Annotated in this window: 109 protein-coding genes and 1 pseudogene (1 of these 110 only partly in view); 54 read left to right on the forward strand and 56 right to left on the reverse strand. The window is 60.9% G+C overall.

The genetic code is table 11. From position 1 onward, the window contains the following. The coding region (locus IEW17_RS05180) for a transposase (protein ID WP_188560970.1) at positions 1–373 on the forward strand (373 nt) is incomplete at its 5' end. 47 nt (positions 374–420) lie between these two features. Here IEW17_RS05180 and IEW17_RS05185 read toward each other — a convergent pair. Beyond that, positions 421–948: a DinB family protein gene (locus tag IEW17_RS05185; RefSeq protein WP_188560971.1), complete on the reverse strand. Its 528-nt coding sequence runs from the start codon at positions 946–948 to the stop codon at positions 421–423. 189 nt (positions 949–1,137) lie between these two features. Between IEW17_RS05185 and lysA the strand changes: the two genes are divergently transcribed. From lysA to IEW17_RS05210, 5 genes are all read left to right on the forward strand, one after another. Next, on the forward strand, positions 1,138–2,373 hold the full coding sequence (gene lysA, locus IEW17_RS05190) for a diaminopimelate decarboxylase (protein ID WP_188560972.1): 1,236 nt from the start codon (positions 1,138–1,140) through the stop codon (positions 2,371–2,373). A 188-nt stretch (positions 2,374–2,561) separates the two neighbouring features. Next, positions 2,562–4,643, forward strand: coding sequence for an ExeM/NucH family extracellular endonuclease (locus IEW17_RS05195; protein WP_188560973.1), 2,082 nt, complete (start codon positions 2,562–2,564; stop codon positions 4,641–4,643). A 213-nt stretch (positions 4,644–4,856) separates the two neighbouring features. Further along, the gene (locus IEW17_RS05200; RefSeq protein WP_188560974.1) at positions 4,857–5,462 is read left to right on the forward strand and encodes a pentapeptide repeat-containing protein; all 606 of its coding nucleotides are present in this window, start codon (positions 4,857–4,859) and stop codon (positions 5,460–5,462) included. A 138-nt stretch (positions 5,463–5,600) separates the two neighbouring features. Further along, complete coding sequence (locus IEW17_RS05205; protein ID WP_188560975.1) at positions 5,601–6,635, forward strand: LacI family DNA-binding transcriptional regulator; 1,035 nt, start codon at positions 5,601–5,603, stop codon at positions 6,633–6,635. Between the two features lie 250 nt (positions 6,636–6,885). Continuing rightward, complete coding sequence (locus IEW17_RS05210) at positions 6,886–8,538, forward strand: MFS transporter (RefSeq protein ID WP_188560976.1); 1,653 nt, start codon at positions 6,886–6,888, stop codon at positions 8,536–8,538. A gap of 89 nt (positions 8,539–8,627) precedes the next feature. Here IEW17_RS05210 and IEW17_RS05215 read toward each other — a convergent pair whose 3' ends face one another. From IEW17_RS05215 to IEW17_RS05230, 4 genes are all read right to left on the reverse strand, one after another. Continuing rightward, complete coding sequence (locus IEW17_RS05215) at positions 8,628–9,395, reverse strand: creatininase family protein (protein WP_188560977.1); 768 nt, start codon at positions 9,393–9,395, stop codon at positions 8,628–8,630. Positions 9,396–9,440: 45 nt separating this feature from the next. Next, entirely contained in the window at positions 9,441–9,992 is a 552-nt protein-coding gene (locus IEW17_RS05220) for a GNAT family N-acetyltransferase (RefSeq protein WP_188560978.1), read from the reverse strand. Between the two features lie 114 nt (positions 9,993–10,106). After that, positions 10,107–11,486 carry a TPM domain-containing protein gene (locus tag IEW17_RS05225; RefSeq protein ID WP_188560979.1) on the reverse strand — a complete coding sequence of 460 codons (1,380 nt, stop codon included), beginning with the start codon at positions 11,484–11,486 and terminating at the stop codon, positions 10,107–10,109. A 125-nt stretch (positions 11,487–11,611) separates the two neighbouring features. After that, entirely contained in the window at positions 11,612–12,166 is a 555-nt protein-coding gene (locus IEW17_RS05230; RefSeq protein ID WP_188560980.1) for a GNAT family N-acetyltransferase, read from the reverse strand. 583 nt (positions 12,167–12,749) lie between these two features. Here IEW17_RS05230 and IEW17_RS05235 point away from each other — a divergent pair. Further along, complete coding sequence (locus tag IEW17_RS05235; RefSeq protein WP_188560981.1) at positions 12,750–14,813, forward strand: ExeM/NucH family extracellular endonuclease; 2,064 nt, start codon at positions 12,750–12,752, stop codon at positions 14,811–14,813. Positions 14,814–14,845: 32 nt separating this feature from the next. On the opposite strand, the gene IEW17_RS05240 is transcribed toward IEW17_RS05235, so the two are convergent. Together IEW17_RS05240 and IEW17_RS21430 are read right to left on the reverse strand one after the other, a co-directional pair. Then, positions 14,846–15,766 carry a bestrophin family protein gene (locus IEW17_RS05240; RefSeq protein WP_188560982.1) on the reverse strand — a complete coding sequence of 307 codons (921 nt, stop codon included), beginning with the start codon at positions 15,764–15,766 and terminating at the stop codon, positions 14,846–14,848. Beyond that, complete coding sequence (locus tag IEW17_RS21430; RefSeq protein ID WP_373286155.1) at positions 15,763–16,290, reverse strand: DUF5615 family PIN-like protein; 528 nt, start codon at positions 16,288–16,290, stop codon at positions 15,763–15,765. The genes IEW17_RS05240 and IEW17_RS21430 overlap by 4 nt, the downstream gene beginning before the upstream one ends. A gap of 66 nt (positions 16,291–16,356) precedes the next feature. Here IEW17_RS21430 and IEW17_RS05250 point away from each other — a divergent pair, with 66 nt between their 5' ends. The 3 genes from IEW17_RS05250 to IEW17_RS05260 all read left to right on the forward strand — a co-directional run bounded on the left by IEW17_RS05250 (position 16,357) and on the right by IEW17_RS05260 (position 17,748). Further along, complete coding sequence (locus IEW17_RS05250; RefSeq protein ID WP_188560984.1) at positions 16,357–17,049, forward strand: haloacid dehalogenase type II; 693 nt, start codon at positions 16,357–16,359, stop codon at positions 17,047–17,049. Between the two features lie 130 nt (positions 17,050–17,179). Continuing rightward, positions 17,180–17,404, forward strand: coding sequence for a DUF433 domain-containing protein (locus tag IEW17_RS05255; RefSeq protein WP_188560985.1), 225 nt, complete (start codon positions 17,180–17,182; stop codon positions 17,402–17,404). Further along, positions 17,401–17,748: a DUF5615 family PIN-like protein gene (locus tag IEW17_RS05260; RefSeq protein ID WP_188560986.1), complete on the forward strand. Its 348-nt coding sequence runs from the start codon at positions 17,401–17,403 to the stop codon at positions 17,746–17,748. Before IEW17_RS05255 ends, IEW17_RS05260 begins: the two co-directional genes overlap by 4 nt. 77 nt (positions 17,749–17,825) lie before the next feature. Here the strand turns inward: IEW17_RS05260 and IEW17_RS05265 are convergent, their stop codons facing one another. From IEW17_RS05265 to IEW17_RS05280, 4 genes are all read right to left on the reverse strand, one after another. Further along, complete coding sequence (locus tag IEW17_RS05265) at positions 17,826–18,200, reverse strand: DUF5615 family PIN-like protein (RefSeq protein WP_229748823.1); 375 nt, start codon at positions 18,198–18,200, stop codon at positions 17,826–17,828. Next, positions 18,197–18,442: a DUF433 domain-containing protein gene (locus IEW17_RS05270; RefSeq protein WP_188560987.1), complete on the reverse strand. Its 246-nt coding sequence runs from the start codon at positions 18,440–18,442 to the stop codon at positions 18,197–18,199. The genes IEW17_RS05265 and IEW17_RS05270 overlap by 4 nt, the downstream gene beginning before the upstream one ends. A 100-nt stretch (positions 18,443–18,542) precedes the next feature. Continuing rightward, positions 18,543–18,764, reverse strand: a complete 222-nt coding sequence (locus IEW17_RS05275; protein ID WP_188560988.1) for a DUF4926 domain-containing protein — start codon at positions 18,762–18,764, stop codon at positions 18,543–18,545. After that, the gene (locus tag IEW17_RS05280; RefSeq protein WP_188560989.1) at positions 18,764–19,099 is read right to left on the reverse strand and encodes a DUF6883 domain-containing protein; all 336 of its coding nucleotides are present in this window, start codon (positions 19,097–19,099) and stop codon (positions 18,764–18,766) included. The genes IEW17_RS05275 and IEW17_RS05280 overlap by 1 nt, the downstream gene beginning before the upstream one ends. Before the next feature lie 423 nt (positions 19,100–19,522). Between IEW17_RS05280 and IEW17_RS20825 the strand changes: the two genes are divergently transcribed. Beyond that, on the forward strand, positions 19,523–20,284 hold the full coding sequence (locus tag IEW17_RS20825; RefSeq protein WP_229748824.1) for a DUF6252 domain-containing protein: 762 nt from the start codon (positions 19,523–19,525) through the stop codon (positions 20,282–20,284). A gap of 92 nt (positions 20,285–20,376) precedes the next feature. On the opposite strand, the gene IEW17_RS05285 is transcribed toward IEW17_RS20825, so the two are convergent. Both IEW17_RS05285 and IEW17_RS05290 read right to left on the reverse strand, forming a co-directional pair. Then, positions 20,377–22,758, reverse strand: a complete 2,382-nt coding sequence (locus IEW17_RS05285) for a ribonucleoside-diphosphate reductase subunit alpha (RefSeq protein ID WP_188560990.1) — start codon at positions 22,756–22,758, stop codon at positions 20,377–20,379. A 391-nt stretch (positions 22,759–23,149) separates the two neighbouring features. Continuing rightward, on the reverse strand, positions 23,150–24,109 hold the full coding sequence (locus IEW17_RS05290; RefSeq protein WP_188560991.1) for a ribonucleoside-diphosphate reductase small subunit: 960 nt from the start codon (positions 24,107–24,109) through the stop codon (positions 23,150–23,152). A gap of 507 nt (positions 24,110–24,616) precedes the next feature. Between IEW17_RS05290 and rplU the strand changes: the two genes are divergently transcribed. Beyond that, complete coding sequence (rplU, locus tag IEW17_RS05295) at positions 24,617–24,922, forward strand: 50S ribosomal protein L21 (protein WP_035560717.1); 306 nt, start codon at positions 24,617–24,619, stop codon at positions 24,920–24,922. Between the two features lie 80 nt (positions 24,923–25,002). Next, positions 25,003–25,278, forward strand: a complete 276-nt coding sequence (rpmA, locus tag IEW17_RS05300; protein ID WP_188560992.1) for a 50S ribosomal protein L27 — start codon at positions 25,003–25,005, stop codon at positions 25,276–25,278. 426 nt (positions 25,279–25,704) lie between these two features. Here rpmA and IEW17_RS05305 read toward each other — a convergent pair whose 3' ends face one another. The 5 genes from IEW17_RS05305 to hemW all read right to left on the reverse strand — a co-directional run bounded on the left by IEW17_RS05305 (position 25,705) and on the right by hemW (position 30,324). Beyond that, entirely contained in the window at positions 25,705–26,484 is a 780-nt protein-coding gene (locus IEW17_RS05305) for a cyclase family protein (protein WP_188560993.1), read from the reverse strand. A 299-nt stretch (positions 26,485–26,783) separates the two neighbouring features. Further along, entirely contained in the window at positions 26,784–27,851 is a 1,068-nt protein-coding gene (locus IEW17_RS05310; protein WP_444542860.1) for an IS701 family transposase, read from the reverse strand. A 17-nt stretch (positions 27,852–27,868) separates the two neighbouring features. Continuing rightward, positions 27,869–28,576 carry an alpha/beta hydrolase gene (locus IEW17_RS05315; RefSeq protein WP_188560995.1) on the reverse strand — a complete coding sequence of 236 codons (708 nt, stop codon included), beginning with the start codon at positions 28,574–28,576 and terminating at the stop codon, positions 27,869–27,871. A gap of 5 nt (positions 28,577–28,581) precedes the next feature. Next, a complete protein-coding gene (locus IEW17_RS05320) occupies positions 28,582–29,013 on the reverse strand; it encodes a hypothetical protein (RefSeq protein WP_188560996.1) in 432 nt (143 codons plus the stop codon). 177 nt (positions 29,014–29,190) lie between these two features. Beyond that, positions 29,191–30,324, reverse strand: a complete 1,134-nt coding sequence (hemW, locus tag IEW17_RS05325; protein ID WP_188560997.1) for a radical SAM family heme chaperone HemW — start codon at positions 30,322–30,324, stop codon at positions 29,191–29,193. Positions 30,325–30,489: 165 nt separating this feature from the next. Here hemW and IEW17_RS05330 point away from each other — a divergent pair, with 165 nt between their 5' ends. Together IEW17_RS05330 and IEW17_RS05335 are read left to right on the forward strand one after the other, a co-directional pair. Then, positions 30,490–32,343 carry a BamA/TamA family outer membrane protein gene (locus IEW17_RS05330; protein WP_188560998.1) on the forward strand — a complete coding sequence of 618 codons (1,854 nt, stop codon included), beginning with the start codon at positions 30,490–30,492 and terminating at the stop codon, positions 32,341–32,343. A 242-nt stretch (positions 32,344–32,585) separates the two neighbouring features. Next, positions 32,586–32,969, forward strand: coding sequence for an Hsp20/alpha crystallin family protein (locus tag IEW17_RS05335; protein ID WP_188560999.1), 384 nt, complete (start codon positions 32,586–32,588; stop codon positions 32,967–32,969). A 199-nt stretch (positions 32,970–33,168) separates the two neighbouring features. On the opposite strand, the gene IEW17_RS05340 is transcribed toward IEW17_RS05335, so the two are convergent. Together IEW17_RS05340 and IEW17_RS05345 are read right to left on the reverse strand one after the other, a co-directional pair. Further along, positions 33,169–33,492: a hypothetical protein gene (locus tag IEW17_RS05340; protein ID WP_188561000.1), complete on the reverse strand. Its 324-nt coding sequence runs from the start codon at positions 33,490–33,492 to the stop codon at positions 33,169–33,171. Between the two features lie 13 nt (positions 33,493–33,505). Further along, a complete protein-coding gene (locus IEW17_RS05345; RefSeq protein WP_188561001.1) occupies positions 33,506–33,781 on the reverse strand; it encodes a VF530 family protein in 276 nt (91 codons plus the stop codon). Between the two features lie 87 nt (positions 33,782–33,868). Between IEW17_RS05345 and IEW17_RS05350 the strand changes: the two genes are divergently transcribed. Further along, the gene (locus IEW17_RS05350; RefSeq protein ID WP_188561002.1) at positions 33,869–34,786 is read left to right on the forward strand and encodes a glycoside hydrolase family 25 protein; all 918 of its coding nucleotides are present in this window, start codon (positions 33,869–33,871) and stop codon (positions 34,784–34,786) included. A 14-nt stretch (positions 34,787–34,800) separates the two neighbouring features. Here IEW17_RS05350 and IEW17_RS05355 read toward each other — a convergent pair whose 3' ends face one another. Beyond that, entirely contained in the window at positions 34,801–35,040 is a 240-nt protein-coding gene (locus tag IEW17_RS05355; protein ID WP_229748825.1) for a hypothetical protein, read from the reverse strand. A gap of 103 nt (positions 35,041–35,143) precedes the next feature. On the opposite strand from IEW17_RS05355, the gene IEW17_RS05360 reads away from it, so the two are divergent. Continuing rightward, positions 35,144–35,560, forward strand: coding sequence for a septal ring lytic transglycosylase RlpA family protein (locus IEW17_RS05360; protein WP_188561004.1), 417 nt, complete (start codon positions 35,144–35,146; stop codon positions 35,558–35,560). A 52-nt stretch (positions 35,561–35,612) separates the two neighbouring features. Further along, positions 35,613–35,807, forward strand: a complete 195-nt coding sequence (locus IEW17_RS05365; protein ID WP_188561005.1) for a hypothetical protein — start codon at positions 35,613–35,615, stop codon at positions 35,805–35,807. A gap of 99 nt (positions 35,808–35,906) precedes the next feature. On the opposite strand, the gene IEW17_RS05370 is transcribed toward IEW17_RS05365, so the two are convergent. From IEW17_RS05370 to glgP, 3 genes are all read right to left on the reverse strand, one after another. Further along, positions 35,907–36,257 carry a hypothetical protein gene (locus IEW17_RS05370; RefSeq protein ID WP_188561006.1) on the reverse strand — a complete coding sequence of 117 codons (351 nt, stop codon included), beginning with the start codon at positions 36,255–36,257 and terminating at the stop codon, positions 35,907–35,909. Between the two features lie 103 nt (positions 36,258–36,360). After that, positions 36,361–37,038 carry an SOS response-associated peptidase gene (locus IEW17_RS05375; protein ID WP_188561107.1) on the reverse strand — a complete coding sequence of 226 codons (678 nt, stop codon included), beginning with the start codon at positions 37,036–37,038 and terminating at the stop codon, positions 36,361–36,363. Between the two features lie 177 nt (positions 37,039–37,215). Continuing rightward, complete coding sequence (gene glgP, locus IEW17_RS05380; RefSeq protein ID WP_188561007.1) at positions 37,216–38,865, reverse strand: alpha-glucan family phosphorylase; 1,650 nt, start codon at positions 38,863–38,865, stop codon at positions 37,216–37,218. A gap of 551 nt (positions 38,866–39,416) precedes the next feature. On the opposite strand from glgP, the gene IEW17_RS05385 reads away from it, so the two are divergent. From IEW17_RS05385 to IEW17_RS05410, 6 genes are all read left to right on the forward strand, one after another. Continuing rightward, positions 39,417–40,817, forward strand: coding sequence for a hydrolase (locus IEW17_RS05385; protein ID WP_188561008.1), 1,401 nt, complete (start codon positions 39,417–39,419; stop codon positions 40,815–40,817). Positions 40,818–40,952: 135 nt separating this feature from the next. Continuing rightward, positions 40,953–42,842: an alpha-amylase family glycosyl hydrolase gene (locus IEW17_RS05390; protein WP_188561009.1), complete on the forward strand. Its 1,890-nt coding sequence runs from the start codon at positions 40,953–40,955 to the stop codon at positions 42,840–42,842. A gap of 47 nt (positions 42,843–42,889) precedes the next feature. Beyond that, positions 42,890–43,324, forward strand: a complete 435-nt coding sequence (locus IEW17_RS05395) for a GxxExxY protein (RefSeq protein ID WP_188561010.1) — start codon at positions 42,890–42,892, stop codon at positions 43,322–43,324. 14 nt (positions 43,325–43,338) lie between these two features. Further along, complete coding sequence (locus IEW17_RS05400; RefSeq protein WP_188561011.1) at positions 43,339–44,046, forward strand: SDR family oxidoreductase; 708 nt, start codon at positions 43,339–43,341, stop codon at positions 44,044–44,046. Positions 44,047–44,168: 122 nt separating this feature from the next. Then, a complete protein-coding gene (locus IEW17_RS05405) occupies positions 44,169–45,992 on the forward strand; it encodes an alpha-amylase family glycosyl hydrolase (RefSeq protein ID WP_188561012.1) in 1,824 nt (607 codons plus the stop codon). 105 nt (positions 45,993–46,097) lie between these two features. After that, complete coding sequence (locus IEW17_RS05410) at positions 46,098–47,507, forward strand: MFS transporter (RefSeq protein WP_229748826.1); 1,410 nt, start codon at positions 46,098–46,100, stop codon at positions 47,505–47,507. 55 nt (positions 47,508–47,562) lie between these two features. On the opposite strand, the gene IEW17_RS05415 is transcribed toward IEW17_RS05410, so the two are convergent. From IEW17_RS05415 to thrA, 5 genes are all read right to left on the reverse strand, one after another. Then, positions 47,563–48,864 (reverse strand): protoporphyrinogen/coproporphyrinogen oxidase, encoded by a 1,302-nt coding sequence (locus IEW17_RS05415; RefSeq protein ID WP_188561013.1) that lies wholly within the window; start codon positions 48,862–48,864, stop codon positions 47,563–47,565. Between the two features lie 184 nt (positions 48,865–49,048). Next, complete coding sequence (locus IEW17_RS05420; RefSeq protein WP_188561014.1) at positions 49,049–49,756, reverse strand: c-type heme family protein; 708 nt, start codon at positions 49,754–49,756, stop codon at positions 49,049–49,051. A gap of 119 nt (positions 49,757–49,875) precedes the next feature. Continuing rightward, positions 49,876–51,174, reverse strand: a complete 1,299-nt coding sequence (gene thrC / locus IEW17_RS05425) for a threonine synthase (RefSeq protein WP_188561015.1) — start codon at positions 51,172–51,174, stop codon at positions 49,876–49,878. Positions 51,175–51,370: 196 nt separating this feature from the next. Next, a complete protein-coding gene (locus tag IEW17_RS05430; protein WP_188561016.1) occupies positions 51,371–52,300 on the reverse strand; it encodes a homoserine kinase in 930 nt (309 codons plus the stop codon). A 103-nt stretch (positions 52,301–52,403) separates the two neighbouring features. Further along, on the reverse strand, positions 52,404–54,872 hold the full coding sequence (gene thrA / locus IEW17_RS05435) for a bifunctional aspartate kinase/homoserine dehydrogenase I (protein ID WP_308420599.1): 2,469 nt from the start codon (positions 54,870–54,872) through the stop codon (positions 52,404–52,406). 93 nt (positions 54,873–54,965) lie between these two features. Here thrA and prfA point away from each other — a divergent pair, with 93 nt between their 5' ends. Genes prfA through IEW17_RS05450 form a run of 3 tightly spaced genes read left to right on the forward strand, consistent with a single transcriptional unit; the run spans position 54,966 to position 57,853 of the window. Further along, entirely contained in the window at positions 54,966–56,039 is a 1,074-nt protein-coding gene (gene prfA / locus IEW17_RS05440; protein WP_188561018.1) for a peptide chain release factor 1, read from the forward strand. A 30-nt stretch (positions 56,040–56,069) separates the two neighbouring features. Further along, positions 56,070–56,279 carry a hypothetical protein gene (locus IEW17_RS05445; RefSeq protein WP_188561019.1) on the forward strand — a complete coding sequence of 70 codons (210 nt, stop codon included), beginning with the start codon at positions 56,070–56,072 and terminating at the stop codon, positions 56,277–56,279. A 29-nt stretch (positions 56,280–56,308) separates the two neighbouring features. Continuing rightward, on the forward strand, positions 56,309–57,853 hold the full coding sequence (locus IEW17_RS05450) for a hypothetical protein (protein WP_188561020.1): 1,545 nt from the start codon (positions 56,309–56,311) through the stop codon (positions 57,851–57,853). 9 nt (positions 57,854–57,862) lie between these two features. Here the strand turns inward: IEW17_RS05450 and IEW17_RS05455 are convergent, their stop codons facing one another. Continuing rightward, on the reverse strand, positions 57,863–58,474 hold the full coding sequence (locus tag IEW17_RS05455) for a hypothetical protein (RefSeq protein ID WP_188561021.1): 612 nt from the start codon (positions 58,472–58,474) through the stop codon (positions 57,863–57,865). After that, entirely contained in the window at positions 58,467–60,011 is a 1,545-nt protein-coding gene (gene gpmI, locus IEW17_RS05460; protein ID WP_188561022.1) for a 2,3-bisphosphoglycerate-independent phosphoglycerate mutase, read from the reverse strand. Before gpmI ends, IEW17_RS05455 begins: the two co-directional genes overlap by 8 nt. Positions 60,012–60,185: 174 nt before the next feature. Here gpmI and IEW17_RS05465 point away from each other — a divergent pair, with 174 nt between their 5' ends. From IEW17_RS05465 to IEW17_RS05495, 7 genes are all read left to right on the forward strand, one after another. Beyond that, the gene (locus IEW17_RS05465; RefSeq protein WP_188561023.1) at positions 60,186–60,587 is read left to right on the forward strand and encodes a DUF4783 domain-containing protein; all 402 of its coding nucleotides are present in this window, start codon (positions 60,186–60,188) and stop codon (positions 60,585–60,587) included. A 128-nt stretch (positions 60,588–60,715) separates the two neighbouring features. Further along, positions 60,716–60,880: a hypothetical protein gene (locus tag IEW17_RS05470; protein WP_188561024.1), complete on the forward strand. Its 165-nt coding sequence runs from the start codon at positions 60,716–60,718 to the stop codon at positions 60,878–60,880. A 13-nt stretch (positions 60,881–60,893) separates the two neighbouring features. Then, positions 60,894–62,165 carry an IS4 family transposase gene (locus IEW17_RS05475; protein ID WP_188561025.1) on the forward strand — a complete coding sequence of 424 codons (1,272 nt, stop codon included), beginning with the start codon at positions 60,894–60,896 and terminating at the stop codon, positions 62,163–62,165. Between the two features lie 275 nt (positions 62,166–62,440). After that, positions 62,441–63,301 carry a carboxylating nicotinate-nucleotide diphosphorylase gene (nadC, locus tag IEW17_RS05480; RefSeq protein WP_188561109.1) on the forward strand — a complete coding sequence of 287 codons (861 nt, stop codon included), beginning with the start codon at positions 62,441–62,443 and terminating at the stop codon, positions 63,299–63,301. Positions 63,302–63,421: 120 nt separating this feature from the next. Beyond that, the gene (locus tag IEW17_RS05485; RefSeq protein WP_188561026.1) at positions 63,422–64,045 is read left to right on the forward strand and encodes a YcxB family protein; all 624 of its coding nucleotides are present in this window, start codon (positions 63,422–63,424) and stop codon (positions 64,043–64,045) included. A gap of 86 nt (positions 64,046–64,131) precedes the next feature. Next, positions 64,132–64,476, forward strand: a complete 345-nt coding sequence (locus IEW17_RS05490; protein ID WP_188561027.1) for a hypothetical protein — start codon at positions 64,132–64,134, stop codon at positions 64,474–64,476. A 192-nt stretch (positions 64,477–64,668) separates the two neighbouring features. Next, on the forward strand, positions 64,669–65,418 hold the full coding sequence (locus IEW17_RS05495) for a ZIP family metal transporter (protein ID WP_188561028.1): 750 nt from the start codon (positions 64,669–64,671) through the stop codon (positions 65,416–65,418). Positions 65,419–65,548: 130 nt separating this feature from the next. Here IEW17_RS05495 and IEW17_RS05500 read toward each other — a convergent pair whose 3' ends face one another. The 3 genes from IEW17_RS05500 to IEW17_RS05510 form a co-directional block, all read right to left on the reverse strand. After that, on the reverse strand, positions 65,549–66,181 hold the full coding sequence (locus IEW17_RS05500) for a hypothetical protein (RefSeq protein ID WP_188561029.1): 633 nt from the start codon (positions 66,179–66,181) through the stop codon (positions 65,549–65,551). Positions 66,182–66,597: 416 nt separating this feature from the next. Further along, positions 66,598–66,921 (reverse strand): chaperone modulator CbpM, encoded by a 324-nt coding sequence (locus IEW17_RS05505; protein ID WP_188561030.1) that lies wholly within the window; start codon positions 66,919–66,921, stop codon positions 66,598–66,600. A gap of 122 nt (positions 66,922–67,043) precedes the next feature. Then, entirely contained in the window at positions 67,044–67,982 is a 939-nt protein-coding gene (locus IEW17_RS05510) for a DnaJ C-terminal domain-containing protein (RefSeq protein ID WP_188561031.1), read from the reverse strand. Positions 67,983–68,431: 449 nt separating this feature from the next. On the opposite strand from IEW17_RS05510, the gene IEW17_RS05515 reads away from it, so the two are divergent. Then, a complete protein-coding gene (locus IEW17_RS05515) occupies positions 68,432–68,929 on the forward strand; it encodes a DUF6799 domain-containing protein (protein WP_188561032.1) in 498 nt (165 codons plus the stop codon). A gap of 120 nt (positions 68,930–69,049) precedes the next feature. After that, a complete protein-coding gene (locus IEW17_RS05520) occupies positions 69,050–70,408 on the forward strand; it encodes a lysophospholipid acyltransferase family protein (RefSeq protein ID WP_188561033.1) in 1,359 nt (452 codons plus the stop codon). Positions 70,409–70,434: 26 nt separating this feature from the next. Here IEW17_RS05520 and chrA read toward each other — a convergent pair whose 3' ends face one another. After that, positions 70,435–71,739 (reverse strand): chromate efflux transporter, encoded by a 1,305-nt coding sequence (chrA, locus tag IEW17_RS05525; RefSeq protein ID WP_188561034.1) that lies wholly within the window; start codon positions 71,737–71,739, stop codon positions 70,435–70,437. A 134-nt stretch (positions 71,740–71,873) separates the two neighbouring features. Then, positions 71,874–72,848 (reverse strand): isopenicillin N synthase family dioxygenase, encoded by a 975-nt coding sequence (locus IEW17_RS05530; protein ID WP_188561035.1) that lies wholly within the window; start codon positions 72,846–72,848, stop codon positions 71,874–71,876. A gap of 164 nt (positions 72,849–73,012) precedes the next feature. On the opposite strand from IEW17_RS05530, the gene IEW17_RS05535 reads away from it, so the two are divergent. The 3 genes from IEW17_RS05535 (at position 73,013) to IEW17_RS05545 (ending at position 76,597) form a co-directional block, all read left to right on the forward strand. Next, the gene (locus IEW17_RS05535; RefSeq protein ID WP_188561036.1) at positions 73,013–73,864 is read left to right on the forward strand and encodes a hypothetical protein; all 852 of its coding nucleotides are present in this window, start codon (positions 73,013–73,015) and stop codon (positions 73,862–73,864) included. 175 nt (positions 73,865–74,039) lie between these two features. Continuing rightward, positions 74,040–75,323: an AAA family ATPase gene (locus IEW17_RS05540; protein WP_188561037.1), complete on the forward strand. Its 1,284-nt coding sequence runs from the start codon at positions 74,040–74,042 to the stop codon at positions 75,321–75,323. A 233-nt stretch (positions 75,324–75,556) separates the two neighbouring features. Beyond that, positions 75,557–76,597, forward strand: coding sequence for a 5-methylcytosine restriction system specificity protein McrC (locus IEW17_RS05545; RefSeq protein WP_188561038.1), 1,041 nt, complete (start codon positions 75,557–75,559; stop codon positions 76,595–76,597). Positions 76,598–76,726: 129 nt separating this feature from the next. On the opposite strand, the gene IEW17_RS05550 is transcribed toward IEW17_RS05545, so the two are convergent. Further along, positions 76,727–76,975, reverse strand: a complete 249-nt coding sequence (locus tag IEW17_RS05550; protein WP_188561039.1) for a hypothetical protein — start codon at positions 76,973–76,975, stop codon at positions 76,727–76,729. Positions 76,976–77,108: 133 nt separating this feature from the next. Between IEW17_RS05550 and IEW17_RS05555 the strand changes: the two genes are divergently transcribed. From IEW17_RS05555 to IEW17_RS21230, 3 genes and pseudogenes are all read left to right on the forward strand, one after another. Beyond that, complete coding sequence (locus tag IEW17_RS05555) at positions 77,109–77,717, forward strand: RNA polymerase sigma factor (RefSeq protein ID WP_188561040.1); 609 nt, start codon at positions 77,109–77,111, stop codon at positions 77,715–77,717. A gap of 78 nt (positions 77,718–77,795) precedes the next feature. Beyond that, entirely contained in the window at positions 77,796–78,953 is a 1,158-nt protein-coding gene (locus IEW17_RS05560) for a S1 family peptidase (protein WP_188561041.1), read from the forward strand. Positions 78,954–79,419: 466 nt separating this feature from the next. After that, positions 79,420–79,581 (forward strand): annotated as a pseudogene (locus IEW17_RS21230) (YkvA family protein); the annotation flags it as partial. 411 nt (positions 79,582–79,992) lie between these two features. Here IEW17_RS21230 and IEW17_RS05570 read toward each other — a convergent pair. From IEW17_RS05570 to IEW17_RS05590, 5 genes are all read right to left on the reverse strand, one after another. Next, the gene (locus IEW17_RS05570; protein ID WP_188561042.1) at positions 79,993–80,259 is read right to left on the reverse strand and encodes an acyl carrier protein; all 267 of its coding nucleotides are present in this window, start codon (positions 80,257–80,259) and stop codon (positions 79,993–79,995) included. A 119-nt stretch (positions 80,260–80,378) separates the two neighbouring features. Then, a complete protein-coding gene (locus IEW17_RS05575) occupies positions 80,379–83,816 on the reverse strand; it encodes an efflux RND transporter permease subunit (protein ID WP_188561043.1) in 3,438 nt (1,145 codons plus the stop codon). 102 nt (positions 83,817–83,918) lie between these two features. Further along, complete coding sequence (locus IEW17_RS05580; protein WP_188561044.1) at positions 83,919–85,055, reverse strand: efflux RND transporter periplasmic adaptor subunit; 1,137 nt, start codon at positions 85,053–85,055, stop codon at positions 83,919–83,921. 155 nt (positions 85,056–85,210) lie between these two features. After that, positions 85,211–86,869 carry a TolC family protein gene (locus tag IEW17_RS05585; protein WP_188561045.1) on the reverse strand — a complete coding sequence of 553 codons (1,659 nt, stop codon included), beginning with the start codon at positions 86,867–86,869 and terminating at the stop codon, positions 85,211–85,213. Between the two features lie 41 nt (positions 86,870–86,910). After that, on the reverse strand, positions 86,911–87,525 hold the full coding sequence (locus tag IEW17_RS05590; RefSeq protein WP_188561046.1) for a TetR/AcrR family transcriptional regulator: 615 nt from the start codon (positions 87,523–87,525) through the stop codon (positions 86,911–86,913). A 325-nt stretch (positions 87,526–87,850) separates the two neighbouring features. Between IEW17_RS05590 and ispF the strand changes: the two genes are divergently transcribed. From ispF to IEW17_RS05635, 9 genes are all read left to right on the forward strand, one after another. Next, a complete protein-coding gene (gene ispF / locus IEW17_RS05595) occupies positions 87,851–88,330 on the forward strand; it encodes a 2-C-methyl-D-erythritol 2,4-cyclodiphosphate synthase (protein WP_188561047.1) in 480 nt (159 codons plus the stop codon). Between the two features lie 174 nt (positions 88,331–88,504). Then, positions 88,505–90,166 (forward strand): M28 family peptidase, encoded by a 1,662-nt coding sequence (locus IEW17_RS05600; protein WP_188561048.1) that lies wholly within the window; start codon positions 88,505–88,507, stop codon positions 90,164–90,166. 117 nt (positions 90,167–90,283) lie between these two features. Next, the gene (locus tag IEW17_RS20830; protein WP_229748828.1) at positions 90,284–91,975 is read left to right on the forward strand and encodes a M28 family peptidase; all 1,692 of its coding nucleotides are present in this window, start codon (positions 90,284–90,286) and stop codon (positions 91,973–91,975) included. Between the two features lie 55 nt (positions 91,976–92,030). Next, a complete protein-coding gene (locus tag IEW17_RS05610; protein WP_188561049.1) occupies positions 92,031–92,402 on the forward strand; it encodes a GxxExxY protein in 372 nt (123 codons plus the stop codon). A gap of 42 nt (positions 92,403–92,444) precedes the next feature. Beyond that, a complete protein-coding gene (locus IEW17_RS05615; RefSeq protein ID WP_188561050.1) occupies positions 92,445–93,821 on the forward strand; it encodes a LutB/LldF family L-lactate oxidation iron-sulfur protein in 1,377 nt (458 codons plus the stop codon). Between the two features lie 420 nt (positions 93,822–94,241). Beyond that, the gene (locus IEW17_RS21435) at positions 94,242–94,439 is read left to right on the forward strand and encodes a helix-turn-helix domain-containing protein (protein WP_188561051.1); all 198 of its coding nucleotides are present in this window, start codon (positions 94,242–94,244) and stop codon (positions 94,437–94,439) included. Further along, entirely contained in the window at positions 94,436–94,771 is a 336-nt protein-coding gene (locus IEW17_RS05625) for a HipA N-terminal domain-containing protein (protein WP_188561052.1), read from the forward strand. Before IEW17_RS21435 ends, IEW17_RS05625 begins: the two co-directional genes overlap by 4 nt. Further along, positions 94,768–95,796, forward strand: coding sequence for a HipA domain-containing protein (locus IEW17_RS05630; RefSeq protein WP_188561053.1), 1,029 nt, complete (start codon positions 94,768–94,770; stop codon positions 95,794–95,796). Before IEW17_RS05625 ends, IEW17_RS05630 begins: the two co-directional genes overlap by 4 nt. Before the next feature lie 50 nt (positions 95,797–95,846). After that, positions 95,847–96,887 (forward strand): hypothetical protein, encoded by a 1,041-nt coding sequence (locus IEW17_RS05635; RefSeq protein ID WP_188561054.1) that lies wholly within the window; start codon positions 95,847–95,849, stop codon positions 96,885–96,887. Between the two features lie 138 nt (positions 96,888–97,025). Here the strand turns inward: IEW17_RS05635 and sdaAA are convergent, their stop codons facing one another. The 3 genes from sdaAA to IEW17_RS05650 form a co-directional block, all read right to left on the reverse strand. Further along, positions 97,026–97,928, reverse strand: coding sequence for an L-serine ammonia-lyase, iron-sulfur-dependent, subunit alpha (gene sdaAA, locus IEW17_RS05640; protein WP_188561055.1), 903 nt, complete (start codon positions 97,926–97,928; stop codon positions 97,026–97,028). A 367-nt stretch (positions 97,929–98,295) separates the two neighbouring features. Continuing rightward, positions 98,296–98,760 carry a peptide-methionine (R)-S-oxide reductase MsrB gene (gene msrB, locus IEW17_RS05645; protein WP_188561056.1) on the reverse strand — a complete coding sequence of 155 codons (465 nt, stop codon included), beginning with the start codon at positions 98,758–98,760 and terminating at the stop codon, positions 98,296–98,298. A 133-nt stretch (positions 98,761–98,893) separates the two neighbouring features. Continuing rightward, on the reverse strand, positions 98,894–99,286 hold the full coding sequence (locus IEW17_RS05650) for a hypothetical protein (protein WP_188561057.1): 393 nt from the start codon (positions 99,284–99,286) through the stop codon (positions 98,894–98,896). Between the two features lie 360 nt (positions 99,287–99,646). Here IEW17_RS05650 and IEW17_RS05655 point away from each other — a divergent pair, with 360 nt between their 5' ends. After that, a complete protein-coding gene (locus IEW17_RS05655) occupies positions 99,647–100,165 on the forward strand; it encodes a hypothetical protein (protein WP_188561058.1) in 519 nt (172 codons plus the stop codon). Here the strand turns inward: IEW17_RS05655 and IEW17_RS21440 are convergent. Continuing rightward, positions 100,083–100,346: an alpha/beta hydrolase gene (locus IEW17_RS21440; RefSeq protein ID WP_373286157.1), complete on the reverse strand. Its 264-nt coding sequence runs from the start codon at positions 100,344–100,346 to the stop codon at positions 100,083–100,085. The two genes, IEW17_RS05655 and IEW17_RS21440, sit on opposite strands and share 83 nt — an antisense overlap. Here IEW17_RS21440 and IEW17_RS05665 point away from each other — a divergent pair. Then, positions 100,297–101,838: an NAD(P)H-hydrate dehydratase gene (locus IEW17_RS05665; protein ID WP_188561060.1), complete on the forward strand. Its 1,542-nt coding sequence runs from the start codon at positions 100,297–100,299 to the stop codon at positions 101,836–101,838. The genes IEW17_RS21440 and IEW17_RS05665 overlap by 50 nt on opposite strands. Here the strand turns inward: IEW17_RS05665 and IEW17_RS05670 are convergent. The 3 genes from IEW17_RS05670 to IEW17_RS05680 form a co-directional block, all read right to left on the reverse strand. After that, positions 101,835–102,713 carry a UbiA prenyltransferase family protein gene (locus tag IEW17_RS05670; RefSeq protein ID WP_188561061.1) on the reverse strand — a complete coding sequence of 293 codons (879 nt, stop codon included), beginning with the start codon at positions 102,711–102,713 and terminating at the stop codon, positions 101,835–101,837. The two genes, IEW17_RS05665 and IEW17_RS05670, sit on opposite strands and share 4 nt — an antisense overlap. Before the next feature lie 131 nt (positions 102,714–102,844). Next, positions 102,845–103,399: an inorganic diphosphatase gene (locus IEW17_RS05675; protein WP_188561062.1), complete on the reverse strand. Its 555-nt coding sequence runs from the start codon at positions 103,397–103,399 to the stop codon at positions 102,845–102,847. 144 nt (positions 103,400–103,543) lie between these two features. Continuing rightward, a complete protein-coding gene (locus IEW17_RS05680; protein ID WP_229748829.1) occupies positions 103,544–105,352 on the reverse strand; it encodes an alkaline phosphatase family protein in 1,809 nt (602 codons plus the stop codon). Between the two features lie 94 nt (positions 105,353–105,446). Between IEW17_RS05680 and IEW17_RS05685 the strand changes: the two genes are divergently transcribed. Continuing rightward, positions 105,447–106,142, forward strand: a complete 696-nt coding sequence (locus tag IEW17_RS05685) for an HAD family hydrolase (RefSeq protein WP_188561063.1) — start codon at positions 105,447–105,449, stop codon at positions 106,140–106,142. Positions 106,143–106,162: 20 nt separating this feature from the next. Here the strand turns inward: IEW17_RS05685 and IEW17_RS05690 are convergent, their stop codons facing one another. The 7 genes from IEW17_RS05690 to atpE form a co-directional block, all read right to left on the reverse strand. Further along, positions 106,163–108,223: an FG-GAP-like repeat-containing protein gene (locus tag IEW17_RS05690; protein WP_188561064.1), complete on the reverse strand. Its 2,061-nt coding sequence runs from the start codon at positions 108,221–108,223 to the stop codon at positions 106,163–106,165. Positions 108,224–108,389: 166 nt separating this feature from the next. After that, positions 108,390–108,740 (reverse strand): T9SS type A sorting domain-containing protein, encoded by a 351-nt coding sequence (locus IEW17_RS05695; RefSeq protein ID WP_188561065.1) that lies wholly within the window; start codon positions 108,738–108,740, stop codon positions 108,390–108,392. Between the two features lie 88 nt (positions 108,741–108,828). Beyond that, a complete protein-coding gene (gene atpG / locus IEW17_RS05700) occupies positions 108,829–109,713 on the reverse strand; it encodes an ATP synthase F1 subunit gamma (protein WP_188561066.1) in 885 nt (294 codons plus the stop codon). A 136-nt stretch (positions 109,714–109,849) separates the two neighbouring features. Then, positions 109,850–111,433 (reverse strand): F0F1 ATP synthase subunit alpha, encoded by a 1,584-nt coding sequence (gene atpA, locus IEW17_RS05705; protein ID WP_188561067.1) that lies wholly within the window; start codon positions 111,431–111,433, stop codon positions 109,850–109,852. A gap of 103 nt (positions 111,434–111,536) precedes the next feature. Then, the gene (gene atpH / locus IEW17_RS05710; protein WP_188561068.1) at positions 111,537–112,094 is read right to left on the reverse strand and encodes an ATP synthase F1 subunit delta; all 558 of its coding nucleotides are present in this window, start codon (positions 112,092–112,094) and stop codon (positions 111,537–111,539) included. A gap of 119 nt (positions 112,095–112,213) precedes the next feature. Continuing rightward, positions 112,214–112,714 carry a F0F1 ATP synthase subunit B gene (atpF, locus tag IEW17_RS05715; protein ID WP_188561069.1) on the reverse strand — a complete coding sequence of 167 codons (501 nt, stop codon included), beginning with the start codon at positions 112,712–112,714 and terminating at the stop codon, positions 112,214–112,216. Between the two features lie 143 nt (positions 112,715–112,857). Next, on the reverse strand, positions 112,858–112,983 hold the 3' portion of the coding sequence (gene atpE, locus IEW17_RS05720; RefSeq protein WP_188561070.1) for an ATP synthase F0 subunit C. It continues 150 nt past the right edge of the window; the window shows 126 of its 276 coding nt (coding positions 151–276); its start codon lies off the right edge, out of view — the gene reads right to left on this strand; its stop codon occupies positions 112,858–112,860.

Consider the following 112,983-nt stretch of genomic DNA (forward strand, 5'->3'; position numbering starts at 1 on the left):
TGACATTAAAACGACGTTTGGCGAGTTATGTACGCTGCTGGAAGAGGCGCAGATACGCCTGGAAGGGCTGTTCTTAAATGCAGATAGTGGATTTGATTCCAGCGACTTACGTCTCGACTGCTTCCAGCGCGACATCGAGGCAAACATTGCCCACAATCGCCGGTCAGGCACGAACGAAGCGGCGGCGGACCAGTATTTTGACGAGGAGCTTTACCGTCAGCGCACGGCCATTGAGCGCACCAACGCTTGGCTGGACGGATTCAAAACCCTACTGGTACGCTACGAAAGCCATATTGACAGTTGGCTCGCCTTCCATTTTCTGGCTTTTGCGGTCCTTTTGCTGCGTAAAATACCCCCTGATGAGAAACCCTAAACAGGCTCAACAACAGCCGCAACGATGGGACGCAAAATATTGTGTTTCTACTGCCTATCGATACTCCGCACCCAGCGGGCCGTAACCAGCAGCTGGCCCAAGTGACGGGTGGTGTGCTCGGCCGCGTGCACCAGCAGGCCGATAAGCGTGGAGGGAACCTGCGCCCGACCCACGCCCCGTACTTCAGTCAGGCTGGCTTCAGGAGTAATTTTCAATTGATTCAGGGCTGCATCTACCCCGGTATTGAAGCGCTGCACCAGTTGCGTCACCGCCGCGGGCCCAATGGCCAGCGGCGGGTTTTCAGCCTTTAAATCAACCAGCTGCTGCTCCGATAGCGCCTCTTGGCGGGCGTAGGTGAGGAGGCGGTCGAGCACGCCGGCCAGGTGCTGCAGGTGGAAGCCGACGGACGCCACACCCGCGGGCCGCTCGTTGAGCAAGGCGGGCGGGAAGTCGTGCATGGCCGCGTTCAATTCTTCGCGGGCTTGCAGCAGGGCATGCGCCACGGGCTGCAACAGCGGCGGCACGCCGGACACGGGGCCGCGCAGCCAGACTTCGAGGGTTTCGGGTTTATTCATTGTTTGAGGTGAGATTTTTTTTGATGTGAAGATGAGCTGAATGTGGAGATGAGCTGATTATTTGATGGGCTGGTATATCTACAGACTAAGTTGAGGAGACGAGCCACCACATCAGCATGTCGACATTTTCACATTCAGCCCATCTCCACATTAAAAAATCTGCACATTAACGATTGTACTTTTGTAATTATGTCAGGTATTAACCACGCGCTACGCGCCGCCGCCGACCAGTTCGGCACTCCTTTATACGTCTATAATACGGCGACCATTACGGGCCAGTACAACAAACTTGTTAAAGCCTTTTCCAGCCACAAAACGCGGTTTTTCTACGCTTGCAAGGCGCTGAGCAACGTGGCCATTCTGCGGCACATTCACGGCCTGGGCTCGGGGCTCGACTGCGTGAGTGTCAACGAGGTGCGACTGGGCCTGCACGTGGGGTTTGCGCCTGAGAACATTCTGTTTACGCCCAACAGCGTGACGTTTGAGGAACTGGTGGAAGCCAAGGATTTGGGCGTGAATCTCAACATCGACAACATCTCGCTGCTGGAGCGGTTCGGCGCCACCTTTGGGGGCTCCTACCCAGTGTGCGTGCGCCTGAACCCGCACATTGAAGCCGGCGGCAACTACAAGATTCAAACCGGCCACATCGACTCGAAGTTTGGCATCAGCATTCACCAGCTGCGCCACCTGGAGCGCGTGGTGAAGGGCACCGGCCTGCACGTGAAGGGCCTGCACATGCACACGGGCTCCGAAATCAAGGACGTGGGCGTGTTCATGCGGGCCCTCGAAATCCTGTTCGACGCGGCCGGCCGCTTCCCCGAGCTGGATTTTCTGGACCTGGGCTCGGGCTTCAAAGTGCCCTACAAGCCCGGCGACGCCGAAACCGACGTGACCACGCTGGGCCAGCAAGTAGCCGAGGCCTTCCAGACGTTTGAGAAAGAATACGGCCGGCCGCTGGAGTGCTGGTTCGAGCCGGGCAAATACCTGGTGAGCGAATCCGGCTACCTGCTGGTGAGCGTGGCGGTGGTGAAGCAAACCACGGCCACGGTGTTTGCCGGCGTCAATTCGGGCTTCAACCACCTGATTCGGCCCATGTTCTACGACAGCTACCACCACATCAGCAACCTGACCAACCCCAAGGGAACCGGGCGGCTCTACACCGTGGTGGGCAACATTTGCGAAACCGACACCTTCGCCTGGGACCGCCTGCTGCCCGAAATCCGCGAAAACGACCTGTTGGCGTTCCACAACGCCGGAGCCTACGGCTTTGAGATGAGCAGCAGCTTCAACTCGCGCACCCGCCCAGCCGAAGTGCTGCTGGATGAAGCCGGCGAGCTGCGCCTGATTCGTAAGCGCCAGACCTTCGAGGACCTGCTGGCCGGGCAAGTAGACGTGGCGGCCGAAGCGCCTGCGCAGTCGACCTAGAAGCTGGCCGTAGTTTGAGTTAAGCTGGTAAGCTGGCTGCAGTTGCCGCTGCGCCTAAACTGCAGCCAGCGGCAGGGCCGGCCGCGTTCAGCCCTGCCAATCTACGGCATCGCTGCCCCGCTGGCCCCACCCCCCGAAGCCCAGCATATTTATAGCCCCGCACTGGGTTTGCTTGATTCACCAACCGTATGACAACCATTTTTACCCGTTCGCTGCTGGTCACTTTCACCACGTTGCTAGCCGCCGGGCTGGCCCCGGCCCAGGCGCAGGTGGTTACGCCCATTGGCACCATTCAGGGCGCGGGCGCGCTGGCTACTCCGGGCACCTACACCATTGAGGGCGTGGTGACGGCCGTGTACGCGGGCCTGAACCCGGCCGGCTTCTACGTGCAAAACGACGCGGCCACGGCCGATGCTGACCCCGCGACTTCCGACGCCCTTTACGTGGTGCAAACCAGTCCTTCGGTGGCCATCGGCGACCGGGTGCGCATCAGCGGCGCGGTGCAGGAATCGGCCAGCACGCCCTCGTTCAATCAAGCCGTGCTCACCGGGCCAACCATCACGGTGCTGGCGGCCAGCAGTCCGCTGCCGGCCTTCACCGTGCTGAACAATACCACCTTCACGGTGGCCACGGCCGAGCCTTTTGAAGGCATGCGGGTACAGTTTGCGGCCCCCGTCACGGTAACGGATGTGTCTGCGGTGAAGTCGCGGGGCGAATTGAACATCTCCCCCTTGGGCCTGGTGTACCAGCCCACCCAGCTGGTAGACCCCAACGATGACCCCGCCAGCGGCACCAGCAGCGCTGGCAGCAGCAACGTGGCCGCCGTGCTGGCCTACCAGGCTGCTAACGCCAATAGAACTCTGCGGCTCGATGATGGCCGCACCGCTCTAAATCCCCTGCCCATCCCCTACCTCGACGCTACCACGCAGACGGTGCGCGTGGGCAGCACCGTTGCCAGCCTGCGCGGCATTCTGGGCTACGGCGGCAGCCGGTGGCGCATCCAGCCCCTGCCCGGCCCCGATGCGCCGGTGGTAACCACGGCGCGCCCGCCGGTGCCCACCTTCGGCCCCATCGACGTGAAAGTGGCCAGCTTCAACGTGCTCAACTACTTCAACGGCGACGGCGCGGGCGGCGGCTTTCCCACCGCGCGGGGGGCCAACACCCCGGCCGATTTTCAGCGCCAGCGCAGCAAAATTCTCACGGCTCTGGTGCAGATGAACGCCGATGCGGTGGGCCTGATTGAGATTGAGAACGACGGCACCGGGGCCAGCTCCGCCCTGCAGGACATCGTGAACGGGCTGAACCAGGCCCTGGGAGCCGGCACCTACACCTTCGTGAACGACGGCGGCCCCAGCAGCCAGCCGTTCAATACTGACCTTATCCACTGCGCCATTATCTACAAGCCAGCCGCGCTCCGGCCTTTTGGCCCGGCCTTGCTGCCCACGGTGACCGGGGTGTTTGAGCGCCCGCCGCTGGCGCAGCTTTTCATCACCAACCGCGCGGCCCCGACCGACACTTTCGCGCTCGTCGTCAATCACTTCAAGTCCAAAGCCAGCGGCAGCGGAGCCAATGCCGACCAGGGCGACGGCCAGGGAGCTTCCAACCTGCGGCGCAAAACCCAGACCGCAGCGCTGGCCCAGTTCATCAGCGGCACGGTGCAGCCGGCCGGCACGCGCTACGTGGTGAGCGTGGGCGACTACAACGCCAACTTTGAGGAAGACCCGATGGATATTCTGCGCGCCGCCGGATTGGTGGTAAGTGGCACGCCCACCAGTACGTCCTACGTGTTCAACGGCCAGAGCGGCTCCCTCGACCACGCCGTGCTCACGCCCAACCTATTGGGCCACGCCGCCGTGGAAAAGTGGCACATCAACGCGGCCGAGCCCGAGTTTTTGGAGTACAGTAATGCCGGGGCCGCCACCGACATCAACAGCCCGTTTCGCTCCTCGGACCACGACCCCATTCTCATCGGCCTAAACTTTAGGAGCGTAGTGACGGCTGCCGTTTCGGCCGCCGCCACAGTACGGTTCCAGGTGTTTCCTAACCCCGCGCCGGGCGCGCTCAACTTCCACCTCGCCAGCCCCGATGCCCGGCCCCTAACGCTGGAGATTCTTTCGGCGCTGGGCCAGCCGGTACTGGTGCTGCACGGCGGCGCTGAAGTATTGCAGGCCGAATTGAGCCGCCGCACGGCGGCGCTGCTGCCCGGCACCTACCTCGTGCGCCTGAGCGGGGCTGATTTCAGCCAGGTGCAGCGGGTGGTGAAGCAGTAGGCAATTCGGGGAGAACCTCACCCCCAGCCCCTCTCCAAAAGAGAGGGGAGCCACGGCAATATGGCAGCATTTAAAGCTGCTAACCATATAATCGTCAATCGAATAAATCAGATTTATTTCATCTGTCTTCGTCAGGCTCCCCTCTCTTTTGGAGAGGGGCCGGGGGTGAGGTTCTCCGGCCGGGAACAGTATGTTATTTCGAAAAGAACACCCATGAAGCCCCGCCGCAAGCCCGTCAGCACTCCGCGCAAACCCGCTCATTTTCCCGATGAAAACGTGGCCGAGCGCTGGGATGCCCGGCACCTCATTGGGCACACCGAATTCGATGAATTCCGGTTTGTGGGCTGCGATTTCAGCGCGGCTGATTTTAGCCAAATTCGCTTCAGCGACTGCCTGTTTGAGCGCTGCAATTTATCGTCGGTAACCCTGGCGGGCACCGCCCTGCAGAACGTGGCGTTTGAGGACTGCAAGCTGCTGGGGCTGCAGTTCACGGCCTGCCGCGACATGCTGTTTGGCGTGCATTTCGACCAGTGCCAACTGCGCTACGCCTCCTTTGCGGGCCGCGTGATGCCGCACACCCGTTTCGTGAGCTGCCAGCTCGACGAAGCCGATTTTGCCGATGCCGACCTCTCGGGCGCGGTGTTTCAGGACTGCACATTGGCGGGCGCGGTGTTTCAGAAAACCTGCCTCGTGGCCGCCGATTTCACCACTGCCACCGGCTTTATTATTGACCCCGAATCGAACCCGATGGCCGGGGCCCGGTTCACCCTCGACGGCCTGCTGGGCGCGGTGGCCAAGTATGGGCTGATAGTGGAATGAGATGCACCGGGCTTTCCGGGCTGCCTAAATCCGGATTAGCTCCCGGCGAGTAGCTTGCGGCGGCATATCCGTATTTTTCCGCACGGGGCCGCGCCAGTCCCAGGAAACGGGCATTTTTCACTTTGCTACAACTACCTGATGGCCAATCGCCGCGCCTCCATCACTGACCTGGCCAAGACGCTGGGCCTCTCGCCGTCCACCATTTCCCGCGCCCTCAGCAACCACGACGACGTGAGCGAGGCCACCAAGGTGCGCGTGCGCCAGCTGGCCGACGAGCTGCACTACCAGCCCAACCAGCTGGCCGCCGCCCTGCGCCGGGGCCGCAGCAACACGCTGGGCGTGCTGGTACCGCACATCACGGGGCACTTTTTCCCGCAGGTGGTGCACGGCATTGCCACCGAGGCGGCCAAGCAGGGCTTCAACGTGATGATTTGCCAGTCGAATGAGGACACCCGCCAGGAGCAGAAAAACATCGACCTGCTGATGAACTCGCAGGTAGAGGGCATTCTGGTGTCGCTGGCCAACAGCACGCACGATTTCAGCCACTTCGAGGCCGTGCGTCAGCAGAATATCCCGCTGGTGTTTTTCGACCGCGAGGTGGAGGATTTTCAGGGCAGCAACGTGAGCTCCGTGCTCTTCGACGATTACCACGGCGCTTACCAGGCCGTGACGCACCTCATTGAGCAGGGCTGCACCCGCATCGCGCATTTCCGGGGTCCGCTGCACCTTAACATCCACAAAAACCGCCTCCAGGGCTACCGCGATGCCCTCACCGCTCACGGCCTGCCCGTGGATGACGACCTCATCGTGCTCTGTGAAATGACCCCGAAAGGCGGCAGCCAGGCCATGCGCCAGCTCCTGAAACTGGCGCGGCGCCCCGATGCCGTGTTTTCGGCCAACGACCTGGCCGCCGTGGGGGCCATGCAGCTGGCCAAGGCCCACCGCCTGCGCGTGCCGAAGGATATTGCCTTCATCGGCTTCAGCAACGAGCTGTTCACCACCCTCACCGAGCCCATGCTGAGTAGCGTGGACCAGCGCTGCGAGCAAATGGGCAAAACCGCCGTGCAGCTGCTGCAGAAGATGCTGAAAAGCGGCCCCAACCGCGTAGGCCCGCCCAAGCCCATCGTGCTCAAGCCCAAGCTGCTGGTCCGGGAGTCGTCGCAGCGCAAGTAGGTTAGTGCAGGAAGGCAGAAACCGGAACGTCATGCTGAGCGCAGTCGAATCATCTCGCGTGGGGTAGTAATCCAATCGTTCAACGATGCGAGCGAGATGCTTCGGCTGCGCTCAGCATGACGTTCTATTTCAACAGGACGTTCTTAGGAATCAACGCGACGGTTCTACCTAACCCATTACCGACCCACCACCGTAGGAAGTCATTCGCCCGGCTCGCCTGTTAGCCAAGGGAGATTCCTGTTGCTTCGCGATGACTGAACCTGTTGCCACTCCGGCCCCGCGGGCCCCGCTGCTTACCCCGTTCACCTACCACATTTTCCGCGCCATCTGGATTGCGGGCCTGGTGTCGAACGTGGGCACTTGGATGCAGAACGTGGCCGGCGTGTGGCTCGTCACCACGCTCACTACCTCTGCCCTGCTGGTGGCCCTGATGCAGGCCGCTACCAGCCTGCCGGCCTTTCTGCTGAGCATGCCCGCCGGAGCGTTGGCCGACTTGGTGGACCGCCGCCGGCTGCTGCTGTTCACGCAGGGATTCATGGCGGTGGTAGCTACCGGACTGGGCGCACTGGCATTCTCGGGCGGCATTTCGGCGCTGGGGGTGTTGGGCTTCACGTTTTTGCTGGGCATGGGCGCGGCTCTGAACTCTCCCATCTGGCAGACGGTGACGACCGAGCTGGTGGCGCGCTCGGCGCTGCCGCAGGCCATCACCCTCAACGGCGTGAGCAACAACATTGCGCGGGCCATTGGGCCGGCCATTGGCGGGGCCATCATTGCCTACTACTCGGCGGGCTGGGTGTTTTTGCTCAATGGGGTGTCATTTCTGGGCACCTGGGCGGTGGTGTATTTCTGGAAGCGCGAAGCCCTGGTGACCGATGGCCCGGCCGAAAACTTCATGGGCGCGCTGCGGGCGGGCATTCGCTACGTGCAGTACTCGCCGGCCATTTACGGGGTGCTGGTGCGCACGTTCGCGTTTGCGTTTGGCACGGCGGCCATGTGGGGGCTGGTGTCGGTGGTCATCGCCCGCAAGCTGCACCTGAGCTCGGGGCACTACGGCGTGATGCTGTCGTGGCTGGGCGCGGGGGCCGTGACGGGCGCCGTGCTGATGGGCCGGGCGGGCGGGCGGCTGAATTTCAACCAGCGCGTGCTGCTGGGCGTGCTGGCCTTCGCGGGCACCAACCTGGCACTGGCCCTCGTCAGCCAGATTTATGTGCTTTACGCCGTGATGTTCCTCTCCGGCATTGCCTGGCTCATGGTGATGACCAGCTTCAGCACCACCGTGCAGCTGAGCGTGCCGCGCTGGGTGCAGGCCCGGGTTATCAGTATTTACATGCTGGTGTTTCAGGCGGGCATGTCGGTGGGCAGCCTGGTTTGGGGCGAGCTGGCCGACCGCACCACGCTCACCATTTCGCTGCTGGCCGCCGCTGGCTGGATGCTGGCCAGTGCCCTGCTGGCCTTCCCTTTCCCCATGCGCCCGGCCGAGGGCCTCGACCTGGCCCCCGCCGAGCACTGGCCCGACCCCGCCACCGATGGTACCATCGACCCCGACGATGGCCCCGTGATTGTGATGATAGCGTACCACGTAGCGCCCGCCGACTGGCCCGCCTTCGGCATAGCGGCCGGGCAGCTGCGCCGCCTGCGCCTGCGCGACGGGGCCCTGCGCGCCGGCGTGTTTTCCGACGTAGCCAACCCCACGCTCATCACCGAGTTTTTCTACGTGGCCACCTGGGGCGAGCACCAGCGCCAGCACCACCGCTTCACCCGCGAAGACCAAGCGGTGGAAGCCCAGGTGCGCCGGTTTCACCTGGGACCGGCCGCCCCGCGCGTCACGCACCTGCTAGCCTTCCCCAACACCCCGAACGTGGAAATGGCCACGCCCCTGCAAACCCTGGAAAGCCAGCGCTGAAATAGCGCGGACGCTGCGAGTCGGCGCTTAATCGGGACTGCACCAACCCACGCACGGACTCGCAACGTCCACGCTACATTCGGCCCGCCTTATTCGTACAAATCCTGGGGGTCGGCGGCGGCCAGCTCCACCAGGAATTGCGCGATGTTGGTGGTCACAGCTTCGAGGAAAGCCGCGCCTTTTTCGGCGGTAGCGGCGGCCGGGTTGCCCACGCCGGTATCGGCCGATACCTGGCTCCACTCGCGCTGGGCCCAGGCCCACCCCTGGCGCAGGGCCGCGATGCGAAACTGCTTAGTCGCGCCGTTGCCGGCTTCGGCCAGGGGGCTCACCAGGTGGAGTGCAATGTGCTGCATTACGCTGGTTTCCAGCTCGTCGGCGTGGTCGCCGGGGGCAGAAAAATATTGGTTGCGGTCGGCGGCCTTAAACCAGTTGAGGGTGCTGAGAAATACTGTGGGAAACTCGGCCTGTAGCTCCCGCAGTATCTGGCGGAAGTCGTTGCCGCCGTGCCCGTTCAAAATCACCAGCTTGGGAATGCCCTGACGGGCCAGCACCTGCACCATATCCCGCACAATGGCCAGTTGCGTGCTGGGGTTCAGATTCATGTCGAGGGTAATGTCGAGCTGACCGGTATTCACTCCGAATGGAATGCAGGGTAGGACCACCACTTTCGCGCCTACTGCCCAGGCCTTGCGCGCCGCCTCGGCCGCCACGTAGTCGCTCTGGATATTATCGGTGGCATAGGGCAGGTGGTAGTTGTGGGCCTCGGTAGCGCCCCAGGGCAGCACCACTACTTCGTAGTTGGCTTCCCGAACGGTTTTCCAGGTGGTTTCGGCGAGAATATAGGGGCGTGGGACCATGGAGAAAGAGGAAAGCGGGAAGGAAATGCGCCCGATATGGGTCAGCTACCGCTGAGCGGGCCGCTCCAGCAGTACGCCGGGCTCCCCTTTGTACGTGGTACGGGCGTATTCGCGGAAACCAAACTTCTCCGCAATGCGCAGCGACGGCTGGTTATCGGGGTGGATGAGGCACACCGTGCGCGCCCCGCCGAAGTGCGCATCGCCCCAGGCCTGGGCCGCGGCTACGGCCTCGGTGGCGTAGCCCTGGCCGTGCGCGGCGGCGGCCAGCACCCAGCCCATTTCGGGCGCGTCGCCCAGCGGGGGCTCAATGGTGCGCTTGCCGTCGAGGTAGCCCACGGCCCCGATAAACTGCCCGGTGGCCTTCACCTCAAGGGCCCAGAAGCCAAACCCCATCACCACCCAGTGCCCGGCACTGCGCAGCAGGGTGCGCCACACTTCCTCGGTGGGCAGCGGCTCGGGGCTGAGGTAGCGGTAGTAGTTGGGGTCCTGCCACATGGCAATCCAAGGGTCAAAATCATCGGCGCGGTAGCCGCGCAGGAGCAGGCGGCTGGTTTCCAGCACCGGCACCGTGGGCGTGGGGGAAGGGAGAACAAACATGGCGGCAACTTACCACCGCTTAGCCAAACTGACCCAAAATTCCACAAAAAAGCCCCCGCGCCAGGTGGCACGGGGGCTGGGTTTGAGCACGGCCCCGGGCGCAACTATTGCTTGCTACCAGGAGCCGCTGTTATTATCGGTGTCGCCCCCGTCGAACCCGCCCCCGCCGGTGTCATTGGAAGACGTATCGTCGTAGGACGAGTTATTGTCGTCGGACGAAAAATAGTCAGAAGACGTGTCGGGAGCCGTGTTTTCGTCGGAGAAATAGTCGGGGTCGGTCGTTTCGGCGCCGCCAGTACCACCGTCGCGGGAGTTGAAGTAGTCGCCCGCCGCGGCAGTGCCCGCGGCACCGGCACCGGCACCGGCACCGGCACCGGCTGCGGCACCGGCTGCGGCACCGGCTGCGGCACCCGTGCCGGCATCGGCTCCCGCGCCAAGCCCAGCATTGCTACCGTCATTGGCCAGGTTGCTACCCGAGGTTTCGTGGCCCGAAGCCATGCGGTTGCCCAGGTACGCACCGGCCGCCGCCGCCGCGCCCGTGGCCAGCATGCCGCCCATGCCCATGCCCATGCCGCCACCGCCCATCATACCGCCTTGGTTGGGGGCATTGTTGTAGCCGCCGCCGTAGTTGCCCTGCCCCTGACCGGGGCCGCTGTTGCCGGCGGGGCCGTTGGCCCGGTTGGGCAGAAAATCGGGCGCGGGGCGCGAGGCCGCCTGCGTAGCGGCCCCGCCGCTGCGGTTGCGGAACATCCGCACCACAAACCACAGGATTCCACCGATTACCAGCGCCCCAATCAGCAGCGTGCCGATGCCGGGCCCCGACGAAACCGGCTCGGGTGCGGACCGAGCCATAATTGGGTCATTGGACGGCGCTTGAGCCGGCACCTCGTTCGATAGGTTGGAAGCGGTGGGCTCGGTGGCTGCCGCGCTGCCGGTGGCGCTTGCTGCCGCCGCACCGGTGGCTGTGGTGGCCGCTGGCAGGCTTTTGGCCGAGCTGGGGTTGGCCGTAGCCATCAGTGTGTTCAGGCCGGTGCGCAGCCCAACAAAATAATTACCCTGCTTAAAGCCCGGAGTCATTTCGCCGATAATGCGGCTCGTGACGGCGGGCGTAATCACATCGCGCAGCCCGCTGCCCGCCTGAATGGTCACTTTGCGCTCCTGCGCTCCTACCAGCACCACAATGCCGTTGTTTTTGTCGCGCTGCCCCACGCCCCAGGCCGTGCCGAGGGCGCGGCCATAATCGGCCACGTCGCGCCCGCCCAGGCTGGGCACGGTCACCACCACTACCTGCGTGCCGGTATTGTCGGCGTAGCGGCGTAGGCCGCTTTCCAGCTTCTTGGCATCGGCCGGGGCCATTAGCTGGGCCTGGTCATTAATGAAACGAAAAGGCGTGGGGCGGGCAGGCAGGCCATCGGCTCCGGCCTGGGCCGCCACTGGTTCCCCAAGCCCAGCGGCAAGGAAAAAGAAGGAGACGAAAAAAAGAAGACGAGTCATGGCGCACCGAGTGAGATGAAAGGAAAAAGAGGGTTGCGAGCCTAATACGGTTTTGGGGCTGGCTTGGCTATGCCACCCTAGCGCACTAGCAACAGTGGCTACCCGGCCTGCCAGCCTGGGCAGGATTAGCCAACCGCTGTCACTGCGGGCACTACGGCGCGCTCGAAACGCAGGCGGCTACCAGCGGCCGACCCTACCGTCTGAAAGCCGTTGCGCAGCAGCACTTGCTGCGCGGCCGGGTTATCAGCATCGGGATGGGCTGTGAGCTGGCGCACCATGCCGGTGGCCTCGGCCTGTTGCACCAGCCCGGCTACCAGCTCGGTGGCCAGTCCTTGTCCACGCCAATCGGCCGCGATGGAGTAGTTGATTTCGGCCGTGCCCGCGGCATCGGGCGGGCCCATGAAGCCACCCGCACCCACCAAGGTGCGCGGAGCGGTATCGTCGGCTTTGCGCAGCGCGTACCAGCCGTGCCAGCCGGCGGCGGTGCGCCCCCCGGCCGTGAGCTGCTCCAGAATGTATTCCATGGCCGCACGGTCGTACTCGCCGGGGGGCCAGTCGGTGGGCAGGGCCGCGCCCAGCAGTATGGGGAAATACTGGGGTTTGTGCAGTTCGGCGGTGAGCAGGGCGCGGCTGGCGGCCAGCAGCAGCAGGCGGGGCGTGTGGGTTATTAGCGGAATCATAGCGTGCGTATACGGTTTGGCGGGTTGAGTGGTGCGAAATAAGCAGCCCAAGGCTAGTCAGCGGCGGTAGCTGCCACGCCAACCAATTAATCCCCCGCCGGTCCGGGACAGCTCTCTACCTTTATTTATCTGATAGCCTGGCTGGCAATATCAACCCTGATTATTTCAGACGTTTTTCGCGGCCGCTGTATTTCCGTACTTCTTCCCTTTTCGAACCCCGACCCCAATTTTCTACAGCTGCTTAGCCTGAGTACCCTGAGCTTCCTGCCGCAGCCGGGGCCAACGGCACCAGTAGCTCCTACTCGGCCCGGCACGTTCGCAAAGCCCTTTCCTCCCTGGCTCTTTTGCTGTACTGCACAAGGGCGCAATCGAAAGCCAGTGCCAGCGGCCAGGTACACCCTTTGAGGCAGGGAGGGCTATTTGTGCCCATTGCAGCGGACAAATAACCTCCCTGCCTTGACTATACTGGCCTTAATGCAACCCCGCCACGCCGTAGTACCACCCGGTGCGCGGCTCACCCTGCGCGGCTATGCCCGTGGCGAGTGATATATTTAGTGCGTTGCTCACCTAATTATTCCTCGTAATGTGCTGTAAGCTCGTCCTTCTCGCTGGTTTTGTGCTGAGTGCTGGCGGAATCAGTGCCACCCCTATCGGCACCATTCAAGGCAGTGGCGCGGCGGCCAGGCCGGGCACCTACACCATCGAGGCGGTGGTGACGGGCGTGTACGCGAACCTGAGCCCGGCCGGCTTTTACGTGCAGGACGAAGCCGCTACCGCCGACGGCGACCCCGCCACCGCCGACGCCCTGTTTGTGGTCGTACCCAACCCCACGGTCAGCATCGGCGACCGGGTGCGCATTACCGGCGTGGTGCGTGAAGACGCCGCGGCTCCCTCATTCAACCAGGCCGTACTCACGGTGCCGGCCATCACGGTGGTATCGTCGGGCAGTGAGCTGCCGGCCTTCGTCACCATCAGCAACGCCGCGTTTTCGGCCGCCACGGCCGAGCGTTACGAAGGCATGCGGGTGCAGTTTTCAGCTCCCGTGACCGTGACCGATAACTTCAGCCTGAAGCAGCGCGGCGAGCTCGTGCTCTCGGCCCAGGGCCTCACCTACCAGCCCACGCAGTTCATCGACCCCAACGACGAGCCTGCCACCGGCACCAGCAGCACCGGCACCCGCAACCTGGCTGCCGTGCAAGCCTACCAAACGGCCAACGACAATAAGTCCCTGGTGCTCGATGATGGCAGCTCGGCCGCCAACCCGAAGCCTACCCCCTACCTCGACCCGGCCAGCGGCACCGTGCGCGTGGGCAGCACCCTGAGCGGCCTGCGCGGCATCATGGGCTACGGCTACGGCAAGTGGCGCATTCAGCCGCTGCCCGGTGCGGGCGCGCCCGTGATAAAGACAGAGCGGCCCAAAGCCCCGCCCGCTTTCGGGCCGCTCGACCTGAAGCTGGCCAGCTTCAACGTGCTCAACTACTTCAACGGCGACGGCGACGGCGAGGGCGGCGGCTTCCCCACGGCACGCGGGGCCAAAACGCCCGAAGACTTTGCCCGCCAGCGCCGCAAAATCATCCTCGCCCTCAGTCAGATGAACGCCGACGTGGTGGGCCTCACCGAGATTGAGAACGACGGCAACGGCTCCGCTTCGGCCATTCAGGACCTGGTGAATGGCCTGAACGAGGCGATGGGCGCCGGCACCTACATCTTCGTGAACGATGGCGATGCTAACCAGCAGCCCAACAACACCGACCTGATTCACTGCGCCATTATCTACAAGCCCAAGGCGGTGGCCCCGCTGGGCCCGCCCCTGGTGGCCACCGTGCAAGGCGTGTTTGAGCGCCCGCCGCTGGCGCAGGTTTTCGTCACCCAGCGCAAGGAACGCCCCGACACGCTGGGCTTCATCGTCAACCACTTCAAGAGCAAGGGCAGCGGCAGTGGGACCAATGCCGACCAGAACGACGGCCAGGGCGGCTCGAACGACCGCCGTCGCGCCCAGGCCCGGGCGCTGGTGCAGTTCATCAACCAGACCGTGATACCGGCCGGCGCGGCGCGGGTGGTGAGCGCCGGCGACTACAACGCCAACTACGAGGAAGACCCGATGGACATCATGCGCGCGGCCGGGCTGGTGCCCGCCACGCCGCCCACCAGCGCTTCTTATGTATTCAAGGGCCTCACCGGCTCGCTCGACCACGCGGTAATCACCAACAACCTGGTGGGCTTCGTGGATGTGCAGAAATGGCACATCAACTCGGCCGAGCCCAACGCGCTGGAGTACGACGTGGCCGGCGATGCCACCGACATCACCACGCCCTTCCGCTCTTCCGACCACGACCCGGTGCTCATCGGCGTGAACTTCGCGGGCATCCGCAACTCGCTTTACCGGCCGAAGAACCGCCTGTTCGTGTACCCGGGGCCGGCCGCCGGGCCCGAGGCGTTTAGCCTGGCCGGCGTGCCCGCCCGCGCCGGCGCGCTCACCCTCAATTTTTCGTTGCCCCAAGGGCCGCGGATGCTCTCGCTGCACGGCACCCCGGCCCTGCTCGAAGGCCAGCTCAACAACTACACGGCCCACCTTGCCCCCGGCATCTACGTGCTTACCGTGCGCGGCGCGGGCTTCAGCCAAACCCAACGCGTGATGAAAGAGTAGCCTCACGTTCTGGCCGCGCCGGAGGGCGGCCGCTAATCGAACAGGTAGCGGTGCCGACGGACAAGCGCGGGCGGGGCGGGCGCACCCAGCAGCTCCAGCAGCGTAACCTCAATGTTGTGGCTCATGGTGTTCAGGGCCAAATCATTGGGCTCCAAACCAAAAGGCTCCTCAATTTCGTGCAGAATGGCATCGAGCGCCATGAAAGTGTAGCCCACGACGGCCATAATGACCGGCGTCATCCAGCCGATGCTGTCGACCAGGCCAAAGGGCAGTAGGAAGCAGTAGACATACACCGTGCGGTGCAGCAGCACGCTGTAGGTGTAGGGAATGGGCGTGCCGGCCAGGCGCTCACAACTGCCCACGATGTTGGACAGGTGGTTAAAGTTATGGTCGAACGCCAGCTGGGTCGTGGTATTCAAGTGGGCGGCTTCTTTGCCCTGCTGCACCCAGCGGCTCATTTCCAGCAGTAGCCGGATGGGCTTGAAGGTAGCCGCCTGCACCGCCCCGGCCAGCGGTACGGGCAGCAGCCGGGCCAGGTCGGCGGCGGCATCGGTGTGCCGGAGCTGGTGCTTGAGGGCGTAGGTGAAGGCCACCAGCAACCGAACAAAGTGCGCGATTTCGGGCGCGCCGTCGGGGTGGCCGCTCAGCGTGATGGCCTGCCGGGCCAGGGAGCGGACGGTGTTCAGCAACGCGCCCCACTGCTTGCGGCCTTCCCAGAAACGGTCGTAGCTGGCATTGTTATAAAACCCCAGAAAGATGGCCAGCGTGACGCCAAACAGCGTAAACGGAGCTGCGTTCAGCGACACTTTGTAGTGGTAGAGGTTGCCATGAGCATACACCACGGCCGCCGAAAAGCTTACCAACACCAACAGCCGGGGCAAAATTTGGGGCAGCACCGAGCCGCGCCACACAAAGAGCAGCCGCAGCCAATTTTCCTTATCGCGAATAATCATGCTGGGGGTACGGCAGGCACGGCCTCAGGGCTGCCCGACACCAACAGCAATCCCAGCGCATCCGGGGCAGCTGGGACGCTTCCGCTTCTTGTTAGCGGTGCGCAACTAGCAGCGTACGCGCCCGTTTCAAATAAAAATGATGCGCAAACAGCTTCGGGAATTGCGGCAGAAATAGTCGGAATAACTCCGATTAATTCGGAGGTGCTGATGTTGCCCGTGGATGCCCGCAGCAGCTTGTGCGGCTGGCTGTGTAGCAGAAAGTTGTTTACGAAATTGGCATCCTTAGTGATGACGACCCGCTGTTCAGCCATCGATAGGCGGGTGATGCGACCGTCCTGCGTGCGGTTGGCAGCGGGCAGGTTGAGGGTGTGCCGGCAGTCGTAGCCACCTGCTCGACCAATTTGGTTAAGCCGCCTGCCGACCGCCTGTGCGGATGGCGCCGTGACTGCGGCGGGCGTGGCTAGTATTGCGGTTGCCGGCCGCCTCCCCTTGCTTCCGAAAGCAACGGGCACCGGCGTAACCACTAGCTACCGTCGCTGCGTAACAGATAGTATCCGCCGCGTGGGCGGCACCGTCCCATTTTATTTCTTATGGCTTCTTCCACTACTTCGCCGCTACGCCGGCCCCAAGTCATTCTGTTCGACGTCAACGAAACGTTGTTGGACATGGGGCCCCTAAAGCTGGCCGTCAACGCAGCTTTTAGCAACAAGGCCGCGTTCAACCAATGGTTTGGCCTGCTACTGCAGCATTCCCTCGTGGCCACGGTCACGGACAGCTACTTCGCCTTCGCTACCATTGCCGACGCGGCCCTCGACATGACGGCCCATATGCTGCAAGAGAGGCCCCTCACCCACGCCGAAAAGCAGGCCCTCACCGCCCGGTTCGTCCAACTGCCGCCTCATTCCGATGTGCCGGAGGGCCTGCGCCAACTGCGCGCTGCCGGCTACCGCCTCGCGGCGTTCACCAACTCCACCGCCGCCGTGCTCGCCGAGCAGCTGCGCTACGCCGGTCTGACCGAATATTTTGACCACCAGCTGAGCGTCGACGCCGTGCGCCGCTACAAGCCCCACCCCGACACCTACCGCTACGCCATCGAAGAGGCCGGCGTGGCCCCCGCCGAGGCCCTGCTCGTGGCCGCCCACGGCTGGGATGTGGCTGGGGCCCTGGCCGCGGGTCTCGGCGCCGCGTTCCTCGCCCGCCCCGGCCAGACGCTGTACCCGCTGGCCCCGCTACCCACTTACCAAGCTCCCACCCTTACCGCACTAGCCGAGCAATTGGTGTGACGGCTGGTGCCCCGGGCCTCGCGCGGCACGAGTAGGGCCCGGGGCACCAAGGTTTTGCTGCTCATCCCGATACCAAACCAGCCGCGCCCGGGGTGGTAGCGGCAACAGAAACGCCTAGTATCTTAGTCCCATGGAATCCCAGCTCTCGCGCATCACCACCAACCCGCGCCAGTGTGGCGGCCGACCCTGCATTCGCGGCATGCGCATCCGCGTGGCCGACGTGCTTCAGCTCTTCGCCGCTGGCCTCACCGCCGAGCAGATTCTGGCCGAGATGCCCGACCTCGAAGCCGCCGACCTGCAAGCCGCCCTGCAATACGCCGCCCGCCAGCTTGACTACCCGCGCCTCGCCGCATGACCCTCTGGATTGATGCGCACCTCTCGCCGCTCATCGCCGCGTGGCTGACTTGGACCTTTGCCGACGTGCAAGCCGTGCCCCTGCGCGACCTGGGCCTGCGCGATGCCGAAGACGAAGAAATCTTCCAGGCCGCCAAAGCCACCGGGGTCGTGGTCCTCACCAAAGACGCCGATTTCCGCCACCTGCTCAACCAGTTCGGCCCACCACCCCAGGTACTCTGGCTCACCTGCGGCAACACCTCCAACGAACGGCTGCAAGAGGTGCTGCGCGCCACCCTTCCCGCCGCCTTAGAGCTACTGGCCGCTGGCGAGCCACTAATTGAAATCGGCAACGTTCTGCCCTAAACAGATACCCCCAACACCAAACACCAAAACCAGCCGCGCCCGGGGCGGCAGCGGCTGGCGAAGCTTGGAGTTTCTAATTACCGGTGCGTCACCAGCAGCGTGCGCGACAATTCCAGATAAGTATGATGCGCGAACAGCTTCGTGAGCTGCGGCAGAAACTGCCGGAATAGCTCCAGCAAATCGGTGGTGCTGATGTTGCCCGTCGAAACAAGCAGCAGCTTGTACGGCTGGCCGTGGAGCAGGAAGCTGTTCACAAAATCAGCGTCTTTGGTGATTACGACCCGCTTTTCTGCCATCGAAAGTTGGGTGATGCTGCCATCCTGCGTCTGGTTAGCCGCGGGCAAGTCGAGCGTATGCAGGCAGTCGCAGGCAGTATGAAAGGCCAGAAAATGCGCCAACCGCCTTGGCAACTGCGCATCAACCAGAAACCGCAACGGCTCGGCGGTGCTCACGAAGCCAGCCGATAGATGGACCGCACTTGCAGCATATCGGCCGCGTAGGCTTGGCAGGCGCGTAAGTCCTCGACCTCCAAATCTGGGTAGTCGGCCAGGATTTCGGCCTCGCTCATGCCGGAGGCTAGGTATTCGAGCACGTTCTGTACCGGGTATCGCAGGCCGCGCACCGTGGGCTGCCCGTGGCAGATGTTCGGGTCGATGGTAATGCGCGGGTGAGCCGCTGAAGCAACAGTTTCCATGTGGCTAAGATACGAAAGCGCCGCCCGGCCCTATAGCCCCAGAAACAAACCAGCCGCTCCCGGGACGGCAGCGGCTGGCGAAGCGTAGGTCACGAAGCAGCTAAGCCGCTTGCTGAACCGTTTGAGCAGTTGGCGCGGTCACCTCGGCGGCGGGCAAGGTTAACACGGCTTGCGTGGAGCCGTCGGAGCGCACAAATTCTACTTCGTAGGCTTCTCCCTGCCGATACACCAGCACAACGGTACCAATGGCTCCGGTAGGCAAGCCACATTCGGGATGCGCTTGCTGCAACTGCACGATGTCTAATTCAACGAAGGGTTTCATCAGCGGTCGAGTAAGTGGGCGGTGATTAACAAAACGAACGTGCCGGGCGATTGTTCCACCCACACGGTACGCAGTGGATATGCCCGACCATTAGGCGCCAACAACGGGCCATCCACCACAAATTTAACGCCATAGGGCGATTCTTTTTCTTCCGTTATGGTGCGGGTATGGCCGTGCTCAATCAAATCGACAATCAATTGCTCGTAGTGCTCACGCGAGTACCCGATGCCCAGAAAGAACCGGGCCTTGGCCCCGCCAATCGGGTGGTCGGGATTGAGCAGGTAATCCTGCACCTTGTTAGCCGCCACAAACAGCGGCTTGTCGTGAAGCGTCATCCGGCAAAACTACTGTGCAAGCAAGTTGACTCTACGACCCCAACACCAACCCAGCCGCTCTCGGGGCGGCCGCGGCTGGTGAAGCACCTGCTACTGTCGGCAATATAAAACTCTCCACTGCCACAACATAGAGTATCCAACCTAACAAGCGCCATTTATTAGACTTGTTCCTGAATAAGAAATGGTCAAAGATTTTAGCCGATTATGGTGCCTGAATGGTCTTTTTGGTTTGGCCAAGCGTGTATCCTTGGATTCTTTGAGCAGCCCCCGTTTCTGGCGCCAAATACGACTTGGAAAACCACCGATTTCTTATTAAGGAACAAGTCTATTCTCTAACCGAGGCGGGCACCGGCATAGAGTTTTCATTTAATGGGATTTAGCTTGCACATTCGTTTACATTCCTATCGGCATCACCCGTTCCGCATGAATAAATTTTTACGTGTCTTAGCCTTGGTAACAACAGTAAACTTTGCGTTGATAGCCTCTTCGTGTGACGATAAAAAAAGTGACCCTGTGGTCCAGCCCCAGGTTCAAAGGGCCACCCTAAGCGGGCAAATCTCCCCCATCAGCTCCATTACGACCGTAACGGCTACCGATGCCAGTGGCATCGCCGTCACGGCCACACCTAGCAGCACCGGAGCCTATTCCTTCCCTGGTCTTGCCTTAGGTGTTTACAACCTCACCTTTACACCAGCCACCGGCTATGCCATCCCGGCTTCGCGGTATGCGACGCTAACGGCTACTGGCACCACAGCCGGCGTAACTACGGCTACCCTTCTACCCGCCTCAGCATCTTTCAAAGTCGATGGCACACCCGTTACCGCTACGCATATTTATCCTCACCTGTATGCGTATATTACCTTTACGGTAAGCCCAGGTGCGCTGTCGGGCCCAACTGTATTCATAAACATCCCGGCTATAATACCTACTGTCGGCACGTATCCACTGACATATCCCAACATTGGGTGTAAAGCCTGGTTTGAGGGAGCTGACAATAAAACGTATAGCTCTAATAACCTCTACGCCACCGGCCCTTTAAGCGGTACGCTAACTATTACGGCTGTTAACATCCCCGCAAACTGCTTCTCTGGTACGTTCAACTTTGTGGGCTATGGTTCTAACACTGGGTCCTTAGGCTACTCTGTAAACATCACCAACGGCGTTTTTACCAACGTACCGTTTTAGTTGTCCTTCTAAAACGACCCATGACCAAATTAAAAGGGCCGCTCTAGCTAGAGCGGCCCTTTTAATTTGCTTTATCGCGGCTTTCTGTCCCCTTACGACCCGCAAGCCTCGCAGTCCTCCGGGTTATCCAGCGAGCAGCTCATGTCGCTTTGGTTCTGCTCGACCAGCGCCATCGGCTCCAGGGTTTCGGCGGCTTGCTTTTCCACCGTGAACTTGATGGCGTCGGCGGCGGCTTTGGTGCGCAGGTAGTACATGCCGGTTTTCAGGCCGCGCTTCCAGGAGTGGAAGTGCATGCTGGTGAGCTTGCCGAAGTTCACGTTTTGCACGTGCAGGTTCAGGCTTTGGCTCTGGCAGATGTAGGCCCCGCGGTCGGCGGCCTGGTCGATGATGCGGCGTTGCGAAATCTCCCACACCGTCTTGTACAGGTCCTTGATGTGCTGCGGGATGCGGGCAATGCCCTGCACCGAACCGTTGGCCGCGATGATTTCCTGCTTCATGCCGTCGTTCCAGAGGCCCAGGGCCACCAGGTCCTTCAGCAGGTGCTTGTTCACCACCATAAACTCGCCGCTGAGCACGCGGCGCACGTAAATGTTGCTCGTGTAGGGCTCAAACGACTCGTTGTTGCCCAGAATCTGGGCGGTGCTGGCCGTGGGCATGGGCGCCACCAGCAGCGAGTTGCGGGCTCCGTACTTCACCACTTCGGCGCGCAGGCTCTCCCAATCCCAGCGGCCCGAGTCGGGCACCACGTTCCAGAGGTCGAACTGGAACTTGCCCTGGCTCAGGGGCGAGCCGGGGAAGGTTTCGTAGTAACCGTCCTTGATGGCGAGGTCCTTCGAGGCCGTCATGGCCGCGAAGTAGATGGTTTCGAAGATGTCCTTGTTCAGGCCCGAGGCTTCGTCGCTCTCAAAGGGCATACGCAGGGCGATGAACGTATCGGCCAGGCCCTGCACGCCCAGCCCGATGGGGCGGTGGCGGAAGTTCGACTTCTGCGTTTCGGGCACCGGGTAGTAGTTCACGTCAATCACCTTATTCAGGTTCAGCGTGGCCTGGTAGGTCACTTCGTACAGCTTGTCGTGGTCGAAGGAAACGTTGCCCTTGGCGTCCGTCACGAGGTAGCGGGGCAACGCCAGCGAGGCCAGGTTGCACACCGCGATTTCGTCCTTGTCGGTGTACTCAATAATCTCGGTGCAGAGGTTGCTCGACTTAATCGTACCCAGGTTTTGCTGGTTCGACTTGCCGTTGGCCGCGTCCTTAAACAGCATGTAGGGCGTGCCCGTCTCGGTCTGGCTTTCCAGAATGGCAAACCACAGCTCCTGCGCCTTGATGGTGCGGCGGCCCCGGCCCTCCTTCTCGTAAAAGTGGTAGAGCTTCTCGAACTCGGGGCCCCAGGTGGTATCGAGGCCGGGGCACTCGTGGGGGCACATCAGGGTCCAGTCGCCGTTTTCCTCCACGCGCTTCATGAACAAATCGGGCGTCCACATGGCGTAAAACAGGTCGCGGGCGCGCATTTCCTCCTTGCCGTGGTTCTTTTTCAAGTCCAGGAATTCGAAAATGTCGGCGTGCCAGGGCTCCAGGTAAATAGCGAACGCACCCTTGCGCTTGCCACCGCCTTGGTCCACGTAGCGGGCCGTGTCGTTGAACACCTTCAGCATGGGCACCAGGCCGTTGGAGTTGCCGTTGGTGCCTTTGATGTAGGAGCCCGTGGCCCGCACGTTGCTAACCGACAGGCCAATACCACCGGCCGACTGCGAAATCAAGGCGCAGTTTTTCAGCGTGTCGTAAATGCCGTCAATCGAGTCGTCCTTCATCGTGAGGAGGAAGCACGACGACATCTGCGGCTTCGGCGTGCCCGCGTTGAACAGCGTGGGCGTGGCGTGGGTGAACCAGCGCTCCGACATCAAGTTATAGGTCTTGATGGCCGAATCGATGTCCTCCTTGTGGATGCCCACCGACACGCGCATCAGCATGTGCTGGGGCCGCTCCACCACCTTGCCTTCGAGGCGCAGCAGGTAGCTCCGCTCCAGGGTTTTGAAGCCGAAGAAGTCGTAGTTGTAGTCCCGGTCGTAGATGATGGCCGAGTCCAGGGTAGCCGCGTGCTTGTGGATAATTTCCCACACGTCCTTGGCCAGCAGCGAGGCGTTCTCACCGTTCTTGGGGTCTTCGTAGGTGTACAGCCGCTTCATCGTGCTGCTGAACGACTTGGACGTCACCTTGTGCAGGTTGCTCACCGCGATGCGGGCCGCCAGAATGGCGTAGTCCGGGTGCTTGGTGGTGAGCGAGGCGGCCGTTTCGGCGGCGAGGTTGTCCAGCTCCACGGTCGTCACGCCGTCGTAAATGCCGTCAATCACCTTCATGGCCACGGCAATCGGCGACACGAAATCCATGTGCAGGCCGTAGCAGAGCTTCTCAATCCGGGCCGTCACTTTGTCGAACTTGACGGATTCGCGGCGGCCGTCGCGTTTAATTACTAGCATACCAGTAGTGTTTTGGTGTGGGTTTTTCAGTATAGAAAGTTGCCGGGCGCGGGCAGGCGCGGCGACAACTAGTTAGTGCAGTTGTGAAAGAGTAGCGGCGGCTACCGAAGATTGGAGCAGGCTTGGGGGCAATGAATCATGGAAATTACCGCTTGAGTTCGGGGGGGGCAAGCAAAAATTTCAGAATTTTTCCACAAAGCCGCAGAACGTGCCGTCGGGCCCTTTTATCAAAAAAATGTCGGGCAAAAAACCGGTGGCAACGGCGCCAAGCGCCACTCGCCGGTTCAGTCCGAATCGCCACCAGCCGGTGCGGGGCTACCGTAATTGGTTCGGCGCAAAAAGCCCGCCGCTGCCAAAGCAGGGCGGGCTCGTTCGTTGTCAACGGCTTGGCTTAGAAATCCTCGTCCAGCGAGAAGGCGTTTTCCGTCCGCTCGCTCATCACACCGGCTTTCTGGTACTCGGCCACGCGCTTCTCGAAGAAGTTGGTTTTGCCCTGCACCGAAATCATTTCCATGAAGTCGAAGGGGTTGGCCGTGTTGTAGATTTTGGCGCAGCCCAGGGCCACCAGCAGGCGGTCAGCCACAAACTCGATGTAGTGGGCCATGTTCTTGGCGTTCATGCCAATGAGGCTCACCGGTAGGGCGTCGGTCACAAACTCCTGCTCGATGCGCACGGCATCGGCGACGATGCCTTGCACGTGGGCTTCGGGCAGCTTGTTTTGCAGGTAGCCGTAGAGCAAGCAGGCGAAATCGCAGTGCAGGCCTTCATCGCGCGAAATCAGCTCGTTGGAGAAGGTCAGGCCGGGCATGAGGCCGCGCTTCTTCAACCAGAAAATGGAGCAGAACGAACCGGAGAAGAAAATGCCCTCCACGGCGGCGAAGGCGATGAGGCGCTCGGCGAAATTATCGGAGTTAATCCACTTCAGGGCCCACTCCCCTTTTTTCTGCACGGCGGGCACAGTTTCGAGGGCATTGAAGAGGTAATCCTTCTCCTTAGGGTCTTTGATGTAGGTATCAATCAGCAGCGAATAGGTCTCGCTGTGGATGTTTTCCATCATAATCTGGAAGCCGTAGAAGCAACGGGCCTCGGGCATCTGCACTTCCTGCATGAAGTTGACGGCCAGGTTTTCGTTCACGATGCCATCAGAGGCCGCGAAGAAAGCCAGTACGTGCTTAATGAAGTGGCGCTCGTTGTCGTTCAGGTTGTTCCAGTCTTTTTGGTCCTGTGAAAGGTCGATTTCTTCGGCCGTCCAGAACGAGGCCTGCGACTTCTTGTAGAACTGCCATACCTCATCATTCTGGATGGGGAAAAGCACGAAGCGGTTGGGGTTTTCGGCGAGGAGCGGTTCCATAAATGTAGCAGGTGTTGGTGGCGGTTTTCGGCGAGAAAGATGCCAGCCTAACCCCTGTGCGGGAGCAGATGTTTGGCTGAGACCTCAGAAATGCGGCCTCCCTTTCAACACCAAATATAGCCCAGCCGAGGGGTCAGATTACCACTCCATTTAGCTTTTTTATGTCCTAATTTTTCGTTACGGCCATCTTTTTTTGCCCAAAAAATGCCGCTTTGCCAAATAGTTTCCCAACTCGGCAGTATCGTAAAGATGGCTCAATATCAGGCGCTTCGGCCCCACTTATCCACATTTGGACTGTGGATAAGTGCACTTGTCCCCAAATCACCTACTTTTTAGGTCGGTTCGCGCCATTTTTTAACGTTGCCGTAATCTGCGCTTCATCCACCAGGAGCCTCTTTCCGTCCTTTGCATGCTGGCCAGCCAATGATGATTAACAACTTAGGTTTGGATATGCCAGAGCGAAGTTGTACTTTTGCCTTCCCATTTCAGAAAAACCCGAGAAAGCTGATGTACGCAATTGTTAACATAGCTGGCCAGCAGACCAAGGTTGAGGCCAACAAATTCGTTTACGCTCACAAACTGGCCGGCAACGTTGGCGACGTCGTAACGCTGGGCAACGCCCTACTGACCGATGACAACGGCACGCTGACCATTGGTGCCCCCGAATTGAACATCGCCGTAACCGGCACCATCCTTGCTCATGTGAAGGGTGACAAGGTATTGGTGTTCAAAAAGAAGCGCCGCAAGGGCTACCAGAAAATGAACGGCCACCGTCAGTCGTTCACCAAAGTAATGATTAACAGCATCGGTTAGTCTGAGCTTCTGCTCGCTACCTGATTCAATCTTAAACCAGCCGCTACGGGCTTTTTGCCGGTAGCCTAAGCTCAAATACCATGGCTCACAAGAAAGGTGTCGGCTCGTCCAACAACGGCCGCGAATCTCATTCCAAACGTCTCGGCGTGAAAATCTTTGGGGGCCAGGCCCTCATTGCTGGCAACATCATCGTGCGTCAACGCGGCACCAAGCACCACGCTGGCGACAACGTGGGCATGGGCAAAGACCACACGCTGTTTGCGTTGGTCGACGGCGAAGTGCAGTTCCGCAAGGGCCGCAAAGACCGTTCGTTCGTGACGGTTGTTCCCCGCGAAGTAGTTTCGATGCCGGCTTAATTGCCCCTCGATTAGCTGTAGAATATAAAAAAGGCTGCCCCGCAAGAGGCAGCCTTTTTCGCGTTGAGGTATTGGTAACTGATGTTAGGCAGCGTGTTGCTGGCGCGCGTGTGCGCCGCGCTGCCCACTGACTTCAAGCCTCTGACTCGGGAGCGAAAGACTTGCGGCAGGGCTCACCAACGGCTCCGACACCCGCGCTGGCATCGAGCAGGAAATTGCGGCTCAGACAGTATCGCCTCCGGAAACACAGCGGTACCAGGAATGCTGGCTGGCGCAGGTACTTCCGGGGCCCAACTGGTGGTACCGGCCGGTAATAGCAGGCGGGGTAATACGAAACGCAGGAAGAGCGTGAACACGAAGTGGATGAAGTGGAAAATCATCTACTTCGTGCCAGAGCCAGCATCTGCGTTGCAACCAGCCCGCAAATTATGCTGACGGCAGGGCCGTGAGTTGGTAGAGCACCGGCTTGCTGGGGCTGGCATCCAGCTCCAGGCTGGTGATTTGGATGTTGAGCAGGTAGAGGCCGTCGGCCACTTCGTTGGGCACGAAAATAAGCTCGGTGATGGTAGCTCCGAAGCGGGGCTGGACCGGGTAACGCCAGAAAGCGTGATGGGCCAGGAGTTGGCCGGCATCTTCTTCACGGTCAACGCTGGGCAGGTCGAGCAGGAAGTGCTGCACGTTGTGTTCGACCAGGAATTCGGCCAGCGCGGGCTCGATGTAAGTGGGGTTGGTGCCGGAGTACTGACGGCGGCGCTTGGCTTCGTCGTTGGGCAGCGTACGCAAAATCAGTGATTCGGGAATGGAGCGGTCGAGCTGATGGGCCAGGGCGGTCTGCACGTCGGCCAGCATCACCACGAGGTCGCCGTTGGGCTGCGGGCGCGGGGCCACGCTCACCAGCCGGGCCACAAACAGGAAGCGGCGCAGGCACTGGTTGAGCGTCACGGCTGGGTCGGGCGAGATGTGGCCGTAGCATTCGGTGTGCGTGCCGTTGCCGTGCGGCGTGACGTGAATGCGCTGATAGTTGGTGCTCCCTCCCAACGCTACGCTGCCCACAAAGCTGCCCACCCGAATGGTATCGAACTGCACGGGCTCGGCCCAAAAGCAGTTCACCTGGTCATCGCCGGGAGCCAGGGGCAGGGAAATATCGATGGGTGCGACGGGGTCGTAGGAGTACGTGCGGCCGGCGTGGGGGAAGGTGGGTAGCAAGGGCAGTTAGCGGTTGGCGAAAGAACGTCATGCTGAGCTTGTCGAAGCATCTTTACCGCAATAGTAAAATCAATTAGTTGCGCAGTAGAGATGCTTCGACAAGCTCAGCATGACCTGCTTACTAAGCAGTCGCGCATAAGTAACCGTAGTCAACCAAAAAGAACGTCATTCCGAGCTTGCCGAGGAATCTTGCCGGAGTCATCCGCGCCGCCCACTGGCGCGAGCGAGATTCCTCGGCAAGCTCGGAATGACGTTCTTCTTTATCCGGTTACTTATGCGTGGGCACTTACTAACTGATGTTACGCACGGAGTTGGCCGAGTTGGTGGTACATGGCTTTGAGCCCGACGGTATAGAGTTGGGCTTTGAGACGAAAATGCCCGATGCCGCACTTGAGCTTAAGCACTTCCAGTTTGGTGTAGGCCAGCACGGCGGCAAAGAAATGGGTGGCCTGCGTGGCCAGGGTTTTGGTGGGCGCCTTGCCCATGGACGCATTCTGTTTGAGCGACTTGTGGTATTCTTCCACTTTCCACCGTTTTTGGTAAATCGTGGTCAGTTGGGCTTGGTCCAGGTCGGTGTCGCTGCTGACCAGATACAGAATACCCTGGCTACCGTCTTGGTTTGTAAAGACTTGCCTGGTTACGAGCACCGCCTGCTGGACGGCCCGCAAATAGACGCGCAGGGGTTGCGTATCGGGAAACACCAGCGACTGCACAGGCTGGAAATGGCCGGCGGCCCGCGCGGCCGCGCTCAGGGCCACAGTGCGGCTGCTTTCGAGGGCAAAAACAAAGTGGTGGCCAAGGGCTCGCACCAGGGTCATGTTCTCGGCTGAGGCATACCAGGAGTCGGCCAGCAGGTAGCGGTAGGCCACCTGTTGTTGGGCCACGCGCAGCATCTGCTGCAGGTACTCGTTCTTAGTGAACGGGCTTTGATAACTCGTTTTCTGGGTCTTGGGCTGGTAAACGGGCACCGTTTTGCGCACCAGCTCAACGGCGATGGGTAGGGCTAGCTCGCCGGCTTGGTAGAGCAGGCTGACAAAGTTGAGGCCTTTGATGTAGCGCTGCTGGCTGTGGTCCCAATGGGTGCAAATTAGCTCGTTGGCGTCGGTGTGCGCCTTTTCCAGCACCGAATCGTCCACGATGAGCACGGCGAACTCGCCGGCCGGCCGCCGGGCCTCGGCTTGGCGAATCAGGGGCTTGGCCTGCCGCCAGATGTCGGCCGGGCCGTAGGTGGTCTGGCTCAGCCAGCGCGTGACGTGGTCGTGGCTCAACGCCCCATCCAGCAGCCGCGACAAGCCTGTGGCCGTCGTCGGGCCCGTCGAACTCAGCAAATAATCCGTGTACAGGTCCAGCGTGCAAGTCATCATAATGCGCCTAAACGAACAAACTAACCCAACCACTGCGTAACATCAGTTACTAATTCAGTAGCATCTTCAGCAGTGTCTCCTGCCGCAAGCTGGTTCAGAATTTGACTGATTTTATCGGCCTGGCTAATGATGATGAGGTGACCGCCGGGCAGGCGGTACTGGCTGTTCCTAGTCCCGGTGGGCAGCAATCGGTCAGTAGTCCCGTGGATTCGGATAGCGGGCGTGATTGGCTGGCCGGGCCATTGCAACAGCTGCGCAATGGCCCAGCGCGTGAAATCAGGGTCGGTATCGCGCAAAATATCCTTCAGCAGTTGGTAATCCTGCTCATTTTCAATCCCAAAAAACCATTTTGCTACACGCGGCAGCCGCGGCAATAGCCGCGGGGGTACCAGCCGGTATAGGCCAGTGGCGCGGGCCAAGCGGCCGGCCCAGGGCAGTTCGTGCGGCCCCGTAAAACTGGAAATCAGTACAACTCGTGACAGGGGGCGTAGCTGGGCCACTTCCAACGCCAACACGCCGCCAAACGAAACGCCAACCAGCCAGCAAACCTGGTTGATTGGGATTGCGGCCGCGAGGCGAGCCGCGTAGCGTGGCAATGGCTCCTCGGCCGTTTGTGGAAGCAGCCAGCGCAGGATATGTACTTCGCCCTGCAGCTGCAGGGATTGAAACACCCGCTCATCGGCCCCCAACCCGGGAATCAGGTAAAAGACAGGTGAAATCGGCTCCATATTAGCTACGAATCCATGCGTACGAACACACCTTCGAGGTAGAAGATGTTGTGCGGCTGGGGGTCGTCGGGGTCGCCATCGCCCAGTTCGTCGTCTTCGGTCGCGGGATAGGTGACAGACAGTTTCAGGGCCACGCTAGGCAGGGGCACGGGCGGCTTCGCGTCGGAGTTGTATTCGAGCAGGGCGGGCCAGTCGGCGGTGGCCAGGGCGTCGGCTACTTCTTCCTGGAGAGCTTCGGCTCGTTCGTGGGCGAGGCTGAGCAGGGTATCGAGCGACTTGAAGGGCAGCGCGAGGTGGAAGAAGTGGGTGTCGTTGTCAAAGTTCGTGGTGCCCCACACGGTCACGTCATCCGTGTTGTCGAATACGATGGCCACCACGTGAATCTGTTCCACGAAGAAGTCGGCATCGTCGGCAATACTGTCGCTGAGTAGCTTCATAATCACTGATTTTTACTGATTAACCGAGCTTTCACTGATTAGCGGAAGGCAGACAAACCATGAGTAGAATTTTGATGGCTAAAACAGTAGTTGCGTTTGCGATGGAAAACCGCATTCTGAAAATTCAGCAATAAATACCCGTCCACAAGCAGCGAAAGCTCGGTTAATCAGCGAAAATCAGTGATTGAAGAGTTCCAGCGTGATGTGGTCGGCCAGCAGCTTGCCAGCATCGGTCAAGGTAAGGACTTCGTTTTGGATAGTGGCCCAGCCGTTAGCCTGCAGCTCGGCGAGGTAGGCGGCGCGGGTGGCCGGCAGGTCGAGGCCGTGGTGGGTACGCAGGTGAGCCAGGTCGCAGCCGCGGGCGGTGCGCAGCGTGGTGAGCAGGTATTCGTTGGCGCGGTCGGTAGCGCTCAGCACGTCCAGGGTCACGGGCACATCGCCGCGCTCGAGCACGGCGGCCACGTACTGCGGGTTGTTGGCCAGGGTGGCCTGGCGGTTCTGGCCGTCGTAGCTGTGGGCGCTTGGCCCGAGGCCGAGGTAGGGCACGCCGCGCCAGTAGTTGCTGTTGTGGCGGCTCTCGCGGCCGGGCTGGCAGAAGTTGCTGATTTCGTACTGCTCGTAGCCGTGGGCGCGCATGGCGGCCAGCAACGCTTCGAACTGCGTGGCCACAAACTCATCGGGGGCGGCCTTGAACGTGCCCTTTTGCAGCCGGTGCCCGAAGGCCGTGCCCGGTTCAATAGTCAGGGCGTAGGCCGAAACGTGCGGCACGCCCAGCGCGAAGGCATTGGCCAGGTCAGCCTCCCAGATATGGTGGCCAGAGGCGGGCACGCCATAAATCAGGTCGATGGAGATATTCTCAAACCCCGCATCCTGGGCGCGGCGTACGGCCGTGGTGGACTCCCCGGCGGTGTGGGCGCGGTTCATCAGCCGCAGGTGGGGCTCGTAGAAGCTTTGCAGGCCGATGCTGAGCCGGTTGACGCCGGCCTGTTGCAGCTCGCGCAGCTTGGCGGTGCTGAGGTCGTCGGGGTTGGCTTCGAGGGTGATTTCAGCTTGGGGAGCCACAACGAAATGGCGGTGGATGGCCTCGAAAAGCTGGGCCAGCTCATCAGCCGTGAGCAACGACGGGGTGCCCCCGCCGAAGTAAACGGTTTCCAGCGTGGCGTTTGGCCCGAGGTAGGCGCGGCGCAGCTCAATTTCCCGCACGATGGCCTCTACCAACCGGCTTTTCAGGCCCAACGACGTGCTGAAGTGGAAGTCGCAGTAGTGGCAGGCTTGCTTGCAAAAAGGAATGTGGAGATAGAGGCCGGCCATGTTTTCAGTAGCAACGAGCGGGTAGGTAACGGGGCCGCTGTGAGGCACCGCCGGGCGCGTTCTATGCGCGGCCTTGCAACGGTTCCGCTACGCTGCAAAGATACCGCCTGCGTGCGGCGTTTATCTTCGGGAAATTAAACGCCGGCTTTCGCGTTGTGCCCCCGAATGGATAGGTTTCTACTGCGCTTTTGGGGAATACTGCTGCTGAGCTGGCTGGCCGCCTGGCCCGCCGCCCGCGCCCAAACGCCCGGCTTCAGCCCCACCGCGCCCAACCAGCCCGGCCTGGCGGCCCCGCCCCTGCCGCCCCCCGCGCTGGCTCCGGTAGCTGCGCCGCGCCGCGCACTGGCCCACCCCCGCGTGCTGCGCCTGGATGCCGAAGTGGCCGACCTGCCGCTGCTGCGTCGCTACAAAGTGCGCGGCTCCGTGCCCGATTCGCTGAGCGCGTTGCGCGAAGTGCGCGAGCTGGTGCGCGCCCTGCAGGGCGACGCCTACCTCACGGCCTCGGCCGATACCGTGCGCTGGACGCGCGACACCGTGCGGGTGCGCCTGTACGTGGGCGAGCAGTTTCGGTGGGCCTACCTGCGCAACGGCAACCTGGGCGACGGCCTGCTAACCCGCGCCGGCTACCGCGAAAAGTTCTTCCGCAACACACCTTTCGTGCCCGAGGACTGGGCCAGGCTACAGGAGCGCATCCTCACCGAAGCCGAAAACCAGGGCTTCCCCTTCGCCACCATCGGCCTCGATTCGGTGCAGCTCCGTGGGCATGACATTTCGGGCCGCGTGGTGCTGAAACGCGGGCGGGCCGTGGTTTTCGACTCGCTGCAAATCGTGGGCAACACCAAAACCAAGAAGCGCTTTCTCAGCAAGTACCTGCAGATAGTTCCGGGGCAGCCCTTCAGCCAGCAGCGGGTGATGGCGGCGGCCCAACTACTGCGCCAGCTGCCTTACGTAAAGCTGCGGGCTGAACCCGAAATCCGCTTCGCCAAGGGCCGGGCGCGGGTGTACCTGCTGCTCGACGAGCGGCCCAGCAACCAGTTCGATGCCATTGTGGGCATTTTGCCCAACGCCAACGCCGACCAGACCGGCGTGCAGTTCACGGGCGAAGTCACCATCAACCTGCGCAACATCAAGGGCGGTGGCAAGCAAGCGGGCCTGCAGTGGCGCAAGACTGATGCCCTCTCGCAGCTGCTGGATGCCCAGTACGTGCACCCCAACTTCTTCGGCACGCCGCTGGAGTTGGCCGGCACCTTCAATCTGTACAAGCAGACCGATGCCTTCACCATCATTCGGCCCCGGCTGCAAGTCACCTACCCCACGGCGCGGGCCGGGCGCGTGAGCTTCTTTGCCGAGCAGCGGGGTTCGTTTATCGAGGCGGTGCGGGACACCAGCGTGCTGCCCGCCAACCTCGATTCGCAGTTCAATTCCTACGGCGTGGGCTACGCCTGGAACAGCCTCGACGACCTGTTTTTCCCGCACCGCGGCTACCTTTTCAACGCCCAGGGCGCCGTGGGCACCAAAACTATCAGCATCAACACCGAGCTGCGGCCCAAGCTCTACGAGGGCATCCCGCTGCGCTCCACGCAGTATTCGCTGGCCGTGCGGGCCGAGCGCTACCTGCCCGTGAAGCGGGCCGGGGTGCTGCTGCTGCGTCTGCGCGGCGAAGGCTTATTCAGCCCGCGCCTGTTCACCAACGACCTGTTCCGGCTGGGCGGGCTGAACTCGCTCCGGGGCTTCAACGAAAACCAGTTTTATACGAGCTCTTACGCCGTGGCTACGGCCGAATTCCGCCAGTTTATTGGGGCTGATTCCTACGTGTTTTTATTCGCTGACCAGGCCTATTTGCGGCACGATGTGGCGAACGACCGGTACGCGGACCAGCCCACCGGCGTGGGCGCGGGCCTGAGCTTCCGCACGGCAGCGGGGCTATTTCAGTTCGTGTACTCCATCGGACAGGCCAAGCGTCAGCCTTTTGAGTTGAAGTCGTCCAAGATTCACTTTGGCCTGACCAGCCGGTTCTAATGCAGCGTGGACGCTGAGAGTCCGCGCCGGAACGAGCCACGCGCACAGCCCAAGGTTAGCCCGCCATTTCGTCCGCATTTTTTCGTCGCCAACCAGTTTTCCGCCACCCTGGCCGAAGCCTAAAAATTCTGGCGAAAAACCCAGCCAATACGGCTGAATTTCAGCATAGATAAGCCATAATTCGGATTGGTACATCATTTGTAATAGTGAGTCCGAAGCCGCTCTAAACCCGGCTATTTGCTATGAAACTTATCAGCTCGAAATTCATCCACAACATTGCCCCGCAGCTCGACTTGCTCAACACCATTGGTGGCGGCGTGGCCCAGCCCCAAATCCGGGTCGACCAGCGTCCGAAGGGCGTGATTCTGCGCGTGGCTATGCCCACCGTGGCCGCCGACCGGTTTCGCGTGGTCCTCAATAACCAAAAGCTCACCGTGTTTGGAGAGTACCGCCACGAACCCGATGACCAGCTCAGCGCGCCCCTCTTCGTGCAGACGCTCGATTTGCCCAACAACCTCGACCTGACCCGTATCGACGCGGTACACGAGGGCCAGGAGCTGCGCGTGCGCATTCCGTTTTCGAACACGAATGACCAGCAGCGCGAAATCGACATTCGCCACCAGTAAGTAGCGAGTTCTGAGCAGGCGGCAGTTGCCAAACAGCGACTGCCGCTCCTCCTCCCTACCAACCCAATCATAACGCCGGGACCGACCGGCACCGCAGTCCAGTGATAACGTCGGGACCGACCGACCAACTTTTCAGTTTTGGAATTTCACTCTTGAGCCACCGCCCACAGCGGTGGTTTTGCTTTTTACGCCACCCCGGCTACCCAAACAGGGGAATAATGAGCACGAAGCTCATAACCAGCGCCAGGTAGAACCAGCCCATTATCTGCCCGCGGTAGTGGCGCGGCAGGCGGTTGCTGAGCACCAGCACCGCCGTAATAATCAGGGCCAGGTGCGCCACAAAGAAGACCATCGTCTTCAGCCAGTTGCTCACAATGGTGTTTTCGGCTTGATTCTGGTTGCTTTCGCCCAAGCCCGAGGTGAGGTAGCGCAGGCCGTAGAAAGCCGCCGTTTCGAAGGCCACGAACCAGGCCAGGCCCGCCAGCAGCGCCGTTTTGGATGATTTTTTGGCGACGTCGGCCATGCCTGTTCGGTTATTACGGACGGGGCCGGCCCTGCACTTCGGCGGAGCGGGCTTTGATGTACAGTTCTTCGACCTTGGTGCGGGCCCAGGGCGTGCGCCGCAAGAAAGTGAGCGACGACTTGACGCTGGGGTTATCGGCAAAGCAGTTCATGTGCAGCCGCGCATCGAGCTCGGGCCAGCCGTAGGCCGCCACCAAATACTCAAGAATAGTGGTCAGGTTGACGCCGTGCAGCTCGCGAATGAGGTGGCCGGATTCGTCGCGGGCATCGGCAGTGCGGAGAAAAGACATAGCAAAAGGGGCAGGCGAAAGTGCAAAGTTGGCGAAAAGCCGGGGGCCAACGCACGATGGGTCGCGGCCGGGCGTTATTTTTGGGCAATGCCTCCGCTTTCCTCCGCTTCAGTTGCCTCGTCCACGGCCCCGCCCCGCGCCCCCCGGGGGCCGTGGCGACGCGGGCTGCTGGTGGCGCTACTGCTGAGCCTGGCGCTGGCGGGCACCTACTACCTGCGCCACCAGGTGCAGCTGAACCGCTACGCCCGCCGGGCCTGGGCCACCTTCACCAAAGGCGGCCTCACGGGACGCGAAAAAACGCCGCTGCTGGCCGGGTACTCGGTGCACGGCATTGATGTATCGGCTTACCAGGGCCGTATCGACTGGCGCACGGTGGCGCGCAACCGGGTGCGGTTTGCCTTCATCAAGGCCAGCGAGGGCGCCACGCTGCGCGACCAGCGCTTTGCCCGCAACTGGCGCGAAGCCCGGGCGGCCGGGGTGCTGCGCGGCGCTTACCACTACTTTCAGCCCAACCGCGACGGCCAGATTCAGGCCGACCTCTTTGCCCGCACCGTGCCCTTGGCTCCCGGCGACCTGCCGCCCGTACTCGATGTGGAAGCCGCCAACTTCCACGATGTGGCCGTATTGCGCCGCGAGGTAGCCCGCTGGCTCCGCCTTATCGAGGCGCACTACGGCGTGCGGCCCATCCTCTATTCCAACCACAGCTTTTATAAACGCCACCTGGCCGGGCATTTCGACGACTACCCGCTCTGGCTGGCGCACTACGAGGTGGAGCGCCCCAGCATGCCCCGCAACAAGTGGATAATCTGGCAACACTCCGACGAATCCCACGTGCCCGGCATTCGGGGCATGGTGGATTTCAACGTGTTTCAGGGCAACTTTACGGCATTGCAGGCACTGCGGGTGCCCGCCGTGGCCCGGCCCGCTAAGCCGAACACGCAAAAAGCCGCCCAACCATCGCTGCTACTCGAAGCGGGCAAGCCGGGCGGCCGCCGTAGCAAATAAGACTGCCCAAGGGCCTACATTTTGTCCTTCGATATCATTTTGCCGTTTTTATTCATTGTCGCTTTGTGCGTCATATTCCCGTTGTGCATTTTGCCGTCGTGCATTTTGACTTGCGTCTTGCCATCGGCCATTTTGCCGCTGGCCATCTTTTCGTCTTTTTTCATCATCTTGCCATCGCCCTGCTGGGCATGTGCCATCAGGAACGTACACGAGAGGGCGGCGGCCGAAGCCAATTTCAGGAGGTTTTTCATCATTGCGGGGAAAATGGGGTTGGGTGATGAATGAGGACGAAAGGTCAGCGGCAATTATAAATTTCAGATGAATTTGTATCAACAAGCTAAAGTTTTTTATTCCGGTATGTTGCCTGTACTGCTACTGGTGCTGGCCCTGCTGGCATCGTCGTGCAGCAGCAGCCGCAACGCAAGTACCGGCCCGAAGGCTGCTCCCAAAGCCCCGCGCGGCACCTACACTCAGAAAGGCCTGGGCTCGTACTACGCCAATAAATTCGCGGGCCGGGCCACCGCCAGCGGCTCCATTTACCGCCCCGGCGAAATGACCGCCGCCCACAACACCCTGCCCTTCGGAACCCTCATCCGCGTCACCAATACCCGCAACGGCCACTCGGTAGACGTGACCGTGACCGACCGGGGCCCGCACACCAAGGGGTACATCGTGGATGTATCGCGCCGGGCCGCCGTGCAGCTCGACATCATCGAGGCCGGCGTGGTACCGGTGGAGCTGACCGTCATTCGGGCCGCAACGGCCAACCGCTAGCCACTTTGCCATTTACCCCACTAGTTTCTCAAAACCCTCCCTGCCCATTAGCATGAACATCCGTAAGAAAGTGCGGTGGATTCTTCCTCCCGACACCAACCGCTACGCTGCCCTCGACCTCTGGGTACCCGCCGCCGAAGACGAAAACTGGGCGGAAGCCGAAATTCAGTATGTGATTACCGAAGTAGTAGAAGCCGAGAGCAATGCCGCCGGCCTGGAAATCCTGACCTGGTACACGGCTAACTAGCCAAGAGACTTGTTCCTGAATTAGAAAACTTGCCGTAGAACGTCATGCTCATCTGGCGTCCGCTTGTCGATTTCCTTTATTCGGGAACAAGTCTAATGGCTAGCGCACCTGAGGTGTGGGCCGAAACGCCACCCGCAGCCATACGCCAGCCAGCGCCGCCAGTCCGCCCACCAAGCCCGCAATCAGAGCCGTCACGATAACCAAAGCGACTGCGGAGCCGCCCAGTGGCAGTAGCTGCGCCACGCGGCGGGCCAGCAAACCATCGTTTTGATACGAAAGCCAAGCCGCAGGCACCAGCCAGCTGAGCCCTGCCCCAACGAAGCCGGCCCAGAATGCTACCTGACCCGTAGGCGCGATGGCCAGGCCCACGATGAACGCGACTACGGCCATGCTCCACCAAGGCGCATCAAGCTGCACGGCCGAGGCCAGCACAAAAATAAGAATTGGCAAAAGCCAGGGATTACGCCAGTTCATGCCAGCAAAGTAACACGAATAGCACCCAACAACGCCACCGGCATTGGGTACGACGGTGTATAATTACGGCGGGGTATAATCAGGCGGCATTCAGCACCTCAGCGTCGTTATTGGCCGGCGAGTTCACGCGCGTGCTGATGGCGTACTCGCGCATGGCAGCGGCATCGTAGGGCCGCAGCTGGTGCTGGTGCGCGGCCAAGCCCGCCCCGTCGTTGAGCCAGGCTTGCTCACCGGCGCGGTCGGGCAGGATGACGGGCATGCGGTTGTGAATGCCGGCCATCAGCGCATTGGGCTCGGTGGTGATGATGGTAAATGTGGGGTGCAGCTCGCCGGTGCTGCGGTCAAGCCATTCGTCCCAAAGGCCCGCGAAGGCGAAGGGCTGCTCATCGCGCAGCAGAATGCGGTGCGGCACCTTGCCCGCCGGCGTGGCCTGCCACTCATAAAAACTATCGGCCAGCACCAGGCAGCGCCGCCGGTCCAGCAGCTGCCGGAAGGAAGGTTTTTCGGCCAGGGTTTCGGCGCGGGCATTGATGGGCTTCGGGCCGCTGGCGGAACCGTGACCGGTAGGGTCCCGGCTCCAGCTGGGCACGAGGCCCCAGCTCAGCAGCTGAATCTGGTGGGGCGCGGCGTTGGTAATAACAGGCAGCCGCTGCGACGGCGCGGCATTGTAGGTAGTCGGGGCCGCGTCAGTGAATTGGGCATCGAAGCGCTGCTCAACTTTGGGAGCAGGGGTGATGAAGGTGTAACGGCCACACATGGCAAGGAGTGAGGTAAGCAAGAAGAAACCGGCTGTCATCCTGAACGCAGTGAAGGACCTTACCACGCCCGGACAAGTCGTCTGTACGACAATTGCTCGAACTTGATAAGGCCCTTCACTGCGTTCGGGGTGACAGTCGGTTAACGGAGGTTCATCTCCGCCATCAAGCCTTCCTTTTTACTTGTATAGCTGCTCGTAGTATTCCTTGGCCATACGGCCCGACTCAAACGCAGGCTCGACCTCTTTCATGGCAGTTTTCACCACTTTCAGAAAGTTCTTGGGCTGGTCGTAGTACATCGGCACCACGGTGTACTCCAGCACGTCGAGGAGAGCGGTGGCTTCCTGGTCGTCCTTCACGGCATCGGGCCGGGTTTCGTCGGCGTGGGCGATGAGGAAGCCGTTTTCGCCGTGGCGGCAGAATTCGGGAATCCAGCCGTCGGCGATGCTCAGGTTCACGCTGGCGTTCATGGCGGCGGTCATGCCGCTGGTGCCGCTGGCCTCGCGCGGGAAGCGGGGCGTGTTCAGCCAGATATCAGAGCCCTTTTTGAGGGCGGCCGACAGGTCCAGCTCGTAGCCGGTAAGCACGGCGCAGTTCTTCAGGTGCGCCGTACGCTTGATGATTTCATTGAACAACGCCACGGCACCGTAATCTTTCGGGTACGGCTTGCCGGCCCAAATCATCTGGATGGGGCGCTGGATATCGTTGGCTAGCTGCACAAACCGGTCGAAATGGTGCAGAATCAAGTCGGCGCGCTTGTAGCCGGCAAAGCGGCGGGCCCACACCACGGTCAGCACCTCGGGGTCGAAGATGTTGCCGGTCTGGTCGGCCACGATTTTGAACAGGTCCTTTTTCAGCTCCTGCTTGCGGGCCAGCAAGGCGGCATCGTCCTTGCCCTTGAGGGCGTCGGCCAGCTGCGGGTCGCGCCAGTAGGTGCCGTTCTGGCTGTTGGTGATGGGGATGATGGGGCAAATGCCTTCATAATGGCCCCACATTTCGAGGCTTACGATGCCGTGCACCTTACTCACGGCGTTGGCCTTGCGGGCAAAGCGCAGGGCGGTAAGCGTGTAGTTGAGCGAGTCGCCGTCGCCGATACGGGCCACGCGGCGGATTTCGTCCGCGGGCACCGCACCGAAAAAGCTCATGTCCGTGAGCAGCTTCATGGGGCGCTCCTCGTTGCCGGCCAGCTCGGGGGTGTGCGTGGTGAACACGAGGCGCTTTTGCACCTCGGCCAGGTCGCGGCCGTGCTTTTCGTAGAGGTAGAACGCCAGCGGCAGGCCGTGGCCTTCGTTGAGGTGGTAGACGTCGGTGTGGCGGCCCAGCAGGTCGAGCAACTTGCCCCCGCCCACGCCCAGCAGAATGCTCTGGGCCACGCGAGCGGCGGCGTCCGGGTCGTAGAGGTGGTGCGAGATGGTGCGCGAGAGGTGGTCATTCTCGGCAATGTCGGTGGTGAGGAAGAACATGGGCACCGTGCCGAACACCTCCGGGGCCAGGTACAGGGCCTTCACGTGCACATCGGCCCCGTGAATGGTGATGGGGAACACCAGGCCGGTGTCTTCGAGAAACGAGTAGTGCTTGTGGCGGAAATCAGCCCGCATGCTCTGGTCTTCGTTGCGCCCCTGGTCGTAGTAGCCAAAGCTCCACAGAATGCTGATGCCCACCAGATTCTGCTTCAGCTCGTAGCCCGAGCGCATGTGTGAGCCAGCCAGAAAGCCCAAGCCACCGGAGTAGGTTTTAAGGGCCTGGTCGACGGCAAATTCCATCGAGAAATACGCGGCGGCCGTCTTGTATTTGGCAGCCGGCGTGTAGGGTTTAAAGGTGAATGCCATAGAGAAATACAGCACGCGGACCACGGCCGCGCTCAGGAAAAATGCAAGGTGAAAAAACAGGCCACTAACCGTTCAGCCGCAGCCCAATACCGTCGCAAGGTCCGAAGCATTCGGCAAATAATAACGTGACCGGCCGCAATAGCCGCCGCTAGCCACCCGAATCGATACCGGCAATAACTGCCACCTAATCAAATACAAACGGCAAATATTAAGCTTTCAACATATGTTTACTCACGGTCCCCGGAACTACCGGTTTTCTTGGGTAATGCACCGGCTGGCTACCGTAGTGCTGTACCAAACTGACAAACCGATACCCACCGCTTACCCATGCTTCATCAACGTTGCATTATTGAAGCAATTATGGGTGCTTTACATATAAAATCATTAAACAATGGGGCCTTTTTTCGAAAAAGACACAATTTTTTAACCTCAGGTATAATCATCCTGCTAATTAATTGCCCTAGCTTTGTCGGAACAATTCTCACGCTTTGAAACTCATTTTCAACCGTATGCGCATGACATTTTCAGGCCGTTACTTAGTAGCGCCACTTTTGGGAGCCTTGTTATTTTCGAGCTGCTCCAAGTCGGAGCCCACGCCGGAAACCCCTATCGCCGCCGTTGCATCGCAGGACGTGTCGGCCCCCGGCTTCCCCGAAGGATTTGAAACCGGTACTAAAACGGCTTACACCACGGGCAGCGTGACACTGGGCTCGGGGTCCTGGACGCTAAATGACGCCCTGCTGGGCAATACCACGGCCGACCACAAAACCGGGGCGCAGTCGGCCCGCGTCCGCAACAGCGGTTCGCTGAGCATGAACTTTGACCTGACCGGCGGCGCGGGTGTGGTGACCGTAGGCCACGCCCGCTACGGCACCGATGCCAACGGCACCTGGGAGCTGTGGGCCTCCGGCAACAGCGGCGCATCCTACGCCAAAGTGGGCAGCACCGTCACCAGCACCACCACCACGCTCAGCACGGCCTCATTCACGGTAAACCTGGCCGGCACGGTGCGCCTGCAGGTGCGCAAAACCGACGCCAGCACCAACCGCCTCAACTTCGACAACATCACGGTGGAGAGCTACAGCGGCACCACCACGCCCACCGGCGGCAGCAAGAAATTCCTGTTTGACGGCTCGCACGGTGAACTGGCCGGCAACGCCGACTGGGTGCTGGACGTGAACAGCGGCGTGGCCTCGCGCTACCCCACGCCCGCCCAGAGCGGCATCACGAGCAGCTCGCCCGAAACATTCTGGACCGGAGCAGTTTCGGCCTGGGGCGTAGCCCTGGTTAAGCTAGGCCACACCGTGGAGCAACTGCCCACCGGCACGGCCATCAGCTACGGCAACACTGCCAACCCCCAGGACCTGGCCAATTACAGCGTGTTCGTGGTCGATGAGCCCAACGTCATCTTCTCGGCGGCCGAGAAAACGGCCATCATGCAGTTCGTGCAGAACGGCGGCGGCTTGTTTATGATTACGGACCACATTATTTCGGACCGCAACAACGACGGCTACGACTCGCCTCAAATCTGGAACGACCTGATGACCAACAACACGGTGAAGGCCAACCCATTCGGATTCTCAATAAACTCCGACAACATTGTGGAAAACAGCAGCAACGTCCAGACCGGCACCAACCCCATTATGAATGGCTCGCAGGGCCTGGTTTCGCAGCTCTCATTCCACAACGGAGCTACCATGACGCTGAACCCCACCGCCAACACCTCGGTGCAGGGCCTGGTGTGGCGCAGCACCGCCGGCCAGGGCAACAATCTGGCGATGGCCGCCAGCAGCACCTTCGGCACGGGCCGCGTGATGATTATCGGTGATTCCTCGCCGGCCGACGACGGCACCGGCTCGCCCGGCAACACCGTGTATAACGGCTGGGGCGAAAACGTGAGCACGCCCCGCCTGCACCTCAACGCCTCGCTCTGGCTCGCCAAGCTGCAATAGCGTTCGGCTGATTTCACGTAATACCTTTTGATTTTCAAGCCCGCAGCCGCTCCGGCTGCGGGCTTTTTTTGGCCTATCAAGCAGCGCCGGGTAGCCACAGCTGTTACTTTTGGAGCTCATTTCGCTTTGTTTCCAATGAGCTACTCACGTTTTTTCCGGCTGGCAGCTGCTTTGCTCGCCGCCGCGGTTGCCTCGCCGGCCTGGGCCAATACTTCTGTTGTTTCGACAGCTGCTGGCACTACTAAGGCAGCTCCCGGCATCACGCGCATCGACCCGGCTTTTTGGTGGGTGGGCATGAAAAACCCGAAGCTGCAGTTGCTGGTGCACGGCCCCGGCATTGGGAGCAGTACGGCCACGCTAGCCGCCTATCCCGGCGTGACACTGGATGGGGTGCAGAAAATGGAAAGCGCCAACTACCTGGTCATCAACCTCACCATTGGGCCGGATGCCAAGCCGGGCCAGCTTAAACTGGAATTCAAGGGCACCAAAAAACTGACGTATGCCTACGAGCTACGCGCCCGCAACACCGACCCGCAACGCGTGCAGGGCCTCACCCAGGCCGATTTTATCTACATGCTGATGCCTGACCGGTTTGCCAACGGCGACCCGAAAAACGACGTGGTGAAAGGCACCCGCGTCAACCACATTGCTCGCGACTCGATGTATGCCCGCCACGGCGGCGACATTCGGGGCATTCAGAACCACTTTGCCTACTTCAAGCAGCTGGGCGCCACGGCTATCTGGCCCACGCCGCTGGTGGAAAACGACATGCCCAGGGCCAGCTACCACGGCTACGCCGTAACGGACGGCTACCGGATTGACCCGCGCTACGGCACCAACGCCGAGTACGCGCAATTTGTGAAAGCCGCGCACGCCGACGGCCTCAAAGTAGTGCAGGACATCGTACTCAACCACTGGGGCAGCTTCCACTACCTGTTTCTGGACCAGCCGGCGGCCGACTGGTTTCACCAGTTCCCAACCTTCACGCGCAGCAACTACAACGCCTACGCCCTCAACGACCCGCACGGCTCGCAACGGGACAGGATGTTGTACAACGACGGCTGGTTCGACACGACCATGCCCGACGTGAACCAGAGCAACCCACTGGTGGCGACGTATTTGATTCAGAATTTTCTGTGGTGCGTCGAATCGACGGGCATTGACGGCTACCGCATTGACACCTATCCGTATTCGGAGCCGCAGTTCCTCATGGCCTGGGGCAAGGCCATTGCCGACGAATACCCGCAGTTGACGCTGTTTGGCGAAGCCTGGGAAGGCACCGAAGCCGAGCAGGCCTTCTTCGCCCAGAATATCCTGCCGCACGTCAACGGTTTCAAGTCGAACCTGCCGGGCGTGCTCGATTTTCAGGTTGCCTTCGCCATCGGCGACGCGCTCAAAACGGAGAACGGCGACCTCAGCAAGCTCTACCATGCCCTGCAGGCCGACTGGCTGTACGTGGACGCCACGCGCAACGTGCTTTTCCTCGATAACCACGACATGAGCCGGTTCTACTCGGTTATTGGTGAGGATTTCAACAAATTCAAAACTAGTATTGCCTGGCTGCTCACGCTGCGCGGCACGCCCCAGCTGTATTACGGCACCGAGGTGCTGATGAAGAACTTCTCGAACCCCGACGGCAAGGTACGCGAGGACTTCCCCGGCGGGTTTGCGGGGGATAAAACCAATTACTTTGTATCGCGTCCTGGTCAGGCGGGCGAAGCTTTTGACTACGTGAGTAAGCTGGCCAACTACCGTAAGGCGCACCCGGTGCTGAGCTCGGGCAAGTTGATGCAGTTTATTCCGCAGGATGGCGTATACACGTATTTCCGGTACACGGATACTGACTGCGTAATGGTGATTGCCAACAACACCAAGGACGAAAAGAAGGTGGACGGCACGCGCTTCGCGGAACGAACGGATGGGTTTTCGTCCGGCGTGGAGGTGGTGAGCGGGGCGGTCGTCCCGGATTTGAAGACGTTGCGGGTGCCGCCGCACACGGCTTGGGTGGTGGAGTTGCGGAAATAGGTCGTTCTTTGGTTTTTAGCCCGCAGAAGCCGCAGAAGTTTACGCAGATGACGCAGAAGCACGAGAACGATATTTCCTACCTGGTGCGGAAGGCAGCTTATACCATCCATGTGGCGCTCGGGCCGGGGCTGTTGGAATCGGTGTACGAAACGCTATTGTGCCACGAATTGCGGAAATTGGGATTGAACGTGCAAACCCAAGTGCCCTTACCCGTGGTGTATGATGGCCTGAAGCTGGAAAACGGCTTCCGAATGGACCTTCTGGTTGAGCACAAAGTTGTAGTCGAACTAAAGTCCGTCGAAGTCCTGCTCGAAGTGCATCACATGCAACTGCTCACCTACCTCAAACTCTCCGGCTACAAGCTCGGCTTACTTATCAATTTCAACGTGCCTTATATCAAAAATGGCATTTTCCGCAAAGTGAACGGTCTCGAAGAACATTCTGCGTCTTCTGCGCAACCTTCCGCGCCCTCTGCGGGCTAAAAAACCCAGAACGAATGAACGACCTCACCGACCAAGTAGCCATCGTGACCGGCGCTAGCCGCGGCATTGGCAAAGCCATTTCGCTGTTGCTGGCCCTGCAAGGAGCCAAAGTAGTAGCGGTGGCCCGCAGCGAAGATGAGCTCATCGAACTCACGAATAAAACCCAGGGCCTGGGCATTGTGGCCGATGTAGCGGACGAAAGCGATGCCGTACACGTCGTAGCCGAAACCCTGCGCCAGTACGGCCGCCTCGATATCGTGGTGTGCAACGCCGGAGTCGGCTCCTTCAACGAGCTGGAAAACTTCAGCGACGCCGAATGGGACCGGATATTCGACACCAACGTGAAGGGCACTTTCCTGCTCTGCAAGGCCGTGGTGCCGTATTTCAAAGCGCAGAAAAAGGGCCACATCGTGGGCATTACCTCCGACGTAGCCAAGCGCACCTTCGCCCACGGCACGGCCTACGGTGCCAGCAAATATGCCCAGGACGCCGTGCTGGGCAGCCTGCGCAAGGAAGTGCGGCCGCATGGCATCAAAGTCAGCACCATTTACCCCGGCTTGGTCGATACTTACTTCAACGACACCCGGCCCGGCAGCGCCGAAGCCGAAAAAACCCACCTCCGCCCCGCCGACGTGGCCCAGGCCGTGCGCTACGTGCTGGAAGCCCCGGCTCATGTGGTGATTGATGAGCTAATGCTGCATCCGCTCACCCAGGAATGGTAAGGCATCAATGGGTGAATGAGCGAGTGGCTGAATAAGTGAATGTTAAATAATATTTGCTTTCTGCGCGCTTATTCAACCATTCAGCCATTCGTTCATTCACCCATTGACTAACTTGCCGCATCATGAAAAACCTGTTGCTGGCTGGTAGCCTCCTCACTTTGGCTGCTTTCTCATTGCCCAAACTGCCCGTGCCCACAAAACGCACCGCTGCCACCGACCCCAATACCACCGCGGAAGTGCCGCAGGACCACAAGCTGGTAATCTACCAGTTGATGACGCGCCTGTTTGGCAACAAAGTGGCCCTCAACAAGCCCTACGGCACCATTGGCGAAAACGGCTGCGGCAAGTTCAACGACGTTACCGACAAGGCCCTCGACGAGATTAAAAAGCTGGGCGTGAGCCACGTGTGGTACACCGGCGTGATTGAGCACGCCACGATGACGGACTACACCGCCGCCGGCATTCCGGCCGACGACGCCGACGTGGTGAAGGGCCGCGCCGGCTCGCCCTACGCCATCCGCGACTACTACGACGTGGACCCCGACCTGGCCGTGGTGGTGAAAAACCGCATGCCGGAGTACGAGGCCCTCATTAAGCGCACCCACGACCACGGCCTGAAAGTCCTCATGGACTTCATCCCCAACCACGTGGCCCGTTCCTACAAGTCGGACGCCAAGCCCCAGGGCGTAGTGGACCTGGGCGCGCAGGATGATAAAACCAGGGCCTTCGCGCCCAACAACAACTTCTATTACCTGCCCGGCAAGAGCTTCGTGGTGCCCACCGGCTACAACCCGCTGGGTCCGCTGAAAGGCCCGCGCGAAGACGGCAAGTACACCGAAACACCCGCCAAAGCCACCGGCAACGACGTTTTCTCGGAAGCCCCGAGCATCAACGACTGGTTTGAAACCACCAAGCTGAACTACGGCGTGGACTACCAGAATGGGCGCAAAAACTACTTCGAAACCGTGCCTGACACGTGGAAGAAGATGCGCGACATTCTGGTGTACTGGGCCGGCAAAAACGTGGACGGCTTCCGCTGCGACGTGGCCGAGATGGTGCCCGTCGAGTTCTGGGCCTACGTAATTCCGGAGGTGAAAAAGGTGCGGCCGGACATCGTTTTCATCGCCGAAGCCTACAACCCGAAGGAGTATAAAACCTACCTCGACAAGGGCAAATTCGACTACCTGTACGACAAAGTAGGCCTCTACGACGGCTTGCGCAAGCTCATGCGCCAGGAGAGCGGCACCGAGGAAATCACCCGCGTCTGGAAAGAGGAAAGCAACGGTTTTTCGTCGCGCATGCTGCGCTTTCTCGAAAACCACGACGAGCAGCGCATCGCCTCTAAAGACTTTGCCACCGACCCGCGCCGCGCCATTCCGGCCATGGCCGTGACCGCCACCCTGGCCAGCGGCCCCGTGATGCTCTACATGGGTCAGGAGCTAGGCGAGCCCGCCCGCGGCAGCGAAGGCTTCAGCGGCGAAGACGGCCGCACCACGATTTTTGACTACTGGGGCGTGCCCGAGCACCAGAAATGGCTGAACCAGGGCAAGTTCGACGGAGCCAAGCTGAGCCCCGAGCAGAAAAGCCTGCGCGACTTCTACGCCCGCCTGCTGACCATGGCCAGCACCAGCGAAGCCATCCGCAAGGGCCGCTTCTACGAGTTGCAGGACGCCAACAACCTGGGCAAGGAATTCAACCAGCGCCACCTCTACGCCTACCTCCGCTTCACTGACAAGCAAAAGCTGCTGGTGGTGGTGAATTTCTCAGCCGACAAAACCTACAAGCCCGTCATAAGCCTCCCCGCCGAGGCCATTGCGGCGGTGGGCCTGAGCACCAAAAAATTCTACACCTACACCAACCTTCTTGCCGACGAGGAGCCCCGCAACGCTCTAAACCTGACGCTGGCTCCGCTATCTGCCTATATTTTTGAGATAAAGCCCCGGTAACCTTGCCGTAGTGCGCAGGTAAACTGCTAAATTTGAAGGCTGCCATGTTCGGAAAATCCGAATGTGGCAGCCGCTCTTTTTTCCTGGCAATTCCCACTATATCCGATGGCATCTGTTGCTGCGGCCCCGGCCACGAGTACCCACAAGAAGCCCCGCCTGAGCTTCTGGCAAGTCTGGAACATGAGCTTCGGCTTCATGGGCATCCAGTTTGGCTTTGCGCTGCAAAACGCCAACACCAGCCGCATTTTCTCCAACCTCGGAGCCAATGCCGACGATATCCCGATTTTGTGGGTGGCCGCGCCGCTCACCGGGCTCATCGTGCAGCCCATCATCGGCTACCTGTCCGACCGTACCTGGAGCCCGCGCTGGGGCCGGCGGCGGCCGTTTTTTCTGATTGGCGCGGTGCTGGCATCGCTGGCCATGCTGGTCATGCCCAACTCGCCCACCTTGTGGATTGCCGGTGGCATGCTCTGGATAATGGACGCCTCCATCAACATCAGCATGGAGCCGTTTCGGGCCTTTGTGGGCGATAAGCTGCCCAGTGAACAACACACGACGGGGTTTGCCACGCAGTCGTTTTTCATCGGCATCGGGGCCGTGGTGGCGTCGCTGCTGCCCACCATTCTCACCAAGTTTGGCGTAGCCAACGAGGCCGCCGCCGGCATTGTGCCCAACTCGGTAAAGTATGCCTACTACCTCGGGGCAGCCGCGTTTCTGGCTTGCGTGCTCTACACGGTGTTCACCACCACCGAATACCCCCCGGAGGACATGGCCGCCTTTGAGCGCGAAAAGAGCCGCGTCACGCTTTGGGAGGGCATTAAGGAAACCTTCACCGGCGTGCTGCACATGCCCAAGGTGATGAAGCAGCTGGCCTCAGTGCAGTTCTTCACGTGGTTTGGGCTGTTTTGCATGTGGATTTTTACCACCCTGGCCGTCACCAAGCACCTCTACCACACCACCGACCCGAAGTCAGCCGCCTTCAACGAAGGGGCCAATTTTGTTGGGGTGGCGTTTGCCGTGTACAGCGGCGTTTCGGCGGCGTTTAGCTTATTACTGCCCGCCGTTGCCCGCAAAGTCGGCCGCAAGCTCACCCACATGCTCTGCCTCACGGCGGGCGGGCTGGGCCTGCTATCGGTGGCTTTCATCACCGAGCCGTGGATGCTGTACGTGTCCATGATTGGCGTGGGCATTGCCTGGACCAGCATTCTATCGGTGCCGTACGCCATGCTGGCGGGCGTGATTCCGGCCAACAAAATGGGCCACTACATGGGCGTCTTCAATGCCTTTATCGTGATACCGCAGGTGTGTGCTTCGTTGGGCCTGCCATTCGTGATGAAGCAATTTCCTTCGCTCGACCCGCTGAACGTGGTGGTGCTGGGCGGCGTGCTGATGATAATTGGCGGCCTGCTCACCCTGCGCGTGTCCGACGACGAAAAAATCCACTTAGTAGCCGAAGGCAACCAAGCCCTGGCCCCGGCCTACGAAACCCCGGCCACGCCGAATCCGGCGATGTAGCGCGGCCCTATTTGCTTCTACTAAAAGGCGGCTCGTATTCACGGGCCGCCTTTTTTTAAGCTGTAATCAGCGCCTCCGCCACTTCGCGCCCGGTGGCCAGCGCGGCGTTCAATGAAGGATAAGCGGCCCAGTCGCCGCAGCGGTAGAGATTCTCCGCCAGCTTCAGGGGCTGCTGCGCGGGGTGGCCGGCCAGGTACACGGGCAGCGCCGCCGGAATGCGGTAGCTGCGCAGGTGCTCCCAGTCCCGAGCGGCCGGCCCGAACCACGCGGCCAGCTCCTCGCGTAGCTTGGCGATGATTTCGGCCTCGCTCAGGCTGCGTTCGCCGTGGGTGCTCACCGATACCAGCGCACGGCCGGCCGGGGCGTAGGCCCCGCTCACGTCGGCCGGAAAAGCCACGTTGTGAGCCAGCGAACCGGGAGCGGCATTCAGGCGCAGGAGCTTATCGTTGCGGCCCGGCGAGTGGCCACCGGGCGTGGCAAAGTACGTGCAGGTAGTAATGCGGGCCGCCGTGGGAAAGCTGGCGGCCGGCGTGCTGACGGTATCGTCAGCATTGCCACTACGGCCGGCCAGCAGGCGCAGAGCAGTCAGGCCGTCGGTGGCCAGTACCACGGCCGACGCTTCCAGTACCTGCCCGGTAGAAAGGCGCACCTGCGTACCATCGACAATACCAGCCACTGCCGAATTGAGCCGCACCGTGCCCGCGGGCAGGCGCGAAGCCAGCTGCTCAGGCAGCTGCTGCATGCCCAGGGCCGGTACGGCGGCCTCACCGGTCACAAACTGCTGAAACACGAACTCAAAGAAGTTGCTGGCCGTGGTGAGCTCCCGGTCCAGGAAAACACCGCCAAAAAACGGCTTGAAAAACGTGTTTATCATCTGCTCGCTCCAGCCGTAGCGCTGCAGAAAGCTGAGGGTATCGGTAGCGGGCCGGGCTATTAGCTCCTCGGGCGTGTACTTCAGCAAGTGCCGCACCAGGCTAATGATGCGCAGCTTGTCGGACAAGCTGCCAATGGGCGAGACGAGTGCCGTGAAAGCCGCCAGCGGCCGCTGCAATGGGTTTTGCAGGGTGGTTTCACGGCCATCGGGCAGCCGGATAACGGCCCCGGAACGAAAGGCTTTCAGGTTCAGCGCATCGTAGTCGAAGATGCGCCGGGCTTCGGGATAATTGGTGAGCATCACCTGAAAGCCCCGGTCGAGCCGAAAGCCTTCGGGCGTGACGTCAGTGCGCACGCGGCCGCCTGCCGCATCGGCGGCTTCGAGCACCAGCACGGCGCGGCCAGCGCGGTGCAGCCAGGTGGCGCAGGCCAGCCCCGCCATGCCAGCGCCGATGATAATAACGGGTTTCGAAGAGGAAGTCATGAAACAGAATTAGAAAAAGCTACCCGACCTTCAGCCCTACCGGCCCAGGCCAAACCCTTGCTTACACGCTTGAATCGGCTCGTAGCCGAAGTGGAGGTACCGTAAAAGTACCCGAGTGACTGGCCGACAGCCTTTCTCCCTCACATTCAGTCATTACGCCGCCACAGCCTCGCCAGCACCGGCCTCAGAATAGCTTGGGCATCTTGTGTTCCTTCCACTTCTTGCGGGTTTTCATCGTCCAGAATTCGGCCACGCCGGAGCGCTGCAGGCTGAGCTGCCAGGCTCCCATGGGCTGGCCCAGTTGGTAGCCGGTGGCCCTGTCCTGCGGGAATTTCTGTTTGATAATGGCGTAATCAGCGGCCGAAATATCCTTGCCCACTTCGCCGTGGCAGCGCAGGCAAAGCTGGTTGTTCAGCACAATGGGCCGCTGGTAGAAAAACACTTCCTGCGAGAGCCGCTTGATGGTGCGCACGGTATCCGGGCTCATTTCCTCGGCCAGCAGCGGGGCCAGGCTGGCGGGGTTGCGCGGCCGCTCGCTCACGCGGTGCGCCACGGCCTTGAGCACGCCCGCCAGCGAATCGACGGCTCGATACGTTTCGGGGCGGCAGAACGCGGCTGCCCGCGCCACTCCCCCGACGGCCAACTCGCGGGCCAGCGTGCGGCGCAGCAGCGTATCGGCGGTGGCGGTGAGGGAATCGCCAGCCCAGCGGGTGGCGCGCAGCAAGTCATTGGGCATAATGCGCTTCACCTCCCAGTTGGCGGTTTCGATGCCGATGCGCTTGCTGTCTTTGAGGTGTTCCACCTGGTCGGGCCGGCAGGCCACCGCAGCCACCAACAGGACCAAAAGGGTACAGCCGGACACCACAGTCCGCTTGGCGACTTCAAGTTTCAAAGCAAATTTTGGCAACATACTTTTCAATAGCAAAAGCAACAGCTGATTTTACGCAAAGGTCGAAACTTCACTGCTTAACCCCAACACCGTTTCCGGACCGGCCGTGCCAGGGCACGCTTCTACAGCAAGTGGGCCTTCAGTTCCTCGTAGTTAACCGCCATGGGCACACTTCGTTTAATGCGGCCCTGCAAGGCCCGCACTACTTCCGGCAACTCAATGGCCCGGCCCAGCACGGGCTCCACCACACCGGGAAATTTGACGGGGTGCGCCGTGGCGAGAATCATCCCAGCAGCGGCCTCGGGGTGCCGGGCCTGGTAGCGGCGTAGTGCCGCGTAAGCCACCGCGCCGTGCGGGTCGAGCAGGTAGCCGTGCTGCTCCCACACCTGCCGGATGGTGGCCACGGTATCAGCGTCGCTCACGGTATCGGCGCTAAGGGCGGAGCGCAGCCGGCCCAGGTCGTTATCGAACAGCTCCAGAATGCGCACGAAGTTGCTGGGGTTGCCCACGTCCATGGCGTTGGAGAAGGTGGGCACGGCCGGGCGGGGCGCGTAGGTGCCGGTGCGCAGGTAGGCCGGCACGGGCTCGTTGGCGTTGCAGGCCGCGATGAAGTGCCCCAGCGGCAACCCCGACGCCTGGGCCAGCAGCCCGGCGCACAGGTTACCGAAGTTGCCGCTGGGCACGGCTACAACGGGCGCGGGCGCACCGGCCGGCCACTGCTGCATGGCGAAGCAATAGTACAGCTGCTGGGGTAGCCACCGCGCCACGTTGATGGAGTTGGCCGACGTGAGGAAGCGCCGCCGGGCCAGCTCGGGGTCCAGAAACGCCTGCTTCACCAGCGCCTGGCAGTCGTCGAAGGTGCCACTCACTTCCAGCGCCGTGATGTTCTGGCCCAGCGTGGTGAGCTGCTGCTCCTGCACGGGGCTGACTTTACCCGACGGATACAATATCACCACTTCCACGCCCGGCACGCCCAAGAAGCCGTTGGCCACGGCCCCGCCGGTATCGCCGGAAGTGGCCACCAGCACGGTCACGGGCGGCGTGTCGCCGGCTTTGGCAAAATGGCCCATGCAGCGGCTCATAAACCGCGCCCCCACGTCCTTGAACGCCAGCGTGGGCCCGTGAAACAGCTCCAGCGACGATACCCCATCCACCACTGCCACCAGCGGAAAGGCAAAATCCACAGCTTCGGCGCAGATGCGCTGCAAATCAGCCGTGGGAATGGTGCTGCCCACGAACGGCTGCATCACGTGCAGGGCCACGGTGGCTTTGCTCAGCCCGCGCAATTCGCGCAGGAAATCCGAAGAGAACTTCGGGATGGTTTCGGGGAAGTACAACCCGCCATCGGGAGCCTGTCCGGTGATGGTGGCCGTGCGAAAATCAACCAGCGGTGATTGGTGACGGAGGCTGTAGTATTTCATTTGACAGTTATCAATACCAAAAGAACGCATGTTGAAAAGAACGTCATGTCGAGCGCAGCCGAGACATCTCGCTTGGAGTAGTAACTCAATCGTTCACCGTTCGAATTGACTGATTGTTGCTGCGAGGGAGATGTCTCGGCTGCGCTCGACATGACGTTCTTTTCGACATGACGTTCTGATTTTACAATGATTCTTATCATTCCGCTACCACCCGCGCCCCTTCCGTACCCACGGGCCCCACGTATACATTGAATGCAATTCCCAGTTCCGCGAACACGCTGCCCAGCGCCGCACCCACGGCCCGCGCCGTTTCCTCGGTCCGGTTCAGCATAAAAATCGACGGCCCCGAGCCCGAAATGCCCCCCCCGATGGCCCCGGCGGCCAAGGCCCGCTTCCGCGCCTCGGCCAGGCCGGGAATAAGCGGCAGGCGCGCCGGCTCCACAATATAGTCGTCCAGCGAGCGGCCGATGAGGTTGTAGTCGGCCGTCAGGAAGCCCGCTACCAACCCGGCCACGTTGGCCCACTGCCGCACGGCCAGGCCCAGCGGCACGGCCGCCGGCAGCACCTTGCGCGAGTCGCTGGTTTTCACTTCGATTTGGGGATGCACCACGGCCACCCACAAGGGCGGGGCGGGCAGGGCAATGATGTCGAGCACGGGCTCCACGGCCCGCACCACCGTGAAACCACCAAAAATGGCGGGCGCGATGTTATCGGCGTGCCGCGCGCCGCAGGCCACCACTTCGCCGGCCATCGCAAATTCCACCAGCTGCATTTTAGTGAAGCGGTTGCCCAGCAGTGCGTTGGCTGCCACCACCGCGCCCACGGCGCTGGCGGCACTGCTGCCAACGCCGCTCCCCGGCTTGATGCCTTTAGTGATTTCTACGTCGAATCCAATAGTTTCAGGCACTTCCTGCAGCAGCATCAGCAGGGCCACACCGGCCACGTTGCGAGTTGCCTCGGTGGGCAGATTGTAGCCGTCGAGGTGCTGAATACGCACGCCCGGCTCGGGGCTGCGGGTGAGGCGAATGGTGTCGTAGGGCGCGGCCAGGGCGAGGCCAAATACGTCGAAGCCGCAACCCAGGTTGGAGAGCGTGGCGGGAGAGTGAACGAGAACGGAATTGAGCATGAAGGGTTGAATTAAAAATCAAATAATGAAGCATTAAAGATGACCTTGGCCGTCCTCCTTCATCACCCAATTTTTAATTCTTCATTTTTAATTTTTAATTAATTTACAGCCTGGCGGCCCGCACGATATCCGCGAACACGCCGGAGGCCGTGACCTCAGCCCCGGCCCCGGCGCCCTTCACCACCAGCGGCTGGTCCACGTAGCGGTCGGTGTTGAAGAGCACCACGTTGTCCTTGCCGCGCAGGTCGTACAAGTCGTGGCCGGGTGCCACGGCTTGCAGGCCCACGGCGGCGCAGCCCTCGGCGTAGCGGGCCACGAATTTCAGGCGCTTGCCGGCCGCAGTAGCCGCTTCATACAGCCCCCGAAAGTGCGCTTCGTGCGCCGCCATCTGGGTGTAGAACGCTTCCACATCGCCCTCCAGACAAGCCGGTGGCAGGAAGGTTTCGATTTCGATATCCGCCATTTCCATCACCTCCCCGGCTTCGCGGGCCAGAATGAGGATTTTGCGGGCCACGTCGCTGCCGCTCAGGTCGAGGCGCGGGTCGGGCTCAGTGTAGCCTTCAGCCTGGGCCTGGCGCACCACGTCGGCAAAGGGCCGGGTGCCGTCGTAATTATTGAACACGAAGTTGAGCGTGCCCGAGAGCACGGCTTCCATGCGCCGCACCACGTCGCCGCTGCGCGTGAGGTCATTCAGCGTGCCGATTATGGGCAGGGCCGCGCCCACGTTGGTTTCGAACAAGTAGCTGGCGTTGAATTCCTTCGACAGATTTTTGAGGCGGGCATACAGCGCGTATTCCGACGAGGCGGCCACCTTGTTGCAAGCCACCACGGCCACGCTCTTGGCCAGCAAATCGGCGTAGATGCCCGCCGCGGCGGGGTTGGCCGTCACGTCCACGAAAATGGAGTTACGCAGGTTGCGGCCGATGATGAGTTGGGTGAACTCGGCCAGGGTTTGGGCTGGGGCGGCGGCCAGCGCTTCGGGCCAGGCGGTCAGGTCCAGGCCCTCGTCGTTCACCAGGCAGTGCTGGCTGCTGGCAATGGCTACCACGCGCACCTGCAAACCCAGCTTCTCCAGCAAGTGCTGCTGCTGCCGGGCCAGCTGCTCCAGCAGTTTGCTGCCCACGTTGCCCGGCCCGAGAATGAACAGGTTTACCTGCTTCACCGTGGCCTCAAAAAAGGCCTCGTGCAGCACGTTGATAGCCTTGCGTACATCGGCCGCCCGAATCACGGTTGAGATGTTCTTCTCCGAAGCGCCCTGCGCGATGGCCCGGATATTCACCCCGTTCTGCCCCAGCGCGCCAAACAACTTGCCGCTGATGCCGGGGTGGTCCTTCATGTTTTCGCCCACCAGCGCCACAATGGCCAGGTCCTGCTCAGGCCGGAGCGGCTCGATGCGGCCGGCCGCGATTTCGTGCGCAAACTCTTCATCGACCGCGACCTGGGCCAGCGCGGCGTCCGGCGCGTTCACCCCCACGCAAATGGAGTGCTCCGACGAGCTTTGGGTAATGAGCACTACGTTGATGCGCTCCCGGGCCAGCGCCGCAAACAGCCGCTTCGAGAAGCCCGGGATGCCCACCATGCCGCTGCCTTCCAGGTTCAGCAGCGTCAGGTTGCCGATGCTGGAAATGCCCTGCACCACAGCGGCAGTGCGCGGCGGACTCACTTCTACCAGCGTGCCATGGTCGTCGGGCGCGAAGGTGTTTTTAATCCACAGCGGAATGCCGCGCTGCATGACGGGCTGAATGGTGGGCGGGTACAAGACTTTCGCACCAAAATGCGACAGCTCCATGGCTTCCTGATACGAAATGCGGGCGATGGGCCGGGCGCTGCGCACCAGGCGCGGGTCGGCGGTCATCATGCCGCTCACGTCGGTCCAGATTTCGAGCTTGTCGGCGCCAAGCGCGGCGGCCAGCAAGGCGGCCGTGTAGTCGGAACCGCCACGGCCCAACGTGGTAACGGTGCCGTGGGCATCGGCGGCGATAAAACCGGGCACGACCCACAAATCACCGGGGTGTTGAGCCTGAAAATCCCTTACCAGTTTCTGCGTGGCCACAACATCTACTTCCCCGTTGCCAAAGCGCGAGTTGGTGCGAATAAGCTGGCGGGCATCGGCCCATATCGTATCGGGCCAGAGGCTATGAAAATGCAGCTCCACCAACTGCGACGATAGCAGCTCGCCGTAGCTCATCAGTCGGTCCAGCGTGCGGTTCGATAATTCCCGAAGCGCCGCAACACCGTCGCAGAGGCGGTGCAACTCCACAAAGGCATCCATAATCAGGGCCGTAGCGGTGCCAAGGGATGCCGGGGGCAGCTGTAGTTCCTGGGCGGCTTTCAGGTGGCGCTGTTCGAGCTGCTGCAAAATGCCTTGGTAAGCACCAGTGCCTTTGGCGGCCGTCCTTCCGGCGTTAATCAGCGCATCGGTAGTCCCGCCCAGGGCCGAGACTACTACCACAACTGGCCCTTGCTCCAAGGCCTTCAGCGCAATGGCGCAGCTTTTACCAATATTCTCAGCGGAAGCCACCGACGTACCCCCAAATTTCAACACTTGCATACACGCTGCCCGCCGGGCCATTACTCAGGTAATAGTCTGAATGAACGCCCCGCCTACATAGCGGTGTTTAGATTCAGTATCTTTGCAAACTACTGACTAATTCCCGAACACCCGATGCTCGATAAACTAGAAGCCATCAGCCAACGCTACAATAACGTTAACGAGGAGTTGATGCAGCCCGACGTGATGTCGGACCTCAAGCGCTACAAGGCCCTCAACAAAGAATACAAGGACCTGGGCAAGATTGTAACCGAGTACCGCAACTACCAGGGCGTGCTCAGCAATATTGAAAATGCCCGCCTGGTAGTTTCGACGGAGAAAGACGAAGACTTCCGCCAGATGGCCAAGGACGAGCTCGATGAGCTGCAGCCCGAGCAGGAGCGCCTCGAAGGCGTTATCAAAGACCTGCTGCTGCCCAAGGACCCGAACGATTCGAAGGACGTGATTATGGAAATCCGGGCCGGAGCGGGCGGCGATGAAGCAGCCCTGTTTGCCGGCGATTTGCAGCGCATGTACATGCGCTTCGCCGAAAAGCAGAACTGGAAAATGGAGCTCATCGATGCCATGGAAGGCACCGCCGGCGGCTACAAGGAAATCATCGTGGCCGTGCGCGGCGAAGACGTGTACGGCAAGCTCAAGTTTGAGAGCGGCGTGCACCGCGTACAGCGCGTGCCGGCCACCGAGACGCAGGGCCGCATTCACACCAGCGTGGCATCCATTGTGGTGATTCCGGAAGTGGAGGAGTTCGACATCGAGCTGAACATGGGCGACATCCGCAAGGACTATTTCTGCTCCAGCGGCCCCGGCGGCCAGTCCGTGAACACCACATACTCGGCCGTGCGCCTCACCCACTTGCCCTCCGGCCTCGTGGCCCAGTGCCAGGACCAGAAATCGCAGCTCAAGAACTTCGACAAGGCCTTGGCCGTGCTCCGCTCCCGCGTGTACGACATGGAACTGGCCAAAAAGAACGAAGCCGACGGCCTGGTGCGCAAAAGCATGATTGGCGGCGGCGACCGCAGCGACAAAATCCGCACTTACAACTACCCACAGGGCCGCGTCACGGACCACCGCATTGGCTACACGGTGTACAACCTGGCCAGCGTGATGGAAGGCAACGTGGACGACTTTGTGGAGCAGCTGCGCATTGCTGAAAGCGCCGAGCGCCTGCAGGAAGGCGTGACGAAATAATGAGGATATTCAGGAAGTAAAAAGCACGTTATGCTCATCTGGCGTCCGCGCAGCCGAAGCATCTCGCTTGCTTTGTATGAGCGGTTCAATGAAGCGGGCGAGATGCTTCGGCTGCGCGGACGCCAGATGAGCATGACAGTCCAATTTAGTTTCAATGACTTCCTGAACAACTTCAATTGCAGTCCGGCGCGGGTGGTTGCCCGCGCCGGACTGTTTCCCTTGGCTTCACCTTTCTTTTGAGGCGCAGTTAAACGCCTGCGCTTCCCCTTATGCGCCACCTGTTCCCGCTGTTCATCGTGCTGAGCTGCCTGCTCACATTCCTGCCCGGCTGCGAGCCCAAGGAAGATTTGGTGCAAACCTCCGGCCGGCTGGAATTCGCCGCCGATTCGGTGCTGTTCGACACGGTGTTCACCACCATCCAAACGGTAACCAAGCGGCTGTGGGTGTACAACCGCAACAGCGGAGCCGTGAAAACGGACGTGGGCCTGGCCGGTACGGCGGGCACCACCTACTCACTCGTCATCAACGGTGATGCCGGGCCGGCAGCCAGCGGCGTCACCATTCGGGGCAAAGACAGCCTGCTGGTGCTGGTGCGAGCCGTGCTTGGTGATAACGGCCAGGCTACCACCGCCAAGAAGTTCATTGTCGACGACGAGTTGCGCTTCCGCACCAACGGCAACGACCAGAGCGTGAAGCTGGTAGCCTACGGCCAGAACGCCTATTTCCACCGGGGCGACCGCATCTCGGCCAACACCACCTGGCGGACTGATAAGCCCCACGTCATCTTCAATACCCCCACGGTGCGGGCGGGCGGCACTATCAATGTGGGGGTGTATGTGCTGCCCGGCATCACGCTCGCCATTCCCAAGGGCGCGCGCGTCTATTCGCACGCAGGAGCCATCCTCCTGATAGACGGCACCTTGCGCGTGAATGACGACTTTGTACCCGGAACTGCGCCTACCGACACCGTAAAAGCCAGCAACACCAACATCGTGCGCTTCCAGGGCGACCGACTGGAACCGGGCTACGCCGATATTCCGGGCCAGTGGGGTGGCATCTTTTTCACCGGCAGCAGCCGCAACAACAGCATCCGCTACACCGAAATCAAGAACGCTACCTTCGGAGCGCTGCTCTTCAATCCCGATGCCACCACGCCCCGCCCCAGCCTGGCGCTAACCAACACGGTTGTTCGGAACATCTCCGGGGCCAATATTTCGTTCGCTAATGCGTCGGCCAGCAATGGCGGCGGCGTCATCAGCTACTCCGGCGACGTGACCGCCACCAACTGCCTGTTTACCAACTGTGGCGAGTACGCCATGATTGGCATCGGCGGAAATTATATCCTCAATTTTTGCACCATCGCGAACTACACGCCGGCTTTCCGCCGCGAAACTTCATCCCTCACGTTCACCAACGTGGACGATGCCAAGCCCACAATCAAGCTGCCGACCAGCGTCAGCATTCGCAATTCTATTGTGTGGGGGTCGTTTGAGGACGAATTATTCGTGAAGAATTTTGCCGACTACACTCCGGCCATCAACAATTCCCTGCTGCGCACCAAGGAGTACGCCACCAACGTCGGTGTTATCGGCAGTACCGGGGTCAACCTCCTGAACATAGACCCACTTTTCAAACGGACCTCGCTCGTCAGCAGCAAGCCCGATTATTCGCTTCAGAATGGCTCACCTGCCACTACCCCACGGCGGGCACTTTTCGGCATATTCGACATAGTTCTTCAGCGTGACTTGCTGAATCTGCCGCGTCCCAGCGCCGGAAACGCCCAACCCAGCCTGGGGGCCTACGAGCACAAATAGCGCAGTGCGCTATTCTACTTGCCCAGCAGCCGAGTACCGAAGCGTGTCGAAGAGCACCAGTTTCTGGGTACCCATTACTTCGTAGTTCCGCAGTTGCCCATTCTGCAGCTGAAACCGCAGTTGCTTGCTGGTCGAAAACAACGCATTGCTTTGCACAATGGTAGCGGCTATTTCCTGCGCCACTGCGCCTTGCTGCACCACCATGAGGCGCGCCACCGGGGCATTGGGCTGGCCCGGCAGGCGGGTATACGTCCGGCGCAGCAGGCCGCCGGGCAGCGCCACCGAATCGACGGCGTAGGCCCCGCGCAGCGCGGCTTTATTGATATCGGCCTGAAAGAATATCTGGAGCTCATCGGCCCATTTCACGGCGGGTACGCGAACGGTTTCCGGCGCATTGTCGCGCAGGCTCACGTGCTTGGTCACGGCCGCTTTGCGCTGGGCTAGCTGGACTACTTGCTGCGTGACCAAACCCTTCACATCGAAGTAAAGCGGGCGGCGGGCGGCCGGAGCCCCCGGGCCGGCATCGCCACAGCCCGCCAGTAGTCCGGCTCCGGCCAGCAGCCATGCGCGGTTAGGATTGGGTAACAGCCGCCCCCACTTGGTTCGGCCGCGCTTACGCATTCAGAATCAGGTTGGGGCGCAAGAGGCTCTGCCCCGTCATCTCGGCGGGTTGGGCCACACCCATCAGCTCCAGAATGGTCGGGGCGAGGTCGCCCAGCTTGCCATCGGCCAGGGTACCGTAATAATCGTTGTCGGCCAGAATGCAGGGCACCAGATTGGTGGTGTGCGCAGTGTTGGGCGAGCCGTCGGCGTTGCGCATGAACTCGGCATTGCCGTGGTCGGCAATGATAATGCTGGCGTAGCCGGCTACCAGCGCGGCCTCTACCACGGCGCGGGCGCAGGCATCAGTGGTTTCCACGGCCTTCACCACGGCATCGAACACGCCGGTGTGGCCCACCATATCGGGGTTGGCGAAGTTGAGCACCACGAAATCCGCCGACCGGGCCTGCAGCTCCGGCACCAGGGCATCGCGCAGGTCGGCGGCGCTCATTTCGGGCTGCAGGTCGTAGGTCGCCACTTTGGGCGAGGGCCGTAGAATGCGCGTTTCACCGGCAAACTCCGTTTCGCGGCCGCCCGAAAAGAAGAACGTGACGTGCGGATACTTTTCCGTTTCAGCAATCCGAATCTGGGTCTTGCCGTTGGCGGCCAACACTTCCCCCAGCGTATTGTCGAGGTTGTCCTTTTCAAAAATGGATGTCACCCCCACAAACGTGTCATCGTAGTTGGTCAGGGTGAGGTAGTGCAGGTTGAGGCGCTGCATCTGGTAGGCGTGCATGTCCTGCTGGGTCAGCACTTCCGTGATTTCGCGGCCCCGGTCGGTGCGGAAGTTGAAGCACAGCACCACGTCGCCCTCCTGAATGGTAGCCAGCGGCTGGCCATCGGCCCCAATCTTAACAATGGGTTTCAGAAATTCGTCGGTGATGCCTTCCTTGTACTGTTCCTGCACAGTCTGAATCAGGTTTTGCGAATGCGCCCCCACGCCGTGCACCAGTACATCATAGGCCACCTTCACCCGCTCCCAACGGCGGTCGCGGTCCATGGCGTAGTAGCGGCCCACCACCGAGGCAATTTTGGCCCCGGTGCGTTCCACGTGCAGTTCCAGGTCGTTGATGAAGCGCACGCCGCTTTTGGGGTCGGTGTCGCGGCCATCCGTAAAGGCGTGCACGAATACGCGCCGCACGCCCGCCTCGTGGGCAATGGTGCACAGGGCTTTCACGTGGTCGATGTGCGAATGCACGCCGCCATCGCTCAGCAGGCCCATCAGGTGCAGCGGCTTGTCATTGGCAATGGCGTACTCGAAAGCTTTCACCAGCGCCGGCATCTGGCCCAGCTTGCGCTCACGAATAGACTTGCCGATGCGCACCAGCTCCTGGTTGACCACCCGGCCGGCCCCGATGTTCATATGGCCTACTTCCGAGTTACCCATCTGGCCTTCGGGCAGTCCTACGGCCTCGCCCGACGCCTGCAGTTTGCTGTGCGGAAACCGCTGCAACAGCTCTTCGTAGAACGGCGTATTGGCCGCGTCTACCGCCGAAGCAGCCGTATTCGGGGTAATGCCCCACCCGTCCAGAATCACCAACAAAACCTGCTTACTCATGCCACAAAGATACGGCAGGGCCGCGCCATGAGTTGAAATTATCTACCTTCGCGGCCACTTTCAATTCTGCCATTTTCTACACGGTTTGCAGGTTTGGCTTGGACCTTCCTTCCTTCCTGGCATCATTTTCGCTACCTCATTTTGTCCGCGTATGACGCATTTACTACCCCAATAATGAAACGCTATTTTTTCAGGACGCTATTTTTAGGGCTATTCCTCCTGTTTGGGGCCGGCGTGGCACGCGCGCAGTCCGATAACCTGGCGGCCGTGCGGTCGGCTTTGCGCAATGGTTCTTCCCGTGAACTATCGCAATACCTGGCTCCTACGGTTGAGATTGGTTTCGACGGCGACAAGCAGAGCTACAACGCCACGCAGGCCGAGATTGTCATCAAAGACTTTTTCGCCAAGAATACCCCCAGCAGCTTCGAGTTCATTCACCAGGGCGAAAGCCGCGAGCACATTGCCTACGCTATTGGCCGCTACACCGGCCGCAACGGCCTTTACCGCGTGTTTGTGAAGCTCAAGCCTTCGCGCGGAGCCCCGGTGATTGACACCTTGGACTTCACAAAGGAATAATCTTTGTACTGATTTAGTAAAGCCTCGGCCCCAACAGGTCTTGTCCTTACCCAAGTTTTGAAAGCGCGCCGGCCGGTAGGTCGGCGCGCTTTTTTGCGGCCATGCTAAGCTGGTGGTAGCTTGCGGGCATGTCGATTTCCACTCATTTCTGCGACCCGACGTTGTGGGCGCAGACGCATTTTGGGGGCACGGTGCTGAGCAACAGCCCGCGTCTGCACGCTGGTCAGCGGCTGGGTCCGCCAGCCCGGGGCCAGCATCCCCTGTGTTTCGGGCGGCCACGGGTACGCCAGTAAAGCGGCGTACCAGGTGCTGGGGCTGCCCCAGGCCACGCCCGACGCCTTGCAAGCCCCGCATCGCCAGCTGGTGAGCCAGCAGTTGCAGGCCCCCGGCACCTACCTGCTCATCGAGGACACGACCGAGTTGAGCTGGCCCGAAGCGGCCGAGCGTCGTCCCGGCCTCGGGCCCGTGGGGCCGGGCAAGGCCACCAGCCAAGGGGTGCTGCTGCACTCACTGGTCGCGGCCACCTGGCCCGCCCACGACCCGACGCCCGGTGCCAAGCGCCCGGCCCTGCCGCTGCTGGGCCTGCTCGACCAGCAGTTTCACGTGCGCCAGCCCGTGCCCGACGCCGAGAAGGCCCACCCGCACGGGGGCTCCCGTCCGCGCCAGGGCCGGGTGCGCGAGTCGGCCCTGTGGACGCGGAGCCTGCGGGCCGTGGGCGCCCCCCCGGTTGGTGCCCGCTGGGTGGTGGTGGCCGACCGCGGGGCCGACAGCTACGAACACCTGCTGCAATGTCAGGCGCAAGGCCTGGGCTTTGTCGTGCGCGCGGCCCAGGACCGGGCCCTGGTCGCGGCGGACCGCGCGCCGGCCGGGCGCCTGTTTGCCGGCCTGCGGGCCCAGCCCCGTGCGGGGCAGTTCGAGCTGGCCCTGCGCGGGCGACCGGGACAGGCGGCCCGGCCGGTGGTGCTCCAGGTGAGCTACACCCCGGCCCAGTGGCTGCGGGCCCCGCAACGGCCGGGCGGGGCCACCGGCAAGGGCGCGCCCGTGCCCTGCGCCGGGGTGCGGGTGTGGGTGTGGGAAGAAACGGCCCCCGGCGCGCCGGCCGGGCTGGAGTGGCTGCTCTTGACGGACACGCCGGTGGCGGACTTCGCGCAGGCCCTGGTCTGCGCCCGCCAGTACGCCAGCCGCTGGCTCATTGAGGATTTCCACAAAGCCCTCAAAACAGGCCTGCGCGTCGAGCAGCTGCAGCTGCAAACGGCGCCGCGCCTGTTTGCGGCCGTGGCGCTGCTGAGTGTCGTGGCCCTGGCCCTGGCGGATTTGCGCGAGAAGAGCCGGCTCGAACCGGACTTGCCGGCCGAAGCCGCGGGCCTGGAAACGACCCACTTGCGCGTGCTGCGCCAGCGCAGTCGCCGGCCCGTGCAGACCGTGCGCGCCGTGTTTCTGGCCCTGGCCGCGCTCGGCGGCCACCTCGGACGCACCGGCGACGGGCCGCCCAGGTGGCAAACCCTCTGGCTCGGACTCAGGAGCTTGCGCCTGCTCGTCGAAGGGGTCCGCCTCGCCGCCCAACTGCCACCGGAGTAGCCCGACGAAAAAAGCGCCGACCTGCCGGCCGACGCTTTTTCAAAACTTGGGTAAGGACAAGGCCCCAACAGGTCGGAGCTTTTTTATGGTTTATGACGGAAATTAGTGCGGTGTACAAATCATTATAACGTCATGCTGAGCTTGTCGAAGCATCTCTACCGCGCAACTAACCAGAATCAGTATTGAGGTAGAGATGCTTCGACAAGCTCAGCATGACGTTCTGAGTTGCGCACCTTTATTCGCAAAGGCCCGGGCCGTACCTTTGTACCGTGCAAATCCCTACTGCTTCCTATCTCACGCCCGAGGCGCTGACCACTTTCATCCGTACGGCCCTGGCCGAGGACGTGGGCGACGGCGACCATTCGGCCCTGGCCGCCATTCCGGCCGATGCCCGCAACCGGGCCCACCTACTGGTGAAGGGCGAAGGCATTTTGGCCGGCATGGCCCTAGCTCCGCTGATTTTCCGGGAAGTAGACCCGGCCCTGCAAATGACCGCGCTACTCACCGATGGCACGCCGGTGAAGCACGGCGACATTGCCTTCACCGTAGAAGGCCCGGCGCGCAGCATTCTCACGGCCGAGCGACTGGTACTCAACTGCATGCAGCGCATGAGCGGCATTGCTACGTATACGACGCACCTCAACTCTCTGCTGGGTGGTACCAAGGCCAAGCTGCTCGACACCCGCAAAACCACGCCCAACTTTCGGATTTGTGAGAAGTGGGCCGTGCTCATCGGCGGTGGCGTGAACCACCGCTACGGCTTGTTCGACATGATTATTCTCAAGGATAACCACGTCGACTACGCCGGCGGTATTGCCCAGGCCATTGCCGCCTCGCACGCTTACCTGGCCCAAACCGGCCGGAAATTGCCCATTGAAATCGAAACCCGCTCGCTCGCTGAAGTGCAGCAGGCCCTCGATGCCGGTGGAATCGACCGCATTATGCTCGACAACATGAAGCCCGACCAGCTGCGCGAAGCCGTGGCCCTCATTGCCGGCCGGTTCCCCACGGAGGCCAGCGGCGGCATCACCGAGCAAACCATTGCCGAAGTAGCCAGCACCGGGGTCGACTACATCTCTGTAGGGGCCCTCACCCACTCCGTCAAAAGCCTAGATTTGAGCCTAAAAGCATATTAAAATTGTGAGAAATGTGCTAAGATGTGAAAATATAGTGTTCCACAGGCACTTGCTTCTCACATTCGTGCAACCGGTTCATTTTCGCATTTCAACACATCATCACATTTTCACATCAACAACGTGAACCAACCCAACCAACGCGGCGGTGGCGGCGGCTTCCGCCAGGCCCAGCAGTCTTCGCCGCTGGCCATTCGCACCAAGAAATCTCAGCTTACCACCGACAACTACACCAAAATGGTGATGGGCGAAGTGTGGAAGAAAGACTGGGTGTATGCCCTGATTCCGTTCGCTCTGGGCCTGCTGCCCGCCATTTTCGTGCATTCGTGGTGGTGGCTGGTGCTGGCCGTGGTGCTCACGGTGCTGTTCGTGTTGTTCCGCTCGGCGCAGGTAACGGGCGTGACCCAGATGGAGCAGAGCAAGCCCCTGTTTGAGCGCATGAGTTTTGAGATGGACCAGAAGCAGCTGTTATTGCGCGTGGGCCCCGAAAAAGCCATGCAACTGACTTGGGACATGATTGGGCGCGTCCGCCGCGATGCCGATGCCTACTTGCTGTACCTCAAGCCCGGTACCCCGCCCGAGGGCATGGCCGCCTGGCGCCTGTGGCTGGCACGCACGTTCGATGTGCCGGTGTTTTTACATTTGCCGATGCGCATTTTCAATTCGCCCAACGACCTGAAGCTGTTCGAGTCCCTGCTGCGCCGCAAAAACCTGCTGCCTACCGAAGCAACGACTGCTGCCGTATAGTTAGGCTGCGTTGGGCAGTTAGCCTTAGCGACTTGACCCTTGCGGCCATTTTTCTTGAATATTTTCTCCCGTTAATTTTACCCCTGATGAAACTGACTCACACGCTATTGCTGGCCCTTGCCACGGTTGCCCTGGCTTCTTGCAGCGCCGAGCCTTCCGACTGGCGGCCCGACCAAAAAGTATCCGTCGACATGGTATTGCCCGGCACGCGGGCTACCGAAAACTTCGACGGCTCGACTCCTAACGGCTCCATCGAGAACAAGCACGCCGAAACCCAGGCAGCAGAGGAAGCCGCGGCCCCGGCCCGGTCGGCCGAGTCGTCCATCTCGGCTAATGCCGAAGAAGGCATGCGCAAGCGCGGCAAGATGACTGACGCCGGCAAATCGAGCCAGGCCGACACGACCGACAGCGGCCACCAGATTCAGCGCTAAGCGCTTCATATCGCCGATTTTACATTCATGAGTGGCAGCTTTGCCCGCCAGCTGGCGGTAGCAAAGCTGCCGCTTTACGTCTGTTTGCGGCGCACTTCATCTTTGAATGAGGAATAAGGAATAGAAGATGAGGAGTTGCTCAGTGCAGCTTCACGTTTTCATTCTCATTCTTCATTCCTCATTCGTTCCTGCATGGGGTTTGCTATTTTTTTCCTGCTGCTGACGGTGCTGGGCGCGGGGGCCGCCGCGGCCTGGGTGCCGGTGGCGCGCGGGGGCCGGTGGCTGAAACCGCTACTGGCGTTCAGCGGGGCCTATCTGTTCACGCTCACCATCACGCACATTTTGCCCGAGGCCCTGCAGCTGCTGCCGGAGCACCCGGAGCGGGTGGGCTACTGGGTGCTGGCCGGTTTCTTTGGCCAGCTGCTGCTGGAAGTGCTTTCGCAGGGCGTGGAGCACGGCCATGTGCACCACGAGGCCGCGCATGGCCCGCACGATGCCCCCGGCCGGGTGCCGTTTCTGCTGTTGGGGGCGCTAGTCGTGCATTCCTTCCTGGAAGGCAGCATTTTGGTGCGCACCCCGGAAGTAGGCCAAATCAGCCAGAATTTTTATGCCATTGTGGTGGGCGTGGCCTTGCACCACGTACCGGCCGCGTTTGCGCTGGCTACGCTGCTGCGGCTGCGGCTGGGCAGCTTCCGGCGGGTGTGGCCGGGGCTATTGATTTTCGCGCTGGCCTCGCCCATTGGCATTGTATTCAGCAACTACGTGGTGCTGTCGCAGCTGCTCAGCAGCGGGCTTTATGCCGCACTGTTGGGGCTGGTGGCCGGCAATTTCCTGCACGTCTCCACCACCATTCTCTTCGAAACCAGCCCCGAGCATCGCCTCAACTGGCCCAAGCTGGGCGCTACGCTGGCCGGGCTGCTACTGGCGCTGGCCGTAGCGTGAAGTAACTCCGACAGTTGTATTCACCAGCGAATATGGTCCTGTTTGAAACGCAACTTACTCTCGCCTTTATACGCTGTGAATGGTCGATTACAGTACGTAAAAGGGCTTAAACCTCATCTAAACCACCGTTTTACTGAACACCTGTCCGCAACAAGTTGCGGTACCCCGCCAGGCCATGCACGGTGACGAATTGGCGCAGGGAGAAGCTCCAGTACACATAGGCCCCGTCTTGCACATAGGCATAGGTGCGCAGCTGCGTGTCGTAAAATAAGCAGACCCCTGGGGCATAGAAGGCTGCGAAGACCGCGGCGGCGGTCACGCCGTCGTCTACGCCCATGCTCTCTGGCAACTCGTGCCGACGGTACAGCTTCGGGGAAGACACCAGCAGGCCCACCAACTGCCGTTCACAGGCCAGCAGGGCCATAAAATGGAGGTAATCGGGTTGAAACCACCCCGCCCAGTCGGCGCTGTCGGCAGTGGCCGCACGGTCTGCCGGGGCTTGGAAACGCCGGACCGGAATGATTTCCAGCTGGCTCTTTCTCCGAAAGTGGGCCCGGCTGGTAAACACCTCCCGGTAATCGGGGGCGTCCGAAAAGTACTCCCAGTTGTCACCTTTCATCAGGTAGCCGTGGACCTGATGAAAGGCAGCCCGGTAATCGTAGCCCTGCGGGGGGCAGTGGAACGTTTGCGCGCGTGCCGCAGAGCCGTGCAACAGCAGCAAGCTAAAAAAAAAGACAAAACGGGCGTAAGGCAAGGAAAACACGGGAGAAAGCGGCGATAAGGAACTAGGCGTTTTCCTGTAAGAGTACACGGCCTCGTCATTTGCACACGAACCGCCTGAGTTTAATCTGAAGCCATCAAACGCTCCTTTCCGTGAACACCTGGCAGCTGCCCGGCACCAAGTGCTCGTAGGCCATTGCAGGGCTGGAGGAGTCTAAGAAACTCGTCTACGATTCAAAGTTTAGGAAACGGGCCGGAGGGATGAGTTTCGTAAACTCCAAATTAGAGCTTGGTCCCCCGCCAAAGTACCACGCCGGTTGCGTCCCGGTGGGAGGCCCAAAACCGCACGGATTCTAAGAGGCCGCTTATAACACTTGTTACGTTAAGCCGTTTTTCAACCGTGCCTGATTCACCGATGACATCTGCGATGTCCTACTAAATCATGTTTATTTTTGGTAGTCATTCCTCCAGCACATCCCCATTACCCCGAAGAAACGCCTCCAGCTGGCGGGCGCGGGCGGATTCGTAGGCCAGGGTAGCTTGCAGGTGCACCAGCCGCTGGCGCATAGCCAGGATAACGTCGAGGGCTTCCGGAGAGAGGCCCAATTCGTGATGCAGCCGAACCAAGCGCGGCAGGTCGTCGGGCTCGTCGACGAATACGGTTTCGGGCGCGGGGGCCGCACGGAGCAGCCCCGCCTGCAGAAACTCATGCAGCACCGGCGGCTCCAGGCCGTAGCGGGCCGAGCATTCCTGAAAAGTGAGGGTGAGGATGTGCGCTTCCATAGCAATAGGTAACAACGGGTTAAGTAGTCGTCCAAGAGTAAGCGAATTATCAGTTGCTCGTTGCCAATTGTTAGTCAACAGATTACAGTTGGCCCAACAACTGATAATTAATGCCTGACAACCTACGATTCGGAACGCAAGTCGGCCAGCTGCTGAATCAGGCCCTTTTCGGCATCCGTGAGGTGCTGGGGCAGCGTCAAGGTCAGGCGCAGGTAGAGGTCGCCGAATTCACCGGCCTTTTTATACACGGGAAAGCCCTTGCCCCGCAGCCGCAGGCGGGTGCCGTTGGGGGTTTCGGGCTTGAGCTTGATTTTGACGGGGCCGCTGAGGGTTTCCACCGTTTGCTCGCCACCTAATATGGCTTTGTAGATGGATACGGGCACGTCCTGCGTCAGGTCGTTGCCGGTGCGGGCGTAGCGGGCATCGGGCCGCAGCCGAAACGTGATGAGCAGCGAGCCGTTGGGGCCGCCGTGGCGGCCGGGCCCACCCTGGTCGCGCAGCCGAATGGTCTGGCCATCGGCCACGCCGGCCTGAATGGTGAGGCGCAGGTTGCGGCCGTGCACCGTGATGGTGCGTGGGCCGCCATGGTAGGCTTCCTCCAGGCTCAGCTCCAGTTCGGCCTGATAGTCGGGGCCCGCGCCGGGGCGGCTGCCCCCGCCAGCGCGGCCACCGCCCATATTGCCAAATAGGGAGCCAAAGAAGTCGGAGAAGTCTTCGCCCTCGCCAAATGGGCTGCCGCCCCCACCCTGGCCCTGGCCTTGGGTGTACTGGCTCCAGTCGAAACCGCCGCCGGGCTGGCCGCCGCGCCCCGCGCCACCGCCGGGGTGCTGCTGGTAGCGCTGCCAGTCGGCCCCGAACTGGTCGTATTTCTTCCGCTTTTCGGGGTCGCTGAGCACCTCGTTGGCTTCGTTGATTTCCTTGAATTTTTGCTCCGCGCCTTGGTCGTTCGGGTTCACATCGGGGTGGTGCTGGCGGGCCAGCTTGCGGTACGCCTTCTTGATTTGCTCGGGAGTTGCCGTTTTATCGATGCCCAGTGCTTTGTAGTAGTCTTTGTAGTCCATTATCTTGGGATGAAAGTCGGGGCGGGGTGAGGAAGTAGCGAAGTAAGACGGTAGCAGGCACAAAGCAGCCGCTCGTGCCCGAATTTCGGCCCTCCCCTCTCCTTTTACGCGGATAAGTCTTGGCCGGATAGCGGCCACGTTGCCAGCTTATCAAGGGCAGCTTTTTCGCCGCACCTGATAGTTACCCACCCATTTCACCAAGTCTTAATCGATATATTCAGTCGCAACCCGTAACAATTTTGTAATATTGGCAACATAATTGCGCTGAATGCCCGCAGCCGAAAATGCTGATGCAACGCCAAACCGGGTTGTTTTATCCACTACACAAATTCGGCCCCTGTTTTGCACTTGAACCGAATACCCACCCACTTCGTAGGTGAAAAAAGACGTACATTGCATCAATAACGCACTTCAGGCTGTTTTTTATTTATTCTATTTTTAACTTTTTCATGAAGTACAAAATCCTCTTCAGCTTTGTTCTGGTGGGTGCGCTGCTGAGTGGAGCCGGTGCTCACGCGCAAGCTGCCCGCTCGGGCCGCGTAGCGCCCAAGCCCCGCGTGACCGCCACTGGCGTAGGCCTGAAAGACGGGCTGACCATGCAGAAAAGCCGGGTTGTACTCACCGAGCTGGGCATTACCAACCCGCTAACAGCCGACAAGAAACTAATTAATGGCACAGTTATCACCCAGGCGGGTGTGGTGACTGCCCCCGATGGCACGACCACTCAAATGGGCGAAGGCGACCAAGTGTCGCTAACGGGCCGGGTCACATCCCGGGCCGCCATCGTAGAGTCCGATAGCTTGGCAAAAATCAAACTCTTTGATGCGCTGCACCCGGGCAAGCGCAAGAAGATGGAAGATGAGCGCGAGCGCAAGGCCAAGGCAAAAGCCAAAGTGGCCGAAAACAAATTAAAAATCAAAGAGAAAGCTGCCAAGAAGAGAAAATAAGCGGCTCCCGAGCTTGCCTGAAGCCGCCGCCCCAATTGGGGCGGCGGCTTTTGTTTTTTGAGGGGCCGTGGCGCACTCAGGACCGCCGCCCTATCTTCGGGGCCATACCTATCCCGCCCCATGCTCTTCTATACCGTTATGAAACCGCTGGTGCAAGTTGCACTGCGGGTCTTTTTTCGACGCATCGAAGTGCGCCACCGTGAGCGCCTGACTCTGCCCGGCCCGCTGCTATTCGCTGGCAACCACCCCAACACCCTCATGGACCCGCTGCTGGTGGCCATCAACCGGCGCCAGCCAGTGGCCTTTCTGGCCAAAAGCACGTTTTTCGAGAACCCTGTGTCGCGCGCCATTTTGCAATCGGGAAACTCGATTCCCATCTATCGCCGTCAGGATACCGAAAAGGGTGCGGCACCCGCCACGCCCGCGCAGCTCGCGGCCCAGAACGAGGCCACCTTTGGTCGCTGCTACGATTACCTGGGCCAGGGTGGTACCATCATGATTTTTCCCGAAGGCACCAGCATAAGCGAGCGCCGGCTGCGCCCTCTCAAAACCGGGGCGGCCCGCATTGCGTTGGGGGCCGAAGCGCGCCACCATTTCCGGCTCGGATTGAAGGTGGTACCCATTGCCACCAATTACTTCGACCCTTCGCGCTTTCGCTCCGATGTGCTGCTGAACGTGGCCCCGCCCATTGTGGTGGCCGACTATGCCGAAGCCTATGCGAAGGACCCGGACGCCGCCGCCGACCAGCTCACGGCCGCCATTCGCGAAGCGCTGGAGCGCCGGCTCGTCATTACCCGCGATGCGGCCCAGGACGACTTTGTGCAGCAGATTGAGCGCACATTTGGCGACCACCTCAACCCCGACGACGACCCCGAAAGCCTCGTTGATAATTTCCAGCTCAGCCAAACCTTGCTGCAGGCCCTGGCGTGGTTTGAGCAGCATGCGCCCGAGCGCCTGGAGGCCATGCGCGCCCAGTTCCACACCTACCTCGAGGGCCTGCGGCAGCACCGCCTCACCGATAGCGCCCTCGATGAGCAGCGGCGCGGCACCGTGGCGGGCCTGCTCAATCTGCTGCTGGGGGCCCCGGTCTGGCTCTACGGCGCACTCAATAACTACTTGCCCTACATCATCCCGTCGATGATAGCCAGGCGGGCCACCAAGGATGTGGAATTTGTGGCCCCCATCATGCTGGTGGTGGGCATGCTCACGTTTCCGCTGGCCTATACCCTGCAAGCCATGGCCGTGCAGCACTGGGTAACGCACAACTGGGTCCTGACGGCGCTTTATGTGCTGAGCCTGCCCATCAGTGGGTTTTATGCCCTGAGCTACTGGAGCACTTTGGCAGCCCGGGTGCAGCGGCTGCGCGCGTTGCGCCTGTTCCGAAAGGCCCCGGCCGTGGGCGAGGACTTGCTGCGCCAGCGGGCGGCGCTGGTGGCGCAACTAGAGGGCGCCCGTGTGGCTTATCTGGCTCACCGATAGCCCAGCAGCTTATTTATTATCAAACCTTAACCAAGGAGCACACCGGCCAGCAGGGCCGCTACCACAATAGCCACGCCCGGCACTTTTTCCCAGAGCAGCAGCAGGAACGTGGTGCCCACCAGCAGCGGGTTCAGGGGCAAAGTATCGATAGGGCCGAGGTGAAACGGCAGGGCCAGCAGGCGGTAAGGCAAGGGGTGATAAAGCAGGAAAGTGGCCGCGCACACCAGCCCGGCACTCACCGCGTTGATGCCTTCGAGCGAGGCCTGCACCACGCGGTATTGCCGCAGCCGGTCCCAGAATCGAATAACGAAAAATATCAGGAGCGTACCCGGCAAAAAGATGCCCACCGTGCCCACCAGCGCCCCCACTACCTGCATGCCCGTGCCGCCGGCCGGGCGCATGGCCAGCGCTCCAATGTAGGCGGCAAACGAAAAATTGGGCCCCGGCATGGCCTGCACCAACCCCAGCCCCGACAGGAACTCCGGCCCCGTGAGGTAGTGCTTAAACTCCACAAATTCGGCGTAGAGCAGCGGGGCCAGCACCTGCCCACCGCCAAAGACAAGGGAGCCGTTGCGGTAAAAATTCTCGAACAACCGCACCGGCTGCAAGTGGGTATAATGGCCCAATACGGCCGCCCCTACCAGGATGCCCAGCCACAGCACAAAGTTGGCCCACTCGATGCGCAGCGGGGTTTTCTCCTGAATGATGACGTGCCGCCGGTACCGCACCGTGGTCACGGCCCCGCCGGCCAGCAGCAGCAGCGGCAGCATCCAGGGCAGCTGGAAAAAGTAGGCCAGCATGGCGGAGGCCACCATCAGTCCCACCGCCGTTTTGGTGCGAATTACTTTCTCGGCGATGCGGTAGGCTGAAAATGCCACAAAGCCCACCGCCATAGGCTGCACAAACTGCACCAGCGCCGCCACCCGGGCGGGGTCGAGGTGGCTGAGCGTGAGCCCGGCCAGGGTCATCATGGCCACGGCCGGCGTTATCCAGACTAGCAGGGTGAGGTAGGCCAGGTTGGGCCCGCCCAGCCGGAAGCCGATAACGGTGATGGTCTGGGTTGACGTAGGGCCCGGCAGCAGCGCGCACAGCGCCTGTAACTCCAGCAGCTCGGCGGCACTGATGTAGCGGCGCTTATCAACCAGCAACCGAAAAAACATGGCCAGGTGCGCTTGCGGCCCGCCAAAGGCCGTGAGGGCGAGTACGGCCACGTCCTTTAAAAAAATAATACCCCGCACCCGCCGCGTCCGCTTGCCCGAGCGCCGCGGGGGCGGGGTGAGCGAAACGGGGGCAAGGGGGTGCGGGGCAGAAGACGACGAGGGAACAGTCATAAAAAGAACGTCATGCTGAGCGTAGCCGAAGCATCTGGCGTGCAGCAGTAATCCAAATGATTGAATTAGTTACACCGGCGAGATGCTTCGGCTACGCTCAGCATGACGTTCTGCTTTTTATGCTTCTCGTCAGCTTACTTCTTCTTCAGGCCCAACTCAATCAGGCGCTCGTTCAGGAATTCACCGGCGGTGATGTCCGCTTCTTTCTTGGGGTTGTCCGGCGTCACGCAGTGCTCCAGGGCCGCCAGGCTCATTTCGGAGCGCGGGTGCATGAAGAACGGAATGCTGAAGCGCGAGGTATTCATTTTCTCACGGGCGGGGTTTACCACGCGGTGGATGGTGCTTTTCAGCACGCCGTTGGTCAGGCGCTGAAGCATGTCGCCCACGTTCACCACAATCTGGTCAGGCAGCGCGGTGATGGCAATCCACTTGCCATCGCGGCGCTTCACCTGCAGGCCATCGGCGCTGGCGCCCATGAGCAGGGTAATCAGGTTAATATCACCGTGTTCGGCGGCGCGCACGGCATCGGCGGGCACGGCATCCGGGTCTTCGATGGGGAAGTAGTGAATGGGGCGCAGAATGCTGTTGCCGTGCTTCACCTTGTCGTCGAAATAATTTTCGGGCAGTTCCAGGAACAGGGCAATGGCGCGCAACACGTCCTGACCGGCACTTTCCAGCGTGCGGTACGCCATGAACGTGCTCTTTTGAAAACCCGGCACTTCCTTGGGCCAGATGTTGGCGGGGTACTCGTTTTTGATGGGGTCTTCCTCTTCTACCTCTTGGCCCACGTGGTAAAATTCTTTCAGGTCGCCAGTGTTGCGGCCCTTAGCGTGCTCCTTGCCCTTGCTAATGTAGCCGCGCTGGCCCGCCAGCTCCGGGTGCTCGTAGCGCTGCTTGGCGGCGTCGGGCAATTGGAAAAACGACTGCACGTCGGCGTACAATTGTTTAGTTTGCGCGTCGTTCAGGCCATGGTTTTTGAGGGCCACAAAGCCGATGCTTTGGTACGCCTCGCCGAGCTGTTGCACGAAGCGGGCTTTGCGCTCCGGGTCACCGGAACGGAAGTCGGCGAGGTCGAGCGAAGGAATCTGGTCAAGAAGTTGGTCCTGCATTGAAAAAATAGGTTTACTTTGAGGCCCGTTGAGGCCTTTGGTGGGCAACGACGCAAGTTAAGCAAAACCCCGCACCGGGGGCAAGCCGTAAGATTCGTTGCTTGTGGCTACAATTGCTTGTGGCTGCAATGATAATAACCACTACCAACCTTTTGAGTTTTTCTATGAAACGTCCTTTCTGGCTGCTGTGCAGCACGACCCTTACCCTGGCGCTGCTGGCAAGCTGCGAATCGAGCAAGCCGGCTACCGACGTTAGCGCCTCGGCCGGCAGCACCAGCCCCGCCGCGGCCCGCACCGCGGCCAGCGGGGAGAGCATGGAATCGAATGGCATTCGCCTGACCCCATTCAGCGACTCGCCCAAATTTCCCGAGGCCCAGATGCAGCTCCGCGCGCCCATCGCCGGTGCTACGCTACAGAGCGGTGAGGTAGCCTTCGACTACCAAACCACCAACTTTCAGCTCACCAAAATGAGCGGTGGCCCCAATATGACCCAGATGGCCAACTCCATGAAGGGCCAGCACATTCACAACATCGTGGACAATCAGCCCTACACGGCTCACTACGAAACCCGTTTCTCCAAGGCGATTCCCGATGGGCAGCACGCGGTGCTTTCCTTCTTGTCGCGCTCGTACCACGAGAGCCTCAAGCACCGCGGTGCCTACGACCTGCGCATTGTTAACGTGGGCAGCACCACGCCGGCCCCGGCCACGCCGATGCTGGATGTGAAGGCTCCGCACCTATTCTACAGCCGGCCCAAAGACACCTACACCGGGGCCGATGCCAAGCGCATCATGCTCGACTTTTACCTCGTGAACACCACCCTGGACCCCAGCGGCAACCGGGTACGTGCCACCATCAACGGCATCGAGTTTATGATTGACCGGTGGTTGCCTTACCAGATGGAGGGCCTGCCCGCCGGCGAAAACACTGTGAAGCTGGAGCTGGTCGACAGCAGCGGCACCATGATTCCCGGCCCGTACAACTCGGTTACCCGCACGTTCACGGTAGCCCCGTAACGCTGGTTTCCCACGGTCAACCTGGCACGTCATGCTGAGCTGGCCGAAGCCTCTCTACCACGCAACTAATTAGCTTTAGCGGTGTGGTAGAGAGGCTTCGGCCAGCTCAGCATGACGTTCTTTTTTAAGGTTATTTGCTGCTCTTCTCTTCCGCTCCAGCCCTACCTTGCTTGCTATGCCTACCGCTCCCGGCTCTGCCACTATTCTGGTTCCGCTGCTCACCCGCGAGCAGGTGCTGCGTGCCCTGCGGCAAATAGTACGCGAGGGCCGTCCCCTGCCCCCCAGCACAGTGTACGAGCTGGTATACCGGGGCCGCCGCTACCCGCCCCGCGCCGTAGCCGAGTTGGCCTACCGCCTGGCCACGGGCAACCCCAGCGCCCACTGGCCCCGGCCCGCCGGCGGCCCTACCAACGCCCTGCTCGAAGGCCTCGACTTCACCATCAGCACCAAGCGGCCCGTGCTCACCTCGGGCGCGGCCCACGATGGCGACGAAACCGCCCGGCAGCAGGCCGAAGACTTATACACCGGCCTCGCGGGTTCGCCGGCCTTCGCCCACGCGGCCGAGCCAGTTCCCTCCTACGCTTCCCAGCCTTATTCGCGGGCCGATGCTTTGACCGAGCTGTTTATGTCGGAAGCTGAGCTGGACGCGGCCCTGACCGGTCTGGCCCGCCGCCGCAACCTGCTGCTGCAAGGGCCACCCGGTACGGGCAAAACGTTTCTGGCGCGCCGCCTGGCTTGGCTGCTGCTGGGGGCCCAGGACGAAAGCCGCATTGAGCTAGTGCAATTTCACCCCAGCTACGGCTATGAAGATTTTATGCTCGGCTTCCGGCCCGCGGCCGATGGACGCTTTCAGCTAATGCCCGGCGTGCTGCCGCTGCTGTGCCAGCGCGCCGCCGCCGACCCCGACCGGCCGTATTTCCTGCTCATCGATGAAGTGAACCGTGGCAACGTGCCGCGCATTTTTGGCGAGCTGCTGCTGTTGCTCGAAGCCGACAAGCGCGGCCCCGCCCACGCCTTGCGGCTGCCCTACGCGCCCGCCGAAGCCCCGCGCTTCTTTGTGCCCGACAACCTGTACGTCATCGGCACCCTCAACCTGGCCGACCGTTCCCTCAGCCCGCTCGACTACGCCCTGCGCCGCCGCTTTGCCTTTGTGGGCCTGGCGCCGCAGTTTGGGCCGCCCCTCCGGCAATTCCTGACGGCCCGGCAGGTGCCTCCGGCCTTAGTAGAGCAGCTTTGCACCCGCATGGCCGCTCTCAATCAAACCATTGCCGACGACCCCGAGCTGGGCCCCGACTTCGCCATTGGCCACAGCTACTTCTGCCAGCCGCCTGCCCAGGCCCAGCAGGCCGCCGCTTGGCTGCGGCTTATTCTGGAACAGGAAATAGGGCCGCTACTAACTGATTATTGGCGCGAACAGCCTACCACAGCCGCCGCCCAGCTTCGCAAGCTGCTGGCGTAGCACTTCATCCGGCAATTTATTGAAGCTGTTTAGGAATTCAAAAAAACTGAGTGACCGTCATGCCGAGCGCCGCCGAGGCATCTCGCTCGCCTCGTTGAACGGCCCGGACGGCCCGAGCGAGATGCCTCGGCGGCGCTCGGCATGACCGACTAACAAATTCCTAAACAGCTTCATTACCATGGTTTGTGGCTACCGCAGCCGTGGAATACGTTTTATCGAATTGAATTGAATTCGTGATTCCCCTCCCCACACTCTATTATTTCCTGTGCTACGCCTGGAACCGACTGCCCGAGCCGGCCGTGCTGGAAGCTAGTGAGGCCACGCCGTTTCATCGGCCGCTGGGGCTGCTGGCGCAAGTACTGCTGCACGGCACCCGTCGGTTGCTGCGGGCAGGGCTGCCGCGCACGTTCACGGCGCAGGAAGCGGAGTTGGCGCAGCTGCGGGGCCGCATTGAGCTGGCTCCTACCCTGGGCCGAAGGCTGCTGGAGCGCGGCCGCGCCGTGTGTGTCTTTGATGAGTTAAGCGCCGATTCACCTTTGCTGCGCTTGCTGGTCCACACCCTGGGCGTGCTGGCCGGAGCCGCCGATTTGCCGGCCGCATTGCGCCGCGAACTGCGGCACCTGCGGCAACGGTTTCCGGCGGCGCTCACCAGCATACCGCTGGCTCTGCCCACGGCGGCCACGTTCTGGGAGCTACGCCGGCAGCGACCCGATGCCCAGGCTGCCTTTCTGCTGCATGTGTGCGAATTGGTGTGGCAAACTGCGCTACCCGAACCCACGGCCGGTGGCCGGAGCCGCTTCGTTGATTTCCGCCGCGACGAAGTGCTGATGGCCCGGCTGTTTGAGCAGTTCACCCGCAACTTTTTCCGCCGCGAGCAGCGCCGCTACCGCGTGTATGCCGAAACCATTGCCTGGCAAGCCCAGGCCAGCCAACCCGACGACCTGGAATTGCTGCCCACCATGCTCACCGATACCACCCTCGACGCGCCGGACCGCAAAATAATTCTCGACACCAAGTACTACGCCGCCGCCCTGCGCCCGCGCTACGACCGGCAACGCCTCATTGCCCCGCACCTCTACCAGCTCTACGCCTACCTCCAAAACCAGCGCCCCGGCCCAGAACAAAGCCTGGAAGGTGTGCTCCTATATCCGGCCGCCACTCAGGCCGTTGATTTGCGCTACACCCTCGGCGGGCACCCGGTGCGGGTGGTTACGTTAAACTTGCACCAGCCCTGGACCGGCATCGCGGCCGATTTGCTGGGCCTGATTGCCTGATGAGGCTGTTGTGGCGAGCAGCGCGCAGCCACGACAGCTAAGCACAAAAAAGCCCGGACTTTCCAAGGAAAATCCGGGCTTTTCTTACCTTAGGAAAAAGCATTGGGCTGGCACGGAGCCAGCGGCCAACTACTTCTTAACTTCTTCGGTCGTAGTGGTGGTGGTGGTAGCAGCAGGAGCATCCGTAGCAGGAGCCATCGTGCCTTCAGCAGCAGGAGCAGCCATTACGGTCGTGTCAGTTACGGTCGTGGTGGTCGAAGTCTCGGTGGTAGCAGCGGGAGTCTCAGTGGTAGTGGTTTCGGTCGATTTCGACTCGCACGACGACAGACCAGCGGTCAGGACCAGGCCCAGGGCAGCAACTTTAAACAGGTTGTTCATTTTGGGGGTAATTTTGAAAATGGGTTAACTAAAAAACGCCCTTTATGCCTGCTTACTTAAAAGGTAACCCGGCCGAAAAAATCTTTTTTTGCGGGTTACTTGTGCCCCGCGATTGTATTAACACCCAAAGTGAATGAGCAGAGGCAATTCAACCTCCTCTTCTTTGTCTCCTACCGACGACGCGCTGATTGCGGCCATTCGTGGCGGCGATGAGCGGGCCCTGGCTCAGCTCTACCGGTTGCACTGGCCCATGATATCGCATTTCGTGCTGCAAAACAGCGGCTCCGAAGACGATGCCCAGGACGTGTACCAGGAAGGTGTGATGGTGTTTTATGAAAAGGTGCGCGACGGTTCGCTCGAACTCACCTGCCAGATTAAAACCTACCTCTACGCCGTGTGCCGCCGCCTGTGGCTCAAGCGTCTGACCAGCAAAAGCCGCTTCGGCGTGCGCTTGCTTGATGAGGAGGAACACGGCTCCCTGCTCAACACCGGGGCCGAAGAAGACCTGCTTGCCGCCGAAGAACAGGACCGTCGGTTTGCCACCATGGCCGATGCCCTGCAACACCTCGGCGAGCCCTGCCGCTCGCTTTTGGAAGGCTTTTATCTGCTCGATAAATCGATGCAGGACCTGACGACAGAATTCGGCTACACCAACGCCGACAATGCTAAGAATCAAAAATATAAGTGCCTGGTACGCCTGAAAAAATTATTCTTTGCCCACTACAAAGAAGAGCCTATCTGATACGTATACCCGGAAGCAAACGGCCTCCGATATTCCCATTCGCTTACCGCCGCTGGCCTGGGCCAGGAGCTTTTACCCATGATGACTGACGCTGACTATTACGCTCTATTTGAAGCCTACGCCCAAGGCGAGCTGGCCGGGCCCGCCCGTGCCAACCTGGAGGCGCGCTTGGCCGCCGACCCAGCCCTGAGCCTGCGCTACGCCGACTTTACGGAGCTAACCGGTACTCTGCGGGCCTACGGCCAGCACCAGCAGGCCCGCCAGCAGCTACGCACCCTCCACACCGCCATGCTGGCCGCCGAAGCGCCGGAAGAAATTACTACCAAAACCCCGCTCACGCACACCGTGAACCCGATGCTGCGCATTTCGCGCACTGAGCGCCGGCTGCGCGATTTCTGGAATGGGCACCGCGCCACGGTGGGCGTAGCCGCCTCAGTGGCCGTGATGGCCGTGTTTGCCACGCTACTGGGCTTGGATATTTACCGCAATTCTAAGGTGCAGCCGTCGCTGTATGGCTACACCGTGCTGCGCCGCGAGATGGACAAGCTCAAGCGCAACCAACGGGCCCTCAGCACTATTATTACCCAAGGCCCTCCGGCTGCGCCGGCTGTTAACACCGGCAAGTTCAGCGGTACAGGCTTTGCGCTCACCTCAGAAGGCTACATCGTAACCAGCTACCATGTTATTCAAGGAGCTGACTCTATGCTGATTGAAGGGCGCGACCGGCAGCGTTACCACGCCGAACCCGTGTATTCCGACGTGAAGCACGACTTGGCCATTCTGCGCATTACCGATAAGAAATTTACCGGATTTGGCCGTTTACCTTATGCCATCAAATCGGGCCAGGCCGACTTGGGCGAGCGGGTATTCACGCTAGGCTACCCGCGTGAGGAAGTGGTGTACGGCGAGGGTTCGTTGAGCGCTCGGTCGGGCTTTGAGGGCGATACGGCTTTTTACCAAGTAAGCATTCCGGTGAATCCCGGCAACTCCGGCGGCCCGCTGCTGGACGAGCGCGGCAACCTGATTGGCGTGGTGAGCGGCCGGCAAAACGACGCGCAGAGTGCGGCTTTTGCTACCAAGTCATCGTACCTGGTGCGCCTGGTAGATTCACTGGATGCGGCCAAGCCGGAAGCCCCTTACCACTTGCCCCGCTTCGGGCATCTGGCTGGTTCCGGACGGCCGCAACAGCTGAAAAAACTGCAGGACTACGTGTTTGTAGTTAAGGTATTTGAATAGGCATTATCCCGCTTTGTGGGCTAGCATGCTGCTTATTTGTGCCAATTATAAGGCCTGTTTCTGTACGAAGCAGGCCTTCATTTTTGTTGGTCAGGCATTTGAATGATGTCACAACTACACGTCTTCCGATTGTCGTGTACTGTTTGGCCGTCTGGTTTGGCTAATCACCGCCTTTTAACAACCTTGAACCCCTGAAATCAGTATTTATCCCGAGGTAGTTTTGCTGACCTTTTCCTCTTTTCGCATTCCCTTAATTTTCCACCCCGTGGCTCAAAACCAACAAACCCCGCCTTCCAGCAATGACGTTGCCGGTTCGGCCATTTTTAAGAAATTTCTGGGCACGGCCGAAGGCTATATCCGCCAGCCCACGCGCATGAAAACGCTGCTGACGGATGCCTACAAGAAGGCCAGCGACAAAAACGACGTTGGCACCTTGGCCCATGAGGCTTGGGAAACGCTGCAAACCATGTTCCGGCTCATCAAGTCGTCGATGGCCGGCGAATACACCGGCGTACCCGGCACCACAGTAGCCGCCGCCGTGGCCGTGCTCATCTATTTTCTGAGCCCGATTGACCTGATTCCGGACTTTATTCCGGTACTGGGCCTGCTCGATGACGTGGCCTTGGTAGCTTGGTTCTCGACCACGCTGAAGGGCGAGATGGACAAATTTCAGGAGTGGGAAACTACTCGCCCGTCCGAGATGACGACTGGTGCCGAGGACGTCACTGCCGTTGCTACCAGCGGCCTCACGCCCGTGACTGATGCGCCCGCCGCTAAACTTTCGCACTCCAACGACCCGGCCGCTACCACACCGAAACCGGCTACGGAATCGGCCAAGCACGCAGGCACCACGGACATTGCGGCCAACACAACCGACAGCAGCCGCGAAAGCAGCACCTCTGCCACCGATACCGGCGGCAACGTGCGCTAAGCATCACCTCGGTTGAACACAAAAAGCCCCGCAGCTAAACATCTGCGGGGCTTTTTGTGGCTTAACACTCCAAGTTATTAACGGGCTGAGGCCCGGGCTGCCCCAATACTAAGCGGCCGCGGCGTGGTCGCGCACGAAGCGCACAAAATCACCCACGGTGTAGAGGGGAACCTCGTCGGGGATGGTGATGCTGAAGCTGCGCTCCAATTCGAGGATAATGTCGACCACGTCGACGGTGTCGAAGCGAAGGTCGCGGGAGAGGCTGGCGGTTTTGCGTACGCGGCTGGCCCGAATGGCCTTGCGCTTGCTAATAATGCGGAATACCTGCTGCTCAATAGTAGGGGTGTGGGCCGGGCTAATAGTGGATACGTACATAATTGGCTGCAAAAAAGGGAATGAGGCGGTGGCCGGCCCCTGCGGTGTTGCGGAGGTGCCAGCCGGAGGTTTTTGCTGCAACAAAAGCCATCCGACGGGCACCAACAACGCATAAAATGTTAGGCTAGTACCGGCGGCGTAGCCGCTTGTACTTTTTCAGAGTCTCCCTCCTGCTGAATGGTTGCAAGGTCGTCGGGATTTTCCCCGCTTATTTTTCCTTTCAGGCTTTCGCTCAGCAAATACATCACCGGCACCACCAGCAGGGTAATGCCCGTGGCGAACACCAGCCCGAAGATGATGGTCCAAGCCAGCGGGCCCCAGAACGTGACCGACTCACCGCCGATGAAGAAGTGCGCATTGCCGCTGGCAAACAGCTCGTAGAAGTCGATATTCAGGCCGATAGCCAGCGGGATGAGGCCCAGCGTGGCGGCCGTGGCCGTGAGGATAACCGGGTTGAGGCGGGTGCGGCCGGCCAGCACGATGGCCTCGCGCAAGGGCATGCCCTGGGCGCGCAGCATGTCGGTAAATTCAACCAGCAGAATACCGTTTTTCACCACGATACCGGCCAGGGCAATGATGCCCACGCCCGTCATCACGATGCTTACGTTCATACCCGTGAGGGCCAAGCCCCAGAACACGCCGGCGATGGAAAACAGCACTTCGGAGAGGATGATGACCGGCTTGCTGAACGAATTGAACTGCGTAACCAGAATCAGGAAGATGAGGCCCAGCGCGCCCAGGCCGGCCATGGGCAGGAAGTCGGTGGTTTCCTTCTGGCTTTCCTGGGCACCGCCCATGTCGATGGTATAGCCGGGGGGCGTGCGGAACGACTTGAGGGCCGTTTGCACGGCGTTGGCTACGTCGGGGCCGGAATAGCCGTTGAGCACGTTCGACGAGATGGTGATGACGCGCTTGGTGTCTTTGCGCTTGATGCCGCCGTAGGTGCTGCCGTAGCTCACATCCGCCACCGCCGAGATAGGTATCTGGCGCACGGCCCCGGTAGCGTCGCGGAAGGTAAGCGGGGCGTTAATCACGGCATCTACATCGGAGCGGTAGGGCTCGGCATAGCGCACCTGAATGGGGTACTCGTCGTCGACGGTTTTGAATTTGCTGGCCTCGGTGCCGTAGATGGCCGTGCGCACCTCCAAACCAATCTGGCCGGTGCTGATGCCCTCACGGTTGGCGCGGGTACGGTTGATGTTAATGGCGATTTCGGGGTTGCGGTCCTGCAGGTTCGAGCGCAGGGCCTCGACGCCACCAATGTGCAGCGAATCGACATAGCGGGTCACTTTCTTCGAGAGCGCAGCCAGCACCTTGTAATCATCGCCGGATACTTCGATGGCAATGGGCTTGGGCTGGGGCGGGCCGCTGGCTTCCTGGTCGACCGAGATTTCGGCCCCGGGAATACCCTTTACCACCTCGCGGATTTTATCCATGTAGGTGCTGGTTTTTGGGCCTTCGCGCTCGCTGAGCTCCTTGAAGGCCACGGCCACCTTGCCCATGTGCGACTGCGACACGCCCGACGCGGTGGCTTCGGAAGGGTCGCCGGCTCCGATGGCCACGTTGGTAATCACCGACTCCACATCAGGATTTTCGCGGCCGATAACGCCGTAGATGCGGTTTTCGAGGACCTTGGTAATCGAGTCGGTGACGGCCACGCGGGTACCCACGGGCATATTCAGGTAGGTATAAATAAACTTGGGGTCGCCCTTGGGGAAGAAGTCGACGTGCGGCTTGCGGAGGTATACAGCTCCACCAGAACCCAGGAACAATACGAGCACGCCCACCATCACCAAAGCCGGGTGGCTAAGGGCCCAGCGCACCAGGTTGGCGTAGCCGTTCTGGAAGCGCGGCAGGGCGCGCGTCTGGAACCAGGCAATCATCTTCACGAACACGAACTTATCGAGGAAGCAGAGCAGAATAACCGTGACAAACAGGTTGCCCACGAAGGGCGAGCGCGCCACGTAGCCGATGATGGCAATCAGCAAAAGCACGCCCATCGCAATCAGAAAGTTGCGAGTGAGCTTGGGCTTGCTGTGCAAATCGTCTTCGAAATGCTCGTCGCGCTGCATGAAGCTCACGGCAAACACCGGGTTCATGATAAAGGCCACGATGAGCGAGGCCATGAGCGTGATAATGAGCGTGACGGGCAGGTAGTACATGAACGAGCCCACAATGCCCGGCCAGAACAACAGCGGCACGAACGGCGCCACCGTGGTGAGCGTGCCCGCCAACACCGGAATGAACACCTCGCCGGCGGCGAATTTGGCGGCTTTCGGGGTAGTGAGGTTGGGGTGCTCGTGCAGCAGGCGGTGGGTGTTTTCAATCACCACAATGGCATCATCGACCACAATACCCAGCGCCAACAGGAAGGCGAAGAGCACAATCATGTTCAGGGTGAAGCCGAATACGGGGATGACCAGGAAGGCCAGGAACATGGAAATGGGCACGGATAAGCCCACGAACAGCGCGTTGGTGGTACCCATGAAGAACATCAGAATCAGGGTGACCAGCAGAAAGCCGATGATGATGGTGTTGATGAGGTCGTGCAGCGTCACGCGGGTGTCGTTCGAGGTGTCGCCGGTCACGGTGATGGTCAGCTCCTTGGGCAGGTTGGCTTTCGATTCGGCAATCAGGGCCTTGATTTTATCGGACGCGTCAATCAGGTTTTCGCCCTGGCGCTTCACCACGTTCAGGGTAATGGCGGGCTTACCGTCGAGGCGGGCGTAGCTTTCGCGGTCCTTGAAGCCGTCGGTGACGGTGGCGATGTCGCCGAGGCGCACGGGCGCGCCGTTCAGATTCTTAACCTGGATGTCGGCAATGTCGGCGGCGCGCACGTACTGGCCGGCCACGCGCACGGCGCGCTTCTGCCCGCCCACGTCGATGCTGCCGCCCGATACGGTGAGGTTTTCGCCACCGATGGCGCGTGAAATGTCGGAGAAGCCCAGGCGCGAGGCGCGCAGCTTGTTCAGGTCCACGTCCACGTTCACCTGCTTGTCGAGCGCACCCACGATATCGACGCGGGTGATTTCGGGCAGGGCCTCAATCTTGTCCTGGAAGTCGTCGGCGAACTTTTTGAGCTGGGCAGCGGGCAGGTTGCCGGCCAGGTTAACGAACATAATAGGCTGCTCGGAAATGTTAATTTCCTTCACCAGCGGAGCGCTCGGCAGGTCGTTGGGCAGCTCGGTGCTGGCCTTGTCCACGGCATCCTTGATGAGCTGCTTGGCGGCCTGCACGTCCACGCCTGAGCTAAACTCCACGTCCACGATGCAATAGTCCTGGTTCGAGGTGGAGTTGATGTGCTTCACCCCATTCACGGATTTAATCTCCTTTTCGAGCTGGCGCGTCACCAGGTTTTCGATGTCCGTCGGCGAAGTGCCGGGGTACACCGTGGCCACGATGATGCGCGGAATCACGATGTCGGGAAATTTCTCCTTGCCGAGCTTGATGTAGGCGAAAATACCCGCCATGCACAGCAGCACCGTGATAATGTAAATACTGGTCTTGTTATTAATGGACCAGCTGGTGGGGCCAAATTCTTTTTCGATGTCCTGCATTGGTTAGTCGGGGCGGGTTGCACCCGCCCGTTTCGTGGCATAGAATATTAATGAAGCATCATTCAACAGTGTTGTTCAACGACGGGCGGGTGCAACCCGCCCCTACGCCTTTTGCACGGCCACTTTCTGGCCTTCGTTCAGGTTCTGGTAGCCGCCCGAGATAATCTGGTCGGCGGCGGTGAGGCCACTGGTTACTTCGACTTTGCCGTTGTAGGTATTGCCGGTTTTGATGATGCGCTTCTTGGCCACGGCCTTGCCACCCTCCTGAGCCACCACGTACACGTAGCTGTTCTCCTCGTCGTGCTGCACGATATCGACCGGGATGACGGTGGCGTTGGCTTGGGCATAATTCTGAATGCGCACCGTGGCCACCATGTTGGGGCGCAGGTCGGCGGCTTTGGCACTTTTCAGGCGCAGCTCCACCGTGAAGGTGCGGCTGGTGGCGTTGATGCTCCGGCTCACCACGCGCACCATGGCGGGCAGCTCCTCGCCGCCCAGGTCCGGGATGGTCACCACGGCCTGGTCGCCGGCCTTGATGCTGTTACCGTAGGCCTCGCTCACTTCGGCCAGGATTTTCCCGCCCCGGCCGCTGGTCAGGCGCACCACCGGCGCGCCGGGGGCGGTGATTTCGCCCAGCTTGGGCAGCACCTCATCCACGGTGCCCGCGAACGGGGCCACCACGCTGTACAGGGCGCGCTGCTGGTTGAGGGTGGCCAGGTTGCGCCGCAGCGCGTCGTAGTTGTTCTTGGCTTGCAGATACTGAATTTCGGTACCAATCTGCTGGTCCCAGAGGCCTTTCTGCTTCTGGTAAACCACGCGGGCCAGGTCCATGCGAGTGCGCAGCTCGGCCATGCTGGCATCGAGGATGCTGGCATCGACGGTGGCCAGCACCTGGCCCTTGCCCACGCGGTCGCCGCGCTGCACGCGCAGGCTGGTGAGGGTGCCGGCAGCGCGGGAGCCAACGGTAGCGTTCTGGTCAAAATCGACGCGGCCCTGCACTTCAAGGTAGCTTTTGAAGCTTTCAGGCTTGGCATTCATCACCGAAACAGGCGTGGCCGCTACCGTGGCGGGGCCGCCGGTTTTGGCTTCCAGCTCGGTTATTCTGGCTTGGTTAGTGGCCTGCTCCTGCTTGAGCTTGGCGAGTTCGGCCTTGGGGTCTTTGTTTGAGCCGCCGCAGGAGGCGAGCAGCAGGGTGCCAGCAAGGAAGAGGGCGGCGGGCGGGGAGTTATAAAAGCGCATGGGTAAGCGGGTGATTTATTAGATGTCGAAAGGTGACGCCTGTCATCCTGAGCTTGCGAAGGAGCTTATCACGCCTTCACTTTTTGGAGCAACTGCCTATCGGACAGTCGTGATAAGGTCCTTCGCAAGCTCAGGATGACAGTCAATCCAATGATTTATTTTTTAACCTGATTGAACAACTCGCCAGTCGCCTTGTCGCGGTCTACCTTGGCCACCAGCACGTCGTAAATCGCACCGTAGTAATTCGTTTGAGCGGAGCGCAGGTCGGTTTCAGCCGAAATCACTTCCAGGTTGGAGCCGACGCCGGCGTTGAACTTGATGCGCGTGACGCGGGCCACGTCGGTGGCCAAAGTGAGGTTGGCCTGCTGGTTGTCGAGCACGTCGAGGGCATTCGTCAGGGCGGTGCGGCTCTGGGCATCCTGCAAGTCAATGCTTTGCTTCAGCGTTTCGAAGCCGCGCTCGATGCCCTGCTGCTGCAAGCGGCTCTGCTGCACCAGGAATTTGCGGCGGAAGCCGTCGAACACCGGCACCTGCAAGGTCAGGCCCACGTTGCCGAAGCCGAACCAGTTCTGGTTGGAGAAGCCGTTGACACTGCGCGAGTTGGGACCGCGAAAGGCAAACAGGTCGCCCGGCGACTGGGCCGAACCCGTGAAACCGTAAGCCCCCGTGAGCAGCAGGCGCGGATAGGCACCGGCCTGGCGGTTGCGCAGGTCCAAGCCGGCCAGGGCCTGCTGGGTTTCCAGGGTCGAGAATTCGATGCGGTTGTTGTAGTTCAGGGCACCGCGGGCGGCCGTGGGCTGCCCGCCCGAGAGGGCCGCCTGCTGGTCGAGCCGGCTCTGAGCGGCGGTATTGTCGGGGCCGGGCGGGGTGGGCGCGGTAGGCACAGCGCCTACGCCAGCCCCGCCATTCGCAAAGTCGGCCGCGCCGAGGCGCTGACGCAGCGCGCCGGCGTCCACCACGGCCGCCCCGAGCGAATCGGTGAGACGAATACCCTGCTGCTGCGGCAGGCCCATCTGAAACTTGAGCAAAGCCACACTCAACTCCGTGAGGCGCTGGGCTTTCTGCTGCTCCACCACCAGGTTGTTGCGCTGCACCCGCAGGCGGTCCACATCCAGCTTCTCGGCGAAACCGGCTTTAAACGTCTGGTTGGTTTGATAAAGCACCGTGTCGAGGCGCTGCACGTTGCGGGCCAGCAGGGCGAGGCGCGAACGGGCCACCAGTGTGCTGTAGTAGGCCTTACTCACCTGCTCCACCACGTCGATTTCGGCTTGCTGGGTCTGCTTCTGGGCCAGCTGCTCATACACCTTAGCCGCCTTTAGGCCAATTAGATAAGAACCATCGAACAACAGCTGCGACACCGAGGCGCTGGTGTTGCCGGCGTACTGCAGGCCAAAGGCAAAGGCCTGGGGCGGCAGGGCCAGCTGCTGGGTACCCAACACTGCCTGCTGCCCGGTGGTGGCCGTGTTCAGGTCGGTTTGGGTGAGCAGGGTTTGGGTAGCGGGGAAGTTCACCAAGCTCTTTTGCAGCTTAAAGTTGTCAGACAGCGTAGCGCCCACGTTCACCTGCGGCAGGCCCGCGCTCTTAATTTCACCAACCTTGGCGCGGGCCGTGGCCTCGCCCAGGCGGGTGGCCAATAGAGCCGGCTTGTTCTGCACCGCGTAGCTGACGGCCTGCTGCAGAGTCAGGGGCATAGTGCCCGTGGTGGGCGGGGCCTGCGACAGCGCCGAGGGCGGAGTTTGGGCAAGCAGCGCCTGCGGCAGAGCCGCGCTCAAGGCGGCCATCAGCAGGAATCTGATTCGAAACAGCGTGTTCATAAAAACAGCAAAAAGGGAAACGGTATGCGGGGAAAAGCGGGTTATTCTTCTTCGGTAACGTGCCGGTATTGGTTGATGAGCCGGTGGCCTTTGAGAGTGGCCACGCCCAGCATAAAGTGTTCGAGCAGGGCCTGCGACACCCGCTCGTTGCCAAACTGGCGGGGCGGAAACACGTCGGAATCAAACAATAGCTCTATCTGCGACAGGCGCAGGCGGGCCATCACGTCCACATCCAGGTCGGCCCGGAACAGGCCTTCGGCAATACCGCGGCGCAGGTTTTGGATGATTTGGGCCAGGATAAACTCGTTTTTGTGCGCCAGCCAGAGCTGCCAGGTGCCGGGGTGGAATTTCTGCAGGTCGTAAAAAATGCTCGGGTGCACGTTTGAGAACTGCTGCTTGGTCCACTCCATCATCCGAAACAGCTCGTCGATGGCCGAAGTGGCCGTCTCAATCATGCTGGTGCATTCGCACTGCGTACCGTCGAGGTGCTTGCTCATGCCGGCCTGCACAATCTGGTCCTTGTTCTCGAACCACTTATAAAGGGTCTTTTTCGACATGGCCATATCGGCGGCGATGTCGTCCATGCTCACGCTTTTGATGCCGTTGCGCATGAAAAGCGTTTGCGCGTGCTGGAGGATTCGGTCTTTGATTTCCATAATTAACGCCGTAAAGATACAATGGAAACTTTTATTGTGCTTAGAGTTTCCATTATTTTTGGCGCTAATGACCAGCCCAGGCACTTTTCGCCTCTACTTGACGCACTCCGGCCCCGATTACTTTATTATTTTCTGAAAAAAGAGGAGTTGCCAGCCGCATAGTCAACTAATTTTAGTAGTAATATAAAGCCAATAATTTTAGCCTAAACGTATTCAATAATCGAATTATTTCATTGTAAGCAGCCGCCGGGCCCGCTTGCCGCCAAAGAACTTGCGGCCGGGTACTTTTGCAGTGGCCCCGTCGGCCTGCTTTTATTCTGACTTTATGAAAATCCGCATTGGCTTCGGCTACGACGTTCACCAACTCCGCGAAGGACTGCCCTTCTGGCTCGGCGGCATTCTGGTGCCCCACACCCACGGGGCACTCGGCCATTCCGATGCCGACGTGCTTATCCACGTTATCTGCGATGCGCTGCTGGGCGCGGCCAACCTGCGCGACATCGGGTTCCACTTCCCCGATACCGACCCGCAGTACAAAGGCATCGACTCGAAGCGCCTGCTTTCGGAGGTGATGCGCCTGCTGCGGGCCAAGGGCTACGAGGTGGGTAATGTCGACTCCACCATTTGCCTGGAGCAACCCAAGGTGAACCCCCACATTGCCGAAATGCAGCGTGTGCTGGCCGCCGTGATGGGCATTGCCGAAGACGATATTTCCATCAAAGCAACCACCACCGAAAAACTGGGTTTTGTGGGCCGCGCGGAGGGCGTGGCGGCCTACGCCAGCGTGCTCATTCAGCGAGCTTAATTGACAATAACACAAGCTGGAACGTCATGCTGAGCTTGCCGAAGCATCTTTACCGCTTCGTTGTGGCAATCATGATTAGTTGAGCAGTAGAGATGCTTCGACAAGCTCAGCATGACGTTCTATTCACTTGCGTGCTTCCGATTCTCACCCGTCACTCCCACCCTTCACTTACCGATGACCAACAAAACCCTTCTTATTGCCTTGCTGGCCCTGGCCAGCGCGGCCCCAGCCCACGCTCAGAGCAAGACAAAAGTTAAAATCAAAGGCAGCACGACAGTTAAAGCCGCCAAAACCAAGACCAAGGCTGCCGCTACCGGCACCGATTGGAGCGTGAAATACGCCGACCAGGTGAACGCCGAGCGGCTGCGCACCCACTTGGCGGTGCTGGCCTCGGATGAGTACGAAGGCCGCGAAACCGGCACCAAAGGCCAGCACATGGCCGCTACCTACGTGGCGGCTCAGTTTAAAAGCGCCGGCCTCACCGGCCCGGTGCCCAACGCGGCCGACCCGTACCAGCAGCGCTTCAACGTGGAGCAGGTGACCTGGGCCGACGGCGCGACCCTGAAAGTGGGCAGCACCAGCTACGCTTGGCTCACGGATTTCTACGGCCTGAGCGACTCGCCGTTTGCGGAGGAAACCACCGTCAAGCCCCTGTTTGTGGGCTACGGCATCGAGCAGCCCGGCTATTCTGATTACACCGGCCTGGACGTGAAGGACAAAGACCTGCTCATTGCCCTCGGCGAACCTATTACTTCGGAAGGCAAAGCGGTGCTGAGCGCCGACGGCGCCCCCACCAAATGGGGCAACGACTACCGCGCCAAAGCCCAGCTGGCCACCCAGAAAGGGGCCCGCTCGGTATTTTTTGTGAGCTTCAACCCCACCAGCAACTTTGCCAAGCAGGCGGCGCGCCTCACGCCGTTTATCACGCGCCCGGCTACGATGATGATTGCCGATAAGCCCAGCCGCACGCCGTCGTTCTTCGTGTCGCCGGCCGTGGGCCTGGCTGCGCTGGGCACCACCGATGCCGCCGTCCAGGCTTATCTGACCAAAACCAGCACTACCAAGCAGCCAGTGCCGTCCACGTTCACGGTGGTGCCGATGCAGATAAAAGCCGTCCGCAAGCGCGTGCCGGTTGAAACCGAAAACGCCCTGGGCTTCATCGAGGGCACGGATTTGAAGGACGACATCATCGTGATTTCGGCGCACCACGACCACCTGGGCATGCACGACGGCGAGGTGTTCAATGGGGCCGATGACGATGGCTCGGGCACGTCGGCCATTATCACGATGGCGGAGGTATTTGCCAAGGCCAAGAAGGAAGGCCACGGCCCGCGCCGCAGCCTGCTCTTCCTGAGCGTGACGGGCGAGGAAAAGGGCCTGTTCGGCTCGGAGTATTACGCCAAGCACCCGGTGTTTCCGCTGGCCCAAACGATGGTTGACCTGAACGTGGACATGATTGGGCGCACCGACGTGGAGCACGAGGGCAAGCCCGACTACGTGTACGTTATCGGGTCCGATAAGCTGGCGTCGGAACTCAAGGTGATTACCGAGGCGCAGAACAAGAAGTACACGAAACTCGACCTGGACCACCGCTTCGACGACCCCGCCGACCCGAACCGCTTTTATTACCGTTCCGACCACTACAACTTCGCGGTGAACAAGGTCCCGGTGGCCTTTTTCTTCAACGGCGTGCACGCCGACTACCACAAGGAAAGCGACGAGATTGAGAAAATTGAGTTTCCAAAGATGGAGAAGCGGGCCCGCCTGGTATTCTACCTGACCTGGGAGCTGGCCAACCGCGACGGCCGCATCGTGGTCGACTCGAACAAACCGTAATTACTAACCGAATTAAATGAGCGTAACAGCACGTCATGCTCATCTAGCGTCCGCGCAGCTGAGCATGACGTGCTTGTTTTAATGTTCTTAGTATCTCCTCGTCCTTCTCCTTTATCGATGAAGACCCTCGTGTTGTTATGCGGGCTGTTGGCCCTGGCCAGCGGGCTACCCACCGCGGCACAGCAAGCCCCCAGTAAGTTAAAAATCAAGACCAAAGGCGGCTCGACAGCAATTCCCGCCACCCCAGTTGCCCCGGACTTTTCGCGCACTTACGCGGCCTCCATCACTCCCGCCGAGCTGCGCCAGCACCTGACCATTGTGGCCTCGGATGCCTTTCAGGGGCGCGAGGCCGGGCAGCCGGGCCAGAAGCTGGCGGCCGAATACTTGGTGAAGCAACTGAGCGAGCTGGGACTGCAAGGCCCCGTGCCGGGCAGCGACAACCCGTACTTGCAGCACTTTCGGCTCACGCGGGGCACCCACGCCGACGGCGGCTACCTGAAGGCCAACGGCCAGCGCTACGAATACTTGAGCGACTTTTTCAGCTATGGCCCCATGCCCTCGCCCTTCCGCACCGAAACGGCGTTGCAGCCGGTGTTCGTGGGCTTCGGGGTGGAGCAGGGCGCGTATTCCGACTACGCCGGGCTCGATGTGCAGGGCAAGGACGTGGTGGCCATCATGGGCGAACCCCAGGACGAGCGCGGCCGCAAGCTCCTGAAGCCCAACGGCCGGGCGGCCGACTACTGGGAATCGGGCCTGCGCAAGGCGGCGCTGGCCAAGGCCAGGGGTGCCCGCAGCATTTTCCTGATGACGTTTGCCCCCGCGGCGGCTTTCCAAAAACAAGCCAAAGAACTGGCCGCGTCCCTGCGTGAGCCCGCTTTTTCCCTGCCCGACCCCGGCCCGGCGGTGATTGATACCGTGAGCGAAACCGTGCCGCCCGGCATCGGCATCTACTTCACCTCGCAGGAGTTGGGGCTGCAGCTGGCCGGCACCACCATGAACGGCCTGATTGGCTACGCTCGGGCGGTGGGCCAGGCTGGCCGGCCGGTACCGGCGGGCTTTCGGGCGGCGGCTAGCACCATTTTCCTGCCCCAGCCGCAGGAACAGCTTATCACGGAGAACGTGCTGGGCTTTTTGGAGGGTAGCGACAAGAAAGATGAAGTGCTGGTGGTGTCGGCCCACTACGACCACCTGGGCGTGAAGCACGACACGATTTATAACGGGGCCGACGACGACGGCTCGGGGACGGTGGCGCTGCTGGAAATTGCCCAAGCGTTTGCCCAGGCCAAGAAGGAGGGCCACGGGCCGCGCCGCAGCATCCTGTTCATCGCCATGACGGCGGAGGAGGAAGGCCTGTTTGGCTCCGAATACTACACGGCCCACCCGGTGCTGCCGCTGGCCAACACCATTGCCGACCTCAACATTGACATGGTGGGCCGCACCGACCGCAAGCACGGAGCCCGCAAGCATTACGTGTGCGTGGTGGGCTCAGATAAGCTCTCGTCGGACCTGCACCGCATCAACGAAGCGGCCAACCGCGACTACACGCACCTGGAGCTGGACTACCGCTTTAACGTGCCCGGCGAACCGGAGCACATCTACTACCGCTCGGACCACTACAACTTTGCCCGGCGCAAAATCCCGGTTATCTTCTACACTGCCGGCGAGCACGCCGACTACCACAAGGCCACCGACGACGTGGAAAAAATAGAATTCGACAAATTGACGGAGCGCGCGCAGCTGGTGTTCCACACGGCCTGGGAGTTGGCCAACCGCGAGCAGCGTATTGTGGTTGACTCCGATAAGCCCTAATGTATTTTCGCACAGAGTTTACAAGGAGGTAAAAGGAGTTTCATTGAGCAGTGCGATGGAAAAGGACGAGTTGACTGGTCGGATTTTGGGGGTAGCATTTCGGGTGCACACCGTATTGGGACCGGGTTTGCTGGAATCGGTGTATGAAATAGCGTTGGCGCATGAGTTGCGAAAGGCAGGCTTGCTGGTAGCTACCCAGGTTGAAATGCCGGTGGTGTATGATGGCATTCGGCTGGACCTGGCGTTCCGCGCCGACATGATTGTAGAAAGCACAGTCATTCTGGAATTAAAATCGGTAGAAGCACTGGCCCCCGTTCACTCTAAGCAGCTGTTGAATTACCTGCGGCTTTCCGGCCTGAAAACCGGCCTGTTGATTAACTTCAACACCATTTCCCTCAAAGACCAGCTCATCCGGCTTTCCAACTAACTCGGTGAGACTCTTTTTCCCTCTCTTTAACTCTGTGCGAAAATGAAAGCCGACCAATTCCTCCTCGACGCGGAAACGAAAGCCTTCGACCGCGAGCACCGCCGCAAAATCCGGTTCAACATCGGCAAGTACGACGCGGCCGTGAGCACCGGCCTGAAGCTGTACGACCAGCACGAGCTGGCCCGTGACCGCGGGGCCTACCTCAAGGCCACCGTGCTGGAAAAGCTGGACGAGTACCTGCTGCAGTTCGAGGCGGCCTTCACGGCGCGGGGCGGCCGGGTGATTTGGGCGCGCGACGCGGCCGAGGCACTGGCCGAAATCGGCAAGCTGACCAAGGCCCGCAACACCAAAACGGTGGTGAAGGCCAAGAGCATGACCACTGAGGAAATTCACCTCAACCAATACCTAGCCACGCAGGGCATTGAGTCCGTTGAAACCGACCTGGGCGAGTACATCGTGCAGCTGAACGGCGAGCGGCCCTACCACATTGTGACGCCCGCCATGCACCTGAGCAAGGCCGACATCAACCAGATTTTCATCAAGCACCTGGGTACGAAATCGACCGATGATGCCCAGGAACTGGTGCTTACGGCCCGGCACCTGCTACGCAACAAGTACACGGCCGCCGAAGTAGGCGTGACCGGCGGCAACTTCCTGATTGCCGACGCCGGCGCGGTGGCCGTGACGGAGAATGAAGGCAACGCCCGGCTTTCCGCTACTTTTCCTAAGCTGCACATCGCGGTGGTCGGCATCGAGAAAGTCATTCCGAAACTGACCGATTTGGACCTGTTCTGGCCGCTGCTCAGCACCAGCGGCACCGGGCAGCAAGTCACGGTTTATAATACCGTATACTTCGGCCCGCACCAACCCGGCGAAGTAGACGGCCCGGAGGAAATGGTTGTCATTCTGCTCGACAACGGCCGCACCAACCTGCTGGCCCAGCCCGATAAGCGCGCCGCCCTGCGCTGCATCCGCTGCGGGGCCTGCCTCAATGTGTGCCCGGTGTACAAGAACATCGGCGGGCATACGTACGAAACGACGTATTCCGGCCCCATCGGCTCGGTCATCAGCCCGCACCTGAGCGGCCTGCCCGAGCACAAGCACCTAAGCTACGCCAGCAGCCTGTGCGGGGCCTGCACCAGCGTGTGCCCGGTACGCGTGCCGCTGCACAACTTATTGCTGCTCAACCGCCAGCAAAGCGTGCGCGAAGGCTATGCGCCGCTGGAAGAGCGCGCCGCCATCGGCCTCTGGAAATGGAGTATGCAGCACCGCTGGGCCCTCGATGTGCTACCAGCCGCCATTAAAGACTGGAGCCTGAGCCGCCTGCTGGGCCAGGTGGGCTGGAGTAAGCGGCGCGAGAGCCTGCACATCGCGGGGCAGTCGTTTCGGGAGCTGTGGGCGACGCGGACGGGTAGCTAACCGCCGCAGGTGTCAGAAACCCGACGGGCATTATTTTGCCGGTTTATTTTAAAAGCACCATTTTTTAGATTAGTTTTGTGCATAATAGGCAAAATAATGCCTATTATAGTGAAATAATTTTTCACATTTTGCGAAACATTGTTTTGTGTTTAGCTGAACGATTTACGAACTATTTAGAAAATAAGCGAACAGCTATCCAACCGATGTAGAGACGCGACCCTTCGTGTCTTGGCGTTCGCATCGTTTAAGTGCCAAGCCACTAGCTTTTAGCTAATAGCTGTCAGCTTTTGTTCTCATAGCCAAGTGATTATACCGGCTTCATTGTTCGTTTAATTAGGGCTTGGCACTTAACGTCGAGACGCGAAGGGTCGCGTCTCGACACCAACCGCTGACTTTCTAAACAGGCTCTATTTAAAACTCATGCAAGCAATTAGCTCAACTGTCCGTGAGAGCCGTGAGCGAGCCGGGCTCACACAAGAGGAATTAGCTGAGTTGAGCCGGGTGTCTGTACGAACCGTCAGGAATCTGGAAAGTGGCCAAGGCAACATTGGTATTAAGCCTTTGGGCCAGATAGCACAGGTTCTGGGGTTGGTACTGAATCTGAAATCATTAGCATGAAAAGCGCAGCGGCTGAAGTTTTGTATAACGGACAGGTGGCCGGATTGCTGCGCCGCTCGGAAACCGGCTTTGAGTTTCGCTACGCCACCGATTATCTGGCCTCGGACAACCCACCCGTTAGCCTCACGCTGCCCAAGCGCCCCTCCCCTTTTCTGGCTCCCGTGCTGTTTGCTTTCTTCTCGGGGCTGTTGGCCGAGGGCACGGCGAAAGACATTCAGTGCCGCAGCCTGCGGATTGACGAGAATGACGATTTCACCCGCCTGCTACTCACGGCGCACACCGAAACCATTGGGGCCATCACGGTGCGGGCGCTGCCAGCGCAACACTCATGAGCCATTGTGCTGGCTGCTTGCGAGAGCTGAAAAGAGCGAAGCACGACTTCTGCCCGAAATGCTTCGCGGAGCTGTTCGATGGCGTGCTGGTGAAAAGCCAGCTGGCCTTTGCCGCCCCGGCCCAAGCCACGATACCCGAAGTGGAAAACTTCATTCGCCTCACCCAAAAAATCTCGATTTCGGGAGTGCAGGAAAAATTTTCGCTGGCCCTTAGCACGGAAGAGCCTACCCGCCTGGAGCTAGTGGTCAGGGGCGGCACTTTTCTGTTGAAGCCCGTGCCGCCGGCTAATTTTGCGCAGGTGCAAGGAGTGCCCGCTAACGAGCATTTCACGATGCAGCTGGCGCGGCAGGTGTTTAAGCTGCCTACGGCCGCGTGCGCTTACATGCACATGGCCGACGGCAGCCCCGCTTACCTCACCCGCCGCTTCGATGTGGGTGCTGATGGGCGACATCTGGCTCAAGAAGATTTCGCGCAGTTAGCCCAGCGTACCGCGCAAGAGCACGGGCAGAACTACAAATACGATTTTAGCTACGAGGAAATTGGAGGACTGTTGAAACAGTACCTGCCCGCGAACTACTTGCCGGAGGCCACGTTCTTTTTCCGCCTCACCCTCTTCAACTATCTCGTCTCGAACGGCGACGCGCACCTGAAAAACTTCTCGCTGCACCGCCGGACCGCCACCGGCGAGTACCACCTCACACCCGCCTACGACCTGCTCAACACCAGCCTGCACGTGCAGGACGGCAACGGCCTGGCCCTCGACCTGTTGGCCGATGGCTACGAAACGCTCAGCTTCATCGCCAACGGCTACCTCGCCTACGACGACTTTCTGGAATTCGGCACGCGCCTGGGCCTGCCTCCCAGCAGGGTGCGCCGGCTGCTGGCCGACGTTGTAGGCCACGAAGCGGCCACTGCGCTGCTGCTGGAAAAATCCTTCCTCCCCGCCGAACTGCGCCAGCAGTACGCCGCCAGCCTGGCCGCCCGCCGGCAGCGCCTGCGCTACTCGCTGGCCGGGGCCGTGTAGCCACGACCCGGCTTTTTGCGTTTGATTGGCTTATGCATCCTTACCTGCTTTTGTCCCTGCGTATTGTCACCGGCTTGGGCGGGATGGTGTTGGTCATCACCACGTTGTCGGCGGCTATTCGCTCGTTCGTGCTGCCCCGCAACGAGGTGGTACGCATGAATGTGTGGGTGTTCATGAGCATTCGGTCCGTTTTCGATGTGGCGGCTAAAATGGCTAACTCCTATGAGCGGCGCGACCGGATTATGGCCCACTACGCTCCGGTGGCGCTGGTGGCGCTGCCCGTGGTGTGGGAAGCGCTGGTGAGCCTGGGCTACGTGGGCATGTACTGGGCTTTGGGCGAAGGCAGTTGGGCACGTTGCTACGAGCTGAGCGGCAGCTCGCTGCTTACGCTGGGCACCACCACCACGCACAAAGTCTATATTGAGGCCCTGACCTACTCCGAAGCCACGCTGGGACTGCTGCTGCTCACGCTACTGCTCTCGTACCTGCCCACCATCTACCAGGCGTTTTCGCGGCGCGAGGTGACGGTGGCCCTCCTGGAACTGCGGGCCGGCACGCCCCCCACGGCCGCCCGCCTGCTGGGCTGGCTCAACCACGACGGCTCGGTGCAGAACGACGACAAGCAATGGGCCGCCTGGGAGCAATGGTTTGTCGAGATTGAGGAAAGCCACACCTCGCTGCCGATTCTGTCATTTTTCCGGTCGCCGCAGCCGGGGCGCTCCTGGGTCACGAGCTGCGGGTTGATTCTGGACACGGCCGCGCTGCTGTTCAGCGTCGTAGACGGCCCCCAGCCCCGTCAAACCCAACTCACCTTCAAGGCCGGCTGCCTGGCCCTGAACCGGGTGTACCGTTTTTTCGATGACCGAACCGGTATTCAGCCCGCCAGCCTGCTTCCCAACGAAGACGCTCCCGACCCCGACCGGGCCGATTTCGACCTGGCCTGCGCCGAACTGCAGGCCCAGGGCCTAACCCTTTACGAAGACCGCGCCGGGGCCTGGCAGCAGTACCAGGAGCTGCGCAGCCGCTACGCCAGCGCCCTCGATTTTCTGGCCAAGCTGACCATGGCCCCAGGCCTGAAAATCGCCGGTTAGCGGATAAGCATCTTTTTTTAAAACCCAAGATTTTCGGCTATCGGTGCGGATGCTCCCCTTCCGTGCGGTCATTACACTTTACCAGCCGGGCTTGCTTTGTGTCATTTTACTGAGCAAAGGCTAGGTAATCACGCAGCCTTATTCGCCTTCGTCAGGCAGAATATTGACGTCCTGCACCAGCACCATTTTCTCGATTTCCTTGCCCCGCTTGGTCGCGGCCAGGCCGCCGAGGGCAGTTTCCTTGTAGCGGGTTTCCATGGCCTGACCCACTTCGCCGAGGGCGGCCACGCACTGGTCAACGGGAATAACCGGGTCGATGCCGGCAATGGCAATCTGGGCCGAGCTGAAGGCAATGGCCGCCGCCGAGGCGTTGCGCACCACGCAGGGCACTTCCACCAGGCCAGCCACCGGGTCGCAGACCAGCCCGAGCATGCACTGAATGGTGACGGCCACGGCCGCGAACACCTGCTCGACCGGCCCGCCCAGGCAGTACACGATGGCCCCGCTGCCCATGGCCGCGGCCGAGCCGGTTTCGGCCTGGCAGCCGCCCACGGCCCCGGCCAAGGAGGCATTTTGCTCAATAATCAGGGCAATGCCGGCCGCCACGAGCAGGCCCTCCAAAATCTGGCGGTCGCTGAGCTTGTGCAAATCCTGAATGGTGACCAGCACGCCGGGCAGAATGCCCGAGGCCCCGGCCGTGGGCGCGGCCACCACCCGGCCCATGCACGAATTCACCTCCTTGGCCCCCAGCGCGCGGGTGATGAGCTGCTTGAATTCGGGGGAAAGCACGGTGACGGGCGAGGCGGCAATTTTCTTGGCCCCGTTGTTTATCATGCCCGAGCGCGAGGTCATGTCGCCGGTCAGTCCTTCCTTCACGGCGTCGCGCATCACGTCGTAGGCCCGTTGCAGGCCCGTCCATATTTCGTCTTCGCTGCGGCCTTTTTGCTCGATTTCATAATCGAGCACGGGCTGGTAAAGCGGCTCGCCGGTGCTGGCGCAGTGCGCGCCCCAGGAAGCAAAATCATTGAAGAGCAAAGACATGACGCGGGTGGGATTGGAGTGAGTAGGAAGGTAAACGCAAAGCCCCGGCCGAAGGTGTCTTCAACCGGGGCTCAAAGCTACGGGATTGGCGCAGGGCCGACTGAAAGTTAAAAGTTGGGGATTAAAGGTCCAGACCAGCAACACGGTCTTTTAACCTTTAGACTTGTTCCTCAATAAGAAATCGGTGGTTTTCCAAGTCGTATTTGGCGCCAGAAACGGGGGCTGCTCAAAGAATCCAAGGATACAAGCTTGGCCAAACCAAAAAGACCATTCAGGCATCATAATCGGCTAAAATCTTTGACCCTTTCTTATTCAGGAACAAGTCTTTTAACTTTTAACTCCCAACTTTTAACTCTTCACCAACACGCTACGCAGCCGGCTGGCTTTGCGGGGCCGTCACCAGCTTAACGCTGGCCGAGTTGATGCACAGGCGCAGGCCGGTGGGCGCGGGACCGTCGGGGAAAGCATGACCCTGGTGGGCATCGCACACGTTGCAAAGCACTTCGATGCGGGTCATGCCGTAGCTGGTGTCTTTCTTGTAGCGAATGGCGCTTTCCTCCACGGGCTGGGTGAAGCTGGGCCAGCCGGTGCCCGATTCGAACTTCGTGCGCGAGTCGTAGAGCGGGGTGTTGCAGCACACGCAGGCGTAGAGGCCGGCTTCGTGGGCCTCGCAGTATTCGCCGGTGAAGGCGCGCTCGGTGCCGTGCTCACGCGTGACGTGGAACTGCTCGGCCGTGAGCAGGGCACGCCACTCTTCGGGCGTTTTCTCCACCCGGCGGGGCGATGGGGTGGGGTTGTTGGCGAGGCGGATAACGTCGTTCCAGGTTTGCATATCAGAATTGTGAAGTAAGCTTTAGCTGGCACCGCTGGGCCGTGAGGGTTCGGCAACGGGCCGGCTACTAGAAACGCGGCCGGAGCCGAGAGGTTTCCGGCCGCGCCGGATAGACGCCGCTCCGGCCGTTTCCTTACACGCTGTGCCTTGCCGTCAGCTCCGCCGATACCGGCGCGGCCACATTGCCGGTGCGCCGGAGCACGCCCCAGCTTTGCAGCTCGCCCTTCACGGCGCGAAGCACCGGGCGCAACAGCACCACGTACATCAGCTGGCGGTACACGAAGCGCTGGGGCAGCAGGCCCCACAACCGGCTCCGGTGCTCGCCCTCGAAGCCGAAGGCCAGCGCGGCCGCCGCTGCATCAACCAGCAAAAAGGCCAGGTAGTAGCCCAGCACCGGTCCCGCCTGCCCGGTGCAGAGCGAATACAGCATCAGCGCAACGGCCACCCGCACCCCCCACACAAAACGCTGCCAGCGCCGGGACGAAAAACTCTGAAAAACTTGGGGAGAGGTGTCGGCGGCGGACATGGCCTGGGTAGAAATATTACGGGTTGAATGAAGCAAAAGTCCCGCGCCAAGATGTAGGACGGATGAGTAAAAAAACCAGGGTTTTTCACCTCATAAGACATTCACTTAATGCCGGTTAGTCTTGACCCAAAGTCGTTGGTTATGTGCCGCTGGCCGACGGTTTCCAGCAACTGGCGGCGCGCCCTTCGCGCCCTCGTTTCCGCTTTTCCCTTTTGCTGTTTGCTATGCGCCTACTGCTTATGTTTCTGCTGTTTCTAGCGCTGCCGGGGTGGCGGACGGCCACCGCGCAAAGCCGCCCCGCGCCCGCCGACCCGGTGGCTGCGGGACAGGCAGCAGCCCGGCCCGGCCCCGCGCTTCATCGTGGACCTGACCACGGCCAACCGCAATGCCTACCTCATGCGCGCCCCCGACGCGGCCGACGACCACGGCTACCTCGGCACCCAGCTCACCTGCCAAACCCATAGCGACCTGTTTGCGGGGGCCTATCTCAACAGCTCCTACGGCCCCGAACAGCCCCTTTTCGACGACTATGAGGGCACCCTGGGCTACGCCCACGCCGGCCGCATCCCCACCGAGTGGAGCCTGCAATACACCCACCTTTTCGTACCGGCCGACAGCAGGCTGCTCCGCGCCACCATCACCGACAACGTAGAAGCCAGCCTGGCCCACAATTTCGATTTCGTCTACGCCAGCCTCACCGCCGACGGATTTTTCGGCGGCACCCGCGATGTGGTGCTCACCTGGAACGTGTCGCGCGCCTTTTCACTGCCGGTTTCCGCCCGCGACACCCTCCACATCACGCCCACTTTTGAGCTGGGCACAGGCACGCAACGCTTCTACGCCGCCAGCCTGGCCCGCCGCGTGCAGCGATGCGCGTAAAATCCGGCCGCTGGCGCTCGAAATACGTTTGCCAATGGTCGGGGCCGGAGTTGCCGAGGCCGGGCACGATGAAGACGCGGGCTGGTTGTTGCATCGCCAAAAGTAGCTCTCCGAAACCTTTCCATTTTGCTATGATAATCCTTTCCGCCGCCCAAACCCGCGAGCTCGACCAAGCCACCATCGACGAGCAGCACCTGCCGTCCGCCGCGCTGATGGAGCGGGCGGCTACCGCTTTCACTCGATGGTTTTTCGGCCGACTGACCCAGGAAGAAGCCGGGGAAATTCTGGTGCTGTGCGGCCCCGGCAACAACGGCGGCGACGGCCTGGCCATTGCCCACCTGCTGCACCAGGGCAACTACGCCGTGCGCGTGGGTCTGCTCCCGGCCGGGAAGTATTCGGCCGACTGGCAGCACAACCGCCGCCACCTGCCCACCGCCGTGCCCGTGGTCGAAATCACCGAAGGGCAGCTACCGGATATTCTGCCCGGCACGGCAGTAATTGATGCCCTGTTTGGCACCGGCCTGACCCGGCCACTAACCGGTCTGGCCGTCACCTTGGTCGCGCACCTGGCGCAGGCCAAGGCTCGGGTAATCGCCGTGGACATTCCCAGCGGGCTTTTTGCCGATGCGCCCCAGCCACTGGGCAGCGCCGTGGTGCGAGCGCAGCATACCGTGAGTTTCGGCCTGCCCAAGCTCGCCTTTCTGCTGCCGCAGAACGCTGATTTTGTGGGCGAATGGCACCTTGAGGACATTGGGCTGAGCACCCGGTTTATCGAGGGTGCAGCTACTTACTGGCACTACACCGATGCGGCGGCCGTGGCCCAAACCTTGCCGGCGCGGCCCAAATTCAGCCACAAGGGCACCTTTGGGCACGCCCTGCTGCTGGCGGGCAGCCGGGGAAAGATGGGGGCGGCACTGCTGGCGGCCGGGGCCTGCCTGCGCAGCGGCGTGGGGCTGCTCACCGCACAGATTCCGAGCCTGGGCTATGGCATTTTTCAAATCAGCCAGCCCGAAGCCATGTGCCTGCCCGACCCGCAGACCGACTTCATCAGCGAGCTGCCCGACCTGAAACCGTATCAGGCCGTGGGCATTGGGCCGGGTCTGAGTCAGAATGCCGCCAGCCTGGCCGTATTTCAACAGTTGCTCAAAGAAGCCGTCGCGTCTAAAACCCGCCCAAAGGGCCTGCCGCTCATCATTGACGCCGACGCGCTGAACCTGCTGGGCCAGCACCGCGAACTACTGCCGCTGCTGCCCGAAAATACGGTACTTACCCCCCACCCCAAAGAGTTTGAACGCCTCACCGAGCCGGCCCGCGACGACTACCACCGCTTGGAATTACTGCGCGATTTCGCCCGGACGCACCGCTGCCTCGTGGTACTCAAGGGAGCCTACACCTGCCTGGCCACGCCCACCGGCGACCTGCACTTCAACAGCACCGGCAACCCCGGCATGGCCACCGGCGGCAGCGGCGACGTGCTCACGGGCGTGCTGCTGGCTTTGCGCGCTCACGCCCAGCTGCCGGCTTTTGAGGCGGTGCGTCTGGGCGTGTATGCCCACGGGCTAGCCGGCGATTTGGCCGCCGCCGAAACCGGACAGGCAGGCTTAGTCGCCGGCGACTTAGTGCGCCACATCGGGCCGGCCCTGGCCACGCTCACGGCCCGGCCGGCATTTTAATTCAGGAAATACAGCACGGCCGGCACCAGCAGCACACCATCAGCGAGTAGGGCGAAGAAGTAGTCGCTCCGGCGCTCATCGGCCCAGATGATAACCGAGGCCGCCGACAGGCCGGTAATCAGCAGCTCCAGCGGCGGCACTCCCCGCTCGAACCCCAGGGCCATGGCCCCGGCCAGAAATGCCAGGGCCACCGCTTTGGCCCTGGCCGGGCCCAGTACCACGGGAAAGGTACGGGTACCCGCCGCCCGGTCGCGGCTCAAATCGCGGATATCGAACACAATGGCCAGGGCCAGCACCAGGCAGAACCGTTGCGCCAGCAAGCCCACGGCCTGGGCCAGCGGGCGTTGCAAAGCCAGCGTGGGCACTCCCACCGTAACAGCCGACCACACCCCGGCGATAAGGAATATTTTCAGCAGCGGCACTTCGCGCAGGGCGCGGCGCTGCCCGCGCCAGCGCGCCAGCGGCCAGGAGTAAAGCAGCGCCAGGGCCGCCAGCGGCAGCAGCCCGGGCAGGTAGCGCCACCAGCCATCGGCCAGAAACAAGTACCCCGCCAGCACCGCCGACGTCCCGGCCAGCACCGCCAGCGCCCGGCGGTGCTGCTGCTGCCAGGCCTTGCGCCCCGAGGTGCCCGCCGGCTGCCGGTGCTTGAAGGGCAGCACGGCATCGAGGTTGTACACGAGCAGCGTGGCGGCAAGCACCAGCGCCACCACCCGTAAGTTCACGTCGCCGGTTGCCGACCAGTTCCGGAACGTGGCGGCCGTTTGGGCGGCGGCGGCAGCGGCCAGCCAGCTGCTGCTGTACAGCACGGCATCGAGCGCGCGGCGGAACAGGCCTGGCCCGATGGCCGGTACAGCGGAAGGCGACGGTGAAACCACAAGCGAAGGTAAAGCGGGGTACGTACGCTGCCCGCGACAATCTCTCTCCAAACGCAGGAAAGACGAAGCCTGGTCCCGAGGACCTGACTTCGCCTTTCTTACAAAAACTGAATGGCCGATACGGCCCGCCGCTACGCCTTGCGGTTGCCGAAGGTATCTTCGTAGAGCTTGATGCTGTCGTTGATGATGCGGTAGGCGTCTTCGCGCCCCATGAAGCGCTCCACGTTGACGTGCTTGTTGTGCTCAAGGGCTTTGTAGTCCTCAAAGAAGCGCTGCATCTCCAGCAGGGTGTGCGGGGGCAGGTCGGCGATGTCGTTGTAGTGGTTCACGGAAATGTCGTGGGCGGCTACGGCGATGATTTTATCGTCTTCCTCGTCCTGGTCCACCATCTGCATCACGCCGATGACTTTGGCCTCGACGAGGCACATGGGCACGATATCAACCGAGCAGAGCACCAGAATATCGAGCGGGTCTTTGTCGTCGCAATACGTTTGGGGAATGAAGCCGTAGGCGGCTGGGTAGTGCACGGCCGAGAACAGCACGCGGTCGAGTTTCAACAGCCCGCTCTCCTTATCAAGCTCGTATTTGCCTTTGCTGCCTTTGGGAATTTCGATGATGGACTGGACGACTTGCGGGTTATTCTCGCCGCGCGATACGTCGTGCCAGGGGTTAAAGTGGTTGGCCATTTTTGGGTGATGGGGTAATAGGGTGATGTGGCTCTCGCGCAAGGTTTCGCAAGGTTGAAAGAAGTCTCGCAAGGTTTGGCTGAACGTCAACTTTGCGAAACCTTTTTAACCTCGCGAAACCTTGCGCGAATGTTGGATTGAGTTTTACTTTAACACCTCCACCAGTGGAACACCGGTGCAGCCGCTGGGTTCTTGCAGGTGCAGAAAGCGCGCGAGGGTAGCCGCGATGTCGACGACTTGCACCGGCGCGGCCGATTCGCCGTGCTTTACGTGCCAGCCCCAGAAAAGTAGCGGCACGTGCGTGTCGTAGGCCCACGATTCGCCGTGGGTGGTGCCCTTGGCCGGGAAGCTGTAGGCCTCGTACCAGCCGGGCTCCAGCACCACCAGCACGTCGCCGCAGCGCTTGGGGTAGTAGCCGTTTTCGAGGAACATGAGCGTACCGCTCTCCCAGTGCGATTTTTGGATGTCTTCGGCGGTGAGGGCGCGGCTCACGCCGGGCAGCTGCACCATCACCTGCACCACTTCTTCGGCCAGGTCGGCGAGCTTGATTTTCTTTTCGCTGGCCAGTGTGCGGTTGAGGTACACCTGCTGGTTTTCGTAGCTGAGCACCCAGTTGCCGGCTCCGTGGCGGCGCACGAGGCGGTTTTGCAGGGTATCGCGCATGATGCTGGCCCCCACGGCCCCGGCCGGCAGGCGGTGGGCGCGCAGGAAATCGGGCGAGTGCGCCGCGCCGTGGTCGGCGGTGAGAAACACCAGCGTCTGACCCTTGCCCACGGTCTTGTCCAGGGTTTCGAACAGGCGCGTCAGCTCCTGGTCGAGGCGCAGGTACGTGTCTTCTACTTCAATGGAGTTGGGGCCGAACTGGTGGCCCACGTAGTCGGTGCTGCTGTAGCTCAGGGCCAGAAAATCGGTGATGCCGCGCTGGCCCAGCTGCTCGGCCCGGATGGCCTCCAGGGCCAGGTCGGTGGTGATGGTGTTGCCGAACGGCGTGCTGGGCAGCAGGCCCAGGTTGGGGGTGGCGGCGTTGGCGGGCGTGGCCCCGGCCTTGGGCGTGGCCGAAGCGGCTTTGCCATCGGCGGCCGTCTGGCTGGCGGGGCCGGGCAGGTTGTCTTTGTCGACGATGGCGGCCGGCACGCCACTAATGGCGGGCAGGTTGTGCGGAAACACGGGCGCGGCTTCCCCCTTGAACGCCGCTTCCCAGGCCACGTTATCGGGCGAGCTTTCGGTGTATTCGGCAATGGGCCGCAGGGTGTTCCAGGTACGCGAGAGGTACTTGGTGGCCAGCCCGCGCTGGTTGAACTTCACTACCCAGTCGGGCAGGGTTTTCTGGTAAAACGTACTGCTGATGAAGGAGCCGTTGCCGCCGTCGTACCAATAGGCGGCGGTGGCGGCGTGGCCGGCCGGCAGGATACTACCCCGGTCCTTGATGCACACGCCAATGACCTTGCTCTGGAAGTTGGTAGCCAGCCGCAGCTCATCGGTGATGGTGGTGGTGAGCATGTGGCGGGGGCTTTGCTGGCCGGCCGCGCCGCTGCTGCCCACGCCCTGCACGGTCTTGTCTTCGGTGACGTAAGTGGCGCGGCCGGTTTCGCGCTCAAACCAGTTGTTGCCCACAATGCCGTTCACCGACGGCGTGGCCCCGGTGTAGATGCTGGCGTGGCCCGGCCCGGTATAGGTGGGCACGTAGTTGTAGTGGCAGCTCTCAAAACTGAAGCCCTCGCCCAGCAAACGCCGGAAACCGCCCGTTCCAAACTTGCTCCAGTAGCGGTATAGATAGTCGTAGCGCATCTGGTCGACCACGATGCCCACCACCAGCTTGGGCCGGGCCAAGGCCCCCGATGGAGCCGGTTTGGCTGCGCTGCTGGCTTTTGATGGAAGGGTGCGCCTGGACGTTTGAGCGGTGGCCGAACCGGCTACCAGCGCCGCCAGCGCAAAGGCAAGTATCTTTTTCAACGGCAAATGGGTAAGAATACGCGACCACAAATATACCCCGCGCCGTGCACCAGCCACACACTTTCCGTCGGCCCTCACATTACGCTCTCATTACGTGAAACCTGCCCTCATCTTCGACATGGACGGCGTGCTCGTCGACAACACGCCCTACCAGGCCCGCGCCTTCCAGCTCCTGTTCCGCGACCTGGGCCTGCGCACCAACGCCCACCAACTGCTCAAGCGCCTGAACGGCATGCCCGCCCCGGACATCCTCAAGACCGTGTTCCGCCACCCCGTGCCCAGAAAGCAGCTGGAAGAATACGCCACCCAGCGCGAGTTTCTCTACCGCACACTTTACTGGAGCAAGCGGCGCGAGCTGCCCGGCCTCTCGGCTTTTCTGCGGGCGGCCCGCACCGCCGGCCACTCCATCGGCCTGGGCACCGGCTCGGGTGCCGAAACCATTAGCTACATCGTGGACTACCTCCAGCTGCGGCCGTTTTTCGACGTCATCGTGGGCAAAGACGACGTGGCCAAGGGCAAACCTCACCCCGACACCTTCGCCGCCGTAGCCGCTAGGCTGGGCGTGCCGCCCGCACACTGCATCGTGTTCGAAGATGCCGTGCTGGGCGAGCAGGCCGCCTACCGCGCCGGCATGCGCTGCGTGGGCGTGGCCACCAGCCTGCAGGCCGCCGACTTTCAGGCCCCGCTAACGGTCATCCAAAACTTCACCGACCTCACCCCCGCCCGGCTGCTGGCTCTGCTGGAGGAGCAGCCCGAAGCACCCCGGCCGGGCCGGCGGCGCCACGACTGATACGCCTTCGGCAGTGGAAGTTAATTCACCACAACGCGGCGAATCTCCGTGTGAGAACCCGCTTGCATTCGCAACAGGTAGGTGCCAGCAGGCACAAGCGAGGTGTCGATGTGAATATGCGCCGCCCCGACTGGCAGCGCAGCCTGTTGCTGCCGAACTGTTTGACCGAGCACATTGAGTAGCGCCAGTTGCACCGTGGTTGCCCCCGCTATTGGCGGCACCACCACCGTTAGCGGGCCGTGGGTAGGATTGGGATACACCAACAAGCTGGCATTAGGGCGCAAGTGCATGGCGGCCAGCGCCCCACTTAAGACGAATCGGGTGTTGCTGATGAGCACGCCTTGGGGGGTGGTAACGGTTACGGGCCCGGTGGTGGCACCGCTGGGCACAAGTACGCGTAGCATAACTGGCGAAACGACGCTAAAATCCGCCGCTGGAACCGGCGTGCCATTGAAGCTGACGGCACTGGTACCAGTCAGGTTGGTTCCACGCAGCATGACGACTGCCCCAACCGTGCCGGTGGTAGGAGCCAGCGCTGTGCGCAGGTTCGAAATTTGGTTCAGCAGCACGCTGACGGTGCCACGCCCCCCGCCGGTGCCGCTGCCACTATTGTTGTTATTGGCGGTCAGCACGTCCAGGTTGCCATCACCGTCTACGTCGCCCAGAGCCACCGACCCCGGAAAACTGGCGCCTACTGCTGGTGTCGGCGTGAAGACGGGCTCAACGAACAGGCCGCTGCCAAGGCCACCGTTTAGACGCAGCGTCACCGTGTTGGTGTTATTGTCGTTGCCAATGAGCAGGTCCGGGTCGCCGTCGCCGTCCAGGTCGCCCAGAACAACTTGCATGGGCTGCCGGGAAACAGCTATGCTTTGAAATAGCGTGAACGTATGGCTGTTGCCGCTGTTGAGCCATGTTTCAATGCTATTGGCTATCCCTGCTTTGCTTACCACGAGGTCCGGGTAGCCGTCGCTATTTACATCGCCCAGGGTGGCGCTGGCCGTAAAGTCACCCGTGCTAAAGTCTGCATTCGTAGTGGGCGCGGCAAACGTGCCGCTGTTCAATCCACTATTGAGCCGGAGGCTCATAATGTTGTTCCCACACCGCGCCAAGATATCCAAGTCGCCGTCATTATCGACATCGCCAAGCAGCACCTGACTGGGAGCAGCCCCAACGGTAACTTCGGCACCGCTGGCTGGGGTCACAAACAGCCCGCTATTCAGGCCATTGTTCCGACGAATGCTCACCGAGTTGCCACCCACATTGGCCGTAAGCACATCCAGGTCGCCGTCGCCATCAACATCGCCGAGCACGGGGTCTTTAGCAAAACTACCCACCGCAATGCTGCTTCCGTTTGCTGGAGCCACGAAAACCCCACTGTGCAGCCCACTATTCAAGCGCAAGGCCAGAGGGACGTTGCCCGCAGTAGCCAGCACATCCAGGTCGCCATCACCGTCTACATCGCCCAATGCCAGCTGAACCGGGCCAGATGCCGTGCCAACCGCAAAACTGGCGTTGGTCGCCGGGGCCACAAAGCTCCCGCTGTTCAGGCCGTCGTTCAGTCTTACACTTACCGCACCTGTTCCCGTCCCCACCAGCATATCCAGGTCGCCGTCGCCATCGATATCGCCCAACACCACACTTCTAGGGCCGTAGTCAACGGAAACTAAGGTGGACGCAGTAATTGGTGCCGCAAATGCTCCCCCACCAAAGCTACCTACCGCCGTGGTAAACTCGTAGCATTGGGGAGCCGTGCTTCCGCCCGTGGTACTCCTCACCGTAGCCGGTACGGTCACCTGCACGGTTTCGCCGGGCAGAAAAGCCGTGGTCGGTGCGAACGTAACGGTATTGCCATTGGTACTGTACGTGCCCACTTTCTTGCCACCGCCCCGCACTGAATTCACTTGCACCGCGTTTGCGGTGGCAGGGTCGATAGCTTGCGAAAACGTGATGCTTACGGGTGCGCTCCGAAGAACCCCCACCGCACCACGGCCGGGCACCAGGTTGGTAACAGTGAGCGCCTGGCCGCTAACAGCTCTGCAAACGGTGAGAAAAACAGCGGTAGGTAAAAGTATTTTTTTCATGCGAATCAGTGGAAAAGTCTTGAGCCAGGTGCAAAAAATTTACATCGAGGCAATAAACCCTGCAAGATACACTGATTCAGCACGTTCTCGGGACAAATACGCTGTTATACTAATTGCGAAGTGGTTTGCAAAAATCAGCAACAAGTATAACAATGGAATATCATTCCTACTCCACCCGTAACGTCCGCGCCACGCGCTGGTCCCCCACCTGCACCACCACGCGGTACAGCCCCGGCGCGCGGCCCAGCAGGGGTACTTCGGCTGTGCCCCCGGTTTCGGGCAGGCTCACGGGCTGCTCAAACACGACCGCGCCCTGGGCGTCTACGAGCGTGACGGTGGCCCGTGTCACTCCAGCCACCGCCGGCACCGCCACCGTGGCCCGGATATGGGCCGGGTTGGGGTACACGCTCACCTCGGCCAGCGGGACCTGCGCGTAGGCAGCGGGGCCGGTCAGAACGGCGGCGGCCACCAGGCCCAGCAACTGCCCCATCCGAGAAATTACAACCAAGCTTTTCATTACAAACCGGAAAAAGGCCGCGATGCAGCATAAAAAAGGCCCGCTTCTAACAGAAGCGGGCCTTTAAAATTGTGTGGGCTGCGAAATATTACCCCGCCGCCAGCGCCTCGGCACCGCCCACGATTTCGAGAATCTCGGTCGTGATGGCCGCCTGACGCGTCCGGTTGTAAGTCAGCTTGAGGGCCTTGAGCAGCTCCCCGGCGTTGTCGGTGGCTTTGTCCATGGCCGTCATGCGGGCACCGTGCTCCGAGGCGTTGCTTTCCAGCACCGCCTTGTAGAGCTGGATTTTGATGGACTGCGGAATCAGCGTCTGCACAATGTCCTGCTTGACGGGCTCGAACAGGTAATCCACGTTGGCCGTGGTTTCGGCCGTGGCGGGAGCCCCTACCGGCACCAGCGGCAGCAGCTGCTCGGTCCGGATAACCTGGGTGGCCACGTTACGGAACTCGTTGTACACCATCACCACCTCGTCGTAGGTGCCGGCCCGGAAGCCGTCCATGGCCACTTCGGCCGCCGCCCGCACCGTCTCGAACGACAGCTTGGCGAAAACGTGGGTGTAGTTGCCCACGATGTTGCCCTTACGGGTGTAGTAGTCGTGCGCCTTCTTGCCAATGGCCATCACCGAAATGCTGGCCGCTGGCAAGCTGGCGTAACGCTCCGCGATGAGGGCATTTACCCCCTTGAACACGTTCGAGTTGAACGCGCCCGCCAGGCCCCGGTCCGAGGTAATGGCAATAACCAGCACCTTGCGCACCTCGCGGACCACGCCGAACTCGCTGTCGGCAGCGGCATCAGCATTACGCGTCAGGTTAGCCAGAATAGTATTCAGCCGCTGCGCATAGGGCCGCATCCGGATAATGTTGTCCTGCGCGCGGCGCAGCTTGGCTGCCGCCACCATTTTCATGGCTTTGGTAATCTGCTGCGTGCTGCTCACCGACTGGATGCGGTTGCGGACTTCTTTTAGGTTGGCCATTTATTCGAGTTAATTAACCGTCATGCTGAGCGAAGCGCAGCGTAGTCGAAGCATCTCTACCGCCGCAGTATATTGATTACTTGGGCGGTAGAGATGCTTCACTGCGTTCAGCATGACGACCTTTTTTAATGCTTTCCTACTTCGCTGCGTAGTTTGCCGCCACGTCCTTGGCTACCTCGCGGATGGCCTTGGTGGCGCTATCATCCAGCTTGCCGGCCTTCAGGGCCTTCAGCACGTCGGGGTAGCGCGAGTTCATCACCTGGCCAAACTCCTTCTCGAATTCGCGCACGCGGTTCACGGGCACGGTATCGAGTAGGCCGTTGGTCGAAGCGTAGATGATGGCCACTTGGTCTTCCACCTTCACGGGCGAAAACTGGGGCTGCTTCAGAATCTCCAGGTTGCGGCGGCCGCGCTCAATGGTGAGCTTAGTCGAGGCATCGAGGTCGGAACCGAACTTGGCGAAGGCTTCCAGCTCGCGGAACTGGGCCTGGTCGAGCTTCAGCGTACCGGCCACTTTCTTCATCGACTTAATCTGGGCGTTGCCACCCACGCGCGATACCGAAATACCCACGTTGATGGCCGGACGCACACCCGAGTTGAACAGGTTGGTCTCGAGGAAAATCTGGCCGTCGGTGATGGAAATCACGTTGGTCGGGATGTAGGCCGATACGTCGCCGGCCTGCGTCTCAATCAGGGGCAATGCCGTGAGCGAACCGCCGCCTTTCACCAAGTGCTTGATGCTGTCGGGCAGGTCGTTCATGTTCTGCGCAATCTCGTCCGAAGCGTTGATTTTAGCCGCCCGCTCCAGCAAACGGCTGTGCAGGTAAAACACGTCACCGGGGTACGCCTCGCGTCCGGGAGGACGACGGAGCAGCAGCGACACCTCGCGGTAGGCCACGGCCTGCTTGCTCAAGTCGTCATACACCACGAGCGCAGGACGACCCGTGTCGCGGAAAAACTCGCCAATGGCCGCACCCGTGAAGGGCGCGTAGAACTGCAGCGGAGCGGGGTCAGCCGCCGAAGCCGCTACCACCACCGTATAGTCCATGGCACCGCCTTTGGTCAGCGACTGCACCACCTGAGCCACCGTCGAAGCCTTCTGGCCGATAGCGACGTAGATGCAGAACACGGGCTCGCCACGCTCAAAGAACTCGCGCTGGTTCAGGATGGTGTCGATGGCCACGGCCGACTTGCCCGTCTGGCGGTCACCGATAATCAGCTCGCGCTGACCCCGGCCAATCGGAATCATGGCGTCAATCGACTTGATGCCGGTTTGCATCGGCTCGGTTACGGGCTGACGGTAGATTACGCCGGGAGCCTTGCGCTCCAGGGGCATTTCGTACAGCTCGCCGGTGATGGGACCACGGCCGTCGATGGGATTGCCCAGCGTGTTGACCACGCGGCCCACAATGCCCTCGCCCACCTTGATGGAGGCAATTTTCTTGGTGCGCTTCACCGTGGCACCTTCCTGAATACCGGAGTAGTCGCCGAGCATTACGGCACCTACGTTGTCTTCTTCCAGGTTGAGCACAAGGGCCTGCAGGCCGTTCTCGAACTCAATCAGCTCGCCCGCCTGGGCTTTGCCCAATCCGTAGATGCGGGCCACGCCGTCGCCCACCTGCAACACGGTGCCGACTTCTTCCAGCTCGGCTTCGGACTTGAAATTGGACAGTTGCTGCCGCAGGATTGCGGAGACTTCATCCGGACGTACTTCTGCCATTGATTTGGGATGATGAGGTGATGCGGGTGATGGGCTATGAGGGGCGGAGAGGCTACCAAGGAGCAGGCCTTCTTCATTTCCTCATCACGACATCACTTTATCACTAGTTATTTGAGTAAGTATTTTCTTGCAAAGAAGTGCGCAGCTTGCGGAGGCTGGTGCGCACCGAATCATCAATCTGCTGGTCGCCCACCCGCAGCACGAAGCCGCCGATGAGGCTAGGGTCCACCTTTTCGGTGAGCTTGACCTCCGTAAGACCGGTTTGCTTAATCACCAGCTGCTCCAGCTCGTCCCGCAAGGCGGGCGTGAGCGGCGTGGCCGACGTGACTTGGGCGGTTTGAATGCCCTGCATCACGTTGTACTGCGCCTGAAACTCGGTGCCCATGCTTTCCAGCGCAGACTCCCGGTTTTTCTGGGTCAGGATGGTAAAGAACTGCATGGTCACGTCCGACACCTTGCCCTGAAAAATGGCGGTGAGGATGGCCAGCTTTTTATCGTGCTTCACAATCGGGTTGCGCAGCAACAAGCGTAAATCGCGGTTTTCGGCCACGGTCTTGCCCAGCAAGTCCATGTCCTGCTTCACCGTTTCCAGCGTGCCCATCTCCTTGCCCAAGTCGAGGAGCGACTTGGCGTAGCGGGCGGCTACTCGTTGGTCAGCCATATAGTTGGTTTTGTCATGCTGAGCTGGCGAAACATCTTATCAGGTTCGCACCACTCGGTAAGCTAAATCTGACGAAGGCAGCGGTGATAAGATGCTTCCTTCGCCAGCATGACAGACAGTTAATTAAGTTTTACGTCTTTCAAATACGAATCCACCAGCTGCGTTTGGGCAGTGGGGTCGGCCAGCTCGCGGCGCAGGATGCGCTCGGCGATGTCGACCGACAGCTTGGCGGCGGTATTTTTCACCTCAGCCAAAGCAAGGTTCTTCTCTTGCTGAATGGCTTCGCGAGCCTGCTGAATGATGGTGTTGGCTTCGGCCGTGGCGCGGGCCTTTTCGGCTTCGCGGTGCTGGTTGGCCATCACGGTAGCTTCCTGCATCATGCGGTCGCGCTCGAGGCGGGCGTCAGTCAGCAACTTCTCGTTGCCGGCTTTCAGCTGCTGCATCTCAACTTTGGCCTGGTCGGCCATGCGCAGGGCGCCTTCGATGTTGTCTTCGCGCTCTTTGAGCGCCAACAGAATGGGCTTCCAGGCAAACTTGCCCAGCAGAAACAGCACCAGCAGAAAAATAACCAGTTGCCAGAAAATCAGGCCGAGTTCAGGGGATAAAAAAGCTGGCAGCATTGATACGGTATAGGTAAGGGAAATCGAAAAATCCGACTAATCGACTACGCAGATTAGGAGCAGGTAAGCCCGCCGCGCCAACTGCACAAGCAGCAGCGGGCGGCGGGCTTCCAACTACTTCCGGGCCCGGAGCCCGGCCAGCACTAAACGAGTTTGGTCCAGATAAGTACGCAAACCACAACGGCGAACAAGCCCAGGCCTTCAATCAGAGCGGCGGCGATAATCATAGCCGTCTGGATTTTGCCCGAAGCTTCCGGCTGACGGCCGAT

This window comes from Hymenobacter frigidus (assembly GCF_014640435.1).
Taxonomy (GTDB): domain Bacteria; phylum Bacteroidota; class Bacteroidia; order Cytophagales; family Hymenobacteraceae; genus Hymenobacter; species Hymenobacter frigidus.

Excerpts from the sequence above, each read along its gene's own strand:
- IEW17_RS05205 (WP_188560975.1), top strand. The coding sequence starts at position 5,601 with ATGGCCAATCGCCGCGCCTCCATCACTGACCTGGCCAAGACGCTGGGC.
- IEW17_RS05290 (WP_188560991.1), bottom strand. The coding sequence starts at position 24,109 with ATGGAACCGCTCCTCGCCGAAAACCCCAACCGCTTCGTGCTTTTCCCC.
- IEW17_RS05340 (WP_188561000.1), bottom strand. The coding sequence starts at position 33,492 with ATGGCCGACGTCGCCAAAAAATCATCCAAAACGGCGCTGCTGGCGGGC.
- IEW17_RS05360 (WP_188561004.1), top strand. The coding sequence starts at position 35,144 with ATGTTGCCTGTACTGCTACTGGTGCTGGCCCTGCTGGCATCGTCGTGC.
- IEW17_RS05465 (WP_188561023.1), top strand. The coding sequence starts at position 60,186 with ATGAAACGCTATTTTTTCAGGACGCTATTTTTAGGGCTATTCCTCCTG.
- IEW17_RS21440 (WP_373286157.1), bottom strand. The coding sequence starts at position 100,346 with ATGGTGGCTTGGTCGAGCTCGCGGGTTTGGGCGGCGGAAAGGATTATC.
- IEW17_RS05230 (WP_188560980.1), bottom strand. The coding sequence starts at position 12,166 with ATGATTCCGCTAATAACCCACACGCCCCGCCTGCTGCTGCTGGCCGCC.
- IEW17_RS05390 (WP_188561009.1), top strand. The coding sequence starts at position 40,953 with ATGAGCTACTCACGTTTTTTCCGGCTGGCAGCTGCTTTGCTCGCCGCC.
- thrC (WP_188561015.1), bottom strand. The coding sequence starts at position 51,174 with ATGAAATACTACAGCCTCCGTCACCAATCACCGCTGGTTGATTTTCGC.
- IEW17_RS05330 (WP_188560998.1), top strand. The coding sequence starts at position 30,490 with ATGGATAGGTTTCTACTGCGCTTTTGGGGAATACTGCTGCTGAGCTGG.
- thrA (WP_308420599.1), bottom strand. The coding sequence starts at position 54,872 with ATGGCCCGGCGGGCAGCGTGTATGCAAGTGTTGAAATTTGGGGGTACG.
- rpmA (WP_188560992.1), top strand. The coding sequence starts at position 25,003 with ATGGCTCACAAGAAAGGTGTCGGCTCGTCCAACAACGGCCGCGAATCT.
- IEW17_RS05505 (WP_188561030.1), bottom strand. The coding sequence starts at position 66,921 with ATGGAAGCGCACATCCTCACCCTCACTTTTCAGGAATGCTCGGCCCGC.
- IEW17_RS05455 (WP_188561021.1), bottom strand. The coding sequence starts at position 58,474 with ATGCGTAAGCGCGGCCGAACCAAGTGGGGGCGGCTGTTACCCAATCCT.
- IEW17_RS20825 (WP_229748824.1), top strand. The coding sequence starts at position 19,523 with ATGAATAAATTTTTACGTGTCTTAGCCTTGGTAACAACAGTAAACTTT.
- chrA (WP_188561034.1), bottom strand. The coding sequence starts at position 71,739 with ATGACTGTTCCCTCGTCGTCTTCTGCCCCGCACCCCCTTGCCCCCGTT.
- IEW17_RS05515 (WP_188561032.1), top strand. The coding sequence starts at position 68,432 with ATGAAGTACAAAATCCTCTTCAGCTTTGTTCTGGTGGGTGCGCTGCTG.
- IEW17_RS05350 (WP_188561002.1), top strand. The coding sequence starts at position 33,869 with ATGCCTCCGCTTTCCTCCGCTTCAGTTGCCTCGTCCACGGCCCCGCCC.
- IEW17_RS05650 (WP_188561057.1), bottom strand. The coding sequence starts at position 99,286 with ATGTCCGCCGCCGACACCTCTCCCCAAGTTTTTCAGAGTTTTTCGTCC.
- hemW (WP_188560997.1), bottom strand. The coding sequence starts at position 30,324 with ATGGCCGGCCTCTATCTCCACATTCCTTTTTGCAAGCAAGCCTGCCAC.
- IEW17_RS05270 (WP_188560987.1), bottom strand. The coding sequence starts at position 18,442 with ATGGAAACTGTTGCTTCAGCGGCTCACCCGCGCATTACCATCGACCCG.
- atpA (WP_188561067.1), bottom strand. The coding sequence starts at position 111,433 with ATGGCAGAAGTACGTCCGGATGAAGTCTCCGCAATCCTGCGGCAGCAA.
- IEW17_RS05490 (WP_188561027.1), top strand. The coding sequence starts at position 64,132 with ATGAAACTGACTCACACGCTATTGCTGGCCCTTGCCACGGTTGCCCTG.
- IEW17_RS05560 (WP_188561041.1), top strand. The coding sequence starts at position 77,796 with ATGATGACTGACGCTGACTATTACGCTCTATTTGAAGCCTACGCCCAA.
- IEW17_RS05550 (WP_188561039.1), bottom strand. The coding sequence starts at position 76,975 with ATGAACAACCTGTTTAAAGTTGCTGCCCTGGGCCTGGTCCTGACCGCT.
- IEW17_RS05470 (WP_188561024.1), top strand. The coding sequence starts at position 60,716 with ATGTCGATTTCCACTCATTTCTGCGACCCGACGTTGTGGGCGCAGACG.
- msrB (WP_188561056.1), bottom strand. The coding sequence starts at position 98,760 with ATGCAAACCTGGAACGACGTTATCCGCCTCGCCAACAACCCCACCCCA.
- IEW17_RS05320 (WP_188560996.1), bottom strand. The coding sequence starts at position 29,013 with ATGAAGCTACTCAGCGACAGTATTGCCGACGATGCCGACTTCTTCGTG.
- IEW17_RS21435 (WP_188561051.1), top strand. The coding sequence starts at position 94,242 with ATGCAAGCAATTAGCTCAACTGTCCGTGAGAGCCGTGAGCGAGCCGGG.
- IEW17_RS05510 (WP_188561031.1), bottom strand. The coding sequence starts at position 67,982 with ATGGACTACAAAGACTACTACAAAGCACTGGGCATCGATAAAACGGCA.
- IEW17_RS05355 (WP_229748825.1), bottom strand. The coding sequence starts at position 35,040 with ATGATGAAAAACCTCCTGAAATTGGCTTCGGCCGCCGCCCTCTCGTGT.
- IEW17_RS05405 (WP_188561012.1), top strand. The coding sequence starts at position 44,169 with ATGAAAAACCTGTTGCTGGCTGGTAGCCTCCTCACTTTGGCTGCTTTC.
- IEW17_RS05400 (WP_188561011.1), top strand. The coding sequence starts at position 43,339 with ATGAACGACCTCACCGACCAAGTAGCCATCGTGACCGGCGCTAGCCGC.
- ispF (WP_188561047.1), top strand. The coding sequence starts at position 87,851 with ATGAAAATCCGCATTGGCTTCGGCTACGACGTTCACCAACTCCGCGAA.
- IEW17_RS05395 (WP_188561010.1), top strand. The coding sequence starts at position 42,890 with ATGACGCAGAAGCACGAGAACGATATTTCCTACCTGGTGCGGAAGGCA.
- sdaAA (WP_188561055.1), bottom strand. The coding sequence starts at position 97,928 with ATGTCTTTGCTCTTCAATGATTTTGCTTCCTGGGGCGCGCACTGCGCC.
- prfA (WP_188561018.1), top strand. The coding sequence starts at position 54,966 with ATGCTCGATAAACTAGAAGCCATCAGCCAACGCTACAATAACGTTAAC.
- IEW17_RS05225 (WP_188560979.1), bottom strand. The coding sequence starts at position 11,486 with ATGACTCGTCTTCTTTTTTTCGTCTCCTTCTTTTTCCTTGCCGCTGGG.
- IEW17_RS05615 (WP_188561050.1), top strand. The coding sequence starts at position 92,445 with ATGAAAGCCGACCAATTCCTCCTCGACGCGGAAACGAAAGCCTTCGAC.
- IEW17_RS05240 (WP_188560982.1), bottom strand. The coding sequence starts at position 15,766 with ATGATTATTCGCGATAAGGAAAATTGGCTGCGGCTGCTCTTTGTGTGG.
- atpH (WP_188561068.1), bottom strand. The coding sequence starts at position 112,094 with ATGGCTGACCAACGAGTAGCCGCCCGCTACGCCAAGTCGCTCCTCGAC.
- IEW17_RS05195 (WP_188560973.1), top strand. The coding sequence starts at position 2,562 with ATGACAACCATTTTTACCCGTTCGCTGCTGGTCACTTTCACCACGTTG.
- IEW17_RS05220 (WP_188560978.1), bottom strand. The coding sequence starts at position 9,992 with ATGTTTGTTCTCCCTTCCCCCACGCCCACGGTGCCGGTGCTGGAAACC.
- lysA (WP_188560972.1), top strand. The coding sequence starts at position 1,138 with ATGTCAGGTATTAACCACGCGCTACGCGCCGCCGCCGACCAGTTCGGC.
- glgP (WP_188561007.1), bottom strand. The coding sequence starts at position 38,865 with ATGGCATTCACCTTTAAACCCTACACGCCGGCTGCCAAATACAAGACG.
- IEW17_RS05200 (WP_188560974.1), top strand. The coding sequence starts at position 4,857 with ATGAAGCCCCGCCGCAAGCCCGTCAGCACTCCGCGCAAACCCGCTCAT.
- IEW17_RS05590 (WP_188561046.1), bottom strand. The coding sequence starts at position 87,525 with ATGGAAATCAAAGACCGAATCCTCCAGCACGCGCAAACGCTTTTCATG.
- IEW17_RS05575 (WP_188561043.1), bottom strand. The coding sequence starts at position 83,816 with ATGCAGGACATCGAAAAAGAATTTGGCCCCACCAGCTGGTCCATTAAT.
- IEW17_RS05695 (WP_188561065.1), bottom strand. The coding sequence starts at position 108,740 with ATGAAAAGCTTGGTTGTAATTTCTCGGATGGGGCAGTTGCTGGGCCTG.
- atpG (WP_188561066.1), bottom strand. The coding sequence starts at position 109,713 with ATGGCCAACCTAAAAGAAGTCCGCAACCGCATCCAGTCGGTGAGCAGC.
- IEW17_RS05275 (WP_188560988.1), bottom strand. The coding sequence starts at position 18,764 with ATGAAACCCTTCGTTGAATTAGACATCGTGCAGTTGCAGCAAGCGCAT.
- IEW17_RS05255 (WP_188560985.1), top strand. The coding sequence starts at position 17,180 with ATGGAATCCCAGCTCTCGCGCATCACCACCAACCCGCGCCAGTGTGGC.
- IEW17_RS05260 (WP_188560986.1), top strand. The coding sequence starts at position 17,401 with ATGACCCTCTGGATTGATGCGCACCTCTCGCCGCTCATCGCCGCGTGG.
- IEW17_RS05345 (WP_188561001.1), bottom strand. The coding sequence starts at position 33,781 with ATGTCTTTTCTCCGCACTGCCGATGCCCGCGACGAATCCGGCCACCTC.
- IEW17_RS05610 (WP_188561049.1), top strand. The coding sequence starts at position 92,031 with ATGGAAAAGGACGAGTTGACTGGTCGGATTTTGGGGGTAGCATTTCGG.
- IEW17_RS05215 (WP_188560977.1), bottom strand. The coding sequence starts at position 9,395 with ATGGTCCCACGCCCCTATATTCTCGCCGAAACCACCTGGAAAACCGTT.
- IEW17_RS05535 (WP_188561036.1), top strand. The coding sequence starts at position 73,013 with ATGAAACGTCCTTTCTGGCTGCTGTGCAGCACGACCCTTACCCTGGCG.
- rplU (WP_035560717.1), top strand. The coding sequence starts at position 24,617 with ATGTACGCAATTGTTAACATAGCTGGCCAGCAGACCAAGGTTGAGGCC.
- IEW17_RS05365 (WP_188561005.1), top strand. The coding sequence starts at position 35,613 with ATGAACATCCGTAAGAAAGTGCGGTGGATTCTTCCTCCCGACACCAAC.
- IEW17_RS05520 (WP_188561033.1), top strand. The coding sequence starts at position 69,050 with ATGCTCTTCTATACCGTTATGAAACCGCTGGTGCAAGTTGCACTGCGG.
- IEW17_RS05210 (WP_188560976.1), top strand. The coding sequence starts at position 6,886 with ATGACTGAACCTGTTGCCACTCCGGCCCCGCGGGCCCCGCTGCTTACC.
- IEW17_RS05250 (WP_188560984.1), top strand. The coding sequence starts at position 16,357 with ATGGCTTCTTCCACTACTTCGCCGCTACGCCGGCCCCAAGTCATTCTG.
- IEW17_RS05585 (WP_188561045.1), bottom strand. The coding sequence starts at position 86,869 with ATGAACACGCTGTTTCGAATCAGATTCCTGCTGATGGCCGCCTTGAGC.
- IEW17_RS20830 (WP_229748828.1), top strand. The coding sequence starts at position 90,284 with ATGAAGACCCTCGTGTTGTTATGCGGGCTGTTGGCCCTGGCCAGCGGG.
- IEW17_RS05580 (WP_188561044.1), bottom strand. The coding sequence starts at position 85,055 with ATGCGCTTTTATAACTCCCCGCCCGCCGCCCTCTTCCTTGCTGGCACC.
- IEW17_RS05675 (WP_188561062.1), bottom strand. The coding sequence starts at position 103,399 with ATGGCCAACCACTTTAACCCCTGGCACGACGTATCGCGCGGCGAGAAT.
- IEW17_RS05495 (WP_188561028.1), top strand. The coding sequence starts at position 64,669 with ATGGGGTTTGCTATTTTTTTCCTGCTGCTGACGGTGCTGGGCGCGGGG.
- IEW17_RS05530 (WP_188561035.1), bottom strand. The coding sequence starts at position 72,848 with ATGCAGGACCAACTTCTTGACCAGATTCCTTCGCTCGACCTCGCCGAC.
- gpmI (WP_188561022.1), bottom strand. The coding sequence starts at position 60,011 with ATGAGTAAGCAGGTTTTGTTGGTGATTCTGGACGGGTGGGGCATTACC.
- IEW17_RS05600 (WP_188561048.1), top strand. The coding sequence starts at position 88,505 with ATGACCAACAAAACCCTTCTTATTGCCTTGCTGGCCCTGGCCAGCGCG.
- IEW17_RS05690 (WP_188561064.1), bottom strand. The coding sequence starts at position 108,223 with ATGAAAAAAATACTTTTACCTACCGCTGTTTTTCTCACCGTTTGCAGA.
- IEW17_RS05315 (WP_188560995.1), bottom strand. The coding sequence starts at position 28,576 with ATGGAGCCGATTTCACCTGTCTTTTACCTGATTCCCGGGTTGGGGGCC.
- IEW17_RS05335 (WP_188560999.1), top strand. The coding sequence starts at position 32,586 with ATGAAACTTATCAGCTCGAAATTCATCCACAACATTGCCCCGCAGCTC.
- atpF (WP_188561069.1), bottom strand. The coding sequence starts at position 112,714 with ATGCTGCCAGCTTTTTTATCCCCTGAACTCGGCCTGATTTTCTGGCAA.
- IEW17_RS05415 (WP_188561013.1), bottom strand. The coding sequence starts at position 48,864 with ATGACTTCCTCTTCGAAACCCGTTATTATCATCGGCGCTGGCATGGCG.
- IEW17_RS05280 (WP_188560989.1), bottom strand. The coding sequence starts at position 19,099 with ATGACGCTTCACGACAAGCCGCTGTTTGTGGCGGCTAACAAGGTGCAG.
- IEW17_RS05450 (WP_188561020.1), top strand. The coding sequence starts at position 56,309 with ATGCGCCACCTGTTCCCGCTGTTCATCGTGCTGAGCTGCCTGCTCACA.
- IEW17_RS05625 (WP_188561052.1), top strand. The coding sequence starts at position 94,436 with ATGAAAAGCGCAGCGGCTGAAGTTTTGTATAACGGACAGGTGGCCGGA.
- IEW17_RS05375 (WP_188561107.1), bottom strand. The coding sequence starts at position 37,038 with ATGTGTGGCCGTTACACCTTCATCACCCCTGCTCCCAAAGTTGAGCAG.
- IEW17_RS05235 (WP_188560981.1), top strand. The coding sequence starts at position 12,750 with ATGTGCTGTAAGCTCGTCCTTCTCGCTGGTTTTGTGCTGAGTGCTGGC.
- IEW17_RS05410 (WP_229748826.1), top strand. The coding sequence starts at position 46,098 with ATGGCATCTGTTGCTGCGGCCCCGGCCACGAGTACCCACAAGAAGCCC.
- IEW17_RS05540 (WP_188561037.1), top strand. The coding sequence starts at position 74,040 with ATGCCTACCGCTCCCGGCTCTGCCACTATTCTGGTTCCGCTGCTCACC.
- IEW17_RS05665 (WP_188561060.1), top strand. The coding sequence starts at position 100,297 with ATGATAATCCTTTCCGCCGCCCAAACCCGCGAGCTCGACCAAGCCACC.
- IEW17_RS05555 (WP_188561040.1), top strand. The coding sequence starts at position 77,109 with ATGAGCAGAGGCAATTCAACCTCCTCTTCTTTGTCTCCTACCGACGAC.
- IEW17_RS05185 (WP_188560971.1), bottom strand. The coding sequence starts at position 948 with ATGAATAAACCCGAAACCCTCGAAGTCTGGCTGCGCGGCCCCGTGTCC.
- IEW17_RS05430 (WP_188561016.1), bottom strand. The coding sequence starts at position 52,300 with ATGCTCAATTCCGTTCTCGTTCACTCTCCCGCCACGCTCTCCAACCTG.
- IEW17_RS05285 (WP_188560990.1), bottom strand. The coding sequence starts at position 22,758 with ATGCTAGTAATTAAACGCGACGGCCGCCGCGAATCCGTCAAGTTCGAC.
- IEW17_RS05630 (WP_188561053.1), top strand. The coding sequence starts at position 94,768 with ATGAGCCATTGTGCTGGCTGCTTGCGAGAGCTGAAAAGAGCGAAGCAC.
- IEW17_RS05445 (WP_188561019.1), top strand. The coding sequence starts at position 56,070 with ATGCTCATCTGGCGTCCGCGCAGCCGAAGCATCTCGCTTGCTTTGTAT.
- IEW17_RS05570 (WP_188561042.1), bottom strand. The coding sequence starts at position 80,259 with ATGTACGTATCCACTATTAGCCCGGCCCACACCCCTACTATTGAGCAG.